Source organism: Solwaraspora sp. WMMD937 (assembly GCF_029581175.1).
GTDB lineage: Bacteria > Actinomycetota > Actinomycetes > Mycobacteriales > Micromonosporaceae > Micromonospora_E.
In genome coordinates this window covers 5,295,220-5,408,951 of record NZ_CP120738.1, presented here as the reverse complement: position 1 = coordinate 5,408,951, position 113,732 = coordinate 5,295,220, and the positions used below count along the sequence as shown (strand labels likewise).

The following is a 113,732-nucleotide window of genomic DNA, read 5'->3' as shown; positions in this document are numbered from 1 at the left end:
TGGGTGTCGGGTGGCAAGCGTTGGGGGTAGGGGTACGTGGCCGACACGCAGGCGGGTGCCGAGCGCAGGCGGGTGCTGATCGCGGAGGACGAGGCGTTGATCCGCCTCGATCTGGCGGAGATGCTCCTGGAGGAGGGCTACGACGTGGTCGGCGAGGCCGGGGACGGCGAGACGGCCGTCCGGCTCGCCGAGGAGCTCAAGCCCGACCTGGTCATCCTTGACATCAAGATGCCGATCATGGACGGGTTGGCGGCGGCCGAGCGGATCGCCGGTGGCCGGATCGCCCCGGTGGTCATCCTCACCGCGTTCAGCCAGCGGGACCTGGTGGAGCGGGCCCGGGCGGCGGGTGCGATGGCGTACCTGGTGAAGCCGTTTCAGAAGAGCGACCTGGTGCCGGCGATCGAGATCGCGCTGTCTCGCTACTCCGAGGTGGCCGCGCTGGAGTCCGAGGTCGCCGGACTGACCGACCGGCTGGAGACCCGCAAGGTCGTCGAGCGGGCCAAGGGCATGTTGATGACCTCGTACGGCATGACCGAGCCGCAGGCGTTCAAGTGGATCCAGCGGATGGCGATGGACCACCGGATGACCATGCGCGACGTCGCCGACCGGATCCTGGCCGAGACGCCCGGTGAGGCCGCCAGCCAGCAGCAGTGAACCGAGGCCGCCAGGCAGCAGCAGAGCGGCGACGCCGGCGGCAGCAGTGAGCCGCCGCCCCGGCATCGACGTCGGGGGATGACAGCCGACGCGTGTTACAGCCATACGGGCAGTCAGGCCACGCTACGTAACGTTTTTGTCAACGGCCCTTCCTGGACCTTACGGCGTGCCCGGCAGGTGGGATAGCGTCCCGCCCCAAGGCCGGGATAGCGGCCGGGTGCGTGCTTCCCGCAAGAGCCAATCGGCAGTGGGTGGTTCGGGCCAATTGGATCTAGGAGGGTTTCGAGCCTTGAAGCGTAATCTTGTCCGCGTGCTCGGCGGCGTCGCCATGATGGCGCTCGTCGCGGGCGGCGCCGCCTGCGGCAGCGGCGATGGCGACACCACGGAAGCTGGCGGCGATGCGTGTGGTTACAAGATCGCCTTTTTCGGGGCGCTGACCGGTCCCTCGGCGGCGCTCGGCATCAACGAACGTAACGGTGCCGCGCTCGCGGTCGAGCAGTACAACGAAGCGAACCCGGACTGCGAGGTCGAGCTGGAGGGTCTGGACTCGCAGGGCAGCCCGGACCAGGCGCCGGGTCTGGCCCAGCGGGCCATCGACGACGACAAGATGCTCGGCATCGTCGGTCCGGCGTACTCCGGTGAGTCGGAGGCGGCCGGTCCGCTGTTCGCCGAGGCCGGTCTGGTCACCATCACCCCGTCGGCGACCCGGCCGAGCCTGGCCGACCAGGGCTGGCCGACCTTCTTCCGTGGCGTCGGCAACGACCTGAGCCAGGGTCCGGCCGCCGGCGTCTACATCCGCGACGTGCTGAACGCGGAGAAGGTGTTCGTCATCGACGACCAGTCGGCGTACGGTGCCGGGCTGGCCGACGAGGTCAAGAACGTCCTCGGCGACCTGGTCGTCGACTCCGACAAGGTCCAGGGCGAGGGCAAGCAGGTCGACTTCTCCGCGACCGTCACCAAGGTGCGTTCCTCGGAAGCGGACGCGGTCTTTTTCGGTGGCTACTACCAGGAGGCCGGCCTGATCCGTAAGCAGCTCACCGACGCGGGCATCACCGCGACGATGGTTGCCGGTGACGGCGTCAACGACCCGGCGTTCGTCGAGTCGGCCGGTGCGGCCGCCGCCGAGGGCACCATCCTCACCTGCCCCTGCCAGCCGGCCACCGAGGCGCGCGGCAGCTTCGCCGCCGACTACGAGGCGCTGCACGGCAGCCCGCCGGGCACCTACAGCGACACCGCCTACGACGCGGCGAACATCATGCTCGAGGGCATCAAGGAGGGCAACACCACCCGCGAGGCGCTGCTCGAGTGGGTGCGTGGCTACGAAGGCGAAGGTGTCGCGGCCAGCTACAAGTTCGACGACAAGGGCGAGATGGACGTCAACCAGGTTGTCGTCTGGGCGTTCAAGGTCGTCGACGGCGAGGTCGTGGCGGACCAGGAGATCCCCAAGCCCTGATCTGCCCGATCGGCGAGATCAGCTGTCTAGCGGGTGCGGCCGGGAGCACGCTCCCGGCCGCACCCGACTCTTTTCCCAGCCCTCGATGGAGCACCCTCCTTGGACGTCAACGGACTGCTCTCGAACTTCGGAGAGCTCACCACGACCGGCTTGACACAGGGCGCCATCTATGCCCTGGTCGCGCTGGGTTACACGCTGGTCTACGGCGTACTCAGACTCATCAACTTCGCCCACTCCGAGGTCTTCATCGCCGGTGCGTTCGCCGCGCTGTGGACCTGGGGCGCGCTCGGCCTGACCCAGGACTCGGTGGTCAGCGGAGTGGGCCAGATCGTCTTCTACTTCCTGATCGCGATGGTCGCCGCGGCGCTGGCGTCGGCGGCGACCGCGACCCTGGTCGAGCGGGTCGCGTACCGGCCGTTGCGTAAGCGCAACGCGCCGCCGCTGGCCTTCCTGATCACCGCGATCGGCGCGTCCATCGTGATGGCCGAGGCGTTCGGGATCTACACCCGGCGGTTGCCGCAGGGCCTGCCGACCATCGTCAGCAATGAGCCGTGGTTCACCGTCGCCGGCGTGCCGGTCAGCATCGTGCAGGTACTGACTGTCGTCGCGGCGCTGGGCATGATGATCGGCCTTGACTTCTTCATCAACCGCAGCCGGATGGGCCGGGGCGTGCGGGCGGTCGCCCAGGACCCGAACACCGCCGCGCTGATGGGGGTGAACAAGGACCGGATCATCATGATCATCTTCGTGATGGGCGGCCTGATGGCCGGCGTCGCCGGCCTGCTCTACAACGTCCGCATCGGGGTGCTCACCTACAGTGTCGGCTTCCTGCTCGGGCTCAAGGCGTTCACCGCCGCCGTACTCGGCGGGATCGGCAACCTGCGCGGCGCGCTGCTCGGCGGCTTCCTGCTCGGCGTGGTCGAGAACTACGCTTCCGGCCTGTTCGGTACGCAGTGGAAGGACTTCGTGGCCTTCGCCGTGCTGGTCGTCCTGCTGATGTTCCGGCCGACCGGCCTACTCGGCGAGTCCCTGGGGAGGGCGCGGGTATGACCAGTCTGCGGACCAAGCTGCACGACGCACGCGGCCAGCTCTCCGACCGCTGGCACCACATGCCCAAGTGGACCCGCTGGGTGCTGATCGCCGCCGTGGTGGTGTTCTTCTACGCCCTGCCCAACGAAGGCTTCTACCAGCACCTCGGGCCGATCCCGACCACCGAGTCCAACTTCGGTCAGGTGCTGTTCACCGTCTCCATCTACGTGCTGCTGGCGGTCGGGCTGAACATCGTGGTCGGCTTCGCCGGCCTGCTCGACCTCGGCTACTTCGGCTTCTTCGCCGTCGGGGCGTACACGGTCGCGGTGCTCACCTCGCCCAGCAGCGACCTGAAGACGCTCTGGCAGTGGGAGATGGCGCTGCCGCTGGCGATCGGCATCACGATGATCTCCGGCCTGATGCTCGGCACCCCGACCCTGCGGCTGCGCGGCGACTACCTGGCGATCGTCACCCTCGGCTTCGCCGAGATGATCCGGATCGCCGCGGTCAGCTCCGAGTTCCTCAAGGGCCAGCGCGGGCTCAACCAGATTCCGCACCCGCCCGGCGAGTACGCCGACGGCAAGCCGGTCTTCGGCGTGCTGGACGCCCGCCCGTACTACTGGCTGGTGCTCACCCTGATCATCGTGGTGGTGATCCTGGTCAGCAACCTCAACCGCAGCCGGGTCGGCCGGGCCTGGGTCTCGATCCGGGAGGACGAGGACGCCGCCCAGCTGATGGGGGTGCCCACCTTCAAGTTCAAGCTGTGGGCGTTCGCCATGGGCGCGGCGATCGGTGGCCTGGCCGGCGCGTTGTTCGCCGGCAAGCAGAACTTCGTCAGCTCGCAGAACTTCGAGCTGCTCAACTCGATCATCATCCTGGCCGCGGTGATCCTCGGCGGCTCCGGCAACATCGTCGGCGCGATCGTCGGCGGCGGCCTGGTGGCGTACCTGATCGAACGCTTCCGGGGCATCGAGCTGTTCGGCGTCGAACTCTACGAGTACCGGTTCCTGGTCTTCGGCCTGACTCTCGTCGTCATGATGATCTTCCGGCCGCAGGGCCTGATCGCCAACCGGCGACGATCCGCCGAGTTCAAGGACCGCCGTAAGGAGGTGGCCGTCGGTGGCTGACACCGAAGCGACCGGGGCCGGCCCGACCGCCGCGACCCGCGAACCCCTGCTCGAGGTCGACCACGTCACGCTGCGCTTCGGCGGCGTGGTCGCCCTGGACGACGTGAACTTCACCCTCTACAAGGGCGAGATCCTCGGCCTGATCGGCCCGAACGGGGCCGGCAAGACGACCTGCTTCAACGCGATGACCGGCATCTACCGGCCCACCGAGGGCGAGATCCGGTTCCGGGGCGAGCGGATCACCGGCAAGAAACGCCACCAGATCACCAAGATGGGCATGGCCCGGACGTTCCAGAACATCCGGCTCTTCCCCGAGATGACCGCCCTGGAGAACGTCCAGGTCGGCGCGGACGCCCACCACAAGACCAGCGTCATCTCGGCGATGCTGCGGCTGCCACGGCACTGGCGCGAGGAACGTGACGGCCGGGAGAAGGCCCGCGAGCTGCTGGACTTCGTCGGCATCGGGCACCGGATCGACGAAATGGCCCGCAACCTGTCGTACGGCGAACAGCGGCGGCTGGAGATCGCCCGGGCGCTGGCCACCAGCCCGGTGCTGCTGTGCCTCGACGAGCCGGCGGCCGGATTCAACCCGGCAGAGAAGGAGGAGCTGCTCCAACTGATCCGGCAGATCCGCGACCGGGGCGTCACCGTGCTGCTGATCGAGCACGACATGCGCCTGGTCATGGGAGTCACCGACCGGATCGTGGTGCTGGAGTTCGGAAAGAAGATCGCCGAAGGGCTCCCCGCCGAGGTGCGGGACGACCACCGGGTGATCGCCGCCTATCTGGGAGTGCCCGACGATGCTGCTTGAGATCGACGACGTCAGCCTGCTGTACGGGCGGATCCAGGCGCTGCACGGTATCAGCCTGACGGTGAACGAGGGCGAGATCGTCGCCCTGATCGGCGCCAACGGTGCCGGCAAGTCAACCACCATGCGGGCGATCTCCGGCATCCGGCCGATCGCCGCCGGGCGGATCACCTTCGACGGCGAGGACATCTCCAAGCTCCGGGCCGACCTGCGGGTCCGGCGCGGACTGTGCCAGGCACCGGAGGGCCGGGGCATCTTCCCCGGCATGACGGTGCTGGAGAACCTCGACATGGGGGCGTACACCCGGCGCGACCGCGCCGGTATCGCCGCCGACCTGGACCGGGTGCTGGGCCTGTTCCCTCGGCTGGCCGAGCGTCGCAGGCAGCCCGGCGGCACGCTGTCCGGCGGCGAGCAGCAGATGCTCGCCGTGGGCCGCGCGCTGATGAGCCGGCCGAAGCTGCTGCTGCTCGACGAGCCGTCGATGGGGCTCGCCCCGATGCTGATCCAGCAGATCTTCGACATCATCGTGGAGATCAACCAGCAGGGCACCACGGTCCTGCTGGTCGAGCAGAACGCCCAACAGGCGCTCTCCCGGGCCCACCGCGCGTACGTGCTGGAGACCGGCCGGATCGTCAAGTCCGGCACCGGCGCCGACCTGCTGCACGACCCGGCCGTCAAGGAGGCGTACCTCGGTGTCGCCTGACCCGGCACCGGTACGACCCGACCACCCCTCGGAGGAAACGTGACCACATCACATCACCGGATCCGGCGGGCCGTCGCCGGCGCTGCCGGAGCGTTCGCTCTGCTGCTGGCCGTCGCCAGCTGCGGGGAGCAGGACAGCGTCGAACAGCCGGGCGGCGACGCGCCGAGCACGTCGGCCGACGACGAGCTGGCCGCGCTCGTCCCCGACGAGATCAAGGCCGACGGCAAGATCCTGGTCGGCGTCGACGCGACCTACGCTCCGGCGGAGTTCCTCGACACCGACGGCAGCACCGTCATCGGGTTCGATGTCGACCTGTTCAACACCGTCGCGGGCAAGCTCGGTCTGACCACCGAGTACGTGCCCAGCCAGTTCGACGACATCATCCCCGGGGTGATGTCCGGCAAGTACGAGATCGGGGTCTCCTCGTTCACCATCAACGACGAGCGTAAGGCCCAGGTCGACATGGTGTCCTACTTCTCGGCCGGCACCCAGTGGGCGTCACGGGCCGGGGAACCGGTCGACCCGGACGACGCCTGCGGCAAGCGGGTGGCGGTCCAGGCCGGCACCGTGCAGGTGGAGGACATCGAGGCCCGCTCGGCGGCGTGCGTCGACGCCGGCGACCCCGAGATCGTCATCGAACAGTTCCAGGGGCAGGACCAGGCGACCACCTCGGTGGTCTCCGGCAAGAACGACGCCATGCTGGCCGACTCGCCGGTCTGCGCGTACGCGGTCCAGCAGACCAACGGCGAACTGGAACTGTCCGGTGACATCTACGACTCGGCGCCGTACGGCTACGTGGTCGCCCAGGACCAGGCCGGGTTCGCTGACGCCCTGGCCGAAGCGCTCGACGCGATCATCGCCGACGGCGGCTACGAGCAGGCGCTGAGCAACTGGGGCGTCGAGGCGGGCGGGATCACCGACCCGGCCGTCAACCCCTGAGCCCCGGCTGCCGATGTCCGCGGACAACCCTCCCTCCCCGGACGGCGTGACGCCGTCCGGGGAGGCACTCCCATCCGGGCCACCTGCGCCCGAGTCCGGTTCGCCGGAGCCGGCCCGTGACCGACCCGAGCCGATCCGGGCGGTGCCGGTGCGCCGGCCGGGCCGCTGGTTGGCGGTCGGCGTGCTCGCCGTACTCGCCGCGATGTTCGTCCACCTGCTGGTCACCAACGACCGGTTCCAGTGGACGTTCATGGTCGACAACATGTTCCGGCCACCGATTGTCGAAGGCGTGCGGACCACCATCACGATGACCCTGCTCGCGATGGTGATCGGTGTCGCGCTCGGGGTGCTGGTCGCGGTGATGCGCCTGTCCGGCAACCCGGTCCTGGCCGGCGTCGCCTGGCTCTACACCTGGTTCTTCCGGGCGGTACCCCGGGTGGTGCTGCTGGTGCTCTTCGGCAACCTCGGCATCCTCTGGGAGCGGCTGGAGTTCGGGCTGCCGTTCGACCGGCAACTCGGCGCGCTGTTCGGCATCACCGACTTCGAGGCCCGGATCTGGGGCTTCGACGCCCGTACCGCGATCAGTGGTTTCGTCGCCGGCCTGCTCGGGCTGGCGCTGTCCGAGGCCGCGTACATGGCGGAGATCGTCCGCGCCGGCATCGGCTCGGTCGACCCAGGCCAGGCCGAGGCGTGCGCCGCGCTCGGCATGAGCCAGGGTCTGACCCTGCGTCGGGTGGTGCTGCCCCAGGCGATGCGGGTGATCGTGCCGCCGACCGGGAACGAGACCATCGCGATGCTCAAGGACACCTCGCTGCTGGCCTTCGTACCGGTCACCAACGAGCTGTTCTTCCAACTGTCGGCGGTCGGCTCGCGGACCTTCCAGGTCTTCCCGATGCTGGTCGCCGCCTGCCTGTGGTATCTGGCGCTGACCAGTGTGCTGATGGTCGGCCAGTCCTTCGTCGAACGGCGGTTCTCCCGCGGCTTCGGCACCGTTGCTGCGAAGGGGACCTGATGACCGCGCCGCCCGCCGGGTCGGACACCCTGATGGTGCACGCCGAGAACGTGCACAAGTCGTTCGGCTCGGTCGACGTGCTCACCGGGGTGGACCTGACGGTCCGGCCCGGTGAGGTGTGCTGCGTGATCGGGCCGTCCGGCTCCGGCAAGTCGACCTTCCTACGCTGCATCAACCACCTGGAGAAGATCGACGCCGGGCGGATCCGGGTGGACGGGGAACTGGTCGGCTACCGGCAGCGGCGCGGCAGACTGCACGAGCTGCCGGCCCGGGAGGTGGCCGCGCAGCGCCAGCAGATCGGCATGGTGTTCCAGCGGTTCAACCTGTTCCCGCACCTGACCGCGCTGGACAACGTGATGGAAGCGCCGCTGCGGGTCCGCCGCCAGCCCCGGCCGGCGGTCCGTGAGCTGGCGGCGGCGCTGCTCGACCGGGTGGGCCTGGCGGACCGGGCGGACGCCTACCCGGGGCAGCTGTCCGGTGGGCAGCAGCAGCGGGTGGCCATCGCCCGCGCGCTGGCCATGCGGCCCAAGCTGATGCTGTTCGACGAGCCGACCAGCGCGCTGGACCCGGAACTCGTCGGTGAGGTGCTGGACGTGATGCGGGACCTGGCCCGGGACGGGATGACGATGATCGTGGTGACCCACGAGATCGGTTTCGCCCGGGAGGTCGGTGACTCGCTGGTCTTCATGGACGGCGGGGTGGTGGTCGAGTCGGGCGTACCCCGGCAGGTCCTGGCCGACCCGCGGCACGACCGGACCCGAGCCTTCCTCAGCAAGGTGCTGTGACCCCGCGCCGCGCCCGGCGCGAGCCGCCCGGCACGGTGTCGTACCCCACGACTAGAGTCGCTTGACGTGACCGACGACGCGCCCCGCCTGTTGCTGCTCGACGGCCATTCGCTGGCCTACCGGGCGTTCTTCGCGCTGCCCGTGGAGAATTTCTCCACCAGCACCGGCCAGCCGACCAACGCGGTCTACGGCTTCACCTCGATGCTGATCAACGTGCTGCGTGACGAGCGGCCGACCCACATCGTGGTCGCCTTCGACGTGTCCCGCCGGTCGTTTCGCACCGAGCGGTACGCCGAGTACAAGGCCGGCCGTTCGGAGAGCCCGGCCGACTTCGCCGGTCAGGTGAGCCTGGTCCAGGAAGTGCTGACCGCGCTGCGCATCCCGTACGTCACGAAGGACAACTACGAGGCCGACGACGTCATCGCCACCCTGGCCGGGCAGGGGCGCGACGCCGGCATGCAGGTGCTGATCTGTACCGGCGACCGGGACGCCTTCCAGCTGGTCGACGACCGGACCACCGTGCTGTACCCGCGCAAGGGCGTGTCCGACCTGGCCCGGATGGACCCGGCGGCGGTCACCGCCCGCTACGGCGTCGGGCCGGGCCACTACCGCGACCTGGCGGCGCTGGTCGGCGAGTCCAGTGACAACCTGCCCGGGGTGCCCGGCGTCGGTCCGAAGACCGCCGCCAAGTGGATCAGCCAGTACGGTGGTCTGGACGGGGTGATCGCCCAGGCGGACAAGATCAAGGGCAAGGCGGGGGAGAGCCTGCGGGAGCGGCTCGCCGACGTGATCCGCAACTACGAGCTCAACTGTCTGGTGGCTGATCTGCAGCTGCCGCTGACTCCGGCCGACGCCCGGTGGACCGGCTGGGACCGGGAAGCCGTCCACCAGGTCTTCGACACGCTGCAGTTCCGGATCCTGCGCGACCGGCTCTACCAGTACCTCGACGCCGTCGAGCCGGAGGCCGAAGCCGGCTTCGACCTGGCCGGGGAGGTGCTCGGTGCCGGAGCGGTCGCCCCCTGGCTGGCCGCGCACACCACGGCCGGGGCCAGCGTCGGCGTCGCGGTCGCCGGCAGCTTCGGCCGGGGCACCGGCAACCTCAGCGCGATCGCGGTGGCCACCGCGGACGGGGCCGCCGCCTGGTTCGACCCTTCCGCCCTGGACCCGGCCGACGAGGCGGCGGTCGCCGGCTGGCTCGCCGACGACGGTCGGCGCAAGGTGCTGCACGACAGCAAACCGGCCCGGCTGGCGTTCGCCGCGCACGGTTGGTCGCTGGACGGCATCGACCGGGACACCGCGCTCGCCGCCTACCTGGCCCGCCCGGACCAGCGCTCCTACGACCTGGTCGACCTGGCCCTGCGCTACCTGCACCGGGAGCTGCGGGTCGACGCCCCCGACGACGGCCAGCTCACCCTCGACGGGCTCGGCCCGCAGAGCGAGGTCGAGCAGAACCTGATGCTGCGCGCCCGGGCCACCCTCGACCTGGCGGCGGCGATCGACGCCGAGCTGGCCCGCGACGGCGACGCCTCGACCCGGCTGCTCGCCGACGTCGAGCTGCCGCTGGTCGAGGTCCTCGCCGGCATGGAGCAGGCCGGCATCGGCGCCGACACCGAGTACCTGACCGAGCTGGAGGCTCAGTTCGCCGCCGAGGTCAAGGCCGCCGCCCAGGCCGCGTACCGGGTGATCGGGCGTGAGTTCAACCTCGGCTCGCCCAAGCAGCTGCAGGAGATCCTCTTCACCGACCTGGGGCTGCCCAAGACGAAGAAGATCAAGACCGGTTACACCACCGACGCCGACGCGCTGCAGTGGCTGTTCGCCCAGACCGAGCATCCGCTGCTGGCCCACCTGCTGCGCCACCGCGACGTGGCCCGGCTCAAGTCGACCGTCGACGGGCTGCTCAAGTCGATCTCCGACGACGGCCGGATCCACACCACCTTCAACCAGACGGTGGCCGCCACCGGCCGGCTCTCCTCCACCGACCCCAACCTGCAGAACATCCCGATCCGCACCGAGGAGGGCCGCCGGATCCGGCGGGCGTTCGTGGTCGGAGCCGGCTACGAGTCGCTACTGACCGCCGACTACAGCCAGATCGAGATGCGGATCATGGCGCACCTGTCCGGCGACGAGGCCCTGATCGACGCGTTCAACTCCGGCGAGGACTTCCACGCCGTCACCGCGGCATCGGTGTTCCAGGTGTCGTTGGAGTCGGTCGACGCCGAGCAGCGCCGCCGGATCAAGGCGATGAACTACGGTCTGGCGTACGGGCTGAGCGCCTTCGGCCTGTCCCAGCAGCTCGGCATCGCCACCGACGAGGCGAAGGCACTGATGGAGGAGTACTTCCGCCGGTTCGGCGGGGTCCGTGACTACCTGCAGGCGCTGGTCGGCCAGGCCCGCCAGGACGGCTACACCTCCACGATCCTCGGCCGCCGCCGTTACCTCCCTGACCTGGTCAGCGACAACCGGCAGCGTCGGGAGATGGCCGAGCGGATGGCGCTCAACGCCCCGATTCAGGGCTCCGCCGCCGACCTGATCAAGGTCGCGATGCTGCACGTCGACACCGCGTTGCGCACCTCGTCGCTGCGCTCGCGGATGCTGCTGCAGGTGCACGACGAGCTGGTCTTCGAGGTGGCGCCGGGGGAGCGGGCCGAGCTGGAGAGCCTGGTCCGCCGCGAGATGGGCGGCGCCCACCCGCTGTCGGTGCCGCTGGAGGTCTCCGTCGGGGTCGGCACCGACTGGCACACCGCCGGGCACTGACCGCCCGGTGACCCGGCCCGAACGGGCCGGCCCGCATCGATCGCGGCCTGCCGCCGGTCACGCCTTCAGCGGGTCGTGCCCCCAGTTCATCAGGGAGTGCCGCCACCGGGTGTCGCTGACGTCGCCGGACGGGCGTTGGGCCAGGTGCCGGTGCACGTACCCGACCACCTTGCGCATGTGGGCGTAGTCGTCGTCGGACAACGCCTCCCGCTTGGTCCGCAGCAGGTCGACGATCCGGCGGCCGGAGGCGTGCCCGACCGACTCGCCGCCGTCGTGGTGCTGCCCGGCAGCGGTCGACTCCGGGGTGCGCAGCCACTTCTCCAGCTCACCCGGGCTCATGTTGACCGCTTCGACGAACGCCCGGTACGCCGCCGCGCCATCGGAGGCGTCGGTCCGGGTCGGGCGGGAGCCTGCGGTACGGGTGCGGTCACTCGGCACGGCGCAACGCCTCCGGCTTGTGTACCGCGTCGCGGCCGGACTTGTCGCTACGGACCCGGTACTGCGGATGTTCCGAATCGGCGACCACGGTACGTCCGGCGGACTTCCGCCGGGTGGTGATCTCCTCTTCGACGGTGCCCGGCACGGTCACCCCGTGGCTGCGCCAGTTGACCCGGTCACCGGGTCGGGGGTGCTCGACCGGTAGGCCGGGCCGTTGGTCGGGTCGGTCGCCCTCGCGGGGGCGTTTGTTCCTCGCCATGGCGGCCGGGTACCCGCCGGCCGGGCCGGCAATCCCGCCGGGCCGGGGCCTACGGGGTGATCTCGGAGATCGGCAGCTTCACCGGGAACGGGGCGTCGAGTTCGAGCAGGTCGGCGGACTCGGCGACGAGGGCGTACTCCCGCTCGCCGCTGGCGCCCGGCCGGTCGCCGAGCTGGTAGGCGTAGATCCGCACCGGGTCCTGCTCGACCCGCCAGTAGTGGCCGATGCCGACGGCGGCGTACCCGGCGGGTTTGTCGAACCGGTCCCGGCGGCGGGTCGCCGGGGAAACCACCTCGACGACCAGCAGCACCTCGTCGGGGGTCAGGTAGTGCCGGTCGCGGCTGCCCTCGGCGCGGTGCAGCAGCACGTCGGGCTCGTAGGTGTTGCGTGGCCCGACGGCGACCCCGACCGCCTGGGTGGCCCGGTAGCCGTCCGGCGCGTGCCGACACAGCCAGGCGCAGAGCAGGAACGAGATGTCCTGGTGACCGAGAGTGGGGGAGGGAACCACGGTGAGGACTCCGTCGAGGAGTTCGACGCGGGGGGCGTCGGCGGGCAGGGCGAGGACGTCTTCGATGCTGTAGTCAGCCAGCTGCTGCCGGACCGGGTCCGGCTGCCACGGTGCGGTCCACGCCCTGCCGGACGCTGCGGCAGGATGGATCGGCTCGGCGCTCACCCGGTCAGCGTACCGCCGCCGGGGTGCCGGCGAGGGTCGGCGGCGCGCGGCGGGTCGGCGCGGTGCGCGTCGGCCGTCTCACCCCGCCGTGGGCGGCCGGTCGGCGACGAAGATCGCGGTGCCGGGGAAGAGCCGCCCGCGCAGCGGACTCCACTGCCCCCAGATCTGCTCGTGCCCGTCCGGCCACGGCGGTTCGACGACGTCGAGCAGCCGGAACCCGGCGGCGACGAGTTCCCGGACCCGGTCGCCGAGCGTACGGTGCTGCTCGACGTAGCTGGGGGTGCCGTCGTCGTCGGTCTCCACGTACGGCCGCCGGTCGAAGTAGGAGTGCACCGCGACCAGGCCGCGCTCGCCGGGGTCGTCGAGGAAGATCCAGCGCATCGGGTGGGTGACGGCGAAGACCCAGCGTCCGCCGGGGCGCAGCACCCGGTGCACCTCGCGCATCACGGCCGCCGAGTCGGCGACGAACGGCACCGCGCCGAACGCGGTCCAGACGGTGTCGAACGCGGCGTCGACGAACGGCAGCGTCAGCGCGTCGGCCTGCACCAGCGGCACCGCGACGCCGGTGCGGTCGGCGCCGGCGCCGGCCTGGCGCAGCATGCCCGCCGACAGGTCCAGCGCGATGCTCTCGGCACCCTGCCGGGCGAGCCACCGGCTGCCGGCGGCGGCTCCGCAGCCCAGTTCGAGCACCCGCCGCCCGGCGACGGCGCCGAGCAGCCCGGCGTCGGCCTCCCGCAGCCCTTCCGGGCACCAGCGCAGGTCGGCGTCGCCGAGGAACTCGCCGTGCTCGGTCTGGTAGGCGTCGGCGTCGGCGTCCCACCAGCGTCGGTTGGCCTGCCGGGCCTGCTGATCGGTGACCTGGTGCCTGGTCACTCTGAGTTGGTCGGGATCCGGGAGCCGGTCGGGATCCGGGCCGACGTCGGGCCTGTCGGCGGGTGTGGGCGGTGCGGTGGTCACGGCGCAGACGGTACGGGCAGCGTCGCGTGGGAGCGTTACCGGCTCGGCGTGCTAGGCTTGACGTCCCGCGAAATGGGTGTGATCTCGGTCACAGTGAGTCCCCGAAAGTGCGGGAATCCCCGCCTGCGGGTCCGATTTTTCCCAACCACCGACATGCGCGCCCGGATAGCTCCCGGGAGGGCTTGCACGCTGTGGTAATGCAACCGGTAGGCTAGTCGATGCGCTCGCGGATCGTGTGCCTCGGCAGGGAGCAGGTCCGCGGTCGGCGGTTACATCCGATGATGGCAGCGGCGGTCGATGATCCCCTCGGTCACGGTCGGTGACGAAGACGTCATCGTCGCGGTGTGCCCGCCGGCGGATCCGTGAGCCACGCCAGGTCACCGCAACGACAAGCCAGCAGTGACACCCATCCGATCCGGAGCAACCGCCCACATGACGAGCAGCATCGAGGCCACCTCGAGCGCCCCCAAGGTCACCGTCGACGACCTCGGCACCGAGGAAGCCTTCCTCGCGGCGATCGACGAGACCATCAAGTACTTCAACGACGGCGACATCGTGGAAGGTACCGTCGTCAAGGTCGACCGGGACGAGGTCCTGCTCGACATCGGCTACAAGACCGAGGGTGTCATCCCCTCGCGCGAGTTGTCGATCAAGCACGACGTGGACCCAGCCGACGTTGTCTCGGTGGGCGACCACATCGAAGCCCTTGTCCTGCAGAAGGAGGACAAGGAAGGCCGGCTGATCCTGTCGAAGAAGCGCGCCCAGTACGAGCGCGCGTGGGGCACGATCGAAAAGATCAAGGACGAGGACGGGGTCGTCCGTGGCTCGGTCATCGAGGTGGTCAAGGGCGGTCTGATCCTGGACATCGGGCTGCGTGGCTTCCTGCCCGCGTCGCTGGTGGAGATGCGCCGGGTCCGCGACCTGCAGCCGTACGTCGGCCGGGAGCTCGAGGCCAAGATCATCGAGCTGGACAAGAACCGCAACAACGTGGTCCTGTCCCGCCGGGCCTGGCTGGAGCAGACGCAGTCCGAGGTGCGCACCGAGTTCCTCAACAAACTGCAGAAGGGGCAGGTCCGCAAGGGCGTCGTCTCCTCGATCGTCAACTTCGGCGCCTTCGTCGACCTCGGCGGGGTGGATGGTCTGGTGCACGTCTCCGAGCTGTCCTGGAAGCACATCGACCACCCGTCCGAGGTGGTCGAGGTCGGCCAGGAGGTCGAGGTCGAGGTGCTCGACGTCGACCTCGATCGCGAGCGGGTCTCGCTGTCGCTCAAGGCCACCCAGGAAGACCCGTGGCGTCAGTTCGCCCGGACCCACGCGATCCAGCAGATCGTGCCCGGCAAGGTGACCAAGCTGGTGCCGTTCGGTGCGTTCGTCCGCGTCGACGACGGCATCGAGGGCCTGGTGCACATCTCCGAGCTCGCCGAGCGGCACGTCGAGATCCCCGAGCAGGTCGTCCAGGTCGGCTCGGACGTCATGGTCAAGGTCATCGACATCGACCTGGAGCGTCGCCGGATCTCGCTGTCGCTCAAGCAGGCCAACGAGGGCTTCGTCGAGGGCGAGGAGCACTTCGACCCGACGCTGTACGGCATGGCCGCCACGTACGACAACGAGGGCAACTACATCTACCCCGAAGGCTTCGACCCGGAGACCGGGGAGTGGCTGGAAGGCTTCGACAAGCAGCGGGAGACCTGGGAGCAGCAGTACGCCGAGGCCCGCAACCGCTGGGAAGCGCACACCCGGCAGGTGCAGACCGCCCGGGCCGCCGACGCGGACGCTGCCGCCAACCCGGCTCCGCCGGTCGCCGCCCCAGCGGGCGGTGGCGGTGGCGGCGGTGGTGGGGCCACCTCCAGCTCGACTCCGTCGCGGGCCAGCGAGGAGCCGGCCGGCACCCTCGCCACCGACGAGGCGCTCGCCGCGCTGCGGGAGAAGCTGGCCGGTGGCAAGAGCTGAGGCATAGCAACACCGGTTGACACAGACAGCGGTCCCGTCGGGCATTACGCCCGGCGGGACCGCTGTCTGTCGTGGCGTACCACTGTCTGCCGCGCCCACTGTTCGGCCCGCCCCTGTGGGACCACCCACTGACCCGAACTGGCGGACACGAGCCCCGGCGGACCGGCCGGGCAGTCGATCCGGTTCACTGGGCGACATGCTGAGGGTAGGTCTCACCGGCGGCATCGGCGCCGGCAAGAGCGCCGTCGCCAACCGGCTCGCCACACACGGCGCGGTGATCGTCGACGCCGACCGGCTGGCCCGGGAGGTGGTGGCACCGGGCACCGACGGGCTGGCCCGGGTCGTCGCGGCCTTCGGGCCGGAGGTCGTCGCCGACGACGGTGCCCTGGACCGGCCGGCCCTGGGTGCCCGGGTCTTCGCCGACCCGGCCGCGCGGCGCCGGCTGGAGAAGATCGTGCACCCGCTGGTCCGGGCCCGGACCGCCGAGCTGACCGCCGCCGCACCGGCCGACGCGGTCGTGGTCAACGACGTACCGCTGCTGGTGGAGACCGGGCTGGCCGCCACGTACCACCTGGTGGTCGTGGTGTCGGCGGCCGAGCAGCTGCGCGTCGAACGGCTGACCCGCGACCGGGGGATGGCACCCGACGACGCGCGGGCCCGGATCCGCGCCCAGGCCGACGACGCGCAACGCCGCGCCGCCGCCGACGTGCTGCTGGACAACGACGGTAGCCGCGACGACCTCACCGTCACCGTCGACCGGCTCTGGCGCGACCGGCTGGTGCCCTACGAGGCGAACCTGCGGGCCGGCCGGACCGCGCCGCGCCCGCCGCGGGCGGTCCTCGCCGAGCCCGACCCGACCTGGCCGGAGCAGTTCGACCGGCTGGCCGCCCGGGTGCGGCGGGCGGTCGGCGCCGACCGGCGGGTCGACCACATCGGCTCCACCTCGGTGCCCGGTCTGCCGGCCAAGGACGTCATCGACATCCAGCTCACCGTCGAGTCGCTGGACGATGCCGACGGCTGCGCCGCCGCCCTCGCCGCCGCCGGGTTCCCCCGGTTTCCCGGCGACTGGTGGGACGACCCGCGCCCGGATCCGGCAACCGGCCAGCCGGGTGAACGCTGTCCGAAGCGGCTGCACGGCAACGCCGACCCCGGTCGGCCGGTCAACCTGCACGTGCGGGTCGCCGACTCGCCGGGCTGGCGGTACGCGTTGGCGTTCCGCGACCACCTGCGCGCCGATCCGGGCGAGCGGGCCGACTACCTGGCCGTCAAGCGGCGGATCGCGGCGACCGCGCCGACCACCAGGGAGTACGCGGTGGCGAAGGAGCCGTGGTTCGACCAGGTCTGGCCACGCCTGCTGCGGTGGATCGAGGAGACCGGCTGGCAGCCGTGACGACGGACCGGCCTGCGGGGGTGAGTAGGTGGGGCGCTCGCGGCGGCCGGGTCACGCGGGGCGTGACAACTCCGGGTGCGCTCACCGGCTGGCGCCAGGGCAGCTACCCGAACATCCGGACCCGTGGCGCGCCGCGATGGGCGCTGCCGGTGGTCCGCGCGGCCGCCGCGAGCGGCCTACCCTGTCACGGTATCGCGGGTGAGGCAGCCCACACAATGACAATATCGATGCCGGTCGGCGACCGGCGGCACTCTGTCGGACCTGCGGCGTAGGTTGGGGCCATGGCGCTCGACATCCCGCGACTCGACGGCCGCTTCCAGGTCGTCAGCGACTACTCGCCGGCCGGAGACCAGCCGGCTGCCATCGACGAGCTTGAGCGTCGGGTGCGTCGCGGCGACCGGCATTCGGTGCTGCTCGGCGCGACCGGCACCGGCAAGAGCGCCACCACCGCCTGGCTCGTCGAGCGGCTGCAGCGGCCAACCCTGGTGATGGCCCCCAACAAGACGCTCTGCGCGCAGCTGGCCAAGGAGTTCCGCGAGCTGATGCCGCACAACGCGGTGGAGTACTTCGTCTCCTACTACGACTACTACCAGCCCGAGGCGTACATCCCGCAGACCGACACCTACATCGAGAAGGACTCCTCGATCAACGAGGAGGTGGAGCGGCTGCGGCACTCGGCGACCATGTCCCTGCTGACCCGCCGCGACGTCATCGTGGTCGCCACCGTCTCGGCGATCTACGGCCTCGGCACCCCGCAGGAGTATCTCGAACGCGCGGTCAAGGTCACCGCCGGCGCTGAGCAGGACCGCGACTCGCTGCTGCGCCGCCTGGTCGACATCCAGTACGCCCGTAACGACCTGTCGTTCAGCCGGGGCACCTTCCGGGTCCGGGGCGACACCCTGGAGATCATTCCGGCGTACGAGGAGCTGGCCGTCCGGATCGAGTTCTTCGGCGACGAGATCGAGCGGCTCTACTACCTGCACCCGTTGACCGGTGACGTGGTGCGCGAGGTCGACCAGCTGCTGATCTTCCCGGCCACGCACTACGCCGCCGGGCCGGCGCGGATGGAGCGGGCGATCCGCGACATCGAGGCCGAGCTGGCCGACCGGCTCGCCGAGCTGGACCGGCAGGGCAAGCTCCTCGAGGCGCAGCGGCTGCGGATGCGCACCACGTACGACATCGAGATGATGCGTCAGGTCGGCTTCTGCTCCGGCATCGAGAACTACTCGATGCACATCGACGGCCGCGACTACGGCAGTCCGCCGCACACCCTGCTGGACTACTTCCCGGACGACTTCGTCACCGTCGTCGACGAGTCGCACGTGACGATCCCGCAGATCGGCGGCATGTTCGAGGGCGACGCCTCCCGCAAGCGGATGCTGATCGACCACGGGTTCCGGCTGCCCAGCGCCGCCGACAACCGGCCGCTGCGCTTCGACGAGTTCCTGGAACGGGTAGGCCAGATGGTGTTCCTGTCCGCCACCCCCGGGCCGTGGGAGCTGGAGCAGGCGGCCGGCGAGTTCGTCGAGCAGGTGATCCGCCCGACCGGCCTGGTCGACCCGCAGGTCAAGGTCAAGCCGACCAAGGGCCAGATCGACGACCTGATGCACGAGATCCGGCTGCGCACCGACCGCGACGAGCGGGTGCTGGTCACCACGTTGACCAAGAAGATGGCTGAGGACCTCACCGACTACCTGCTGGAGCACGGCATCCGGGTGCGCTACCTGCACTCCGAGGTCGACACGCTGCGCCGGGTCGAGCTGCTGCGTGAGCTGCGCAAGGGCGACTACGACGTACTGGTCGGCATCAACCTGCTCCGCGAGGGCCTGGACCTGCCCGAGGTGTCGCTCGTGGCGATCCTCGACGCCGACAAGGAGGGCTTCCTGCGCAGTGGCCGGTCGCTGATCCAGACCATCGGCCGGGCCGCCCGTAACGTGTCCGGCGAGGTCCACATGTACGCCGACAAGATGACCCCGTCGATGACCGACGCGATCGACGAGACGAACCGGCGGCGGGCCAAGCAGGTGGCGTACAACGAGGCCAACGGCATCTCCCCGGAGCCGCTGCGCAAGAAGATCCACGACATCCTCGACGACATCTACCGGGAGGCCGACGACACCGACGGCGCGCTCGCCGGTCGGTCGGTCGGCGGCTCCGGCCGGCAGATGTCGCGCGGCAAGGGCCCGGTGCCGGAGACTCGCAGCAAGGGCCGGGGCACCACCACCCCGTCCAGCGCCGGCATGGCCCGCGCCGACCTGGCCCAGCTGATCCAGGAGCTCAACGACCAGATGCTCAATGCTGCCCGCGAGCTGCAGTTCGAGCTGGCCGCCCGGATCCGCGACGAGATCTCCGAGCTGAAGAAGGAGCTGCGGGCGATGGACGTCGCCGGCGTATAGCTGGGCCAGCTCGGCACCGGGGAAGCTGGTCATCATCGCCGCGACGCCGCCGCCACCCGTGGCTGGTGGAAGGCGCTCGGCTCGATGGGTCAGCGCCAGCGTGGCTACACCGAGCTCGAGCCAGCGCTGCCACAATCTTCCAGTACCAGCAACTGCTGGTGCCTGGGCTGCTGCAGACCCCGGAGTACGCCCGGCTACGGATCCGCTCCGGCCGCGACGTCTACGGTGACCTCGACGTCAACGCCGACACCCTCGCCCGCACCGCCCGGCAGGAGGTGTTGCGCCGCGAACACCCGCCGCAGTAGGAGGCGGGTCATCGACGGCGGTGCCCTGCTACGAGCCAGCGCACCGCCGGAGACCCGACGCGGCCAACTGCGCCACCTGAGCACTCTCGGCGCGCTGGACAACGTCAGCATCCAGGTGCTGCCGCTCGGCGCGGTCGCGCACGACTTGTTCGTGCCGCACACCAGCTTCTCGCTCTACTCGTTTGCTGATCCGGCCGATCCCCGCACCGTTGTGCTGGAGACGCTGACCAGCGACATTCACCTCACCGACGACGAGGACGTGGTCCTCTACGCCCGAATCGGCCGCTGGTTGCAGTAGGCCGCGCTGCCGGTCGATGACAGCCGGGATCTGCTGGCTAAGCTGGTGGCAGAGAGTTGAGCGAGTTGTTTGCCGGAAGGTGTTGCGCCGTGGAGTCGACTCCAACCGAGCCGCTGCGCTGGCGCAAGAGCAGCCGCAGCAACGCCAACGGTGACTGTGTCGAGGTCGCCCCGGCTGGTGGGGCGGTCGCGGTCCGTGACTCCACCGACCCGACCGGTCCACGGCTGGCCTTCCCCGCCACCGCGTGGCGTTCCTTCGTGGACGGTCTGCGCGCCTGACCGAACAGCTTCAGTGCCTTGCGATCGTCAGTGACGAAGTTTGGATCAGCATGTCGTGAGGTCTGCCCAACGGGCTGCGTGACGGTCCGTGAGCGCTGCTACGCGGAGGCTCTCAGCGGATCGAGGGCGGCTAGGACGAGGTCGAGGCCGAAGATGAACTCCTCCGCTGGGTCGTAGCCGGCCGCGACGAGCGCTGCGGCGGACTCGTTGAGGTAGGGGAACTCGTCAGCAGGAAGCTGGGGCAGGTAGACGTCCTCGGCCATGTCCGCGAACTTGTCGGCGGTGTCGAACGGCAGGCTGGCTTCCTGCAGGGCGAACCCGTAGACGTAGACGTCGAGCAACCAGTTGGCGTGCGTCGCCATCAGAACCGAGAAGCCGGCCCTGCGCAGGCAGGCGGTGACCGCCTCGCGGTGGCGCAGGTGCGCGGGCCCCGGCGACGTCCGTGACTCCATCAGGCCGATCGCCCACGGGTGGCGTGCGAGAACCTGGCGGGCGGACACCGACCGCCGTCGCATCGCAGACTGCCAGTCGGTCCCCTCGGGCGGGAGCTCGATCTCCTCGAACACGACATCGATCATGGCGTCCAGCAACTCGTCCTTGCTCGCCACGTAGTAGTAGAGCGACATCGCGCCCGCGTCGAGCGCGCTAGCCAGCCGGCGCATGCTCAGTCCGTTGACCCCCTCGCGGTCGGCGATCCGGATCGCCTCGGCCACCACCCGCTGCTTGCTCAGCCCTGCGTCCGACGCGACCTGGCGTTGCTTCCTCACAGACCCGGGTCTCCTCGCTCCCTCGAACGGCTTGACGATCGTACAGCGTACGGCGATAGTACAGTGTACGAATCCTAGTACGGTGTACGAGCCAGCGGCACCTCGAACGCCTCGACAACCCGCCGGCCATCCGACCGTGATGAAGGAGTAAGAGATGAGATCCCCGGAGGACACCGCCACCACGCCAGCCCGCAGTTTGTTCGTTCGAGGGGGCCGGCTCGTCGGTGCAGCGGCGATTGTGTTCGCGGTGTTGGTGGTGATCGAGAACGTGTTGTTTGCGGTGACGGGCGCGCTGCCCTACGGCGCTCCGATCGAGGACGTGCTGGCCTACTACGCGGCCAACCGCGACGCGGTCGCGATCGTATCCGGTCTTGTAGCCGTGTACCTGCCGCTGCTGCTCGTGTTCGTGACGGGCCTGCGTGGCCTCGTGGAGCGGCGGGGCGGAGCGGGCACCGACTGGGCACGCCTCGCCGTGGCCGCTGGCGCGACGCTGTCGGCAATCTTCGTGCTTGTCAACGTCCTGCAGATCGGGCTCGTGCTCTCCGCCAGCGGGCTCGCCGAGCCGACGCCCGCGTTCGGGCTGGTCTGGCAGATTCACGCGGCGGCGTTCGCGCTGGCGCTGCCGATGCTCGGCACCACCTGCATCGGCTCGGCCCTCGCCGCGCACGCGAGCGGGCTGACTCCGGCTTGGCAGCGCCTGCTGGGCATGGTGGGCGGGAGCCTGCTGCTCGCTGCGGGGCTGGGCAACCTCGCGATCGCCGACGGCTCGCCGCTGATCTTCGTCGGGCTCCTAGGGTTCGTCGCCTGGCTCGTCTGGCTGCTCGCGACCGGCGTGCGCCTCGTCCGGTCGTGACCGAGATGAGGGCTGTGCCGAGGTCGCACAGGCGGGCGAGGACCGCGTGGAGGGCCGCCCGGGGATGGCAGCCACCCCCTCGATCTCGACCACCCGTGCGTATGCACGCCCAAACCTGCCGCCACTGCGGTGGAGGGGCTGGTCCACGTGGTGCTGCTAGAGCGCCCGCGTGTGACCGCGCCACTCCGCCCGGTACTCGGCGGCGTCGCGGTCCGCGCCAACCGCCAGGGCCCGCGCGGCGGCGGCTTCCTGCCGCACAATCGCGAGCTCGGCCTCCATTGCCGAGATTCGCCGCTCCAGGTCCTCCAGGCTCCGACGTCGATTCTCCCAGAGCCAGCGAGCCCGCACACCCATCACCGCGGGTCAGGGCCTGTCCTACCCGGGCCTGGGGTGTCGACCGGGCAGTCGAACCGCATCCCTGGCCCTGGACAGGGCTGTGCGGCGCACAGCACTGTGTGACACATGGTTGGCGACAGGCTTGGAGCTTGAGCTGCGCCGGGGCGTTGTCGTCCTGGCGGTGCTGTCACAGCTGGGCGAGTTCCGCTACGGCTACGAGCTGCGCCAGTCGCTGTCCGACAACGGCCTCCCGATAGAGGAGGGGACGCTCTACCCGCTGCTGCGGCGGTTGGAGAGCCAGGGCGTCCTGGTCAGCAAGTGGCGTACCGAAGGGCAGCCACGCCGCTACTACCGCCGCAGCCCCGCCGGCGAAGAGCTGTACGCCCGGCTCAGGGACTCGTGGCATGGGATGAACGAGGCCATGGGCCAGCTGCTGAAAGGTGACGGGTAGATGCTGACCACCGAGGCAACTGATCGATGCGTACGCCGCCGACGTCGCGCGGTTGCTGCCCCGCCGGCAGCGTAGGGACGTGGCGCTCGAACTGACGACGCTGCTGCGCGACGAAGTGGCCGACAGCGACGATCCGGTCGTCCGCCTATCGCCATCGATTCGGCCGACACCCGCCGATTCATCCGGCTCAGCGTCGCCGGGGTGCTGGTGATCTGGCTGATCGGCGTGGCCGCCGGCTCCGTCAACCGGCCCGGCCGGATCGCCGCCTTCGCGTTCTACGTCGCCGGTACGGTCGTGCTGGTCAACGCGGCCTGCCTGCTTGATCAGCTCCGGGCTGCGCCGCAGGCCGTGCAGGCCCTCACCTTCGACCGTGAGTTCGCCCAGTTCCGCGGCCCACTGGTGCTCGCCCTGCTGATCGCCACCCTGGTGCACCACCTCGTGGTCACCATCCACGGGGCGGTGGCGGCCGGTCACCCCGTACCGTCGGGATGCTCCTCGGACTGGCCATCTGCGCCGTGCTGACCTGGGTGCTGTTCGCCGGGCCTGTCTATCTGAGCCCGAAAGCCGACCGTACCGCCAAGTTCTGGGCGCCGTCATCGTCGGGGTGAGCCTCGTCGACCTGCTGATCGAGGCCGGGTCCCGCACCCACCATGATGGTCAGCATCTCAGGCCGGTCAGCAGGTCGGCGCCGGTCTGCCCGAACGGCACCGCCAAGCGCGCCATCGGCATGGAGCGGAATCGGTCCATCACGCCGCGAGTGGCGTCGTTGGCCGTCCGCGTCATGACCCCCAACCGTGCGGAGAAGGTCACCATCGCGAACAGGCCGGGCATGAGGTACTCGCGGTAGTCACCGCCACCCGGCACCTGGATCGCGCTGCCGAGGACGTAGCCGAACAGCACCACCATCGAGGGCACCGTCCGCGAGCAGATCAGCTTGACCAAGGAGCTGCGCCGCAGTGGGCTCAGCGAGTCGGAGTGGATGGCGCGGAGCCACCCGTACGTCGACCAACTGGTGAAAAGTGGCGAGTACCCGATCTTCACCAAGATCGTAACGCAGGCGCGTCAGCCACACCTGAGCCGTGACGACCAGTTCCGAGACGGACTCCAGCGGGTTTTCGACTGCATCGCCGCGGCCCTTCCATCAGTGGCCGACCCCGGACAACCAAGTGAACTGCGGTCGCCGCAGTAGGCCGCACGGGCAGCGCGGCGTCGCACCGGGTTGCTATCGTGCCGGGTCCGCAGCCCCACGCCCTCCCCGGAGCACCGTCGATGACCATCAACGAGCACATCACCCACTTCGCCGGACTGCCGGTGGTCGACTTCGATCCGCAGACCGCGGCGCAGCACGTCGGCTCCCCGGTCGCCTGGCGACTCAGCGCATCGGAGGAGGACGAGGTCGACTTCGCCCAGCTCTTCGCCACCTGGCTGGACACCGTCGACCCGGCGAGCGTCGACGCGCTGGTGACCGGCGACTGGGGCGAACCGTGGGACGTCGCGTTCCCGCTGGAGCTGCTGGTCGACGCCGCACCCCGGCTGACCAGTCTGCGGGCCGTCTTTCTCGGTGAGATGACCTTCGACGAGTGCGAGATCTCCTGGATTCTGCAACCCGACGTCACCCCGCTGCTGGCCGCCTACCCGGCGCTGCAGGTGCTGCGGGTACGCGGCGCGATGTCGCTGCTGTTGCAGCCGGTGCGGCACACCGGGCTGCGGGAGTTGGCCATCGAGTCCGGCGGGCTGCCGGCCGCCCTCACCCGCGCCGTCGCCGCCAGCGACCTGCCGGCCTGCACCCATCTGGAACTGTGGCTGGGCACCCCCGACTACGAAGGTGACACCTCAGTGGACGACCTGGCGCCGATCCTCGACGGCACCCGGCTGCCCGCGCTGCGTACCCTCGGGTTGCGCAACGCCGAGATCGCCGACGCGGTCGCCGCCGCGCTGACCGCCGCGGCGGTGGTGCCCCGCCTGGAAACCATCGACCTGTCGTTGGGCACCCTCGGTGACGACGGGGCCACCGCCCTGCTCGCCGGGCAGCCGCTGACCCACCTGCGCCGACTCGACCTGCACCGGCACTACCTGTCCGACGCGATGATGGTCCGACTGCCGGCCGCGCTGCCCGGCGTCGACATCGACCTGAGCGACCAGCAGGAGGCCGATCCGCACCGGGGGCGGTACGTCTCGGTCGGTGAATGACCGGTTGTTAACCTCACCCGATGAGCCACACCACGCCGCTGGTCGTGGTCGGCAACCCGGGCAACCGGCGGGTCGGGGCGTTCCGTGCCGCCGCGCACACCGCTGGCCTGCGGGTTCGGGTGCTGCCCTGGCGGAAGCTCGCAGCCGGGGAGGACGTCGCCCTGCCCGGCGGGGCGACGGTGCGGATCGACTCGCCCGGCGAGGACTCCGAGGTGGACCGGCTGCTGCGCGGCGCCGGCCGACCGCTCGACCACGGCGAGATCAGCGGCGGCGCCGCCTGGTACGCCGGGCTGCGCGCCGCCCTGGGCCGGCTCACCGACGCCGCCCGGCGGGCCGGCGCGACCCTGCTCAACGACCCGGCCGACATCGCCGTGCTGTTCGACAAACGCGCCGGGCACCGGCGGCTGGCCGCCGCCGGGGTGGCCCAGCCGGCCATCCTGGACACCGCACCCGGTGACTGGGCGCAGCTGCGTACCGCTCTGTCCGACGCCGGCTGGGCCCGGGTCTTCGTCAAGCCGGTGCACGGGTCGTCGGCGTCCGGGGTGCTCGCCCTGCACGCGCACGGCCGGCGGACGCAGGCGGTCACCTCGGTCGAGCTGACCGACGACGGGCGGCTGTTCAACTCGCTGCGGGTGCGGACCTACCGTACCGAGCGGGAGGTCGCCTCTATCGTGGACCGGTTGGCCCCGGACGGGTTGCTGGTGCAGCGCTGGTTCCCGAAGGCCGGCCTGCACGGCCGGGTCGTCGACCTGCGGGTGCTGGTGATCGCCGGTGAGCCGGGCCACCTGGTGGTGCGCAGCAGCGACGGTCCGCTGACCAACCTGCACCTGGGCAACCGGCGCGGTGACCCGGCGGCGGTACGGGCGGCGTTCGGCCCACGCCGGTGGGCGGCGGCGCTGGCCGACTGTGTACGCGCGGCGCGCTGCTTCACCGGCAGCCTGCACGTCGGAGTGGACCTGATGATCGGCAGTGACTGGCGGCGGCACGCCGTGGCGGAGGTGAACGCCTTCGGCGATCTGCTCCCCACGGTGTGCGACGCTGCCGGGCGGGACAGCTACGCTGCCCAACTGCATGCCATACGTACCGGCCGGTTCGCCGCCTGGCGGACCACGGCCGCGATGGGGAGGTCGGCATGAAGGACCTGATCGGCAGCCACGACCTGCTGTTCGTCACGCTCGACACGCTGCGCTACGACGTGGCGGCCGAGCTGCTCGCCGCCGGCCGGACACCGCAGCTGGCCCGCGCCTTGCCCGGCGGGCAGTGGCAGCGCCGGCACAGCCCGGCCAGCTTCACCTACGCCGCACATCAGGCGTTCTTCACCGGCTTCCTGCCCACCCCGGCCGAACCGGGCAGCCACCCCCGGATGTTCGCCGCGGCTTTCCCCGGCAGCGCCACCACCGACGAGCACACCTGGGTCTTCGACGCACCCGACCTGGTCACCGCGCTGCGCAAGGAGGGCTACCACACGGTGTGCGTCGGCGGGGTCGGGTTCTTCAACCGGTCCTCGCCGCTGGGCGCGACCCTGCCGGGACTGTTCGCCGAGTCGCACTGGGAGTCGGCGTTCGGGGTGACCGCGCCCGGCTGCTTCGAGGCCCAGCTGGACCGGATCGCCGAGGTCATCCCGGCCGTTCCCGCTGACCAGCCGCTGTTCCTGTTCGTCAACGTGGCCGCGATGCACCAGCCGAACCGGCACTACCTGCCGGGCACCGAACGCGACAACCGGGACAGCCACGCCGCCGCCCTGGAGTATGTCGACCGGCACATCGGCCGGTTGTTCGCCATGGCCAGCTCCCGGGGCCGGCCCTGCCTGACGATCATCTGCGCCGACCACGGCACCGCGTACGGCGAGGACGGACACAGTGGGCACCGGGTCGGCCACGAGGTGGTGTGGACGGTGCCGTACGCCGATTTCGTGATCGACCCCGGCGACTGGTCGGATGCCGCGACGCCGGACCCGGCGTGACCGTCGCCGCCCTGGATGCCTCGCCGTACCAGGGCTACCTGTACGGGTATCCGCACAAGACGGCGTACCGGCCGCTGCGGCCGCGTCCCGCACTGGTCGACGTCTGGTCCGGGCAGCGCCGCACGGAGCTGTTCCTCTACCTGCACCTGCCGTTCTGCGAGATGCGCTGCGGCTTCTGCAACCTGTTCACCCGGGCCAACCCGCCGGCCGGGCAGGTGGCCGCCTACCTCGACCAGCTGCGCCGCCAGACGGTACGGGTGGCCGCCGCGCTCGGCGACGACGCCCGGTTCGCCCGGGTCGCCGTCGGCGGCGGTACGCCGACCTACCTGGACGCCGACGAGCTGTCCACGATGTTCGACCTGGTCGACCAGTTCCGGCCGGCGGGCGTGCCGACGGCGGTGGAGACCTCACCGGCCACCGCCACCCCGGACCGGCTGGCGGTGCTCGCGGCCCGCGGCACCACCCGGATCAGCATCGGGGTGCAGAGTTTCCTCGACGCCGAGGCGCGGGCCGCCGGCCGGCCGCAGCGTAGCGTCGAGGTCGAGCGCGCCCTGGCCGCCATCCGGGACCAGCCGATCCCGGAGCTGAACATCGACCTGATCTACGGCATCCCCGGCCAGACCGACGCCACCTGGGCGGAGTCGCTCGACGCGGCGCTGTGCTGGGAGCCGGAGGAGATCTACCTCTACCCGCTCTACGTCCGCCCACTGACCGGCCTGGCCCGCCGGGCCCCGGCCGACCTGCCTGATCCACAGTGGGACGCCCAACGGCAGGCGCTGTACCGGCACGGCGTCGACCGGCTGCGCACCGCCGGCTACCGGCAACTGTCGATGCGGCACTTCCGCCGTGCGTCGCTGCCGGTCGTCGACGCCCCGGCGTACTCGTGCCAGGAGGACGGGATGGTCGGTCTGGGCTGCGGTGCCCGGTCCTACACCAGCGACCTGCACTACTCGTTCGACTACGCGGTCTCCGTCGGGCAGGTGCGGGCGATCATCGACGACTACCTGCGCCGGCCGGAGTCCGACTTCGACGTCGCCGAGGTGGGTTTCCGGCTGGACCGCGACGAGCAGCGCCGCCGCTGGCTGATCACCTCGCTGTTGCGCGCCGACGGATGCGACCAGGCGGCGTACGCGGCGCGGTTCGCCACCCGGGCCGTCGACGACTTCCCGCAGCTGGCGACCCTGGTCGATCGGGGCTGGCTGACGGTCACCCCGGATCGGCTGGCGCTGACCGCGGCCGGCCTGGCCCGCAGCGACGCGATCGGCCCGTGGCTGGTCTCGACCCCGGTGCGGGCGGCGATGGCCGGCCTGCCGGCCCGGTGAGCCGGATGGACCTGAGCATCCTCTACCGGGGTCCGCTGGCCAGCTGCAACTACGACTGCCCGTACTGCCCGTTCGCCAAACGCCGCGACGACCCGGCAACGCTGCGCACCGACCGGGTGGCGCTCGACCGGTTCGTCGACTGGGCGGTGCGTAATCCGCACGACGACCGGATCTCGGTGCTGTTCACCCCGTGGGGCGAGGCGTTGACCCGATCCTGGTACCGGCGGGCGCTGCTGCGGCTGGCCGGGCTGCCGCAGGTGGGCCGGGTGGCGATCCAGACCAACCTGGCCGCCCGGCTGGACTTCCTGGCCGACGCCGACACCGACCAGCGTCGCCGGCTGGCGTTCTGGGCCACGTACCACCCGGGCCAGGTCGACCGGGAGGTCTTCCTGCGCCGCTGCGGCACACTGCGTACCGCCGGGGTGCGGTTCTCGGTGGGGGTCGTCGGTCTGCCGGAGCACCTGGCGGCCGCCCGGTCGCTGCGGGCGGCGCTGCCGGCCGAGGTCTACCTCTGGGTCAACGCCGCCGACGGGCACCGCTACGACGCCGCCCAGCAGCGGGCGTGGACCGAGCTCGACCCGCTGTTCGGCTACAGCGTGCACCCGCACCCGTCGGCCGGGCGGTCGTGCCGCACCGGGGAGTCGGTGGTCTCGGTCGACGGGTCCGGCACGGTACGCCGGTGCCACTTCGTCGCCGAACCGCTGGGTAACCTCTACGACGGCTCCTACCGGGCCGCACTGCGCCCGCGCCCCTGCCCACTGGTCTCGTGCGACTGCCACATCGGCTACGTGCATCTGCGGGAGCTGCCGCTGTACGACGTCTTCGCCGGTGGCGTCCTGGAACGCATCCCGCACGCCTTCCCCGATACGGCGTCGGAGATCGCAGCGGCGGCCAGACCGGCCGCCGCCGCGGATCCGGTCAGCGGCGGGTGACCCGGTCGACGGCGCGTAGCACTGCGGCGTGCCCGTCCTCGACGGCGATCCGGGCCGCGAGGTGCCGGGCCCGTTGCGCGTACGTGGGCCGGTCGAGGACCGTACGGATGGCGTCGGCCAGCCGGTCGGCGGTGAGCCGTCGGGCCGGCAGCGGCTCGGCGGCGACTCCGAGACGCGTCAGCCGGGCGGCCCAGAACGGCTGGTCGGCGATGAGCGGCACGGTCACCGCCGGCACCCCGGCCCGTAGCCCTGCGGCGGTGGTGCCGGCTCCCGCGTGGTGGACCACCGCCGCCACCCGGGGCAGCAGCCAGTCGTGCGGTACGTCGCCGACGGCGAGGACGCCGTCGTCGCTGACTGGGCGGACGCCGTCGCCGCCGACCCGCAGCCCGCCCCAGCCGGCCTGCACGATCGCGCGTACGCCGGCCCGGCGCAGCGCCGTACCGATCAGTGTCGGAAGTGACGCGTCGAGCACCGCCATGCTGCCGAAGGTGATCAGCACCGGCGGCGGTCCGGCGTCCAGGAACCCGGTCAGCTCCGGCGGGGGAGTCCAGTGTGGGTCGGCGGCCGGCCACCAGTAGCCGACGACCTCCAGCCCGGGGCGCCAGTCGACTGGTCGGGGGAGCACGCTCGGACTGAACCCGTGCAGCACCGGCCAGCCTGAGCGCCTGGCCTGCCGCAGCAGAGCGGCCAGCGGGACCGGCGGCAGGCCGAGCCGGTGGCGCAGCCGCCGCGAGGAGTGGTCGTACGCCCGGGTGCTGGCCGCCTCGGCGCTGCGCCCCAGCGCCCGGTTGCCGGCCGACCCGAAGGACCGGTCGCCGAGCAGCACCGGCGGGAAGTCGCCGGTCGGTGCGACCGGTTGCAGGAAGACCCCGATGCTCGGGATGCCATGTCGCTGTGCCACCGAGTAGCCCAGCGGCGCGGTCGTGGTGGCCAGCAGCAGCACGTCGGCGTCGGCACCGACGTCGACCAGACCGGTTGCGAGATCGTCGAGGTAGCGCCGGCCCTGCCGGACGAACTCGGCGGTGCCGCGCAGCCCACCGCCGAGCCGGTGCAGCCGCCGCCCGCCGGGGGTGCGTTGGGCGGCGTACGGGTCACCCGGCAGCGGCCGGAAGTCGAGGCCGCTGCCGGTCACCAGCGCGTCGAAGGTGCCGTGGGTCGTCACGGTGACCCGGTGGCCGGCGGCGAGCAGGGCCTGCCCCAGCCCGGTGTACGGTGCGACGTCGCCGCGGCTGCCGGCGGTCACGATCTCTATCCGCACCGCGGGCTCCGGCTTGCTCCGGACCGGCCGGACACCGGCAGGGTCCGGGTCACGCCGGCAGGTCGACGAAGTGTTCGACCACCGGCGGCGCGGCGAAGTACGGACCGATCAGTTCCCGCCACCGCAGGTACCGGTCGGTGGCGCGGAAGTTCTGCTCGTGCGCGTCGACGGAGTCCCATTCGACCAGCAGCACGAACCGGCTGGGACTCTCCACCCCCCGGGTCATCCGCACCGACCGGCAGCCGTCAGTGGTGGCCAGCAGGTGGCGGCCGGCGGCGTACGCTGCGGCGAAGTCGGCTTCCCGGCCGGGCTGGACATCGACCAGCGCGATCTCAAGCACCATGGCGGCAGCCTGCCACACGGCTGCGCCCGGACCGGCCTGAGGGGTTGGGTCCGGACCAGCTCCGGCCCGGCGGACGAGGGTTCGCGACGACTATCTAGCCTCCTAGGATGGCTGAGAAGTTGTGCTTGTCGTCACCGGTAACCCGCCCCGGTGTGTCGTTTGCCCGGTAGTTGCGCAACAATGACGCAGGAGGAGGGGAGTATTCCCTCGCGTTGGTGTCGTCAGCACGGTTGGCCCGCATGGTGGACCGACCCGGCACCTGCGGTCGTCGTCCCCGAAGGCAGACAGTTCGGTGGATGGTGGCGGAAGAGACCTCCGTCAGTCACTGCTGTGCGCATCTCCACGAAGACCGGGGCAGCCCGTCCCGGTTCCGTCGGCGGTGCCCTGTGTCTGCCGGAGGTCCGAGTGAACATCCCTGCCTGGGTTTGGCTGGTCAGCCTGGTCGTACTGACTGCGGTGCTGATCGCCGACCTGTTGATCATCGTCCGGCGGCCGCACGAACCGAGCATGCGCGAGTCAGCCGGCTGGACCGTCTTCTACATCGTGCTCGCGGTGATCTTCGGCCTCGGGGTGTGGGCCACGTCCGGCGGGCGGTACGCCGGCGAGTTCTTCGCCGGCTACGTCACGGAGAAGAGCCTCTCCGTCGACAACCTCTTCGTCTTCGTGATCATCATGGGCCGGTTCGTGGTGCCCCGGAAGTACCAGCAGAAGGTGCTGCTGGTCGGCGTCGTGCTGGCGCTGGTGCTGCGCGGCGGGTTCATCGCGGCGGGCGCCGTGCTGATCTCCCAGTTCTCCTGGGTGTTCTACATCTTCGGTGCTTTCCTCATCTACACCGCGATCGGCCAGCTACGCCAGCCTGAGACGACCGACGAGTTCTCCGAGAACGCGTTGATCCGGTGGAGCCGGCGGGTGCTGCCGGTCTCCGGTGCCTACGACGGTGGCCGGCTGACCACGGTGACCGAGGCCGGCCGGCGGATGTTCACGCCGATGCTGATCGTCATGATCGCGATCGGCGTCACCGACCTGATCTTCGCGCTCGACTCGATCCCGGCGATCTTCGGCATCACCCAGGAGCCGTACCTGGTGTTCACCGCCAACGTATTCGCGTTGATGGGGCTGCGGCAGCTCTACTTCCTGCTCGGCGGTCTGCTGGACCGGCTGGTCTACCTCAGCTACGGCCTGGCGGTGGTGCTGGGCTTCATCGGCGTGAAGCTGGTACTGGAGGCGTTGGCCGACAACAGCCTGTTCTTCGTCAACGGTGGCGATCCGGTCGGCTGGGCACCGCACATCCCGATCTGGCTGTCGCTGACCGTCATCTTCGTGACCCTGCTGGTCACCACGGTAGCCAGCCTGGTCAAGTCGTCCCGGGACCGTAAGCGGGAGCTCGCCGACCTCGTCAAGTGACCGACACCGCCGGTGGGACCCCGTGCCGAGAGCTCCCACCGGCGGTGCGGTTCAGCTCTGGTGCTTGCGGCGGGCCGCCGCCCGGGCCCGTGCGGTCTGGTCGAGGATTACCTTGCGCAGCCGTACCGCCTCGGGGGTGACCTCGACGCACTCGTCCTCGCGGCAGAACTCCAGCGCCTGCTCCAGGGAGAGCTTGCGGGGCGGCACCAGCCGCTCCAACTCGTCGGCGGTCGACGAACGCATGTTCGTCAGCTTTTTCTCTTTGGTGATGTTGACGTCCATGTCGTCGGCGCGAGAGTTCTCGCCGACCAGCATGCCCTCGTACACCGGGGTGCCCGGCTCGACGAAGAGCGAGCCGCGTTCCTGCAGGTTGAACATGGCGAAGCTGGTCGCCACGCCGGTCCGGTCGGCGACCAGCGACCCGGTGGGCCGGGTCCGCAGCTCGCCGAACCACGGCTCGTAGGACTCGAAGACGTGGTGCAGGATGCCGGTGCCGCGGGTCTCGGTGAGGAACTCGGTCCGGAACCCGATCAGCGCGCGGGCCGGTACCAGCCACTCCATCCGGATCCAGCCGGTGCCGTGGTTGACCAGCTGTTCCATCCGGCCCTTGCGGGTGGCCAGCAGCTGGGTGATCGCGCCCAGGTACTCGTCGGGGGCGTCGATGGTCAGCCGCTCCACCGGCTCGCAGACCCGTCCGTCGATCTCCCGGGTGACCACCTGCGGTTTGCCGACGGTCAGCTCGTACTGCTCGCGGCGCATCTGCTCGACCAGGATGGCCAGGGCGAGTTCACCACGGCCCTGCACCTCCCAGGCGTCCGGGCGTTCGGTGGGCAGCACCCGCAGCGACACGTTGCCGATCAGTTCGCGGTCCAGGCGGTCCTTGACCAGCCGGGCGGTCACCTTCGACCCCTTGACCTTGCCGGCCAACGGTGAGGTGTTGGTGCCCAGGGTCATCGAGATCGCCGGCTCGTCGACGGTGATCAACGGCAGCGGGCGGGGGTCGTCCGCGTCGGCCAGGGTCTCGCCGATCATGATGTCCGGGATGCCGGCCACCGCCATGATGTCGCCCGGGCCGGCGGCCTCGGCGGGCTTGCGTTCCAGTCCCTCAGTCATCAGCAGCTCGGAGATGCGGACCTTCTGCAGACTGCCGTCGGTGCGGCACCAGGCGACGGTCTGGCCCTTGCGGATGGTGCCCTGCCGGACCCGGCACAGCGCCAGCCGGCCCAGGAACGGCGAGGCGTCGAGGTTCGTCACGTGCGCCTGCAGCGGCGCGTCCGGGTCGAAGGCCGGTGCCGGGATCGTCGCCAGCAGCGTGCGGAACAGCGGTTCCAGGCTGTCGCTGTCGTCCGGCACCGCGCCGTCGGCCGGCTGGGTCAGCGAGGCGACGCCGTCGCGGGCGCAGGCGTACACGATCGGGAAGTCGATCTGGGCCTCGTCGGCGTCGAGGTCGAGGAAGAGCTCGTAGGTGTCGTCGACGACCTCTTTGATCCGCGCGTCCGGCCGGTCCACCTTGTTGATCACCAGGATGATCGGTAGCCGGGCCTGCAGCGCCTTGCGCAGCACGAACCGGGTCTGCGGCAGCGGCCCTTCGCTGGCGTCGACCAGCAGCACCACGCCGTCGACCATGGTGAGGCCGCGTTCCACCTCGCCGCCGAAGTCGGCGTGCCCCGGGGTGTCGATGATGTTGATGACGACCGGGTCGCCCTGGTCGGGCACGTAGCTGATCGCGGTGTTCTTGGCCAGGATGGTGATGCCCTTTTCGCGCTCCAGGTCCATGGAGTCCAGCGCCCGGTCGGGCAGTTCGGCGCGGGCGTGCAGCTGGCCGCCTTGGCGCAGCATCGCGTCAACCAGCGTGGTCTTGCCGTGGTCGACATGCGCGATGATGGCCACGTTGCGGAGATCGGAGCGGGTCTGCATGCTCCTATCCTCCGGCATCGGCGCGCCGGCCCGGCATCGGGTCGGCCCCGGCCGGCTTCGGCGTCGGATCGGCCCTGACCGGCACCGGCTCCGGGACGCGGTGGCGGGCGAGCGCGCTCGGCCACCAGAACCGTCGGCCGAGCACCATCGCGATCGCCGGCACCAGCAGGGTCCGGACCAGCAACGTGTCGAGCAGTACGCCGAACCCGACGATCACCCCGATCTCGGTCAGGGTGACCAGCGGCAGCACGCCGAGGACGGTGAAGACCGCGGCGAGCAGGACACCGGCGCTGGTGATCACTCCGCCGGTGACGGCGAGCGCGGTTCGCATGCCCTGCCGGGTGCCGTCGACGCCCGCTTCCTCCCGGGCCCGGGTGGTGAGGAAAATGTTGTAGTCGACGCCGAGGGCGACCAGGAACAGGAACGCCAGCAGCGGCACGCTGGTGTCCAGCGCCGGGTAGCCGAGCACCTGGGTGAACAGGGTGGTGGCCGCACCGACGGCGGCGAAGAAAGTGGCGACCACTGTACCGACCAGGATCAGTGGCGCGACGATCGACCGGAGCAGCACGATCAGCACCGCCAGCACCACCATGAGCACCAGTGGGACGACGACCCGCAGGTCACGCAGGGCGGCGTCGCGGGTGTCCAGGTTCGCGGCGACGGAGCCGCCGACGAGGGCGTCGCCGGCCGGTACCGAGTCGAGCGTGGCCCGCAGGTCCCGGATGGCGCGGTAGCTTTCGGCGCTGTCCGGTTCGGCGCGTAGCACCACCTCGACGACGGCGAGGTCGTCGGTGCCGCCGGCGGGTCGGGCGCTGGCGACCCCGTCGACCGTTTCGACGGCGGCGAGCACCGCCGGCGTCTGGGCGGCGTCGGCGATCACGATCACCGGGTCGGCGGCGCCAGGTGGGAAGGACCGGGACAGGGTGGCCAGCCCGTCGATGGATTCGGCGCTGACCCGGAACTGTTCGGTCTTGCTCAGCCCGATCCGGGCGTCGAACAGGCCGGTGGCCAGCACGGCCAGCAGCAGCAGGGAGCCGGCGAGCACGGTGCGGGGTCGGCGGCTGACCAGCGCGCCGGCCCGGGCCCAGAGGCCGCTGCGGGTGGGGTCGGGCTGGCCGGGGCGGGGGACGAACGGCCAGAACAGGCCGCGTCCGCAGACGGACAGCGCGGCGGGCAGCACGATCAGGCCGTACAGCATGGCGGTGGTGATGCCGACGGCGCCGGCGACGCCGATCGCGCGGTCGTTGGCGAGTACGGCGGCGAGCAGGGTTAGCAGGCTGAGCACAACGGTCAGGGCGCTGGCGGTGATCGCTGGGCCGGCGGAGCTCAGCGCCCGGCGCAGGGCTCGGCGGCGGTCGGGTTCGCGGCGCAGTTCCTCGCGGTAGCGGGCGATCAGCAGCAGGGCGTAGTTGGTGCCGGCACCGAAGACGAGCACGTCGACGATGCCGGTGGTGGAGGGGTCGATCCGCAGGTCGACGGCGCGGCTGGCGATGGCGATGAGTCCGTTGCTGACGACGTCCGCGGTGCCGACCACGGCGAGTGGCACCAGCCACAGCCAGGGGCTGCGGTAGGTGATCAGCAGCAGTGCGGCGACGACGGCGACGGTGGCGGCGAGCAGGGTGACGTTGGCGCCGTCGAAGGCGGCGGCGACGTCGGCGGTGAAGCCGGCGCCGCCGGTGAGTTCGGCTTCGGCGCCGGTGGGAAGTCCGGCGCGGGCCTCGGCGCGGAGCCGGTCGACGATCTCGCCGAGGCGTTCGATGTCGATTTCGGCGGGGAGTGGGACGGCGACCAGGGCGGCGGTGCGGTCGGGGGCGTACACCGGTGGGCCGACCTCGTCGACGGCGTCGCGGGCGAAGGCTTCGCGGTCGGCGGCGATCGCGGCGTCGTCGTCGGCGGTCAGCGGGGCGCCGTCGCGGGAGTAGACGACGAGGGCCGGGTTGAGCTGCCCGCCGGGTAGCTGCCGGCGCAGTTCGGCGACCTGGACCGACTCGGCGGAGGCGGGCAGCGCCCCGGTGGGGTCGTCGCCGGTGCGGGGATCGCCTGCGAAGCCGATCACCAGCGCGGAGAATGCGGCTGCGGTGAGCAGAACCAGCCATGCGGTCCACCGGCCGCAGACGATCGCGGTCAGCCGGGTGCCGAGCGGTGTGGGCATGTGTGCACCTCGTTCGTCGCCGGTTGGGCGGGGGCAAATATCACGGCTATCTAGTATCTCGTTCATCAAGACTATAGCCCTGGCCTGGGATAGGGTCATGTCCAGGACATGGATCGGAGGGCACACGGTGGGCGCCGGTGTATGGGGGACCCGGCCGAGTGGTCGGTCAGCGGTAGTGGCGGAGATCATCCGCCGGTTGCGCAGCTACACCGTCGACGCCGGCCATGTCGGTCACGCCTTCGCCGCACTGCACGACCTGCACGCCACCGACCTGCAGGCGCTGATCGCGGTGATGGACGCCGAACAGAGCGGCGAACCGATCACCCCGGGCGGCCTGGGCGTGCACCTCAACCTGACCTCCGGTTCGGTCACCGCCCTGGTGGACCGGCTGGAGCGGGCCGGACACCTGTACCGCGACCGGGACCCTGACGACCGGCGCAAGGTGCGGCTGCGGTACGCGGCCGAGGGCGCCGCCCTGGCCCGCGAGTTCTTCGCCCCGCTGGGCCGGCGTACCGATGCCGTGATGGCCGACTTCACCGACGACGAGTTGGAGACGGTCCGCCGGTTCCTGACGGCGATGGGCGAGTCCACCCGGGCGCACCGCGACGAGGTGCGCGCCGCCGCCCGGGACGGCGGCCGTGGGCGCTGACGGCGCACCCGGCGGCCGGCCCGATCGCCGGCACGGTGCCGCGGGCCTGCGGCGGTTCGGTCTTGCGGGCCTGCGGCGGTTCGGGGTTGGGGGTCCGTGGCGGGTCCGGATCCGACGCGATCTCGCCGTGCGGACCCGCGACGGGCTGCGGCTGCGGACCGACCACTATCGGCCGGTGGGTGCGGGCGCCGCGCCGACCGTGCTGATCCGGACCCCGTACGGTCGGGGCGGTCCGGTCCGGCTGCTCGGACTGCTGTTCGCCCGCCGTGGCTGGCACTGCGTCGTCCAGTCGTGCCGGGGCACGTTCGGGTCCGACGGCCTGTTCGAGCCGTTGCTGCATGAGCGGGCCGACGGGCTGGACACTTTGGAGTGGCTGCGCCGGCAACCCTGGTACGACGGACGGCTCGGCACCTTCGGCATCTCCTACCAGGGCTTCGGGCAGTGGGCCACGGCCGCCCATGCCGGCGACGACCTGCGGGCGATGGTCGCGGTGGTCACCGCCGCGCAGACCCGCGACTCCACGTACGCCGGCGGGGGGTTCTCCCTGGACACGGTGCTGACCTGGGCGGAGCTGATGTCGGCCCAGCAGGTGCCGTGGCTGACCCGCCAGCGTGAGCTACGTCGTGGCCTGCCCCGGCTGACCGCCGGCCTGGCGCACCTGCCCCTGGCCGAGGCGGACCGGGTCGCGACCGGTGGCACCGTGCCGTTCTTCCAGGAGTGGCTCACCCAGCACCGTCCGGCGGCACCGTACTGGTTGCCCCGCACCTTCCACCGGGAGGTCGCCCAGGTCCGGGCTCCGGTGTCGATGGTGACCGGTTGGCACGACATCTTTCTGCCGGCCCAGTTAGCCGACTACGCGGCGTTGCGGGCGGCGGGTCGGCGGCCCAAGCTCACCGTCGGGCCGTGGACGCATGGCAGCCCCGGGCTGTTCGTCACGGCGTACCGGGAAGCGGCGGCGTTCTTCGCGACCCGTTTCGGTGCAGTGCCCGGCGCGTCCGGTCACCGGCCGGTACGGGTACACGTCGCCGGGGCCGGGTGGCGCGATCTCGCCGACTGGCCACCGCCCGCGACGACCACCGGGTGGTACCTGTGGCCCGGTGGTCGGCTGGGCCGGGCGATGCCGCCCCGGTCGGCGCCGGACCGGCACCGCTACGACCCGGCGGCACCGACTCCGGCGGTGGGTGGGCCGATGCTGGTCGCCCAGCACGCCGGGGTGCGCGACAACCGGGATCTAGAGGCCCGCCCGGACGTGCTGACCTACACGAGCGGGCCGCTGGACGGGCCGGTGGAGCTGATCGGCCCGGTGACGGCCGAGGTGTACGTCCGCTGCACCGTCGCGTACTTCGACGTGTTCGTCCGGCTGTGCCGGGTCGACCGGCGCGGCAGGTCCTGGAACATCTGTGATGGACTGTCCCGGGTGGATGGGCCGGCGGGTGGCGAGGCGGTCCGGGTGCCGGTGACCCTCTGGCCGACCGCCTGCCGGCTGGCAGCAGGAGAGCGGTTACGGGTGCAGGTCAGCGGTGGCGCGCATCCGCGGTGGGCGAGGAACCCGGGAACCGGTGAGCCGCTGGGTACCGCCGCCCGGCTACTGAGCAGCCAACGGTGGATCTTTCATGACCCGCAGCGGCCGTCGGTGGTCTGGTTGCCGGTCACACAGGACTGACGATCCCTGCCGCCGGCCACCACCTGGCCTCCGGCGGCGGGCCGTGCCAACCGATGCTAACCGGCAGCGGTCACAACTCCACCCATCGCCCGCCAATACTCAGAGTTATTTGCCCTGGTCAGAAGCTTGCTGGGCACGCTATTCTCGACACATGGCACCGTCGGGAGGGCGTCGGTCACCAAGACTGACGACACCGGGAGGACCGGGATCGAGCTGTCGCCGGACGTGCCAGTCGAAGTGAGTCACCGGCCCGGCCAGCCGGTGCGCACAGTGGACCTCGGGGCGCGGCGGCGCCCGCGCCGGTGAGCGGAACCGCACCGGCGACCGGGGCCACCCGGCAGGTGGCGGCCGAGCCGGTCCATGGTCCCACGCTCCTCCGACGTCGACCGGACTCGATCCACCCACCCATCCGCCGGCGGGGAAAGGAGGCACCACCACATGGGAATCTGGACCGATCTCGCTACCTGGCGGGGTCCCACCGTGAACAGCGGCAACGGCACCGGTGCGTTGAACGAGCCGGAGGACCGCCTCGACGCGCACCACGGCATCGTGGTGCACATCGCCGCCGGATACTTCGAGGGCACCATCGCCTGGCAGCGTAATCCCGCGTCGCGGGTGTCGTCGCACTTCGTCGTGGCCAAGGACGGGCGCATCGCGCAGATGGTCGACACCGAGATCCGGGCGTGGACACAGCGGGCCGGCAACCGCACCTGGCTCAGTATCGAGAACGAAGGGTTCCTGCCGGACCGGCTCACCGCCCCGCAGCTGGAGGCGAACGCCCAACTGCTGGCCCGATCACACCTCGAACACGGCGTGCCGGTGCGCAACGCGAACAGCCCGCGCGAACGCGGACTCGGCCATCACAGCATGGGTGCCGAGAACGGATTCGACTGGGGACACAGCCAGTGTCCCGGTCCGGCGATCGTCGCTCAGAAACCGACGATCGTCGCCCGCGCGGCGCAGATCGTGACCGCGATCCGACCGCCGGTACCACCCCGACCGAGATGGATTATCGACGACCTCGACGACCCGGGAGACACCGTCATGTATCTCGTGCAGTGCACCAACCAGACCCCGAACCCGATCTACGTCGTGCACGACAGCGGCAAGGTCCGGCACATCGGGCCCGCCGAACTCGCGTACCTGCGCGGCCTCGGTGGCGAGGACGAGGTGCCCACCATCACCGAGTCCGACCCGGCCGCCTGCTCGCGGTTGCTGGCCGAGGCCCGGGTCGCCCAGGGCTTCCTGCAGAACTGAACGGTCCGGTGCGGCCCGGGCCTCACCCGGCCGGTGTCAAGGACTCCCAGCTGACGCCCGGGTACCCGCCGGACTGCCGCCAGAAGTCGTCGAACTGGACGAGGGTCAGCTGACCCGGCATCGGATACCGGGCCGGAATCGCCTGCAACGCCTCGTCGTAACGCGCGTACAGCGACATTTCACAGGGGAAGTCCGCCAGGTTCCGGCCGAGGTAGCGCCCGCTGCGGGCGGCCCGGTCGAGCACCGCCTGCCACCGCTCGGGCGGCGGCCAGCCGACCGCGTCCGGCACACCGTTCTGGAACAGCGCCAGATGGATGTCGGTGAACGGTTCCCGCTCGTCCAGGTAGCGTTCGACGTCGTGCAGGCTCGGCTCCATGGTGAACGTCATCCAGTAGGGCACTGAGCCGGTCCGCAAAGTCCACCACGGGTCGAGCACGATGAACGATTCGATCAGCAGCCGGCTCGCCGGGATGCGCCGCTGCCGGTACCACCACTGGTAGAGGTCGGCGACCATCGGCGACGGTGCCGACGGCCGGTCGAACACGATCCGGCGGACCTGGTAGCCGTTCTCGGCGGCGAACCGGTCGATGTCCTCGGCCAGTTGCGGGGCGAAGCCCCACTCCGCCTCCGGGCTGACGCTGTCCGGTTCCGGGCCGACCCACCGGCGTACCGGGGAGCCGTAGCGGTGCAGGTAGGCCGCCACTCGGGGGCCACCCCGGTGGAACTCGTTCTGGGTGGCACCGCCGACCGCTCCGTGCTGGAACACATGCCGCTCACCGACCACGGTGGTCCGCCACTGCTTGCGGCAGTCGGCGATGATGATCGTCCCGCCGGGCGCCAGCCGTTCCCGGAGGAACGCCTCGTACTCCGCTCCCAGGGTGCGGCGCTTGACCCGGAAGTAGGTCAGCGCCCGCACCATCAGCCGGTCCTGGTTGGCGTCGTGCATGTGGTGCAGCTGGACGTCCGGGTTGGCGTCGAGCAGCGCCCGACCCGGCTTCAGACCTTTGCGCAGCGCGGTCGTCGGATCGTCCGGGTGTACCCGCTGGGCGACCGGGATGAAGAAGGTCTGCGGCAGCCACGGCACCCCCAGCGCCGCCCACAGGTGCACCAGCGCTCCGCTGGACGAGCCGACCGCCACCGCCGGATAGCGGCGCCGCGGGTACTCCCGGGTCACCCACCGGGAAACCTCCGCCACGTCGATGCGGCCCATTTTCGCGGCCCGTACCGCCTCGGTCAGCCCGCCGACGATGAACGCCTTCTCTCTGGCGCGGCCCGGCAGCAGGTCGGTCGCCTTCACCAGCGGCTTCAACAGTCTTGACTGGCCGAGGGCGGGAAACGACTCACCCCGCAGGTACGCGGCGGTGGCCAGCAGCATCGCCGAGGCCGAGTCGAAGCTAGCCAGGAACGCGGGTGCGGGCACCGTCGACACCTCCGCCGGTCGTCGCGAGCTCGTCGAGGAAGCCGTGGATCACCCGGGCGAACTCGGCCGGGTTGTCGTGGCTCATCGCGTGCACCACGCCGGGCAGTCGGCGCAGCCGGGCATCGGGGGCCTGCCGGCGCAGGTCGGCAACCCACTGGTCGGACACCAACGGGTCGCGGGTGCCCCGGCACACCAGCACCGGCGCGCCGACCCGGCGGATCCTGTCCTCGGGCCGGTCCGCCAGCGCAGCCGAGAATGTCCGCAGCACCCGCCGCACCCCCGCCCGGCGGTAGTCGGTCAGCTGGATCCGTTTGAGCCGGACGGACTGGGTGGTCTGCTCGGCCTGCCAGCGCCACAGTTGGCTGCGCCACGTGCGGCGCCCCGGATCCACCGTGGGGCCCGCCAGCACCACCGCCGACACCCAGTCGGGGGCCTGGGCGGCCGCCTCCAGCACCACCTGACAACCGAGCGACACGCCGACCAGTACGGCCGGGGCGGTGACCACGGCGGGCAGCCAGCTGGCCACGGCGGTGCCGAGTTCGGCGACGTCGGGCACCGGCTCCGGTTTGCTGCTGTGGCCGCAGCCGGGCAGGTCCGGGGCCAGTACGGTGCCGGTGGCGGCGAGGCGGCCCGCCACCGGCACACCGAGTCCGGCGGCGACTGCGAGCCCGTGCACCAGCACGATCGGCGGCCGTCGGTCGGTCGCCGCCGGACGGTCCCAGCACAGGCCGGTGATCGTCCACATGGTGTCCGAGGGCGCGCCGGCCCGGACCCGCCAGCTCGGCGGGGCCGGCACCTCGACCTGCCGGGTGACCGGCTGCGGCGCTGGCGAGCCCGGCGTCGACGGCGTCAGCAGCGGACTCACCGGGCACCACCCGAGGCGGGGTACGCCGTACTCTGGCCGCTGTCGACCCGGGCACCGAGCGGCATGGGGCGCAGCAGGTTGCCGGCGGTGTAGCCGACCGGGACGTCGGCGACCTGGGACCGCCGCGCCGCCCGGGCGCGGGCCCGCTCGGTCAGCGCCGGCAGCAGCCGGGCGCCGAGCACCCCGCGCCGGGCACCGGGCCCGACGTGAACCTCCCGGCGAGGGCTGTGGACCAGCTTGACGACGGACCTGGCCACCTCGTCGGGGTGGCAGGGGTGGGCCGGCGGCGCCACTCGCCGACCGGTCCAGTTGGCGGCGCTGCGCGACATCGGGGTGTCCACCGGCCCCGCCAGCACCGTGCACACCGCGATCCCAGGCACGTCACGGACCTCCTGCCGGGTGCAGTCGCTCAGCGCCCGGACGGCGTGCGCGCTCGCCGCGTACGCGCTCTGCTGCGGCGCCGGTGCCCAGCCGTGCACCGGCGAGACGGTGATCAGGGTCCCGTGTCCCTGGTCCCGCAACCACGGCAGCGCGGCGCGGATGCCGTGGTAGGTGCCGAACAGGTTGGTCCGCACCACCTGATGCCACAGGTGCGCGGGAGTCTCCTCGACCGCGCCGTACAGGTTGACGCCCGCGTTGTTGACCCAGACGTCGATCCGGCCGAACCGGGCGACGGCCTGTCGGGCGGCGTCGGCGACGGCGTCGGCGTCGGTCACGTCGAGCGTGACCACCAGCACCTGTCCGCCCCGCCCACGGCATTCGGTGGCCGCCGTCTCCAGCGCGTCCCGGCGGCGGGCCAGCAGTACCAGGGTGGCGCCGGCGGCGGCGAAACGGTGGGTACAGGCACGGCCGATTCCGCTGGACGCGCCGGTGACGACGACGATCCGGTCGTCGAGGTTCCTGGCCATGGGTTTCCTCCCGGTCTCGGTGGGCAGCGGTCAGTCCATCGGGGGTACGCCGAACGGCAGCGCCATCGGCCGGCCCCAGTCCCGCCACGGTGGGCAGGGCAGCGGCGGTTCGCCGTCGAGGAACCGGTTGACCTCGTGGTAGAACGCCGGGGTGTCCGGCAGGAAGGGGTGTGCTTCGCGGACCGGGCAGACGTTGCGGGCGACCGGTAGCCGCCAGCCGTGTGGCATGAGCGGCAGATCGGTCGCCGAGGTGACCGCGACCGTCCGTACCGGCGGTGGCAGCGGATCGGTCAGCACGGCGGCGCCGCCGTTGGTTGGGGCGAGTAGTTCCCGGGCGGCCGGGGCGTCCGGCTCGAAGTGGAAGTCCACCCAGTCGGAGACCGGCGCCAGCAGCCGGAACAGGTCGCTGCCGACCCGACCGGGCCCGTCGCGACCCGGTGGGAGGTAGCCCGCCGGGCTGTCCGGGAACGGTCCGATCAGGATCAGCTCGTCTATCTGGGCGGTGGCTCCGCCGGCCATCGCCGCCCAGGCCACCCACACTGCGTGCGAGTGGGCGGCGACGACCAGCGGGCGGGGCAGGTCCCGGACCTGGGCGGCGAAGATGCTGACCTGCTCGGCGAACGGCCGCTGGGTGTCCGCCCGGTGGTACGGGGCTCCGGTGCGGATCGGGCAGCGGGCCCGGCCCTGCGGCTGGCCGTCGCCGGGGCCGGCATAGGAGAAGTAGAACGTCTGCGCGCAGGTGTAGCCGAGGACATCGGTGCGGGTGCCGAAGATGGTGCCCCGGCCGGAGGCGGAGTTGATCCCGCTCATCAGCAGGATGGAGCCGGTGCGCGGTGCGGCCGGGTCGGTGACTGGTGTCGACCTGGTGGCGATGAACCCGGCGGTCGCGACCAGGAACAGCGCGGCGGCGCCGGCAAGCCGCAGCCGGGGCAACGCCGGTGCCGGGCGGGCGAGCAGCCGGACCGCGACCGCGGTCAACGCACCGGAGACCGGCACGGCGGCCAGCCGCAGCGCCGGGATCTGTTCGGCGAGCACGCCGAGGCCGATCAGGGCGGTCGCGTACGGCACGGTCACCTCGACCCGCAGCCCGTTGCGCCAGGTGCGCGACCATGCCTGGCGCAGTCGCGTGGTGCCCTGCCACGGCAGCGCGACGACGACGACCACGACCAACGCCAGCAGCCCGACGCCGGCCCAGAACAGCCGGGAGTAGAGGACAGCGGCGGCGATGTAGACGGCCTCGGCGGCGAACAGCAGGACCGGCAGTACGGCGAGGTAGACGGTGGCGGCCAGACGTAACCGTTGCCGGTCCAGCCCGCCGAGCATCAGCGCAAGTACGCTCACCCGTACCGCCAGCGCCCCGATCAGCCCGGCGGCGAACCACGGCCGGGACGGCGCTCTGGTCAGCAGTAGCCGCAGGTCGGTGTACAGGTCGACCGGGGGCAGGGCGACCAGGTGCGCGAGGCCGGGCCAGTGGGGCAGCGCGCCGGTGGCCGCCAGCAGGGTCACCCCGACGGTCAGCCCAGCCAGTGGCCAGAGCCGGGGCGGTCCGAGGGCCGGGGCCGCCCGGATCGCGCCGGCGGTGTCCGTTGCGTCCCGTGTGCCCATCCGGTCGCGCCGCCCGTCCTGTCCCGGCCGGCCGTGGAGAGCCGGGTCTGGTGCTGTCGAACGACGGCTGCCCGTCGGCGGGTGGCTCAAACCTGCCGGGGGTGGCTGGCCGGTGCCGGGGATCAGCCGACGGTTTCGGTCCGGGGTGGTGTGGGTACGGCTGCGGTGTTCACACCTGTTGCGCCCGTACCGTGAGGAGCGAACGATCATGGCCGACCAGCACATCCGGCAGGATCCGACGGAGCAGTACGGTCAGCGGCGGGGACAGCCGGTGCAGAAGCAGCCACCGCCGGGCACCGGTGCCAGGATGGATCCGCCGCCGGACCACGGCGAGGAGAGTTACCGCGGCTCCGGCAGGTTGACCGACCGGCGGGCGGTGATCACCGGCGGGGACTCGGGGATCGGCCGTGCGGTGGCGCTCGCGTTCGCCCGGGAGGGTGCCGACGTCGTCCTGTCGTACCTGCCGCAGGAGGAGCGTGACGCCCGGGAGACGGTCCGGCTGGTCGAGTCGGCCGGCCGGCGGGCGGTGCCGGTGCCCGGCGACATCACCACCGAGCATCAGTGCGTGGAGCTGGTGCGACGCGCCGTCGAGGAGCTCGGCGGCATCGACATTCTGGTCAACAACGCCGGGTACCAGATGGCGCAGGAGAAGGGGATCGCGGAGATCTCCACCGAGCAGTTCGACCGGGTGCTGAAGACCAACCTGTACGCGTTGTTCTGGATCTGCAAGGCGGCCGTGCCGCACATGCCGCCGGGGTCCAGCATCATCAACACGTCGTCGATCCAGGCGTTCGATCCGTCGCCGTCGTTGTTGGACTACGCGACCACCAAGGCGGGCATCGTGAACTTCACCAAAGGGCTGGCGGCGAACCTGGTCGACCAGGGGATCCGGGTGAACTCGGTGGCACCCGGGCCAGTCTGGACGCCGTTGATCCCGGCGACCATGCCGCCGGAGGCGGTGGGCAAGTTCGGCACCACGTCACCGATCGGTCGACCGGCGCAGCCTGCGGAGCTGGCCCCGTCGTACGTCTTCTTCGCCTCGCAGGAGTCCAGCTACACCACCGGTGAGGTGCTCGCCGTCACCGGTGGCCGCCGCACGATCTGACTGTCGCCGCGTCGCCGGTGACGGGTCACCAGCCCCGGGCCCGCCACTGCGGCAGCGCCGGGCGTTCGGCACCGAGCGTGGAGTCCTTCCCGTGGCCGGGGTAGAACCAGGTGTCGTCGGGCAGCCGGTCGAACAGCTTGCGCTCGACGTCGTCGATCAGCGACAAAAAGTTGCGCCGGTTGCCGCGGGTGGCACCGACCCCGCCGGGGAACAACGCGTCGCCGGTGAACAGGTGCGCCACTCCGTGTGGATCCCGGTAGAGCAGGGCGACCGAGCCGGGCGTGTGCCCGACCAGGTGGACGACCTCCAGTTCACAGTCGCCGACCGCGACCCGGTCGCCGTCGGTGATGGTGGCGGTGACCAGGGGCAGCCCGTCGGCGTCGGCCGGGTGGGCGAGCGAGGCGGCCCCGGTCGCGGCGGCCACCTCCTCCAGCGCGACCCAGTGGTCCATGTGCTGGTGGGTGGTGACCATGGCGGCGAGCCCGGCCGGCCCGATCAGCTCCAGCAGCCGGGGTGCCTCGTTCGCCGCGTCGATCAGCACCTGCTCGCCGGTGCTGGTGCAGCGCAGCAGGTAGGCGTTGTTGTCCATCGGTCCGACCGCGATCTTGGTGATGGTGAGCCCGGTCAACTCCCGGACGTCCGGCGCGCCGCCGACGGTGACATCTCCCTGGTAGGGCACCGGAACCTCCTGCTGGTCGTGGCTGGGCGGAATTGGCTTTCCCCGGCTGCCGTCAGAAGGCTACCGTTGCCGTGACGCGTCAGGCAGAGCTCTCCGGAGGGAGGTGGTGGTGACCGTGACTGTCCCCTGCGGTCCGTCCGCCTCTCCTTCCCACCGGGGTCGTCCGGCCGGTCCGGCCGGCGGGCACCCCACGACCTGACAAGGGTTCTCATGACGTTCGATCTCGCGTCCCTCGGCTGGGACGCCTTCCACGACCGTGCCCTGCCGGCTCCCGACACCGACCACCAGCCCGGCCGGGTGGCCCGGGTGGACCGCGGGGTGTGCACCGTACTGGTGGCCGACGGACCGATGCGGGCCAGTGTCGCCGGCGCGGTCCTCACCGCCGCCGCGTCCGACCCGGTGGCCCTGCCCTGCGCCGGCGACTGGGTGCTGGTGCGGACCTGGCCGGACGAGCGGACCACCGTCGAGCAGGTGCTGCCCCGGCGGACCGCGCTGGTGCGTCGTACCGCCGACAAGGACTCCACCGGGCAGGTGCTCGCCGCCAACGTCGACACGGCCGCCGTCGTCGAACCGATGCACCCGGCACCCGATCTGGGCCGCATCGAACGCTTCCTGGCGTTGGCCTGGGAGTCCGGCGCCGAGCCGGTGGTCCTGCTGACCAAGTGCGACGCGGTGGCCGACCCGGCGGCGGTGGGCGACCAGGTGTCCGCCGTGGCACCGGGCGTACCGGTGATCACGGTCAGCGCGCAACGCGGTGACGGCATCGACGAGGTGTCCCGGCTCGTGGCGCCCGGTCGCACTCTGGGACTGTTGGGGCCGTCCGGGGCGGGCAAGTCGACACTGGTCAACGCCCTGGCCGGCACCGAGGTGATGGGGGTGCAGGCCATCCGTCGGGTTGACGGCAAGGGCCGGCACACCACCACCTACCGGGCGCTGATCCCGATCCCGGGCGGCGGGGCGGTGCTGGACACCCCAGGGGTACGGGCGGTGGGTCTGCTGGACTCCGCTGACGGCCTGGACGAGGCGTTCTCCGACGTGGCCGAGCTCGCCGCCGCCTGCCGGTTCGCCGACTGCGCGCACAGCGGTGAGCCGGGCTGCGCGGTGCGTGCCGCGATCGAGTCGGGCGACCTGCCGGTGCGCCGCTGGGAGAGTTGGCAGCGCCTGCAGCGGGAGGTCGCGCACGAGATGCGTCGCCGGGACGCGCGGCTGGCCGCCGCCGAGCGGGCCAGGTGGAAGCAGATCTCGAAGGACAACCGGGCACGTTACCGGCAGCGGTGACGCCGGATCAGCGGCCGGTCGGGTGTTCGCGCAGCCAGTCGTCGACGGTGTCGCCACGGACCGCCGCGTACAGGTCTGCTGCGGCCGCCTCGTCGGGGAAGACGACACTCTGCCCGGCCTGCTGGCCGGTGCCCGCCGACGGCGAGGTGAGCATGGTCAGGTCGGTGCTGCGTAGCTGCCGCAGCGCCCACACCGTGTCGAACACCGAGGTGCCCTCGTCCACGGTGACCGCGTCGGCGGTGGCGCGCAGGAAGTCGTCCAGCTGGCCCGGGCTGGTGAGCAGCCCGCTGCTGCTGGCCTGGTCCAGTACCGCCGCGATGATTTCCTGCTGGTGCCGTACCCGGGTGAAGTCGCCGTCGGCGAACTGTTTGCGCTGCCGGGCGTAGTCCAGCGCGGTGTCGCCGTCCATCTGCTGCAGTCCGGCGGTGAACTGCCGGTACGGCGGGTGGACCGAGGTGAACGACTCGTCGACGGCGAGTTCGATTCCGCCGACGGCGTCGATGATCTCGGCGAAGCCGGCGAAGTCGATGAGCACCACGTGGTCGATCCGGACTCCGGTGAACGCCTCCACGGTCTGCACCAGTAGCGGCGTCCCGCCGGTCGCGTACGCGGAATTGATCTTGTCCTGGCGGCCGTCGCCGCCGTCCGGGTCCGGCACCCGGACCCAGGTGTCCCGGGGGATGGAGATCATCTGTACGCCGCTGCGGTCGGCCGGCAGGTGCGCCAGGATGATCGTGTCGGTGCGGGAACCGGAGGTGTCCGGATCCCGCGAGTCGCTGCCGACGATCAGGAAGTTCCTCGCCTGCTCGACGGCCTTGACCGGGCGTTGCGCCTCGGGCAGTGCGGTGAATATCTCCACCTTGTCGACGTGCGACTCGACGGAGCGGGCGTACAGCCATCCGGCGGTGGCGGTACCGCCGACCACCAGGAGCAGCGACAGCCCCGCGACGAGCAGGGCGAGACGCAGCCAGCGGCCGCCACGGCGGCGGGAGGGCGGCTGCCCCGTCGTGCCGGGCGGCGACCCGTCGGTTTCGGGTACGGCCGTGTCGGATTTGAGTTCCGTATCGAGCATGACTCTCGCATCGGGCGTAGCGTTCGCTTCGACCGTGGGGTCGGAGACCGCGTCGGACATGGGATCAGAGGCTACGTCGCCGCTGACCAACCCGACATTGCCGGCTTGGTCGGTCCTGCCGGCCGGATGGCAGCGGGGGCCGACCCGTCCCACCCCCCGATCGGACGGGCCGGCCCGCTGACACGTGGAGGAACCCTCTGCTCCACGCCAGGTCAATGGGTGACTTGACCAGTATGTGCAGTATGCCGGCCGATCCGGCCCGCCCGGGCGGTATTGGCGGGACCGGTGCCGGGATACCCCGATCGGGTGACGACGTGTGTCGGGCAGAGTTGTCGGGGCCTGGGGCTACAGTTGCCGGGGCGTCGGCCAGGTCGGCTACAGACCACTGGCCGGAAGCGACAAACGTGACGATTCAGACACCCGACAACACCCACCCTTGTGAGCCTCTACGGGAGCAGGCGGACCGTGGCCGACCGATTGATCATCCGTGGCGCGCGTGAGCACAACCTCCGCGACGTCAGCCTTGACCTGCCACGTGACGCGCTCATCGTGTTCACCGGGCTGTCCGGCTCGGGCAAGTCGAGCCTCGCGTTCGACACCATCTTCGCCGAGGGGCAGCGGCGGTACGTCGAGTCGCTGTCGTCGTACGCCCGGCAGTTCCTCGGCCAGATGGACAAGCCGGACGTGGACTTCATCGAAGGGCTCTCACCGGCGGTCTCCATCGACCAGAAGTCCACCTCGCGCAACCCGCGGTCGACTGTCGGCACCATCACTGAGGTCTACGACTACCTGCGGCTGCTCTTCGCCCGGGTCGGCGAGCCGCACTGCCCGGTCTGCGGCGAGCGGATCTCCCGGCAGACCCCGCAGCAGATCGTCGACCGGGTGCTGGCCATGCCCGAGGGCACCCGGTTCATGGTGCTCGCCCCGGTGGTGCGCGGCCGTAAGGGCGAGTACCTCGATCTCTTCGCCGATCTGCAGGCCAAGGGGTACGCCCGGGCCCGGGTCGACGGGGTGGTCCACCCGTTGACCGAGCCGCCGAAGCTCAAGAAGCAGGAGAAGCACACCATCGAGGTGGTCGTCGACCGGCTCACCGTCAAGCAGAGCGCCCGGCGGCGGCTGACCGACTCGGTGGAGTCGGCGCTCGGCCTCACCGGTGGCATCGTGCTGCTCGACTTCGTCGACCTCGCCGAGGACGACCCGGCCCGCGAGCGGCGGTTCTCCGAGCACCTGGCCTGCCCGAACGACCATCCGCTGGCGATCGAGGACCTGGAGCCGCGGGTCTTCTCGTTCAACGCGCCGTACGGCGCCTGCCCGGAATGTGTCGGTCTGGGCACCAAGAAGGAGGTCGACGCGGAGCTGGTCGTCCCGGACGTGGAGCGCTCCCTGCGCGACGGCGCCATCCAGCCGTGGTCCGGCGGGCAGACCCAGGAGTACTTCGCCCGGCTGCTCGCCGCGCTCGGCGAGGCGGAGCACTTCGACCTGGACACCCCGTGGCGCAAGCTGCCCAGCCGGGCGCAGAAAACCATTCTGTACGGCTCCGACGACCAGGTGCACGTCCGTTACCGCAACAAGTACGGCCGGGAACGGTCCTACTACACCGGCTTCGAGGGCGTGGTGCAGTGGATCGAGCGGCGGCACACCGACACCGAGTCGGAGTGGTCCCGCGAGAAGTACGAGGGCTACATGCGGGACGTGCCGTGCGGGTCGTGCGGCGGCGCCCGGCTCAAGCCCGAGGTGCTCGCGGTGACCGTGGCCGGACGCAACATCGCCGAGGTGACCGGGCTGTCCGTCGGCGAGTGCGCCGACCTGCTGGGCGGGCTGGTGCTCACCGACCGGCAGAAGATGATCGCCGAGCGGGTGCTCAAGGAGATCAACGCCCGGCTGCGGTTCCTGGTCGACGTCGGACTGGACTACCTGTCGCTGGACCGCCCGGCCGGCACCCTCTCCGGCGGCGAGGCGCAGCGGATCCGGCTCGCCACCCAGATCGGCTCCGGCCTGGTCGGGGTGCTGTACGTGCTGGACGAGCCGTCGATCGGGCTGCACCAACGGGACAACCACCGGCTGATCGAGACCCTGGTGCGGCTGCGCGGCCTGGGCAACACGCTGATCGTCGTCGAGCACGACGAGGACACCATCCGGACCGCCGACTGGATCGTCGACATCGGGCCGGGCGCCGGTGAGCACGGCGGCCGGATCGTGCACAGCGGGCCGGTCGACGAGCTGCTGATTAGCGACGAGTCGCTGACCGGGGCGTACCTGTCCGGCCGCAGGGCCATCCCGGTGCCGGTCACCCGGCGGCCGGCGACAGCCGGCCGCGAGTTGGTGGTGCACGGCGCCCGCGAGCACAACCTGCGCAACCTGACCGTCACGTTTCCGCTCGGCCAGCTGATCGCGGTCACCGGGGTCAGCGGCTCCGGCAAGTCGACGCTGGTCAACGACATCCTCTACACCGTACTGGCCAACCAGATCAACAACGCCCGGCTGGTGCCCGGCCGGCACACCCGGATCACCGGGCTGGACCACGTGGACAAGGTCGTCGGTGTCGACCAGTCGCCGATCGGCCGTACCCCACGGTCGAATCCGGCGACCTACACCGGGGTGTTCGACCACGTCCGCCGGTTGTTCGCCGAGACGACCGAGGCGAAGGTGCGCGGTTACGGTCCGGGGCGGTTCTCGTTCAACGTCAAGGGCGGCCGGTGCGAGGCGTGCTCGGGCGACGGCACCATCAAGATCGAGATGAACTTCCTGCCGGACGTCTACGTGCCGTGCGAGGTCTGCAAGGGCGACCGGTACAACCGGGAGACCCTCGAGGTCCACTACAAGGGCCGGACCATCGCCGAGATCCTGCAGATGCCGATCGAGGAGGCTGCCGACTTCTTCGAGGCCATCCCGGCGATCCACCGGCACCTGAAGACCCTGGTCGACGTCGGGCTGGGCTACGTGCGGCTCGGCCAGCCGGCGCCGACCCTGTCCGGCGGCGAGGCACAGCGCGTCAAGCTCGCCTCCGAGTTGCAGAAACGCTCAACGGGCCGGACCGTCTACGTGCTCGACGAGCCGACCACCGGGCTGCACTTCGAGGACATCCGCAAGCTGCTGACCGTGCTGGCCGGTCTGGTCGACAAGGGCAACACGGTGGTGGTCATCGAGCACAACCTCGACGTGATCAAGACCGCCGACTGGCTGATCGACATGGGGCCGGAGGGTGGGCACCGGGGCGGCACCGTGGTGGCCGCCGGCACGCCGGAGGAGGTCGCCGAGGTCGCCGAGAGCCACACCGGGGCGTTCCTGCGCCCGGTCCTGGGCCGTACCGGCGCCGCCGGTGGAGCCGCCGCCGCGTCCGCGCGGGCCGCGAAGGCCAACGGCGTATCCGGCCGGACGAACACCGCGTCGACCCGGGCGAAGCGTGGCTCCGGCGCGCGACGGGCGGCCGAAGCGGTCGCACAGCATTGACACAGCGACCGTACAGCGGCGTCTACGGCTGCGCATGGATCATGGTCCTACCGTCATACCGGGATGAACCGTTCGTGACGCCTCGCCGTTTCTACTGGCGTGGCCATGGACGACCAGCCGTGGCAACTGACAGGAGGCAAGCTGAATGACTGAGCACCAGACGACGACCGACACCGGTCCGACCAGCCGCCGGGCGCTGCTGATCGGCGCAAGCGGAGTCGGAGCGACCGTGGCGCTCGCCGCCTGCGGCACCGGTACCGACGACAGCCTGGGCGACGGTGCCAACGCACCGGTCGACGCGGGCCAGTCCGCCGGCACGGACAGCGGTACGGACGACAGCGGCGACACCGGAACCGGCGGTGACGGGCTCACCACCAGCCAGGTGCCGGTCGGCAGCGGTATCATCCTCGCCGCCCAGGGCGTCGTGGTCACCCAGCCCGCTGAGGGCGAGTTCAAGGCGTTCAGCAATGTCTGCACCCACCAGGGCTGCCCGGTGGCCAACCTCGACGGTGGCACCATCAACTGCACCTGCCACTTCAGCAGCTTCTCCATCTCCGACGGCTCGGTGCTCTCCGGCCCGGCGTCGGCGCCGCTGGAGGAGAAGACCGTCACCGTCGACGGCGAGACCATCTCGGTGGCCTGACGGGTCCGGTCGTCCGCGTCCGCCGGGTGCGTGCCGCCCACGCGGACGCGGACGACCGGACGCGGACGACCGGAGCTGTCACAGCCCTGGACTACGCTGACGGCGATGCCAGATCCGTCCAGCTACCGCCCAGCCCCCGGCACCATCCCGGACTCGCCGGGGGTCTACCGGTTCCGTGATCCCACCGGGCGGGTCATCTACGTCGGCAAGGCCAAGAGCCTGCGCAGCCGGCTCAACTCCTACTTCGGCGACCTGTGGCAGCTGCACCAGCGCACCCAGCAGATGGTCACCACCGCCGCGTCGGTCGACTGGGTGACCGTCGGCAGCGAGGTCGAGGCGCTGCAGCTGGAGTACCTCTGGATCAAGGAGTACGACCCCCGGTTCAACGTCCGCTACCGGGACGACAAGTCCTACCCGTACCTGGCGGTGACGCTGGACGAGGAGTTTCCCCGGCTGCAGGTGATGCGCGGGGCGAAACGCAAAGGGGTGCGTTACTTCGGGCCGTACTCGCACGCCTGGGCGATCCGCGAGACCCTTGACCTGCTGCTGCGGGTCTTCCCGGCGCGGACCTGCTCGGCCGGGGTGTTCCGGCAGGCCGGCCAGGTCGGGCGGCCGTGTCTGCTCGGCGACATCGGCAAGTGCTCGGCGCCGTGCGTCGGCCGGGTCGACCCCGCCGGGCACCGGGCGATCGTCGACGAGTTCTGCGACTTCATGGCCGGGCGCACCGACACCATGGTGCGCCGGTTGGAGCGGGACATGCACGACGCCGCCGAGGCGTTGGAGTTCGAACGGGCCGCCCGGCTGCGTGACGACGTTGCGGCGCTGCGCAAGGCGATGGAGAAGCAGACCGTCGTGCTCGGTGACGGCACCGACGCCGACGTGGTCGCCTTCGCCGAGGACCCGCTCGAAGCGGCGGTGCAGGTATTCCACGTCCGCGGCGGCCGGGTACGCGGTCAGCGCGGCTGGGTGGTGGAGAAGGTCGAGCAGCTGACCACCGCCGATCTGGTGCACCACTTCTGCACCCAGGTGTACGGCCCCGAGCAGGGTGAAACCGACGTGCCCCGGGAGCTGCTGGTGCCCGAGCTGCCGGCTGACGCACCGGCGCTCGCCGACTGGCTGACCGCCCGCCGGGGCAGCCGGGTGACGCTGCGGGTGCCGCAACGCGGCGACAAACGCGCCCTGATGGAGACCGTGGCCCGCAACGCCGGCGAGGCGTTGACCCGGCACAAGCTGCGCCGGGCCAGTGACCTGACCACCCGCAGCCAGGCGTTGGAGGAGATCGCCGAGGCGCTCGGGCTGGCAACCGCGCCGCTGCGCATCGAGTGTTTCGACGTGTCGCAGATCCAGGGCACCGACGTGGTCGCCAGCCTGGTGGTGTTCGAGGACGGGCTGCCCCGCAAGGCCGAGTACCGTCGGTTCGCGGTCCGCGGCGCGACCGACGACCTGTCCGCGATGAGCGAGGTGCTGCGCAGACGCTTTGCCCGCCACCGCCAGCCCTCCGACGAACCGCCGCCGCAGGCGTCGGTGCCTGCTGACGACGTGCCGGCGCCGCCGGCCGTGGGGCAGCCGCCGCCGGGTGTCGACCCGCAGACCGGGCGGCCGCGCCGGTTCGCGTACCCGCCGCAGTTGGTCGTGGTCGACGGCGGCGCGCCGCAGGTGCAGGCCGCCGCGACGGTGCTGGCCGAGCTCGGCGTCGACGACGTTGCGCTGTGCGGGCTGGCCAAGCGGCTGGAGGAGGTGTGGCTGCCCGGCGACGACTACCCGGTGATTCTGCCGCGCACCTCCGAAGGGCTCTACCTGCTGCAACGCATCCGCGACGAGGCGCACCGGTTCGCGATCACCTACCACCGGCAGCGCCGGTCGAAGCGGATGACCGCCTCCGGGCTGGACCAGGTGCCCGGGCTCGGCGAGACCCGGCGCAAGGCGCTGCTGCGGCACTTCGGCTCGGTCCGGCGGATCGCCTCGGCGACCGTCGACGAGATCACCGAGGTGCCCGGCATCGGCCGGCGGACCGCGGAGACGATCGTCGCTGCGCTCGCCGGGTCGCCGGATGGCGGCGCTGATCGCACCTAGAATCCCATCTGTGGTGCCGACCTGCGCGCACCTGGCGCGCCGAGTACCCGAGGCAGGAGGACCGTGAGGCAGAACAGCCTGAACCCGGCCGACGACACACCGGCCAGCGTCGCGGCGGTCGACGACCTGGCCAGCAGCGCCGTGCACGACGGCGAACCGGCCGGCAGCGCCGCCGACCAGAACGAGGCCCGGCTGGTCGTGGTGACCGGGGTGTCCGGGGGCGGACGCAGCACGGTGGCCCGGGCTCTGGAGAACGTCGGCTACTACGTGGTGGACAATTTGCCGCAGGCGCTGCTGCTCGACATGGCCGAGCTGGCGATGCGGGCCGGTGGGGCGGCCCGGCGTACCGCGATGGTGCTGGACGTGCGCAGCCGTGCCTTCTCCACCGACCTGGTCGGCGCGATCCGCGCGCTCAAGGAGCGCGGCTACCAGCCCCGGGTGGTCTTCGTCGACGCCGCCGCCGACGTGCTGATCCGCCGGTTCGAAAGTGTCCGGCGCTCGCATCCGCTGCAGGGTGACGGTCGGCTGGCGGACGGCATCGCCGCCGAGCGGGAGCTGCTCGCCGAGGCCCGCGACCAGGCCGATGTGATCATCGACACCAGCCATCTGAACGAGAACCAGCTCCGGCGCCGGGTCGAGGAGCTGTTCGGCGGCGAGGACGCCCGCCGGCTGCGGATCACCGTGCTGTCGTTCGGCTTCAAGTACGGGCTGCCGCCGGACGCCGATTTCGTGATCGACGCGCGGTTCCTGCCCAACCCGTACTGGGTGCCGGACCTGCGCGAGTACACCGGCCGGGAGGCGTCGGTCAGCGGGTACGTGCTCAGCCAGGAAGGCGCCGATGACTTCGTCCGCAACTACGCCGAGCTGGTCAACGCCACCACCGCCGGGTTCGAGCGGGAGGGCAAGCGCTATCTGACCGTGGCGGTCGGCTGCACCGGCGGCAAGCACCGCAGCGTGGCGATCGCCGAGGAGCTCGCCGTACGGCTGCGTCAGGCCCGGCTGTCGGTCAACGCCCAGCACCGTGACCTGGGGCGCGAGTGAGCGTACTGCGGGTGGTGGCCTTCGGCGGCGGGCACGGGCTGGCCGCCTCGCTGCGTGGCCTGCGTCACGCCGGTGCCGAGCTGGCGCTGGACCTCACCGCAGTGGTCACGGTCGGTGACGACGGTGGTTCGAGTGGCCGGCTGCGGGCCGACCGGGGCGCGCTGCCCCCCGGCGATCTGCGTCAGGCGCTCGCCGCGCTGGCCGGGCCGGCGCCGGCCGACCAGTTGACCGCCGAGTTGTTCCAGCACCGGTTCGTGCCGGTGCCGGGGGAGGCGCCGGCGACCGACCGACCCGATCCGCTCACCGGGCACGCGGTCGGCAACCTGGTGCTCTGCGGGCTGATGGAGCTGCTCGGTGACCCGGTCGCCGCTCTCGACCACGTCGGCCGGCTGCTCGGCGCGACCGGCCGGGTGCTGCCGATGTCCTGCGAGCCGGTGTCGATTGAAGCCGACGTTCGCGGCGGCGACCCGCAGCGACCGACCGATGTGGTCACCGTCCGGGGCCAGCACGCGGTGGCGGTCACCCGGGGCCGGGTCGAGTCGGTACGGCTGCAGCCGAAAGCACCTGCCGCCTGCCGGCCGGTGCTGGCGGCGGTGCGCGACGCCGACTGGTTGATTTTCGGTCCCGGCAGCTGGTACACCAGCGTCATCCCGCATCTGCTGGTGCCGGACCTGGCCGCCGCAATCGTGGCCAGCCCGGCCCGGCGGCTGGTCACGCTGAACCTGGCGGCGGAGAAGGAGACCCTCGGGCTGTCGGTCGCCGACCACCTCGCCGCCCTCAGCTGGTACCTGCCGCAGCTGCAGGTCGACACGGTGCTCGCCGACGGTACGGCGGTCGGCGATCCCGAGCCGGCGGCCCGTGCGGCAGAATCGCTGGGTGCGCGTTTGACGCTCGCCCCGTTGGCGGTCGCCGACGGCAGCCCCCGGCACGATCCGGTCGCGTTGGGTGCCGCCCTGGTGCCTGTCCTGGGGTCCGCTCGTTAAGCACGTACGTATCGGTACCCGCCGTCTAACCGGCCCCCGTGAGGTGAATGACTATGGCGATGACCGCTGCCGTCAAGGACGAGCTGAGCCGGGTCGACGTGCCCAAGCCGTGCTGCCGTCGGGCCGAGATGGCCGCGTTGCTGCGCTTCTCCGGCGGGCTGCACATCGTCGCCGGCCGGGTCGTCGTCGAAGCCGAACTGGACACCAACGCGGTCGCCCGGCGGCTGCGCCGGGAGGTGGCCGACGTCTACGGCTACTCGAGTGAGATTCACGTGCTGAGCCCGAGCGGGCTGCGCAAGGGCAACCACTTCATTATCCGGGTGGTCAAGGACGGCGAGGCGTTGGCCCGGCAGACCGGGCTGCTGGACGTTCGAGGGCGGCCGGTGCGTGGCCTGCCGCCGCACCTGGTGTCGGCGAATGTCTGCTGCGCCGTGTCGGCCTGGCGGGGCGCGTTCATGTCGCACGGGTCGTTGACCGAGCCGGGCCGGTCCAGTGCGTTGGAGATCACCTGCCCGGGGCCGGAGTCGGCGCTGGCGCTGGTCGGTGCCGCCCGGCGGCTGGGGATCGCCGCCAAGGCACGCGAGGTGCGCGGCGTCGACCGGGTGGTGGTCAAGGACGGTGACGCGATCGCCGCGCTGCTCACCCGGATCGGCGCGCACTCCAGCGTGCTGACCTGGGAGGAGCGGCGGGTACGCCGGGAGGTGCGGGCCACCGCGAACCGGCTGGCCAACTTCGACGACGCCAACCTGCGCCGCTCGGCCCGCGCGGCGGTGGCCGCCGCAGCCCGGGTGACCCGGGCGTTGGAGATCCTCGCCGACGACGCCCCACGGCACCTGACGTCGGCGGGCCGGCTGCGGCTGGAGCACCGCCAGGCGTCGCTGGAGGAGCTGGGTGCGCTGGCCGACCCGCCACTGACCAAGGACGCGATCGCCGGGCGGATCCGCCGGCTGTTGGCGCTGGCCGACAAGCGGGCCCGTGATCTCGGCATTCCGGACACCGAGGACGCGGTGACGGCGGAGATGCTCGTCGGGTGAACACCAGTTGTGAACCAGGGTGACCGGACGCCCCGGCGCAACACGGCACGGGCTTCTCGGATAGGGTCGCAGTGTACGGCGACGGGGCCGGCACCCGGCTCTCCCGCCGCGACCACCGCCTCGGGTGTCCCGCCCGAGCCACGTACGGCTGCGGCGTGACCAGCCGGATCATCTGATCGGCGCCCGGCCCGCCACGCGGTCGGCGCACACCAATCCGTCCGGCTCCGGCCCGGACGGGCGAGAAGCAAGGAGATGGGACCTGTGACCATCCGGGTTGGCATCAACGGCTTCGGCCGTATCGGCCGTAACTTCACGCGGGCGGTGCTCGCCTCCGGCGCGGACATCCAGATCGTCGCCTTCAACGACCTGGGCGACACCGCGACCACCGCGCACCTGCTCAAGTACGACAGCATCCTGGGCCGGCTGCCGCACGAGGTGAAGGCCAGCGGCGACGAGATCACCGTCGGCGGGCAGACCATCAAGGCGCTCGCCGAGCGCGACCCGGCCAAGCTGCCGTGGGGCGAGCTCGGCGCCGACGTGGTGATCGAGTCGACCGGCTTCTTCACCGACGCCACCAAGGCCAAGGCGCACGTCGACGGCGGCGCCAAGAAGGTGATCATCTCGGCCCCGGCCAAGAACGAGGACGTCACCGTCGTGCTCGGCGTCAACGACGGCCAGTACGACCCGGCCAAGCACACGATCATCTCGAACGCCTCCTGCACCACCAACTGCCTCGCCCCGATGGCCAAGGTGCTGCAGGACACGTTCGGGATCGAGCGCGGCCTGATGACCACCATCCACGCGTACACCCAGGACCAGAACCTGCAGGACGGCCCGCACTCCGACCTGCGCCGGGCCCGCGCCGCCGCGCTGAACATCGTGCCGACCTCGACCGGCGCCGCCAAGGCGATCGGCCTGGTGCTGCCGGAGCTCAAGGGCAAGCTGGACGGCTACGCGCTGCGGGTGCCGATCCCGACCGGCTCGGCCACCGACCTGACCGTCACCGTCGGCCGCGAGACCACCGTCGAAGAGGTCAACGCCGCGGTCAAGGCCGCCGCGCAGGGCCCGCTGGCCGGCATCCTCACCTACACCGAGGACCCGATCGTGTCGGCCGACATCGTCACCGACCCGGCGTCGTGCATCTTCGATGCCGGCCTGACCAAGGTGATCGGCGACCAGGTCAAGGTCGTCGGCTGGTACGACAACGAGTGGGGCTACTCCAACCGCCTGGTGGACCTGGTCAAGCTGGTGGGCGCGTCCCTGTGAGCCAGGTAACCACTCTCGACGACCTTCTCGCCGAGGGTGTGTCGGGTCGGCGCGTGCTGCTGCGCGCCGACCTGAACGTCCCGTTCGAGAAGGACAACCCGGGGGTCATCGCCGACGACGGCCGGATCCGGGCGGTGCTGCCCACCCTGACCGCGCTGCGTGACGCCGGCGCGGCCGTGGTGGTCTGCTCCCACCTGGGCCGGCCCAAGGGCGCTCCGGACCCGAAGTACACCCTGGCCCCGGTCGCCGCCCGGCTCGGCGAACTGCTCGGCACGCCGGTCGCGTTCGCCACCGACACCGTCGGTACCTCGGCGCAGGCCACCGTCGCCGGCCTGACCGGCGGCCAGGTCGCACTGCTGGAGAACCTGCGGTTCAACCCGGGGGAGACCAGCAAGGACGCCGACGAGCGGGGTGCCTTCGCCGACCAGCTGGCGGCGTTCGCCGACGCGTACGTCGACGACGCGTTCGGCGCCGTGCACCGCAAGCACGCCAGCGTGTACGACGTACCGGCGCGGCTGCCGCACGTCGCCGGCAAGCTGGTGCACCGTGAGGTCGAGGTGCTCGGCAAGCTGACCGGCGCACCGGAGCGGCCGTACGTGGTGGTGCTCGGCGGGTCGAAGGTCTCCGACAAGCTCGCCGTCATCGAGGCGCTGCTGCCGACCGTCGACAAGCTGCTGGTCGGCGGCGGCATGTGTTTCACCTTCCTCAAGGCCCAGGGCCACGAGGTCGGCAAGTCGCTGCTGGAGGCCGAGATGGTCGACACCTGCCGCGACCTGCTGGAGCGGGGTGCCGGCAAGATCGTGCTGCCGGTGGACGTGGTGGCCGCCACCGCGTTCGCCGCCGACGCCGACCACGACGTGGTCGACGCCGCCGCGATCCCGGCCGACCGGCTCGGCCTGGACATCGGCCCGCGCAGCGTCGCCGCGTTCGCCGAGGCCCTCGCCGGGGCCCGGACGGTGTTCTGGAACGGCCCGATGGGCGTGTTCGAGCTGGCGCCGTTCGCCGCCGGCACCCGGGGCGTCGCCGAGGCGATCACCAAGGTCGACGGCTTCACCGTCGTCGGCGGCGGCGACTCGGCGGCCGCGGTGCGCACCCTCGGCCTCGACGAGTCCGCCTTCGGGCACATCTCGACCGGCGGGGGCGCCTCGCTGGAGTACCTGGAGGGCAAGACCCTGCCCGGCATCGCCGCCCTGGAGAAGTGAGAGCAGTGCCTGAGACCGTTGCCCGCCGGCCGCTGATGGCCGGCAACTGGAAGATGAACCTCAACCACCTGGAAGCCATCGCGCTGGTCCAGAAGCTGGCGTTCAGCCTGAACGAGCAGCAGCTGACCGACGTCGAGGTGGCGGTGCTGCCGCCGTTCACCGCGCTGCGCAGCGTGCAGACGCTGATCGACGGCGACAAGCTGGCCATCGGCTACGGTGCGCAGGACCTGTCGCCGCACGCCTCCGGTGCCTACACCGGTGACATCTCCGGGGCGATGCTGGCGAAGCTGGGCTGCCAGTACGTCACCGTCGGCCACTCCGAGCGGCGGGCGTACCACAACGAGGACGACGCGGTGGTCAAGGCCAAGGTGGCCGCCGCGCTGGCCAACGGGATCACCCCGATCCTGTGCGTCGGTGAGGGCCTGGACGTGCGGGAGGCCGGCGGCCACGTCGCGCACTGCCGTGACCAGGTCGACGCCGCCATGGCCGGGCTGACCGCCGAGCAGGTGGTCAAGGTCGTCATCGCGTACGAGCCGGTCTGGGCGATCGGCACCGGCAAGACCGCCACCCCGGCCGACGCGCAGGAGGTGTGCGGCGCGGTCCGGGCCCGGCTGGCCGAGTCGTACGACCAGGCGACCGCCGACCAGACCCGGATCCTCTACGGCGGCTCGGTCAAGGCGGCGAACATCGCCGCGATCATGGCCGAGGTCGACGTCGACGGCGCGTTGATCGGCGGCGCCAGCCTGGACGCCGACGAGTTCGCCCAGATCGCCCGCTTCCCGGAGCACGTCAAGCGCTGACCGGTCGACACCGTCAAGGTCGACCGCACCCACACATACCGTCGCGGGCCCCGATGCCGCAGAGACATGATCATGTCTCTGCGGCATCGGGCTGTCACTGGTAGCCGGCTACGGCCGACGGCATCGGGTGCTTGCCGGGCCACGGTCGGTGATGGTGGACTGGTCGCCCTGGGGTTCCACCGCGCCGCCGAGGAGCTGGATGACCGCCAAACAGGATCGCGACGAAATCTTCATCGAGTTCACCAAGTCGATCTGCCCGGTGTGCAAGGTCGTCGTCGACGCCCAGGTCAACATCCGCGGCGACAAGGTCTACCTGCGGAAACGCTGCCGGGAGCACGGGCAGTTCGAGGCGCTGGTCTACGGCGACGCGCAGATGTACCTCGACTCGGCCCGGTTCAACAAGCCCGGCACGATCCCGCTGGCGTTCCAGACCGACGTGGTCGACGGCTGCCCCAGCGACTGCGGGCTCTGCCCCGAGCACAAACAGCATGCCTGCCTCGGCATCATCGAGGTCAACACCGGCTGCAACCTGGACTGCCCGATCTGCTTCGCCGACTCCGGCCACCAACCCGACGGCTACGCGATCACCCTCGACCAGTGCGAACGGATGCTCGACACGTTCGTCGCCGCCGAAGGCGAACCCGAGGTGGTGATGTTCTCCGGCGGGGAACCCACCATCCACAAGCAGATCCTGGAGTTCGTCGACGCCGCCCAGGCCCGCCCGATCAAGGCGGTGAACCTCAACACCAACGGCATCCGGCTCGCCTCCGACAAGCGGTTCGTCGCCGAACTCGGCCGGCGGCACAGCCCGGACCGGGCGATCAACATCTACCTGCAGTTCGACGGCTTCGACGAGCGTACCCACCAGGCGATCCGCGGCCGCGACCTGCGCGAGGTCAAGCGGCGGGCGCTGGACAACTGCGCCGAGGCCGGGCTGACCGTCACCCTGGTCGCCGCCGTCGAACGCGGGCTCAACGACCACGAACTCGGCGCGATCATCGAGTACGGGCTGGCGCACCCCGCCGTACGGTCGGTGTCGTTCCAGCCGGTCACCCACGCCGGACGGCACGTCGAGTTCGACCCGTTGCACCGGCTGACCAACTCCGACATCATCCACGGCATCGTGGCGCAGCGTCCCGACTGGTTCACCGCGTCGGACTTTTTTCCGGTGCCGTGCTGCTTCCCGACCTGCCGGTCCATCACCTACCTGCTGAGCGAGGGCACCCCTGGCGAGCCCGGCTTCGGGGTGGTGCCGATCCCACGGCTGCTCAACGTCGCCGACTACCTCGACTACGTCGCCAACCGGGTGCTGCCGGACCTGGCGATCCGCGAGGCGTTGGAGAAGCTGTGGTCGGCGTCGGCGTTCATGGGCACCGGGACCACCAGCGAGCAGTTGGCGGCCGCCGCGACGGCGCTGGACTGCGCCGACGCCTGCGGGATCAACCTGCCGGCGGCGATCGCCGACATCACCAACCGGGCCTTCATGATCGTCATCCAGGACTTCCAGGACCCGTACACGCTCAACGTCAAACAGCTGATGAAATGCTGCGTCGAGGAGATCACCCCGGACGGACGGATGATTCCGTTCTGCGCGTACAACTCGGTCGGTTACCGGGAACAGGTCCGCGAGCAGCTGTCCGGTGTGGCGGTGGCCGACGTGGTGCCCAACGCGTTGCCGCTGCAGCCGGTGCTCACCGATTCACCGTACGGATCGAAGGTGGCCCGGCCCGGTGGACGCACCGGCACCGGCCGAATCGCCCCGGACACCACCAACGTCGGCCGGCGGGTCCGGTGACCGGCCGGGCCTCGCCGGTGGACGGTCCCACTGTCTCCGCCGACGCGGAGACTGACACGGAGACCGGCGCGATGACCGACGCGAAGGCGTGCTGCGCCGCCGCGTACGGCTCCGACGTCGTCGCGTTGCTGCTCGGCGAGTCGTACCACCCGGGCGGTCTGGCGTTGACCCGGCGGCTCGCCGACCGGCTCGCGTTGCGTCCCGGCACGGCCGTGCTCGACGTGGCCAGCGGGCGCGGCGCCACCGCGTTGCTGCTGGCCCAGTCGTACAAGGCTGACGTCACCGGCGTCGACCTGTCGGCGGCCAACGTCTCCGCCGCGACGCAGGCGGCTGCCGCGACCGGGACGGCCGGTGCCCGGGGATCGGTGCGGTTCCAGCTCGGCGACGCCGAGCGGCTGCCGGTGCCGGACGCGGCGTTCGACGCGGTGGTCTGCGAATGCGCCTTCTGCACGTTCCCCGACAAGGCCACCGCCGCCGCGGAGTTCGCCCGGGTGCTGCGGCCGGGCGGGCGGCTCGGCCTCACCGACGTCACCGTCGACCAGGCCCGGCTGCCGGCCGAACTCGCCGGGCTCGGCGGCTGGATCGCCTGCGTCGCCGACGCCCGCCCGCTGGCCGAGTACGCCGACCTGCTGGCCGCCGCCGGGCTGCGGGTGACGTACACGCAACGCCACGACGCCGCGGTCGCCGCCATGCTGGAGCAGATCGAGGCCCGGCTGACGCTGGTCCGGATGACCGCCCGCGACCGGGCCGAGGCGGCCGGGCTGGACTTCACCCGGGCCCCGGCGGTGCTGGCCGCCGCCCGCGCGGCGATCGCCGAGCAGATCATCGGGTACGGCCTGCTGGTGGCGGACAGACCGTGACCGGCGGACACGACCTGGTGGTGATCGGCGGTGGGGCCGCCGGTCTCGGTGCGGCCCGCGCCGCCGCCGGAGCCGGCGCCCGGGTGCTGCTGGTCACCGACGGACCGCCCGGCGGCGACTGCACGTTCACCGGCTGTGTCCCGTCGAAGACGCTGATCGAGGCGGCCGCCCGAGGGCTGGCGTTCGACGACACCGTACGACGGATGCGGGCGGTCGTCGAGGAGATCGCCGCCACCGAGGACGACGCCGCACTGCACGCCGAGGGCATCGAGGTCCGCCGGGGTCGGGCCCGGTTCGTCGCGCCGGGCCGGATCGACGTCGACGGCACTGTGCTGACCGCCCGCCGCTACGTCGTCGCCACCGGGGCCGCCCCGGCGGTCCCGTCGGTGCCCGGGCTGGCCGACGTCCCGTACCTGACCACCGAGACGGTCTTCGACCTCGCCGCGGCACCCGGGTCGCTGATCGTGTTCGGCGGCGGCCCGGTCGGCTGCGAACTCGCCCAGGCGTACGCCCGGTTCGGCACCCGGGTAACCATCGTCGAGGTCGCTGACCGGCTGCTGCCCGGCCACGAGCCGGCGGTCTCGGCGGTGATCGCCGACGTGTTCGCCCGCGAAGGGATCACGCTGTGCCTCGGTGCGCAGGTCGTCGAAGCGGGCACCACCGTCGGCGGCGTGGCGCTGCGGCTGGCCGGCGGCAACCAGGTCCATGGCGACCGGCTGCTGGTCGCGGCCGGCCGACGACCGACCACCGACGGGCTCGACCCGCCGGCCGCCGGGATCGCCGTCGACGACCGGGGGTACGTGGTCACCGACGCCCACCTCGCTACGACCGCACCCGGCGGGTACGCCGCCGGCGACGTCACCGGCCGGATGCCGTTCAGCCACGCCGCGTTCGCCATGGGGCGGATCGCCGCCGGCAACGCGCTGTCGCGTCGGCGGCAGCGCTACGACCCGTCCGCCACGCCGTGGGTGGTCTTCACCGACCCGGAGGTGGCCCGGGTCGGGCTGACCGAGGCGCAGGCGGTCGACCGGGGCGGCCGGGTGGCGTACCTGCCGATGACGGAGATGGACCGGGCGGTGACCGCCGACGCCACCGACGGGTTCGTCACCCTGGTCGCCGGGCCGCGCCGGCTGCTGGGCAATCTCGGCGGTGGCCGGATCCTCGGGGCGACCGTCGTTGCCGGCCGGGCCGGCGAGATGATCCACGAACCGGCGCTGGCGATGGCCACCGGCATGTTCGCCGGTCGCCTCGCCCAGGCCACCCACGCCTACCCCACCTGGTCGTACGGGATCCAGTTGGCCGCCGCCCAGTTCGTCACGGCCATCGGCGGCCGGCGGGCCCGTCCCGCGCGGGCGGCCGGGTGATCAGCGCGTATGCCGCGTCGCGGCCGGGCAGGCCGGCGATGCCGCCGACCGGTGCGGTGCCCGCCCCGGACACCACCAGCCCGGGCAGCGGGGTGCGGTGGCCGGCCAGGTCAGGGGTCGGGCGCAGCATCGCCAGCTGGTCCAGGCTGATGTCCAGATGCATCGGGTGCGCGCCGGGCCAGCGCAGTTGCCGGGCCATGTCGGCCGGGGTGTGCGTCACCCGGTCGACGACACTGGCGGCGAACCCGGGTGCCCGGGCCTCGACGGCGGCGACCATCCGGTCGGCGAACTCCTCCCGGGCGGCGTCCCAACCGCCCCGCACCTGGTACGGGGCGCAGGGGCAGGCCAGGTAGACGGTGTGCCGGCCGGGCGGGGCGAGGCTGTCGTCCAGCGCGGTCGGCGTGAACGCGTACGTCGGCACCGGGTCGTCCGGCAGGTGACCGGCTTCGGCCTGGGCGAACCCGGCGGACAGCGAGTCGAGGCTGTCCACGTACGACTGCAATCCGTTCCAGTCGCCGGGCCGGGCCTGCGGGTAGCCGGGCAACCCGGTGGTGGCCAGCAGCACCAGGCTCTGTACGGCGTTGCCGCGCCCGGCGGCCCGCAGCCGGTCGGCAACCGGGCCGGTCAGCGGCGGATCCAGCAGATCGAGCAGTGCGCTGCGTGGGTCGATGGCGGTGAGGACGGCGTCGGCGGTGATCCGCGTACCGTCGGCCAACTCGACCCCGGTGACCCGGTCGGTGCCGGGCCCGGTGCGCCGGATCCGGGCCACCGGCGCGTTCACCCGCCAACTGCCGCCGTAGCTGGCCAGCCGGGTGGCGAGCGCGTCGGTCAACGCCTGCGACCCGCCGACCGGATGCCACTGCCCGACCTGGTGGTAGAACGCCTGCCACAACGCGAAGGTGGCCCCGCCGACCTGCTGCGGTGACGCGGAGGCGTGCGCTGCGAACGCCGCCACTGGTGCCCGGACCAGCTCGGTGTCGAACCGTTCCCGCAGCACCCGCCCGTACGGTGCCAGCAGGGTCCGGGCCAGCCCGATCAGCCCGCCGTTGCGGGCCACCGCCCGGCCACCTGCCGCGACCAGGCCCGGCATCCGCCGCAGCCGCTGCGTCACGCCGGTGCCCGGGTCCAGCATGGTCCGCATCGCGGTGACGACCGGCCATGCCTGGCGCATCCAGGCCGCGTACCGCCGCGCGGCCCGCCGGTCGACCTCGGCGATCGACGCGACGGTGGCCTCGACGCTGCGGTGGAACCGGACGATCGTGCCGTCGCGGAACGCCGCGATGGAGAACGGGTCCATCTCGCGGTAGACCAGCCCGGCGTCCCGCAGCCGTAGGTCCTCGACGATGCCGGTGGCGTTGATGATGTTGTGCGCGGCGGAGTGGGTGTTGAAGCGGTGGCCCGGCAGCAGTTCCTCGGTTCGGGCGCCGCCGCCCAGCTTGTCGGACTGCTCCAGCACCTGCGTCTGCCAGCCGCTACGGGCCAGGTAGCAGGCGGCGACCAGGCCGTTGTGCCCGCCGCCGACCACCACGACCCGGCAGGTACGCCGCTGCCGGGCCGTCATGCCGGGCGACCGCGAAGGTTGCGCCACGCCCGGGTGGCTTCCGGCACGGTGAGCGCCGCCGCTGCGGTCGTGGTGGCGGCGGCCAGGGTGCACCAGCCGCAGATCCGGCGGTGCCGGCTGAGCTGCTCGGCGAACAGCCAGGCCCCGGCGGCCGCGTCACCGGCCGCCTTGCCAGCAGCGAGTAGCGGCCGCCACGGTTGGCGGGTCGCCCGGTCGGCGTCGCCCGTCCCGATCAGGGCGAGGGTGACGCCGGCGTTGGCCAGCGCGAGCGCGGTGTCCGGGGTGTGTCCGGCGGCGTACGCTTCGCCGCTGGCGTCCACCCGGTCGGCGTCCAGCCAGGGCAGCGCCGGCTCCGGCAGGTGCCGTACCAGGCCGTACTGGTAGGTGGCGACCGCCGCGTAGGCGCCGACCGCCAGCAGGGTCAGCCCGGCCGACCACCGCCGTCGCCGCAGCGTCGGCGTGTCGGTCAGGCGCAGGTCGTCGCTGATTCTTTCGGCTGCCCGGTCTGACGTCCGGCCGATGCCAGTGGGTCGGCCCCGGATCCGCTCGGCGGGCTGTCCCTGTCGTCTCATCCGGTCGGCTACCCTTCTCGCGGCGGACCACACGGGTGGGTGGCTGCGGAGACGGTCGGAGCCGGTCGGCATGGATCGAGCCGGCCCGCTATCCTGGGGTGGCCCGGGTGTCGGCCCACTCGGGCTTGTCCGGTTCGCCCCGCTTCGCGAGCCGGCGACCGTGATGAGAGGACTGACCACTGCCATGCCGATCGAGTTCGCCTACGTATTGATCGTCTTGCTGGTGATCACGAGCGTCATGCTCACCATGCTGATCCTGCTGCACAAGGGCAAGGGCGGCGGCATGTCCAGCATGTTCGGCGGTGGCGTGAGCACCAGCCTGGCCGGATCCTCGGTGGCCGAGAAGAACCTCGACCGCTACACCGTGCTGACCGGCATCGTGTGGTTCGCCTGCATCGTCGGCCTCGGCCTGTGGCTGAAGGTCGCGATGAGTGCGGGTGTGTGATCCGTCGCATTTCGTCGTAAGATTTCGCGCGGCCCGTTGATGCGGGCCGCGCATTCTTTTAGGTACGCCCGCTTCACCGGCGTCGCACCACCGCCTTGTGCCGGTGGTGACACCCCCTCCCCGACGACAGGAGCGACAACATGGCGAGTGCCAACACGATTCGGGGCAGCCGGGTCGGTGCCAGCCCGGCCCGGCCCACCGAGCGGGCCGAACCCGCACCCCGCCAGCAGACGACCTACTGGTGCGCCAACGCCCACGCGGTGGAGATCAGCCTTGCCGTGGACGCAGCGGCCCCGGAGACCTGGGAGTGCCCGCGCTGTGGGCTGCCCGCCGGGCAGGACCGGCACAATCCGCCGGCCCGGCCACGGACCGAGCCGTTCAAGTCGCACTTGGCGTACGTCAAGGAGCGTCGCAGCGACGCCGACGCCGAGGCGATCCTCGCCGAGGCGCTCGCGGCGGTCCGCGCCCGACGCGGCGAGGCCTGACCGGCGCCTAACCCCACTCCCGACGCACCGGAGGCTGACCCGGCTCATCATGCCCGGGATCGGCATCGACCGCGCCGAACATGTCCTCCGGTGCCACCCGGGCCGGTAGCTCGCCGAACCTGGCGCGCCGCAGCCGATCGAATTCGTCGTCCGCCGACGGCGCTGTCCGCTCCCGATCCTCGTCCATGGCGAATCCCTTCGTCGGACTCCAGTATCCCGCTGAGTCCGTCAGGCAGAGGGTCGCGTCGCCACTGCAGCGTGGGGGTCAGCCGGCGGCGGGCACCAGCACGGTGGTGCCGGACCAGCTGATGTTCTCGTTGCGGATGTGGTGCCACGGTTCGCCGTCCTCGTCGAGGCCGGTCAGTTCGGCGAGGTAGTGGCCGAAGCCGTACCCGCCGGCCCGCAGGGTGGCGACGGCCCACGGGTGAAGCTGGTCGGCGACGCGCTCCGGGTGGCGCTGGTCGAACGGGACCTCGATGACGCCGAGCAGGTCGTAGCGTTCGTCCGCGCCGCCGGGGTCGACCACCCGGCACAGCGAGAATCCGTACCGTTCACGCTGCTCACCGTCCACCCACGCCAGTTGTCCGGCCACTGTGTCCTCCATGATCATTGTTTGGATGCTGCGGTGAACGAAGCATCGCGCTGAAACGCGCTTATATCAACCCCTTGTGTTGTTCATGATCACCTGGTGTGATGTCGTGGTCACCATTCAATCGCGAGGGAGGCCACCGATGGCACGCGCACCGAGGACCCGCAAGGCACCCGCCAACCCCGCCATGTCGCCCACCGTGCAGGCCATGGAGCTCGGCATCCGACTGCGCGAACGCCGCGAGGAGCTGGGCATGACCGCCGTCGGCGTCGGCCGCAGCAGCGGCATCACCCAGGCGTACGTCTCCGGAGTGGAGATCGGCAAGGTCAAACTCCCCGCCGACCGGCTCGCCCAGCTCGTCAAGATCTACGAGATCGACGACCAGGAAGCCGCCGAGCTGGAGGCGCTGCGGATCGGCGCGATGGCCCGCGCCTGGTGGCACACATACAAGCAGCTCTTCCAGGCCGAGTTCCTGCGCTTCCTCGGCTACGAGGCCGGTGCCGACCACGTCCGCACCTACCAGAGCGAGCTGATCGACGGCCTGTTGCAGACCGAGGCGTACGCCCGCGCGATCCTGCGCGGCGGCAACACCTACGTCCGGCTCACCGAGACCGAACAGCGCATCGAGGTACGGATGGCCCGGCAGCGCCGACTCGCCGAGGACCCACCGCTGCGGATCACCGCGATCGTCGGCGAAGGCGCGATCCGCCAGCAGGTCGGCGGCCCGACGGTGATGCGCGCCCAGCTCGACCACCTGGCCGACCTGATGACCCGCCACCCTGAGCAGATCCAGATTCGGATCATGCCGTTCTCGGCCGGCGCGTACCCGGCGCTCGGTGCGCCCTTCGTGATCCTGTCGTTTCCGTCGACCCGGGTGCCGGACCTGGTCTGGCAGGAGGTGCTCACCTCCAGCGACATCATCGACCAGTCCACCCGGGTCGCCGACTACACGATCACCTTCGGTGAGACGCTGGAGCGGGCGTTAAGCTTCGACGAGTCCCTCGCCCTGATCCGCCAGGTGGCCCAGGAGATGACATGACCGAGCACACCCCCATCCGTGACTGGTTCAAATCCTCGCGCAGCGCGAGCAACGCCGCCTGTGTCGAGGTCCGCCTCAGCGCCGACACCATCGGCGTACGCGACTCCAAGGACCGTAGCGGCCCGGCGCTCGCGTTCGACCCGGCTGCCTGGACCGGCTTCCTCACCACCCTCAAGGCCGCCGACCCCAGCTGACCGGGCACGCGCAGGTGACCGCCAGTGGATCGGGCATCGAGGTCCCGGCGGAGCTGGCCGCATCCCACGCCACCTACTTCGGTGAGGCCGGGCGGGCCTGGATCGCGGCGCTGCCGCAGCTGACCACGGCCATCATGGACCGCTGGGGACTGCGCCACGACGGGCCGCCGAGCTGCGGGGCGATCGCCCTGGTGCTGCCCGTCGTGCAGGCCGACGGGTCACCAGCGATGCTGAAGGCGCAGCCGATCGACGAGGAGACCGTCGGCGAGCCGGCGGCGCTGCGGGCCTGGGGCGGCGACGGCGCGGTACGCCTCCTGCGGCACGACGCGAGCTCCGGCACGATGCTGCTGGAACGACTCGACGCCGACCGTACGCTGGCAGTCGTCCCCGATGATCTGGCCGCGCTGCGGATCCTCAGCCAGCTGCTCGCCCGGCTGACCTCGGTGGCCGCGCCGCCCGACGTACGCCGCCTGGCCGACATGGCCGCTGGGATGATCGACCGGGTGCCGCAGGCGCTGGTACGGCTACCCGCCGCCGACCATCCGCTGCTCCGGCGGTGCGCGGCGGCTGTCGAGGAGTTGCTGCCGGAGGCCGGTGACCGGCTTCTGCACTGGGATCTGCACTACGACAACGTCCTCGCGTCCCGGCCCGACTCGTTCGGGGTCGACCCGATCGCGTCCGACGATCGGGAGCCATGGCTGGCGATCGACCCGAAACCACTCGCCGGTGACCCCTGCTTCGAGCTGCTTCCCGCGCTGCACAACCGCTGGGACGACGTGGTCGCCACCGGCGACGTGCCGCGTGCGGTCCGGATGCGCTTCGACCTGATGACCGAGGTGCTGGGCCTCGACCGGCAACGGGCGGTCGGTTGGACGCTTGGTCGCGTACTGCAGAACCTGCTCTGGGAGTCCGGAGCCGGTGCCACGGCATGGCACAGCGCGCCGGACCGCGCCATCGCGCACGCCCTGCTGCGCGAGGGTTGACCGGAGTGTTTCGCCGGCGGCGACTCGCCGATCAGTCGATCGTGGCGATGAGACGTCGCAGCGCGGCGTGGGCCGGTGGACCCCAGGTCGGCTTGCCGCCGGGGCGACCGTGGACCCCGGCGTCGCCGATCAGGATGCCGCCGAGGGCTCGGGCCATCGCCCAGCCACGGGCCCTGCGCATGGTGGCGGCGTCCAGGCTCGGCTGGTACGCCGCGTAGAAGTGGTCGATCGTGTCGTCCGGGAGCAGGATCCAGCCGGCGGCGAGATCGTACGCCGGGTCGCCCACGCAGAGGTCGCCGAAGTCGATGACGCCGCAGATGGTGCCGTCGGCGGTGAGGACGTTGGCCGGATGCAGGTCGGCGTGCAGCCACAGCGCCGGACCTGACCATCCGGGTGCGGTGACCGCATCCTGCCAGACAGCCTGGACGGCCTCCGGATCGTCGACCAGCCCGCGTGCGGTGACCTCGGCGAGCCCGCGAGTGAACTGGTCGGTGTGGTCGGTCAGCGGCCCGCCCCGGCCGCTGCCGCTGCCGGTGGGTGCGCTGCCGGGATCGGGCCGGTGCAGCGCGGTCAGGAACGCCGCAAGGGATTCAGCTGCCGCGTGGGCTCGCATGACCGGGGCGCGGTCGGCGGGGGCACCCGGGACCCAGGTGGTGACGAGCCATGGCCGAGGGAACCGTGCGGACGGCTCGCCGAGCCACTGCGGTACGGGGACCGGCAACGGCAGGTGCGGCGCCAGCGTAGGCAGCCAGGCGTACTCCTTGACCAGCAGCGCGTCCGCCGACCCGGTCGCCCAGGGCAGCCGGACGGCGAGATCGTCACCGAGGCGCCACATCTGGTTGTCCCAACCGCGCGCGGCCAGCCGGACCGGCCGGTCGGCGAGGTCGGGATACTGGTCGCGGAGCAGACCCCGGACCAGCTCCGCAGTGATCTCGACCTCGACATGGGCCACGCGGAGTCACAGTAGTCCGCGAAGGCCTGCAAACTCGTCGGCAGCGGAAGGCTCACGTTAGCGGCGGCCGGTCGATGACCTCGACGAACCTGATCGGATCACTGACGACATCGAGGACGAGCATTCCTGACCGGTATGGGCTCAGACCGACGTTTCAGTGACCTGGGCCGTAGTTGCCGACCGGCGGTGGCTGCCTGTAGAAGCTATGGCAGAACTGGTCACCACAGTCGCATGGCTGGAGGATCTGCAGGTCCACGACTTGAGCCGCCAGGCCGTCCTCGCCGATCTCGCGCAGCGCTACCGCAAGCTCGGCGGCGAGGTCCGGCCACCTGCTGGTGAGGAGCGGAAGTCCAGATGTCATTGCCGACGGCTGTAGCCAGGGCGTGATCATCAGGCCGGGTAACGGTGTCAGCCCGGCACGACCTGGAGTCGGTTGACTGATTGGATGGGGGTTCCCGCCTCGGCTCCGGCCAGTGCGTTGCCTCGTGGCTGTAGGCGACGGGTGCTGGATGACGCAACAGCGCGTAACCGGTCGTCCGGAGCAATGGCCGTCGGCGATACAGTTTTGGACATGGATGAATGCGGTGAGTCGGGACTAGTACGGCAGCCGCCATTAGGGCTGTGACCAGGTAGGACGCGTTGGCAGGGTGGTGCGACGTAGACGCAGCCGCCTGTTGATCATGTGTTTGTGAGGACAACAAGATCGAAGGCGGCTGCTGCTGCCAGGGTAGCGGCCGCCCGCGCTGAGCGCGCACGGGCCGAACTGTTGGAGCGAACGCGGTCCTGTTTCGTCCAGGTGCGGACGTGGCTGCACGCGGGCCGGTACGTGTCGGCGCTGGTCAGCAGGATGCCGAAACGCAACGGGTGGACCATCGCCGAGCATGTCGGGGATGCCACGCCGGACCGGACTCAGCGGTTGTTGAACCGGGCGGTGTGGGACGCCGAGGGTGTGGCGAGCCAGGTGCGGCGGTACGCGGCGGCCGGGTTGGACACGGCGGCCGGCCGGCGGCGTGGGTTGGTGGTGGGGGCGCTGGACGAGACCGGGCAGCCGAAGCAGGGCACCGGGACGGCCGGGGTGAAACGGCAGTACATGGGATGCGCCGGTCGGGTCGCCAACGGCATCAACACGGTCCACCTGGCCTATGTGCGGGAACGGACCGGGCACGCCCTGGTCGCCGCCCGGCAGTGGATCCCCGCCGAGCAGATCACCGACCCGGACACCGCCGCGCGGACGGGGCTGCCGACGGACACGCAGTTCCGCACGAAGGGCCAACTCGCGATCGACCTGTGCACCCACGCGTACGCCGACGGCTTGACCTTCGACGTGATCTGCGGTGACGAGGTGTACGGCGGCTGTACCGAACTGAGGGAGTTCCTCGAACAACGTGGGCAGGCGTACGTGCTGCGGGTCGCCTCCACGTTCATGATCCAGATGCCGTCCGGTGACAGGCTGGCCTGCACGCAAGCCGTCACGGGACTCGCCGGCAGGCGCGGTCGTGGCTGGCAGGTCCGCTCGGCCGGTGCCGGGTCGAAGGGACACCGCTGGTACGCGTGGGCGTGGATCGCCACCGCCTCACCCCGCCACCATCTCCTCGTGCGTCGTCACCTGGCCACCGGTGAACTGGCGTTTCACTACTGCTTCGTGCCCGAGGGGCAGCCGGTGGTCGTGTCGCGGCTGGTCCGCGCCGCCGGCCTGCGGTGGCCGGTCGAGGAATGCTTCGAGTTCGGCAAGGACCACTTCGGCCTGGACCAGTGCCAGGCCCGCCTGCACGGGGCGATCGCCCGGCACACCGTGCTGGTCATGGCCGCCCTCGCCGTCTGCGCGGTCACCGCCGCGCGGCTACGCCACCGCACCGACAGCCAGGCACCCCCACCGACCACACCCGACCAGCCGCCACCGACCGAGCCCGGACTGATCCCACTGACCGTGCCCGAGATAGGACGGCTTCTCGCTGACGCCCTCCACCACCCACAACCACCCGACCACGCCCTCAACTGGCTGACCTGGCGACGACGCCACCAGGCCCGAGCCCGCTGGTTCCACCAACGCACCCGACTCAACCGCGAATACGCCCTGGTCAACTAGCAAATGGCGGCTGCCGTACTAGTACGGCAGCCGCCATTAGGGCTGTGACCAGGTAGGACGCGTTGGCAGGGTGGTGCGACGTAGACGCAGCCGCCTGTTGATCATGTGTTTGTGAGGACAACAAGATCGAAGGCGGCTGCTGCTGCCAGGGTAGCGGCCGCCCGCGCTGAGCGCGCACGGGCCGAACTGTTGGAGCGAACGCGGTCCTGTTTCGTCCAGGTGCGGACGTGGCTGCACGCGGGCCGGTACGTGTCGGCGCTGGTCAGCAGGATGCCGAAACGCAACGGGTGGACCATCGCCGAGCATGTCGGGGATGCCACGCCGGACCGGACTCAGCGGTTGTTGAACCGGGCGGTGTGGGACGCCGAGGGTGTGGCGAGCCAGGTGCGGCGGTACGCGGCGGCCGGGTTGGACACGGCGGCCGGCCGGCGGCGTGGGTTGGTGGTGGGGGCGCTGGACGAGACCGGGCAGCCGAAGCAGGGCACCGGGACGGCCGGGGTGAAACGGCAGTACATGGGATGCGCCGGTCGGGTCGCCAACGGCATCAACACGGTCCACCTGGCCTATGTGCGGGAACGGACCGGGCACGCCCTGGTCGCCGCCCGGCAGTGGATCCCCGCCGAGCAGATCACCGACCCGGACACCGCCGCGCGGACGGGGCTGCCGACGGACACGCAGTTCCGCACGAAGGGCCAACTCGCGATCGACCTGTGCACCCACGCGTACGCCGACGGCTTGACCTTCGACGTGATCTGCGGTGACGAGGTGTACGGCGGCTGTACCGAACTGAGGGAGTTCCTCGAACAACGTGGGCAGGCGTACGTGCTGCGGGTCGCCTCCACGTTCATGATCCAGATGCCGTCCGGTGACAGGCTGGCCTGCACGCAAGCCGTCACGGGACTCGCCGGCAGGCGCGGTCGTGGCTGGCAGGTCCGCTCGGCCGGTGCCGGGTCGAAGGGACACCGCTGGTACGCGTGGGCGTGGATCGCCACCGCCTCACCCCGCCACCATCTCCTCGTGCGTCGTCACCTGGCCACCGGTGAACTGGCGTTTCACTACTGCTTCGTGCCCGAGGGGCAGCCGGTGGTCGTGTCGCGGCTGGTCCGCGCCGCCGGCCTGCGGTGGCCGGTCGAGGAATGCTTCGAGTTCGGCAAGGACCACTTCGGCCTGGACCAGTGCCAGGCCCGCCTGCACGGGGCGATCGCCCGGCACACCGTGCTGGTCATGGCCGCCCTCGCCGTCTGCGCGGTCACCGCCGCGCGGCTACGCCACCGCACCGACAGCCAGGCACCCCCACCGACCACACCCGACCAGCCGCCACCGACCGAGCCCGGACTGATCCCACTGACCGTGCCCGAGATAGGACGGCTTCTCGCTGACGCCCTCCACCACCCACAACCACCCGACCACGCCCTCAACTGGCTGACCTGGCGACGACGCCACCAGGCCCGAGCCCGCTGGTTCCACCAACGCACCCGACTCAACCGCGAATACGCCCTGGTCAACTAGCAAATGGCGGCTGCCGTACTAGGTCGACGCTGAGGGGGTCCGTCATCAAGAAAGGACTCCCGTGGAACACATCCCGTTTGCACATTCGATCGATCTCCCGCCATACCGGGCGATTCTGGCGGTGGACGCCAAGGGCTTCACCGCCGAGCCGGGTAGCACCCACCAAGTGATCAGCAACCAGCTGCTCGAACTCGTGGGCGACGCTCTGACCGGTGCTGGGCTGCAGGCCGATTGGGACCGTCCGTCATTCCTTGGCCCGACCGGTGACGGATTCGCCGTCGGGCTGCCGACGGGAGTCGTGCCCTACCTGGTGGACCCCTTCCCTCGCCTGCTTCAGGAACGCCTCGCCGAGCACAATCGTCACGCCCGGGGAAACCTGCAGCTGCGGGTCAGTCTTCACGTCGGGCCGCTACCTGCCGATCCCGAGAACCCACACTGGACTGGCAACGGAGATTCGCGCAATGATGCCCACCGGCTGCTCGACTCTGCGCCGGTGCGGGCCATGCTTGCTGCGGCGAGCCCGCGCGTGACCTATGTGGCCTGCATCTTCTCCGACCGCGTCTTCAAGGACGTCATCGCCGCTGGTTACGCCGGCATACATCCAGACCGTTGTATCCCGGTCACTGCGGCGGTCGATGGCAAGGCGTTCGAACAGCGGGCGTGGCTCCACCTCCCAGAGATCTCCGGGAATCTAGTCGGCGTGCTGCCTGCCGCGCCTCCTTCTCGCCCCGCGCCGGCGGCAGGCAAACGGGTAAGGCCCCGGATCTCCGGGCCGCGGGTAAAGCAGAACGACGGCCAAGTCGCCACCACGGTCGAGAACATGACGCAGCATCGGGACGGTGGCCGATGACGACCGAACCGATCGAACTCACGGACCAGGACATCGACGAGTCTTATGATGATGACATCAACGACGGCCTCTACGTCGAGGAGAACAATGGCCTTGTCGCCTCTCATGTTGGCCGTGACCAGGTGCAGAACGTTCACAACTGGCTTGGACGCTATCAGGCAGCCCGGGAACTCTCGGATGCCTTCGTCCGGGAAACGATCGCGAACTTCGTGGAGCGCGTCTATGGCCCAAACGATCTGTCCAGGGAATCTGCGGCCCGGATTCTGCAGGAGCGGCGTCACGTCCTGCTGGTAGCCGACCCCGGCACTGGCCGACGGACCGCCGCAGTCGGTTTGCTCGGCGCTGTTCCCTCGCCCCGGCGGGAGATCCCGACCGACGATGACCAGCAGCGGCTCCTGCCCGTCGGGGAGGTGCCATGGACATCGTACGGCCGTTGCTCGTACCTGCTCACGGTGCCGCCCGGAAGCCGTAACGGGCGGTTGCGCGAGGTGCTTATCGCTTACCGGGAGGAGGTGGAAAAGCAGGATTCCTATCTCGTCGTCCTGGTCGACCAGAACACGCTCGAAAATCCGGAGGAGGTTCCAGGATTCACGGTCCTGACGGTCACCGCACCTGGGCGCGAGGAACTGCTGCGCAGGCTGCTGGCCGACCAGCATGCCCGATTGGACGTGGACACGCTCCTGCGGACGCCGCCGCTGCCTGCGATGCTGGTGGATGCCACCCCGGCCCAGATCGCAAGGCTGTCCAGTCGTATCCGGGCTGCCGCGAACGAATCGCAGGAACCGCTGGCCGAGATCGCCCGCAAGGCGGTTCAGGCATACCAGAACTGGGACAAAGAGCTGGGTGACTGGTTCGAGAACAACGCCGATCCGCGGACCAGGCTCTTCCTTGTTGCCTTGGCCTTCCTGCAAGGAGGGCAGGCCACCAATGTCTTGCACGCTATGGAGAGGCTGGCCGAGAAGCTCGCGGAACCGGCGAACGTACGCGGTGGCATCGGCGCCCCAGGAATCCGCCAGCTCGCCAAGAACGTCGGTGCCCGGATCGACGACCAGCATCGGATCTTCTTTTCGCTGCCGTCATACGACGTCGCGATCCTGCGCTACGTCCACGGCGACCAGTCCAAGGCATTCCGTACGCGCCTATGGTCCTGGGCCTCCGACCTGCCGATGCGTCGCGGCGGTTCCCCGAGCGCCCGCATCGCCGGACGGGTCGCTTCGGCCATGCTTGACGTGACCCGGGCACTTCCTGGCGCCGACGCCCCCGAGGTTCGCACCTTGGCCGAGCGGTGGTGGAGCTACCAGTCTCTGCGGCCATTGGTTGTCGACCTGATGACGGCGGTGGCGCTGAGCCCCGAGGCTGGGCCGGCGATGCGCGGGCGGCTCAACCAGTGGGCCATTCATTCGGGGAGTCATCCGCTACTCTGCGCGGTCGCCGAGGTCTGCGGCGGGGCGCTCGCCGACGCGTATCCGCAGGCGGCGTTGACCCGGCTGAACAACCTGGCCGGACGTGGCATCGGTGCCGTCACCGACGCAGTCGTGGCTGCCGTACGCGAGCTCTGGGAGCGGTCGATGCACCGGCAAGCGACGCTGTGCCGGGTCGTCGACTGGGCCGCCGAGCAGGACCAGCGGCATGACGTGGGCCTACGCGCCCTGGCGACGATATCCGCAACTCCGGAACAGGCCGGACTCCTCCTCACCGAGCTGGCCGGCGACGCGGACCTACATGGCGGACTGGCAGATGCCTTCGCCTTCCTCTTCACCGGCGCGGGGCCACAGGGTGACTTCCGCAAGGCGCTCTTCAACTGGCTCGACGCGGCTGCCGGCGACTCCACCTACGAGCATCTGTTCACCGACCTGCTGATCCGTGCCGGCGGGACCGGGCAGGGCGCCAGCAAGCGCCTTGGCCGTATGTTCGACTTGCTGTACGACTGGCAACCGGTAGCTCGTGACGCCGATGCGCCGGCTGCCCGCGACCTGCGTGACAGAGTCCAGGAGCAGCTGCACCGCGCGAACCCGCTGGCCGTCGCATGATCGAGAACTGGCGTGGTCGTCTGTCCGGCCTGCGGACGAGAGCCGAGGATTCCGCACCGCCGATCACCTTTCCCGCCGAGCTACGCAGCTGCCACCCGTACATCGCGTTCGACGCAACCTTCCAGTTCTGGTGGAAGGGTGACGACCGGGCCGCCTTCTGGACGGCCCGGCGGAAGATTACGGAGTGGGCCGATCAGGTGACCGCCCGATACTGCGTAACCCAGGCCGGCAACGCCGAGAACGAAATCAACGCTCGCATCTCCAGCGGCGTCCGCGTGCAGCTGACGGTCGGCCGGCGAGCGCTCGCGGCCGCACAAGACGTCCTGGAGATCAATCGACAGGCAGCCCTGGAATGCCAGCGGCAGCGGGCCGAGCTGGATCGGATCAGGTTCCTGCGGGAAAAGGTTTACTCGCGCCCCGACGTCGCTCGCAGCTACTGGCTCTTCCATCATCCGGACCAGCTAAAAGCGATGCTGGAGATCGACTTCGAGGGGATTGCCGAGAAGTTTGGTAACACCGAGGATTCACAGTTCCTGGTGATCGCCAAGCTGATCGGTGAATTTCTCGGGCGACTCGAGGACGCCGACCGTCGATATCTGGTTGGTCAGCTGGGTCAGTTGTTTTCCTCGTACGATCGGTCGGATCTGGCAGAACTTCTGGAAGACTCATGAGGGAAGCCGGACGAGCCTCTCTGGAGCAGGCGAATGAGATGATTCGTTTCGCCGACGTGAAGGCGGCTGTAGTCCTGGCCGCTGCCGGAGTTCTGGCCGGGCAACTACCTTCCGCTCGTGGTCCCTGGGCCGAGAGCATCCTGCTCGTCGCTGGCGTCTGCGTGGCGTTCAGCGCTTTGTTGGCGCTCTATACGTTGGCGCCCCGCCGGCAGGTGACGGCTGCATGGTCGCTGCACTACTACGACAGCGTCGCCCAGCGCTACGGTGACGACCGAGAAGCCTTCATCAAAGCTTGGCTGGAGGCGGCCGATGACGAAGATGCGTTCGAGCGGGCTATCGCTGGGCAGATCTGGGCGGCGAATATGGTGGCGTACCGTAAGTTCACCCGGGTTACCTGGTCCATCCGCGCCTTGGTGGTCGGCGTCGTAGCCTTCGTGGTCGTGGCGCTCACTTGACACATTGATCGATGGCTGTCGCTGTATTGCTTTTGTGGGTGCGCCGGTGGTGTGCCGGCGCACCCGTCCGGAGGCGGGGGAGAGGCGCGGTCAGAACGGGCTGAGGACCACTCCGGCGGCGCGGGGCTCGCCGTCGTGGACGAGGGACTCGAACGCGCCGACGTCGTCGAAGGCGAACGCGTACGCCTTGCCGTCGCGCATGTTGGCGTGGATGATCCGGGCGTACTGGTTGGTCGGGTTGTTGCGGTAGAACTCGGCGGCGTTGGTGCTGGGCTGGGTGTGGATGGTGCCGAGGGTGCCCCGGTTCAGTGCGGCGCACAGCGTACGGGAGATCGGCCCGACCACCTGGTCGTTGGGGGCGGGCAGGTCACCGTCGCAGCCCCACACGCTTGCCGACGAGGGCCGGTTGAACGAGGCGACGACCTGGCCGGCACCGTTGGTGAAGGTCATCACCCGGCCCGAGGTCCGGCCGTAGTAGCGGATGTCGGGGCGGTCGCCGAACGGTACGACGGTCAGCGTCCGGCTGGTGTAGGTGTTCCACGCCGAGGTGATGTACGAGTCCAGGTAGGTGGGGCTGAACAGGCCGGCGCCGGTGGCCTTGCCGGGTGCGAGCACCCGCAGCACGGTGCCGTCGCCCCGGGTCTGGACCGTGTTGGCCCAGCCGGACTCGGCGCGGACTCCGTTGATGATCGCGTTGCGGCCACCCGCGACGACGTCACCGGTGCGTTTGGTGACACCGTTGGCGCCGGTCACGGTGACCGCGTGCGGCACCGCGAACATGTCCACCTGCGAGCTGTTGAGCCACAGGCCGGCGTCGTTGTAGGTGAACTCGCTCCAGTCGAACAGGATGTCGCGGTTGGGGTCACCGCCGGCCCAGGGGGCGGGCTGGACCAGGCCGGTCGGGGTGAGGAAGAACTTCAGCTTCTCACCGAGGGAGAAGTAGACCCGGCCGGAGAAGCCGCGCGGGAAGCGGACCGTCGTGCTGGCACCGTTGGTCGGTCCGGCGATCGAGGCGTCCGGGGCCGGTGACGGCGGGACCTGCCCGCCGGTCCACGGGATGAACGTGCCGGCCTGGTTGACGTAGCCGAGTCGGCCGGAGCAGAGCTGTACGCCGATCACGTACAGGTGGACGGATCCGGCCCGGCCGGTGTTGTTGGTGACGGTGACCGGCAGCAGCGCCGGGCCGACGGCCTGGGCGGGTGCGGCGGCGACGAGGCTGGTCGGGACGGCGGTGATCAGGGCGGCTGCGACGGCCAGCAGCCTTCTTCGGACAACCATGAGGGACTCCTCCGGTCGGGATCGAGGCGGTCGGACGGGGAGAGAGCGCTCTCCGAGAAGAGTCTTACTGTTAACACTGTTTGTCAATAGATGTACGGCGATGTGGTGACCCGGGGGTCGGCGTCCGTTATCCGGTTGCCGGTGGGGCCGGGTGTCCCCGACGATGACCATCATGGCGACGGGTGATCGGCCGATGGACGCCGCTCGTCGCCGTGAGCTTGCCCGCCGGGTGCTCGACGGCTATGCCAGCGGTCCCGACGCACCGGTCCAGGCGACCGCCGACGCGCTGGTGAAGATCGACCGCGCCGTCGCCCTGGTGCTCGTCGAAGGCGTGAGCGACCAGATCGCGGTGGAGACGGCGGCGGCCGGCCGTGGCTGGGACTTCGACGCCGAACGGGTGGCGGTCGTGCCGATCGGTGGAGCACATGCCACCGGCCGGTTCCTGACCGGCCTCGGCCCGCTGCGGTCGCGGGTGCGGCTCGCCGGGCTGTGCGACCTGGCTGAGGCGGACATCGTCCGGCGCGGACTGGCCGCCGCCGGTGTCGGTACGCCCCGCACCCGGACCGATCTGGCGGATCTCGGATTCTTCGTCTGCGTCGACGACCTGGAGGACGAACTGATCCGTGCCCTGGGCGTCCAGACGGTGGAGACCGTCCTGGACTCGCAGGGCGACCTCGGATCGTTCCGTACGCTGCAGGGCCAGCCCGCCTGGCGCGACCGGCGACCCGCAGCGCAGCTGCGCCGGTTCATGGGCAGCGGCTCGCGCCGCAAGTCACGCTACGCCCGGCTGCTCGTCGAAGCGGCCATTGCCCGCGACACCCTGCCACGACCTCTCGACCGGCTGCTCGCCTTCGTCGACCCGCGCTGAGGCGACCGGTGGCCGCCGGACGGCGACGTCCGGCGGCCACTGAAAACGCGTAGGCCCGGTCAGTCGGCCGCTGCTGCCGTCATTGCCACCTCGGCGGCGGCTGCCTGGTCGAGCAGCCACCAGGTACGGCGCACCCCGCGTACGCCGCAGGCCGGCACCGCGACCGGGTCGCTGCCGCCGTACGCCCCGCCGACCGCCGCCGCCTTGTCCGCCCCGGCGGCGACCAGCCACACCTCGTCGGCGGTGTTGATGGTGGACAGGGTCAGCGTGATCCGGGTCGGCGGCGGCTTCGGGCTGTCCCGGACCGCCGCCACCGGGCGGGTCTCGCCGGTGACCGGATGCCCCGGGAACACCGACGCCACGTGCCCGTCCTCGCCGACGCCGAGCATCAGCACGTCGAACCGGGGCAGCGGGGCCGTACCCGGGCCGGCGACCCGGTCGAGGGCGGCGGCGTACCGGGCGGCGGCCGCCTCCGGGTCGTCGCCGTCCGGCCCGTCCGACGTGGGCATCGCGTGCACCCGCTGCGGATCCAGCGGCAGTACGTCGAGCAGCGCCTCGCGGGCCTGGGTCTCGTTGCGGTCCGGGTCGCCGGTGGGCAGGAACCGCTCGTCACCCCACCAGACGTCCACCCGGGACCAGTCGACCGCGTGCCGGGCCGGCAGTTCGCCGACCGCGCGCAGCACGGCCGCCGCGACCCGCCCGCCGGTCAGCACCACCGACGCTTCGCCCCGCTCGGCCTGGGCGTCGATCAGCCGGACGACGAGCCGGGACGCCACCGCGCTGGCCAGCACGGTGGCGTCCCGGTGCACGACGAGCATGCCGGGGCCGCTCACGAGCCGCTCCGTGCCGGCTCGGCCGCGACGACCGCCGGGTCGGTGCCGGCTGCCGGTTCGGTGGCCTTCGCCGGGTCCTTCCAGATGTGCACCCGCTTGGCGGGCCGGGCCGACAGATCCGGCAGTCCGGCGAGGGTGCCCAACGCCTCGGAGTAGACCTGGTCGGCGTCGAGCCGCCGCAGCTCCTCGGCGAGCTCCTCGCCGAGCGGCCGGCGGACCAGCGGCATCTGCCGCTCGGGCTGGCCGGTCCGGGTGAACATCGCCGAACTGTCCTCGCGGACCAGGCTCAGCCCGTCGCCGTTGGCGCAGCGCAGCTCCACCGACCGCATCCGGGGGAACTCGCTGGTCTCCTCCCAGCGCGGCGTGATGCCGAGCCGGGCCGCCAGCCAGCTGATCATCAAGGCGGCGGTCGGGTCGGCCCGGGGCGCGGTCACCGTGGCGCCGGTGATCTGCGCGTCGGTGGTGTCGAACGCCCCGGCGACCAGGGTGCGCCACGGGGTGATCCGGGTCCACGCCAGATCGGTGTCGCCCGACGCGTAGTCGACCGCCCGTTGCAGCAGCGCCTGCACCGGGTTGGGGGCCTGCGCCGAGTCGGTGATCCGCCGGTCGGCGACCACCCCCAGGTAGTCGTTGGCGATCTGCTCCGGCGGCTCGCCGTGCCACCAGGTCACCACCGGTACGTCCGGCACCAGCAGCGGCATCACCACCGACTCGGCGTGCAGCGCCAGCCGGCCGGAGGTACGCATGACGACCGCCTCGCACGGCCCGAGCCGGCCGCCGACGACCACTTCGGCGTCGAGCCGGCTGACCTTGCGGTCGATGTCGGAGCGGACCACCACGAGCAGCCGGCACGGGTGGGCGGCGGCGGCGATGGTGGCCGCCGCCTCCGCCTCGCGTACCCGCTTCTCGTCGACCACCACGATCAGGGTCAGCGCCATTCCGCTGGCCACGCCGCCGGCGCTGCGCCGCTCGGCGGCCAGGGCCTTGACCACCTCGTTGCCGGTGGTGTCCCACAGGCTGATCATGCTCTCCTCCAGGACCGGCCCTCGCGGGCCAGCATCTCGTCGGCGGCCCGCGGACCCCACTCGCCGGACCGGTACGGCTCCGGCCGGGTGCCCTCCCAGGCCTCTTCGAGAGGGTCGATCACCCGCCAGCTCTGCTCCACCTCGGCGGCGTCGGGGAACAGGGTGCGGTCGCCGATCAGCACGTCGAGCACCAACCGCTCGTACGCCTCCGGACTGGCCTCGGTGAACGCCTCGCCGTACTGGAAGTCCATCGCGATGTCACGGACCTCCATGGTGGTGCCCGGCACCTTGGCGCCGAACTTGAGCACCACGCCCTCGTCGGGCTGCACCCGGATGACCAGCTGGTTGTTGCTGAGCATCTCCACGTCGGTGCCGTTGAACGGCAGGTGCGGTGCGGCCTTGAACATCACCGCCACCTCGGTCACCCGCCGCGGCAACCGCTTTCCGGCGCGCAGATAGAACGGCACACCGGCCCACCGGCGGTTCTGGATGCCCAGCCGCATCGCCACGTACGTCTCGGTGGTCGAGTCGGCCGGCACATTCGGCTCCTCCAGGTAGCCGACGGCCCGCTGCCCGGCCACCCAGCCCTTCAGGTACTGACCGCGGACGGTGCCGGCGGCCACGTCGTCGGGCAGGCTGATCGCCCGCAGCACCTTCAGCTTCTCCGCCCGGATCTCGGCGGCGTCGAAGCTGGTCGGCTCCTCCATGGTGACCAGGGCCAGCAGCTGCAGCAGATGGTTCTGCACCACGTCACGGGCGGCGCCGGTGGCGTCGTAGAAGCCGGCCCGGCTGCCGATGCCGACGTCCTCGGCCATGGTGATCTGCACCGAGTCGACGTACTTGGAGTTCCACAGCGGCTCGAACAGGTTGTTGGCGAACCGCAGCGCCATGATGTTCTGGACGGTCTCCTTGCCCAGGTAGTGGTCGATGCGGAACACGTCGTCGCGGGTGAACACGTCGTCGACCAGGTCGTTGAGCGACTTCGCCGACGGCAGGTCGTAGCCGAACGGCTTCTCCACCACCACCCGGCGCCAGCCGCCGCACCGCTCGTTGTCGGCCATGCCGGTGCGCGCCAGCTGCTTGAGCACCTGCGGGAACGCCGACGGCGGGATGGAGAAGTAGAACGCGGCGTTGCCGTGGATGCCGTGCGATTCGCGCAGCCCGTCCAGGCAGGCCGACAGCTTGTCGAACGCGGCGTCGTCGTCGAACGAGCCGCCGACGAACTTGATGTTGCCGGCCAGGCGGGACCAGACCTCCTCACGCCACGGGGTACGCGCGTACTCCTTGGCCGAGTCGTGGGCCAGCGACTCGAAGTCGCCGTCGGTCCAGTCCCGCCGGGCGAAGCCGAGCACCACGAAGCCGGGTGGCAGCAGCCCTCGGTTGGCCAGGTCGTAGATGCCGGGGAGTAGTTTCTTGCGAGCCAGATCACCGGTGACGCCGAAGATCACCAGAGCGCAGGGCTCCGGGATGCGCGGCAGCCGCCGGTCCTGCGGGTCGCGCAGGGGGTTCACGTCGCCTCCTCAGTCCGTTTTCCTCCGGACCAATTGTCAGCTGGGCAGGTTTCGAATCGTGTCCAGGAGTTGGGCGACGCCGGCGGCCCGATCGGTCAGGTGCAGCCGCAGCAGCGGCCGGCCCCGTCCGGCCAGCGCCTCACGGTCACCAGCGGCCTGCGCCGCCTGCAGCTCACCAAAGCTGTACGGGCGACCGGGCACCGGCAGGTCGTCGGTGACCGCACCGGTGATCTGCAGGAACGCGCCGACCTGCGGCCCGCCCTTGTGGTACTGCCCGGTGGAGTGCAGGAACCGCGGCCCCCAGCCGAAGGTGACCGGCCGGCCGGCGGCGGCCGCCAGCAGTGGGCGAATCCCGGCCGCATCGGCGTCGCCGAACCGGTCCAGGTAGGCCATCACCGCGAGGTATCCGTCGGTGCCGACGCCGTCGATCAGCCAGCGCAGCGCGCCGACCAGCTCACCCGGTACGCCGTCCGGCCCGTACACCTCGATGGATCCGTCGACGAACGACGGTGCCTCGGTCGGCGGCCCGGACGCCAGGATCCGGTTGGTGTTCTCCTTCGACTCGGTGACGTTGGGCTGGTTGAACGGGTCGATGCCGAGCACCCGGCCGGCGACCGCCGTCGCGTACTCCCAGACCAGGAACTGCGCGCCGAGCGGTCCGTTGACCGCCAGGTCGGGGCGGACCCCGCCGCCGGGCACCCCGCCCGGTTGGCCGGCACCGCCGTAGGTGACGGTGAGCACGTCCGGGCCGGCGGCGCCGGGGGCGTCCGGTGCCTCGACGACCACCGGCAGGATGCCGATGCCGTCCTTGCCGGTTGACTCGGCGATCAGCTGCTCGATCCAGTCGCCGAGCCCTTCGATGCCGGTGCCGTCGGAGACCAGCGCGACCTTGTCCCGGCCGGTGGTGGCCGCCGCGCCGAGCGCCGCGCCGAGCGCCAGCCCCGGGTTGTCCCGGTCGCCGCCGAGCGCGGCGGACAGCTGCTCGGCCTGGTCGAGCAGCTCGACCACGTCCACGCCGGCCAGCGCCGACGGGACCAGACCGAACGCGGTCAGCGCCGAGTACCGTCCGCCGACCTCCGGGTCGGCGAGCACCACGGTGGCGCCCATCTCCTCGGCGGTGGTGGCCAGCGGCGAGCCGGGGTCGGTGACGATGACGAACCGCCGCCCGGCCTCGGCCTCGCTCAGCCCTGAGTCGAGGAACGCCTGCCAGTACGCGCGACGGTGGCTGTCGGTCTCCACGGTGCCGCCGGACTTGCTGGCCACCACCACGACGGTCCGGTCCAGTCGGTCGCCGAGCGCCGCCCGCACCTGGTGCGGGTCGGTGGTGTCCAGCACGGTTACCGGCTTGCCGACGGTGAGCGAGATGACCTCGGGCGCCAGCGACGAGCCACCCATTCCGGCCAGCACCACGTGGTCCAGGTCGCCCAGCTCGGCCTGCAGTTCGGCGAGCTGCGGCAGCAGGTCCCGGCTGCGGGTGAAGGTGTCCAGCCAGCCGAGCCGGATCTTCGCCTCGGCCTCGGCGTCCGGGCCCCACAGCGTCGGGTCCTTGCGGGCGAGTGAGCCGGGCACCCCGTCGCCGACCAGCGCGCCCCGGGTCGACGAGGCGGCTGAGGCGTCGACCGCGTCGGCCCCGTACACGCTCAGCCCGGCCGCGGCCTCGACCCCGCCGTCGAAGAAGTCGCTCATGCGTTACCTCCGGCCTGCTTGGCCGCGGCGGCGTGCCCACTGGCGGCCGCGTTCGGCTCACCGGCGCCGGCCGCCGCCGCGTCCAGCGACGAGCGGACCCCGTCGAGCAGCTCCTGCCAGCTGGCCTCGAACTTGCTCACCCCCTCAGACTCCAGGGTCTTGACCACGTCGTCGAGGTCGACGCCGACGGCGATCAGGTCGTCGAGCACCTGCCGGGCGGCCGGGTAGGAGCCGGTGACCGTGTCGCCCCGGGTCTCGCCGTGGTCGGCGTAGGCGTGCACCACCGACTCCGGCATGGTGTTGACCGTGCCGGGGGCGATCAGCTCCTCGACGTAGATGACGTCCCGGTAGGCCGGGTTCTTCGTCGAGGTGGAGGCCCACAGCGGGCGCTGCGGGTGGGCGCCGGCGTCGGCCAGGGCCTGCCAGCGGTCCGACGAGAAGACCTTCGCGTACCGCTCGTACGCCAGCTGCGCGTTCGCCACGGCGGCCTTGCCCTTGAGCGCCTTGGCCTGGTCGCTGCCGATCTTGTCGAGGCGCTTGTCGATTTCGGTGTCCACCCGGGAGACGAAGAACGACGCGACCGAGCCGATGGTGGTCAGGTCGTGGCCGTTGGCCTTCGCCTGCTCCAGACCGGCGAGGAAGGCGTCCATCACCGCGCTGTAGCGGTCCAGCGAGAAGATCAGGGTCACGTTGACGCTGATCCCCTCGGCCAGGGTGGCGGTGATCGCCGGCAGCCCGGCCTCGGTCGCCGGGATCTTGATGAACAGGTTCGGTCGGTCGACCAGCCACCACAGCGCCTTCGCCTCGGCGACGGTTTCCGCGGTGCGGTACGCCAGCCGCGGGTCGACCTCGATCGACACCCGGCCGTCGACGCCACCGCTGGTCTCGTACGCCGGGCGCATCACGTCGCAGCCCCACCGCACGTCGTAGGTGGTGAGCATCCGGACCGCCTCGTCCACGCTGACGCCCCGGGCGGCCAGGTCACGCAGCTGCCAGTTGTACTCGTCGGCGTCGGCGAGCGCGGCGGCGAAGATGGTCGGGTTGGTGGTCACGCCGGCGACGTGCTTCTCCCGGCGCAGTTGGTCCAGGTTGCCGGTGCTGAGCCGTTGCCGGGACAGGTCGTCGAGCCAGACCGCCACGCCTGCGGCGGTCAGCTCTCCCAATCGGTCCGTCATCTGAAGCCTCCTCAGTTTCCGGTGGTGGTGCCGGTGATGGCGCCGACCCGGGTCAGCGACGCGTGCGCCGCCGCGACCACGGCGTCGGCGGTGAAGCCGAACTGCTCGAACAGCACCTGGTACGGGGCGCTGGCCCCGTAGTGTTCAATGCTGACCGACTCGCCGCAGTCGCCGACCAGGCCGCGCCAGGACATGCCGATGCCGGCCTCGACGCTGACCCGGGCCTTGACCCCGCGCGGCAGCACCGATTCGCGGTACGCCTCGTCCTGCTCGGTGAACCATTCCTGGCAGGGCATCGAGACCACCCGGGTGGCGACGCCTTCGGCTTCGAGGCGTTCCCGGGCGGTGAGCAGCAGCTGCACCTCGGACCCCGAGCCCATCAGGATCACCTGCGGTTGGGCGTTGCCGGCGTCGGCCAGCACGTACCCGCCCTTGCGGACCCCTTCGGCCGAGGCGTAGGTGCCCCGGTCGATGACCGGCACCGCCTGGCGGGTCAGCGCCAGCGCGGTGGGCCGGTCGGTGTGCTCCAGGGCGGCCCGCCACGCCCAAGCGGTCTCGTTGGCGTCGGCCGGGCGGACCACGTCCAGTCCGGGGATGGCCCGCAGCGCCGACAGGTGCTCGATCGGCTGGTGGGTGGGGCCGTCCTCGCCGAGCCCGATCGAGTCGTGCGTCCAGACGTAGATCACCGGGAGTTTCATCAGCGCGGCCAGCCGCACCGCCGGGCGCATGTAGTCGCTGAACACCAGGAACGTGCCGCCGTACGGGCGGGTGCCGCCGTGCAGCGCGATGCCGTTGAGGATCGCCCCCATGGCGTGTTCGCGGATGCCGAAGTGCAGGGTGCGGCCGTACTCGTGGCCGGGGAACTCCTTGGTGGCGTACTCGGCCGGGACGAACGACGGCTCGCCCTTCATCGTGGTGTTGTTGCTCTCCGCCAGGTCGGCCGAGCCGCCCCACAGCTCCGGCAGCTCGGAAGCGAGCGCGGTCAGCACCTTGCCGGAGGCGGCCCGGGTGGCGACCCCCTTGGGGTCAGCCGGCCAGTCCGGCAGCGCGTCGGTCCAGCCGGTCGGCAGGGTACGGGTGGCGAGCCGGTCGTGCAGCGCCTTGCGCTCCGGGTTGGCCTGCGCCCAGGCGTCGTACCTCTCGGTCCACTTGGCGTGTGCCTGCCGGCCCCGGTCGAGCACCTCTCGGATGTGGGCGAGGACCTTGTCGTCGACCGCGAAGTGCTGGTTGGGGTCGAAGCCGAGGATCTCCTTGGTGGCGGCGACCTCGTCGGCGCCGAGCGCCGAGCCGTGGATCTTGCCGGTGTTCTGCTTCTTCGGTGCCGGCCAGCCGATGATGGTGCGCAGCGCGATGAACGACGGGCGGTCGGTCTCGGCACGGGCGGCGGTCAGCGCCGCGTACAGCGCCTCGACGTCCTCGTGGTACTCGCCGTCGCCGGCCGCGCCGGCCCGCCAGTCGACGGTCTGCACGTGCCAGCCGTACGCGGCGTAGCGGGCGGCGACGTCCTCGCTGAGCGCGATCCGAGTGTCGTCCTCGATGGAGATCTGGTTGTCGTCGTAGACGACGGTCAGGTTGCCGAGCTTCTGGTGCCCGGCCAGAGCGCTGGCCTCGTGGGTGATGCCCTCTTCGATGTCACCGTCGGAGGCGATCACCCAGATGTTGTGGTCGAAGACGGACTCGCCGGGCGCGGCGTCCGGGTCGAGCAGTCCGCGCTCCCGGCGGGCGGCCATCGCCATGCCGACCCCGTTGGCCAGCCCTTGGCCGAGCGGACCGGTGGTGGTCTCCACTCCCCGGGTGTGGCCGTGCTCCGGGTGTCCGGGGGTCAGCGATCCCCATTGCCGCAACGCCTTGAGGTCGTCCAGGCTCAGCCCGTAACCGGAGAAGAAGAGTTGGATGTACAGGGTGAGACTGGAGTGCCCGGCGGAGAGGACGAACCGGTCCCGGCCGGCCCAGCCCGGGTCGCTCGGGTCGTGCCGCATGACCCGGTTGAACAGCAGGTACGCCGCGGGAGCGAGGCTCATCGCGGTGCCCGGATGGCCGTTGCCGGATTTCTCTACGGCGTCGGCGGCCAGCACGCGTGCGGTGTCGACCGCACGGCGGTCGAGGTCGGACCAGTTCAGGGGGGCATCGGTTGGTGTTGCAGCCACGGTGGGTGTGCTCCTCGTCCAGCAAGTAGGCGGAACCCTCGTCACGACCCTATCGAGCAGGGTTTAACGCGCGCCCGCCGATCTCGACAACCGGATGGTCGGCCAGGGGTCGTGGTCGGCCGTCGGACCCTCCGACCGACCACCGGGGGATACGCATCATCGCCGGTGGAAAGCCTGTCGGGTGTGACGACGAGCACCGGTGACGGGTCGGCCGGGCAGGCAAAATACCTGCGCGTACGCTGTCGGAGGCGCGTCGGCCCGCAGGTCGCCGCCAGTTGAAGGTCACCCGCCGCCGACGCCGGAAGGTGCAGCCCGTGAGCATGGTCACCGAGCGCCCCGCCCATGACCGGGCGCGGGTCAGGTCCGTCGCCGAAGCGGACCAGGTGCCCGGCACAGCGGCGGTGGATCCGGGACCGGTGGCCGCCCCCGACTGGCTGGCCGTGGTCCGGGCGTACGTGTCGCTCACCAAGCCGCGGATCATCGAGCTGCTGCTGGTCACGACCGTACCGACGATGATGGTCGCGGCCGGTGGGCTGCCGTCGCTGGGGCTCGTGGCGGTGGTGCTGGTCGGCGGTACCTTGGCCGCCGGCGCGGCGAACGCGTTGAACTGCTTCATCGATCGGGACATCGACCAGTTGATGCGCCGGACGAAGCGCCGGCCGCTGCCGAACCACGTGGTAAGCCCCAGGCAGGCGCTGGTCTTCGGGTTGGTGCTCGCGGTGGGCTCGGTGGTCCTGATGGCGGTCTTCACCAACTGGATCGCCACCGGGCTGACCCTCGCGGCGATCGCCTACTACGACCTCGTCTACACGCTGTGGTTGAAGCGCACGACGCCGCAGAACACGTTCTGGGGTGGCATCTGCGGCGCCGCCCCGGTGCTGATCGGCTGGGCGGCGGTGACCGGTGGCCTGGCCCCGGTGGCCTGGGCGCTGTTCGCCGTGGTGTTCTTCTGGCAGCTGCCGCACTTCTACGCCTTGGCGATCAAGTACAAGGTGGACTACGCGCGGGCCGGGATCCCGATGCTGCCGGTGGTGGCCTCCGAACGTCGGGTGGGCGTGGAAATCGTGCTGTTCAGCTGGTTGACGGTCGGGTCGTCGGTGCTGGTTTGGCCGTTGGGCATGTCGTTGATCTACGCGGTGCCGGCGGTCGTGGTCGGGGCCGTCTTCCTGCTGGAGGCCCACCGGCTGCAGCGCCGGTCCGGGCGTGGCCTGCCGGTCCAGCCGATGCGGCTGTTCCACTGGTCGACGACCTACCTCACGGTGCTCTTCGTCGCCGTGGCGTTGGACGCGCTGATCTGACGCCGGGTCCCGCCCCGTCCAGATCTCGAACTCCTGTCGTGTTTGCCGTTTTCGTGCTGAAATTTGTCCCTTTTTGTAGGTGGAAATCACCATCAATCATCTGTGGGACTTCTTAAGCCTACGGATGATTGGAGTCACAAAAAGCCGACATCCGATCGGCGAAACGTCGTCGCTCTGCTTACGCTTCGCGTATGGCAGATGGTTCCGATACGACGCTGGCGACCGAATCCGTCCCAGGGGACGCCCCCTCTGGTCTGGTCGCCGGCATCCGGTCCTTCGCCGCTGGCCACGGCGGTGCGAAGGCGGTCATCGAGTATGTCGGCAAGCGTGGCGCACGGATCGTCCTAGTGGGGGAGGACGGCGCCTGGGGCGACCAGTTCGCTGACGGCACCGACGTGGCCCGCGCCGCCTGCCTCAAGGCGGGGGTCGAGATCGAGAACGAGTGGGAGCGGGAGCTGATGGATCAGATGCGACCCAGCAACGACCTGTGGCGGTCGATGTCACGTCGCAGTCTGGCGCGCTGACCAGCCCGTTCCCGTCCTGCACAACGAACGACGACCAGTTGCGTGACTGGACGAGGGGTCTGTCAGCTGGAGGAACAGAGCCGAGCGAGACCCGGGCGGTTACGCCCGGGTCTCGCTCGTTGTCCACCGCGGCAACCTGCGGCCGGTCGGCGGCTGAACGTGGTTAGACGTGGGCCGGCGGCCGGACAGGTGCCGGTGGCACCGGTAGCGCGGTGCCGCTGTCGGCGCCCCAACCGATCGTCCGGTACGTCTGCGGACGCCTGGCGCGTAGCCAGAGCGCCCAGCCGACGCCAGCCAGCGCGGCCAGGGCGTACCCGGCCGGGAACCACCAGCGCAGCGGGGACGCGCCGATGCCGAGCAGGTCACCGAAGCTGGTGACGGTGCCGACGAGGATCAGCCCGAGCGCGCCGGTGGCCGCGCCCGGCGCGACCAGTCGTCGCCAGGCCGACTCGCCACGCGGGTCGCGGCGGAAGTAGCCGATCACCGCGAGTGAGGTCACGGTCATCAGGATCAGCACGCCGAGCCCACCGGTGACGGTCACCCAGAAGAACAGGTGGGTGATGGGATCCAGCCCGGTCGCCGCGTACCCCACGATCACCGCGACGGCGAACCCGCTCTGCACCAGCGAGCCGAGCTTCGGCGCGCCGGTCCGCCGGTTCGTCCGGCCGAGCGCCGCCGGCAGCACCCGTTCCCGCCCGAGGGCGAACAGGTACCGGGCAACGGTGTTGTGGAACGCGAGCAGCGCGGCGAACAGGCTGGTCAGGAACAACAACCGGCCGGCGTCCACGAGCGTCGTGCCGATGTGCGGGTCGACCAGCACGAACATCAGTTCGGTGCCGTACTCGCGGGCTTGGGCGACGACGTCGTTCGGGCCGGCCGCCACCGCCATCGCCCAGGCGGAACCCGCGTAGCACACTCCGGCGATCGTCACCGCGAAGTAGGTGGCCCGGGCGACCGTACGACGCGGATCACGGGTCTCCTCGGCGAACACCGTGCCGGCCTCGACACCGACGAAACCGGCTATGCCGCCGACCAGCATCGCCGCCACCCCTGGGGTGAGCAGCTGGCGGGGGTCGAGACCCGCCACGGCGGCACCGTCGGCGGGGTGGCCGACCATGACGATGCTGTAGCCGATGATGACCGCGAGCTCGGCCAGCAGCAGGCCAGCCAGGATCCGGCCGTTGAGGTCGACGCGGGCCAGGCCGAGTACGGTCACCAGGGCCCAGCCGGCCAGCGCGCAGAGCCACCACGGCACGGTGGCACCGGCGACGGCGAGTACCTCGGCGGCAACCACGCCGAAAGCGCCGTACAGCCCGATCTGCATCGCGTTGTACGCGACGACGGCGACGAACGCCGCCGCGATGCCGGGGATCCGGCCGAGACCGTGCGCCACGTAGCTGTACATCGCGCCAGCGTTGACGACGTGCCGGCTCATCGCCACGTAGCCGACGGCGAAGACCGCCATCACCACCGCGATGAGCAGGTAGGCGACCGGCACCGCGGTGGTGCCGGTGACGGCATAGCCGGTGCTGGCGCCGCCGGCCACCACGGTCAGCGGCGCGGCGGCGGCGAGAACGAAGAACAACACCTGGGGTACGCCCAGGCGGGACCGGGCCAACGTCGCGGCGACGGTGCCGGACCGGCTCGTACGGAAGGTAGACACGGGGGAGCTCCGAAAGTGGGTCAGTCAGGAAAACGCAGGAGTGCGCATGCGGTGACGGAGGATCGTCCGGGGTGCCGCTACGCGGGTCTGGTCCAGGCAGGGAACCGACCAGGGGCGCGGCAGCTACGGCACGGGGGGACCGTCACTGCCGCGCCCGGTTCGTCGTGCCGGTGGTTGTGCCCCGGCACAGGCGTAGCCTCACCGGTACTCTCCGCTATGGGGATAGGTCTGCCGTTTTCAACCGTCTTCAACGGTTGGTGACCTTACGGTTGCGCTCCGACCAGGGGGCGTTCGTTGCCGTCGTCGGAAACCACCCTGGTAGCAGCTGATCGCGGCCCGGTCGGCTCCCGGGTCCGGGTCGACCAGAGCGCGCCGAGGGTGGCCAGCCACACCAGACACGCGCCGAGCATGTGCGCGCTGACCAGCGCGACCGGCAGGTCGGTGAGGTACTGGACCACGCCGATCACTCCCTGGGTGAGCTCCACGACGACGAGCACGGCCGCCGCGCGTACCGCCGGTCGGGGTGCGCCGACCGCGCGCAACGCGAACCACCAGGCGACCGACAACCCAATCAGCAGGGCGACTGAGTCAGCGTGCAGCTGGGACATGGCCTGCGGGTCAAGCCCGGTGCGCCCGGCGTCCGGGTCGCCGGCGTGCGGGCCGCTGCCGGTCACCACGGTGCCGAGCACCAGCACTTTGAAGCTCACGGCGGTGATCACGAAGGCCAACTGGCGCAGCGGCCGGGCCACCACGTCTCGGTTGGTGCGGCCGCCGACGCGTACCCGTCGCCACAACCCGTACGCCACCGCGATGGTGACCATCGACAGCATGAAGTGCAGCGCCACTACCCAGGGGTTGAGCTGCACCCGGACGCTGACCCCACCGATCAGGCCCTGCAGGATCACCAGTCCCAGTACGCCGAGGGCCGGTCCGCGCAGGTCCAACCGGCGTGGCCGGGACCGCAGCACCGCCAGCAGGGTGGCGAGCGCGATCATGCCGACCAGGATGCCGAGGACCCGGTTGCCGAACTCGATGATGCCGAGCACGCCCATCTCCGGCGTGGTGACGTAGGAGTCGTCGGTGCAGCGCGGCCAGGTCGGGCAGCCGAGCCCGGACCCGGTGAGCCGCACGCCGCCCCCGGTCAGCACGATCGCGACGTTGGCCACCAAGGAGGCGAGCGCGAGCCGCCGGAGCAGGGCGGGGCCGGCGGTCAGCCGACCGGACGGGGAGACGGGCACGGCGGCAATCGTACCGATATGGCGGATACCACAGCCGTGCGGTGCCGCCGGTACCGCAGCCCTGCGGTGCCGCCAGCCGACTGCGGCAAGGCCTCGCCGCGCTGGTCCCGGTGGCGGTCACGCTCGGTGCGGTGGATCACCCGGAGGCGCGTTTGCGGCCGACCGCTGAAATACGTAACGTTGGCGTAGTGAAAAACAGGGTGGGCCTCCCAGAGGGTGGGTCGGCGACCGGTGCGGTCGCCACCGGCCCGGACGGGCGTACCCGGGACCGCCTGGTCGGGCTGCTGCTGGAGCGGGGGGCGGCGACCGCCGCCCAGCTCGGTGATGAGCTCGGGCTGAGCCCGGCGGCGATTCGCCGCCACCTGGACGCGATGCTCGCCGACGGCGACGTGGTGACCCGGGACGCGGTCACCCGGGCCCGCCGGCGACGCGGTCGGCCGGCCAAGGTCTTCCGGCTCAGCGACGACGCCCGGTCCCGGCACGGGCGCTACCGCTACGACAGCATGGCCGCCGCCGCGCTGCGCTGGATCGCCGGTCACGGCGGCGAGGCGGAGCTGGAGGCGTTCGCGGCGGCTCAGGTCGCCGGGCTGGAGGCGCGGTGCCGGGCGGCGATCGACGATGCCGGTGCGGACCCGATCGCCCGCGCGGAGGCCCTCGCCGCCGCACTCAGCGCCGAGGGCTACGCTGCCAACGCGTCCACCATCGCCTCCGGGGGGCAGTTGTGCCAGCATCACTGTCCCGTGGCCCATGTGGCTGCCGAGTTTCCACAGCTGTGCGAGGCTGAGACTGCGGTGATCTCCCGCCTGATCGGCACCCACGTGCAGCGGCTGGCCACCATCGCCCACGGCGACGGGGTGTGCACCACGCACATTCCGGACCCGAGACGGGCCGGCGGCGCCCCGACCGTTGCCATCGATGTTTCCACCGACCACGTCACCAGCACTGTGAGGACAGATAGATGACCGAGCAGACCGTCGCGCCCATCTCCCAGGAGGAGCACCTCGCGGCCCTCGGCCGGTACGAGTACGGCTGGGCCGACCGCGACGTGGCCGGCGCCGCCGCCCAGCGCGGGCTCAACGAGGCGGTGGTGCGTGACATCTCCGCCAAGAAGAACGAGCCGCAGTGGATGCTCGACCTGCGGCTCAAAGGGCTGCGGCTGTTCGGCCGCAAGCCCATGCCGGCCTGGGGTGCCGACCTCACCGGGATCGACTTCGACAACATCAAGTACTTCGTCCGCTCCACCGAGAAGCAGGCCGCCAGCTGGGAGGACCTGCCCGAGGAGATCAAGAACACCTACGACAAGCTGGGCATCCCGGAGGCAGAGAAGCAGCGGCTGATCGCCGGCGTCGCGGCCCAGTACGAGTCCGAGGTGGTCTACCACAAGATCCGTGAGGACCTGGAGGAACAGGGCGTGGTGTTCCTCGACACCGACACCGCGCTGCGCGAGCACGAGGACATCTTCAAGGAGTACTTCGGCACCGTGATCCCGGTCGGCGACAACAAGTTCGCCGCGCTGAACACGGCGGTCTGGTCCGGTGGATCGTTCATCTACGTGCCGAAGGGCGTGCACGTGGAGATCCCGCTGCAGGCCTACTTCCGGATCAACACGGAGAACATGGGCCAGTTCGAGCGGACCCTGATCATCGTCGACGAGGGTGCCTACGTGCACTACGTCGAGGGCTGCACCGCGCCGATCTACTCCTCCGACTCGCTGCACAGCGCGGTCGTCGAGATCGTGGTGAAGAAGAACGCCCGGTGCCGCTACACGACCATCCAGAACTGGTCGAACAACGTCTACAACCTGGTCACCAAGCGGGCCGTCTGCCACGCCGGCGCCACCATGGAGTGGATCGACGGCAACATCGGTTCCAAGGTCACCATGAAGTACCCGGCCGTGTTCATGACCGGTGAGCACGCCAAGGGCGAGGTGCTCTCGGTGGCGATGGCCGGCGAGGGGCAGCACCAGGACGCTGGCGCGAAGATGGTGCACGCGGCACCGCACACCTCCTCCACGATCGTCTCCAAGTCGATCGCCCGCGGTGGCGGCCGGACCTCCTACCGTGGGCTGGTCCAGGTGCTGGAGGGTTCGCAGCACAGCCGGTCGACGGTGAAGTGCGACGCGCTGCTGGTCGACGCGATCTCCCGGTCGGACACCTACCCCTACGTCGACATCCGCGAGGACGACGTCGCCATGGGGCACGAGGCGACCGTCTCCAAGGTCAGCGACGACCAGCTGTTCTACCTGATGAGCCGGGGTCTGAGCGAGGACGAGGCGATGGCCATGATCGTCCGGGGCTTCATCGAGCCGATCGCCAAGGAACTCCCGATGGAGTACGCCCTCGAGCTGAACCGGCTGATCGAGCTGCAGATGGAGGGCGCGGTCGGCTGACCCGCCCGAGACACCGCCCACCGACACCGCCGAGAACAGGAAGAGATGACTATTCAGGCCTCCGCGCCGCCGAAGACCAAGTCGCAGGCGTTGCGCTCGTACGATGTCGCCGACTTTCCGGCCCTGACCGGCCTGGAGGAGGAGTGGCGCTTCACCCCGCTCAAGCGGATGCGGGGGCTGGCCACCGGGACCCCGGCAGCCAGCGGCTCGGTCCGGTACGAGTACGCCGACCTGCCCGCCGGTGTGGCAGCGGGTCAGGTCGACCGCACCGACCGACGGATCGGCGGCGTGCTGACCCCGTTCGACCGGATCAGTGCCCTGGCCTACACCGGGTGCGCAGAGGTCCTGCTGGTGGAGGTCGCACCGGAGGCCACCCCGGCCGAGCCGGCGGTCGTCCGGGTGCTCGGCACCGGGGCGGACCAGATCGCGTACGGGCACACCCTGGTCGACGTCGGCCGGTTCGCCGAGGTGACCCTGGTGTTCGACCAGGTCGGTTCGACCACCCTGGCCGACAACGTCGAGGTGCTCGTCGGTGACGGTGCGACGCTGACCCTGGTCACCGTCGCCGACTGGGCATCCGACGCGGTGCAGGCGCAGCATCTGAAGTTCCGGCTCGGCCGCGACGCCCGGGTCACGCACATCCAGGTCACCCTCGGCGGTGACCTGGTGCGCCAGTTCACCAGCGTCGAGTACACCGGCCGGGGCGGCGACGCCGAGCTGTTCGGGCTCTACTTCGCCGACGCCGGCCAGCACCTGGAGCACCGGCAACTGGTGGACCACACCGTGCCGGACTGCCGCAGCCACGTCGGCTACCGGGGGGCGCTGCAGGGCGACGGCGCGCACACCGTCTGGGTCGGCGACGTACTGATCCGCGCCGAGGCCACCGGCACCGACACGTACGAGATCAACCGGAACCTGGTGCTGACCGACGGCGCCCGGGCCGACTCGGTGCCCAACCTGGAGATCGAGACCGGAGAGGTGGCCGGGGCCGGGCACGCCAGCGCCACCGGCCGGTTCGACGACGAGCAGCTGTTCTACCTGATGGCCCGGGGCATTCCAGAGGCCGAGGCGCGCAAGCTGGTGGTCCGCGGGTTCTTCGCCGAGCTGGTCGACAAGATCCCGGTGGCCGAGCTGCGCGACCGGCTCGGCGACGCGATCGAGCAGCGGCTGCGGCGTGTCGAGGCCGGCGCGGCCGCGCCGCGCACCGCCGACGTGGCGGCACCACCGACCGTGCCCGGCCAGCCCGGTGCGGTCACCGAGGGGACCCGCTGAGCATGTCCGACCTGATCCGGGTCTGTGCCACCGCCGAGATCCCGAAGGGGACGGCGGTCAGCGCCGACATCGACGGTACGCAGATCGCCCTGGTGCACACCGACGAGGACTCCTTCCACGCGGTGTACGACGAGTGCTCGCACGCCGCGGTCGCCCTCTCCGAAGGCGAGGTGGACGGCTGCACGTTGGAGTGCTGGCTGCACGGTTCGCGCTTCGATCTGCGCACCGGTGAGCCGACCGGGCTGCCCGCCACCGAACCCGTACCCGTCTTCCCCGTCGAGATCCGCGACGGCGACATCTACGTCAGTCTGACGCCGAGTAATGGAGTGACCGCACCATGAGCGTTCTGGATATCCGTGACCTGCAGGTTTCGGTCAAGCTGCCGGAAGGCGAGCTCAAGCCGATCCTGGCCGGGGTGACGCTGACCATCCGGTCGGGGGAGACACACGCCATCATGGGCCCGAACGGCTCCGGCAAGTCGACGCTGGCGTACTCGATCGCCGGGCACCCCAAGTACGAGATCACCGGCGGGGAGGTGCTGCTCGACGGCGAGGACGTACTGGCCATGTCGGTCGACGAGCGGGCCCGCGCCGGGCTGTTCCTCGCCATGCAGTACCCGGTGGAGGTGCCCGGCGTCTCGGTGGCGAACTTCCTGCGTACTGCCAAGACCGCCGTCGACGGCGCCGCGCCGAAGCTGCGTACCTGGGCCGGTGAGCTGCGCGGGGCCATGGAGCGGCTGCAGATGGACCCGGCGTTCGCGCAGCGCAACGTCAACGAGGGCTTCTCCGGTGGGGAGAAGAAGCGGCACGAGATCGTGCAGCTGGAGCTGCTCAAGCCGAAGATGGCCATCCTCGACGAGACCGACTCCGGGCTCGACATCGACGCCCTGCGGGTGGTCAGCGAAGGGGTCAACCGGGTCCGCTCCACCGGGGAGACCGGCCTGCTGCTGATCACCCACTACACCCGGATTCTGCGCTACATCAAGCCCGACTTCGTGCATGTCTTCGTCGGTGGACGCATCGTCGAGGAGGGCGGCCCGGAGCTGGCGGAGAAGCTGGAAGCCGAAGGCTACGAGCGGTACGTCGCGGGTGCCGGCGCGGCCTCGGCCTGAGACCCACCATCACCCTGCGTGCAGAAGGGCGGCGTCGAGCCGATGAGCACCATAGCCATCCCCCGGGACACGCCGGCGCCGGGCGGTCCGTCCGCTCTGGACGTCGACGCCGTCCGGGCCGACTTCCCGATCCTCGGTCGGGAGGTCAACGGGCATCAGCTGGTCTACCTGGACAGCGCCAACACCTCGCACAAGCCGCGCCAGGTGCTCGACGCGCTGACCGACTACTACCAGTCGCACAATGCCAACGTCGCCCGCTCGGTGCACACTCTCGGCACCGAGTCCACCGAGGCGTACGAGGGCGCCCGGGCCAAGCTGGCTGCGTTCGTCAACGCGGGCAGCCCGGACGAGGTGGTCTTCACCAAGAACTCCACCGAGGCGATCAACCTGGTCGCGTACGCGTTCTCCAACGCCTCGACGAGCGCCGCGATCGGGGCCGACCCCCGGTTCCGGCTCGGCCCCGGCGACGAGGTGGTGATCTCTGAGATGGAGCACCACTCGAACATCGTGCCGTGGCAGCTGCTCTGCGAACGCACCGGCGCCACGCTGCGCTGGTTCGGGCTGACCGAGGACGGTCGGCTGGACGAGTCGCAGCTGGACGAACTGGTCACCGAGCGGACCAAACTGGTCTCGCTGGTGCACATGTCGAACATCCTCGGCACGGTCAACGACCTCACCGCGATAACCCGGCGGGTCCGCGAAGTCGGTGCGCTGCTGCTGCTGGACTGCTCGCAGTCGGTGCCGCACCGCCCGGTCGACGTCGCCGCACTGGACGCCGACTTCATCGTCTTCACCGGGCACAAGATGTGCGGACCGACCGGTATCGGGGTGCTGTGGGGCCGCGCCGCGCTGCTCGCCGCGATGCCACCGGTGCTCGGCGGCGGCTCGATGATCGAGACGGTGGCGATGAGCGGGTCCACGTTCGCCCCGCCGCCGGCCCGGTTCGAGGCCGGCACCCCGCCGATCGCCCAGGCGGTCGGCCTCGGTGCCGCCGTCGACTACCTCGCCGGGCTGGGCATGCCGGCGGTCGCCGCGCACGAGCAGCGGATCACCGGGTACGCCCTGGAGGCGCTCGCCACCGTGCCAGGGTTGCGGATCGTCGGCCCGCCCGGACCACACGGGCGAGGTGGCACCGTCTCGTTCGCGGTGGACGGGATCCACCCGCACGACGTGGGTCAGATCCTCGATGCCCAGGGGGTACAGGTACGGGTCGGCCACCACTGCGCCCGGCCGGTATGCGTGCGCTACGGCGTCCCGGCGACCACTCGGGCCTCGTTCTACCTCTACACCACGACCGGTGAGGTCGACGCGCTGGTGCACGGTCTGGAGAAGGCGCGGAAGGTCTTCGGCTGATGGAGCTCGACCAGCTGTACCAGGAGATCATCCTGGACCACTACAAGCGTCCGCAGGGGCGTGGTCTGCGCGAGCCGTACGCGGCGGAGGCGCACCACGTCAACCCGACCTGCGGCGATGAGATCACCGTACGGGTGAATCTGGGTGCGGACACCCGGCTCGGGGTGTCGCACGACGGTCAGGGCTGTTCGATCAGCCAGGCCTCGGCGAGTGTGCTGTACGAGCTGGTCGACGGTCGGCCGGTGGACGAGGCGTTCGCGGTGCACGGCGCCTTCGTCGCGCTGGTGTCCGGACGCGGCGAGGGCGAGCCGGACGAGGATGTGCTGGGTGACGGGGTGGCGTTCGCCGGCGTGGCGCGCTATCCGGCCCGGGTGAAGTGTGCGTTGCTGCCGTGGATGGCCTTCAAGGACGCCGCGGTGCGCGCCGGTGTGGGTGCGAGCCCGGAGGTGAAGCAGTGAGTGCCGAAGAGACCATGGCCGGGGCGACGCAGGCGACCGAGCCCACCGACGGCGGTACGGCCGCGGCGGCGACCGTCGGCCAGCCGGCGATCGCCGACATCGAGGAGGCCATGAAGGACGTCGTCGACCCGGAGCTGGGCATCAACGTGGTCGATCTTGGCCTGGTGTACGGCGTACACGTCGACGACGACAACATCGCCACCCTGGACATGACGTTGACCAGCGCGGCCTGCCCGCTGACCGACGTGATCGAGGAGCAGGCCCGTACCGCGTTGACGACTGGACCCGGTGGCGGACTGGTGTCCGACATCCGGATCAACTGGGTGTGGATGCCGCCGTGGGGGCCCGACAAGATCACTGACGAGGGCCGGGACCAGTTGCGGGCGCTCGGCTTCAACGTCTGACGGCACCCGCGCCGCCGACCGTTCAGTCCGGCCGGCGGCGCGGCCCGTCAGTCCGGCCGGCGGCGCGGCGGTCAGTGCACCAGGCTGACCAGGGCCCGTTTGAGGAAACCGTCGTGCCGGTCGTCGACCCAGCTGACCGCGCTGATCGGGCGCCCCTGCCGGCGGGCCTCGTCGCAGTAGTCCAGCACGTCGCCGGCCGGCTGGTAGTCGGTCACCGCGAGCGCCGCGTTGGCGCGCATCCGGTACGCCGCGTCTTCGGCGTCGCGTACCGCCACTCGTCCGTCGTCGTCGCGGCGGGCGGCCACGGTGATCTGCCAGCCGAAGATTTGGACCAGCACGATTCCGGGCGGGGCGTTCGCCGGGATGCTCACCTCGGCATTGGCCCGGACGAGCGCCTCGGCCACCTCCCGTTGATAGGTACCGGCCCAGGCCGCCTGCGCCTGTTGCGGACGCATCACCGTCAGCAGGTCGGCCTGCCGGTCCGCAGGCATCGCGGTGAGCAGGGCAGCGACGGTGGGTTGCGGCAGCCGGTCGGCCACCGCGTGCACCTGCTCGGCCGGAAGCCGATTGAGCATGGCCACCGCCTCGGCGGTCGGCATGGCTCGGGCCAGGTCGGCCAGCTGATCGGTGCTGAGCAGACCCATCAACCGGGACCGCAGATCGTCGCCGGCGGCCGGGAGCAGCCGGACCAGGTCGGAGGTCGTCAGCTCGGCGACTGCCACCGGGATACGGTCGGCCGGCATGGCTGCCAGCAGCCCGACAGCCTGTCGCGGCGGAGTGCTGCGGACCATCGCGATCAGCTGGGTTATGGGCATCATCCCACCGGGCAGCATGAGTGTCGTCTCCAGGGAGTCAAGTGATCGTTACGCGCGCCTGATGTGCCTAACATCCCTGGTCGGCGCGGTGCATCACCCCGTCGGCGGACAAGTTCCCCGATTCGGTCAGGCTGGTCCACCGAGCCGGCGGTGCGCACGTACCGCTTGGTCAGCCGGCGTCCCGTGACACCGTCGGGGATGGATTACCGGATGCCGTCGGCTCACCCATCACAGTCGATGATCTTGGCCCTGGTAACCGGCTGGGTGCCGGTGCCGGCCGCCGGTACTATGGGTCCGTGCTGCTCTGCGAAGGCTGAACCGCCCCACGCCGACGGACAGGACGTCCGGTCGGCGTTTTGTCGTGTCCGCGAGTCAGCTTCCGATCTCAGGAGTGAGCTACCAATGATCACCGCTACCGGCCTGGAACTGCGTGCGGGCTCGCGGATCCTGCTGTCCGACGCCACCCTGCGGGTGCAGCCCGGCGACCGGATCGGCCTGGTCGGCCGCAACGGTGCCGGCAAGACCACCACCCTGAAGGTGCTGGCAGGCGAAGGCCTGCCGTACACCGGACAGATCGACCGGCGCAGCGCGGTCGGTTATCTTCCGCAGGATCCGCGTACCGGCGATTTGGACGTGACCGCCCGCGACCGGGTGCTGTCGGCCCGCGGCCTGGACCGGCTGATGTCCCAGATGAACGAACTCGAGCAGCAGTTGGCGCAGGGCGGCACCGACGAGCGCCTGGTCCGCCGCTACGGCACGCTGGAGGACCAGTTCGCCTCCCTCGGCGGGTACGCCGCGGAGGCGGAGGCAGCCCGGATCTGCGCCAACCTGGGTCTGCCGGACCGGGTGCTGGGCCAGCCGATCGGAACGCTTTCCGGCGGTCAGCGCCGCCGTATCGAGCTGGCCAGGATCCTGTTCCGGGACGCGGCCGAGAACGGCGGCGGCATCCTGCTGCTCGACGAGCCGACCAACCACCTGGACGCTGACTCGATCACCTGGCTGCGTGGCTTCCTCGCCGGGCACAAAGGCGGGCTGGTGGTGATCAGCCACGATGTGGACCTGCTGGACGCGGTGGTCAACAAGGTCTGGTTCCTCGACGCCACCCGCTCGGTGGTGGACGTCTACAACGTCGGCTGGGCGGCGTACCAGCAGCAGCGGGAAACTGACGAGCGGCGCCGCCGCCGGGAACGGGCGAACGCCGAGAAGAAGGCCGGTGCGCTGCTCGCCCAGGCCGACAAGATGCGGGCCAAGGCCACCAAGACGGTAGCCGCGCAGAACATGGCCCGGCGGGCGGAGAAACTGCTCGCCGGTCTGGAGGACGAGCGGGTTGCCGACAAGGTGGCCAAGGTCCGGTTCCCCAGCCCGGCCCCGTGCGGCAAGACGCCGTTGACGGCCGCGGGGCTGTCGAAGTCGTACGGATCGTTGGAGATCTTCTCCGGGGTCGACGTGGCGGTCGACCGTGGCTCCCGGGTGGCGATCCTCGGGCTGAACGGTGCCGGCAAGACGACGTTGCTGCGGATTCTCGGTGGCCTGGTCGAGCCGGATTCCGGGGCGGTGCGGCCCGGGCACGGGCTGCGGATCGGCTACTACGCGCAGGAGCACGAGACCCTCGACGTGGAGCGTTCGGTGCTCGACCACATGCGCAGTGCGGCGATCGACCAGGCGGACACCGACCTGCGAAAGATTCTCGGTGCGTTCCTGTTCAGCGGTGAGGACGTGAACAAACCGGCCGGGGTGCTCTCGGGCGGGGAGAAGACCCGGCTCGCGTTGGCCACGCTGGTCTGTTCGGGGGCGAACGTATTGCTGCTCGACGAGCCGACCAACAACCTGGATCCGGTCAGCCGTGAACAGGTTCTCGATGCCATCGCCCGGTATCCCGGCGCCATCGTCCTGGTGACCCATGATCCGGGTGCGGTGCTGGCTCTCAAACCGGACCGGGCGATTCTCCTGCCCGACGGTGATGAGGACGCATGGAGCGACGACCTGCTCGAACTCGTGGAACTTGCATGAGGACGTCGTCCGCTCGACACTCCAGCCCGGGTCGATGCCGCATCGGTGAACGTCATTATCGGATAGCGTGAATTGCATGAACAAGGCGTACCGGGTTGAGGTCGACGAAGGGCTGCCGGCATGTCGCTGGGATTCCTCGGCGGCGCCGTATCGGGTAACTGACAGGGCTGTGCGTGTCGGTTGGCGAACAGTTGATATCTGGCGCATGATCGTTGGAGGCGGTCTAATAGGTGGGACCGCATCGAACCGCACAGTCTGGGACGTGAGGAATCAACATGGCAGCCACCGGCACAGCCGCCACCACCGAGAAGGGTCGCCGGATCGTCGGAGCCGAGCGTCAGACCCTGGCCAAGGACCTGGTCAAGCGGTACACATCCGGCGAGAGCATCCGCGCCCTTGCGGCCTCCACCGGCCGCTCGTACGGGTTCGTCCACCGGGTGCTCACCGAGTCCGGCGTGCAACTACGCCAGCGTGGCGGCGCTCGGCGTCGCAAGAAGGGGTGACGACTCAGTTGCGCCCCGTACCCCGCTGTCTCGGTCAAGGCCCTCGTTGACCGTGTCCGGTGGCGTACGACTCGACTACGACGGGCCGGTCGCGACGGTGACGTTGGACCGGCCCGACGTGCTCAACGCCCAAACCCCGCAGATGTGGCGGGCGCTGCGCGGCATCGGCCGGGAGCTGCGCGGCGACGTTCGCGTCGTGGTGGTCCGCGGCGCCGGTCGGGCCTTCTCCGCAGGCCTCGACCGGGGCGCGATCCAGGCACTGCTCGATCCCAGCGCTGCGGGTAGTACCGATGCGGAGCTCGCCGCGACCGCCCATCCGCGAGCCGACTCGCCTGGTGACGGTCCGCCCGGTGACGATCCGACCCCGCCGCCGTTGGCCGCCCTGTCGCCGGACGAGTGCGCCGCCCGGATCGCCGAGTACCAGGAGGCCTTCACCTGGCTGGCCCGCCCCGACGTGATCAGCGTCGCCGCCGTGCACGGGCCGGCCGTCGGTGCCGGATTCCAGCTTGCCCTCGGCTGCGACCTGCGCGTCCTGACCGACGACGCCCGGCTGCGGATGGCCGAGGTGACCCTCGGCCTGGTGCCGGACCTGGGTGGCACCCGGCGACTCGTCGACCTGGTCGGCTATGCCAGGGCCCTGGAGATCTGTGTCACCGGTCGCTGGCTCGATGCGGCCGAGGCCGATCGGCTCGGGCTGGCCAACCTGGTGGTGCCCGCGACGGAGCTGGCCCCAGCCGTCGCCGACCTGGTCGCGGCCGTGCTGGCCGGGCCCCGCGACGCGGTCGTCGAGATCAAGGCCCTGCTCACCGGAGCCACCGACCGCACCCCCGCCGCCCAGCTGCGCGCCGAGCGGGAGGCGCAGACCCGACGGATCCGGGACCTGACCGGTTCCGGAGAGTAGCCGCCAGGTCGGGCGGTAAGGCATCAATGGGAAGACGCCAGTTACCTGAACTGTTGTCGTAGGTGTCCGGGACACTGGTACCCGCGACGGTGGCGAGACGAAGGTGGCGGGTGCCGATGGCTGGATCCGGTGGGATGGGTGGCATGGGGGCCGGCTGGGGCATGCTCCGCTCGATGCGCGACGGCGACCAGCTGCGTTCTCATCGGGTCAGTCGGGGCACCACCCGGCGGATCGTCGCCTTCGCCCGCCCGTACCGCCGGGACATCACCGTCTTCCTGATCACCGTCGTGCTGGCGGCCGGCATCGGTGTCGCCACCCCGGTCCTCGCCGGCGACGTGGTGAACGCGATCACCGCCGGTCGCGCCGACGCCGGCGCGACCGTGGTCCGGCTGGCCCTGCTGATCGCCGCGCTCGCCGTGGTGGACGCGCTGCTCTCCCTGGCCCAACGCTGGTACGCGGCCAGGATCGGTGAGGGCATCATCCTCGACCTGCGGACCCGGGTCTTCGACCACGTGCAACGGATGCCGTTGCAGTTCTTCACCCGGACCCAGACCGGCGCGCTGGTCAGCCGGCTCAACAACGACGTGATCGGGGCCCAGCGGGCCTTCACCTCGACGCTGTCCGGTGTGGTCAGCAACGTCATCCAGCTGGTGCTCACCGCCGCGGTGATGTTCACCCTGTCCTGGCAGATCACCGCGCTGTCCCTGGTGCTGCTGCCGATCTTCATCGTGCCGGCCCGCCGGGTCGGCAAGCGGCTCGCGGAGATCACCCGCGAGTCGTACGACCTCGACGCCAAGATGAACGCCACGATGACCGAGCGGTTCGGGGTCGCCGGGGCGCTGCTGGTCAAGCTCTTCGGCCAGCCCGAGGTCGAAGCGCGCCGGTTCGCCGAGCGGGCCGACCGGGTCCGGGAGATCGGCATCCAGTCGGCGATGTACTCGCGTACGTTCTTCGTGGCGATGCTGCTGGTCGCCTCGCTCGCCCAGGCGCTCACCTATGGACTCGGCGGCTGGCTGGCGGTCACCGGTGCGGTCAGCGCCGGCACCGTGGTGACCCTGGCCCTGCTGCTCACTCGCCTCTACGGGCCGCTGACCGCGTTGAGTAACGTGCGGGTCGACGTGATGAGCGCGTTGGTCTCCTTCGACCGGGTGTTCGAGGTGCTCGACCTCGCCCCGTCGATCGCCGAGCGCCCGGACGCCGTCGTCGTGCCGTCCGGCTCGAGTCGGCTGGAGTTCCGCGACGTCCGGTTCCGGTACCCCAGCGCCGCCGAGATCTCGCTGGCCTCGCTGGAGGACGTCGCGACGCTCGACCGCACCGTCTCCGAGCCGGTGCTGCGCGGGGTGTCGTTCACCGTGGAGCCGGGGCAGCTGGTCGCCCTGGTCGGCCCGTCCGGCGCCGGCAAGAGCACCACCGCGATGCTGGTCTCCCGGGTGTACGACGTGACCGACGGCGAGATCCGGGTGGGCGGGGTGGACGTGCGCGACGCGACACTCGACTCGCTACGCGACACCATCGGGGTGGTCACCCAGGATTCCCACCTGTTCCACGAGACGATCGCAGAGAACCTGCGGTACGCCCGCCCGGACGCCACCGACGACGAGCTGTGGGCGGCGCTGCGCGGCGCACAGGTCGAGGAACTGGTCCGGGCCCTGCCGGACGGGCTGGACACGGTGGTCGGGGAGCGCGGCTACCGCTTCTCCGGCGGCGAGAAACAGCGGATCGCCATCGCCCGGCTGCTGCTCAAGGCACCGTCGATCGTCATCCTCGACGAGGCCACCGCCCACCTCGACTCCGAGTCCGAGGCGGCGGTGCAGCGCGCTCTGTCGGTCGCGCTGAGCGGCCGTACCGCACTGGTCATCGCGCACCGGCTGTCGACGGTGCGCGACGCGGACCAGATCCTCGTCCTCGACGAGGGCCGGATCGTGGAGCGCGGTCGACACGCCGAGCTGATCGCCGCCGGTGGGCTGTACGCCGAGCTGTACCGCACCCAGTTCACGGTGGCTGACTCGCCGACCCCGTACCTCGACGACACCGGGCTGGATCCAGTGACGGCGGGGTCGGGTCGCGCCTTCCCGACCGACCAGGACCTGCATCCGCCGTCGGGCACCGCCGCCGGATAGCGGTCCGCCGTCGACTACGCTGGGCCGATGGAACCGGCGGCTGAGGTAGCGGCGGCGCTACGCGAGTTCGCGCAGCGGCTGGCCGCGCTCGATCCGGCACCGGCCCGGTCGGTCGGCTGATCCGCGAGCGGTTGGCCCGCCACCAGTAACCGCCTATTGCGGCGGTCCGGCCGTCACCGCCTGCCGTAGCCGGTCGAACTCGGCGACGAGCCGGTCGAGCTGGTAGTGGGCATTGAGCCCGCTCGGGTTGGGCAGCACCCAGAGCCTCGCGCCGCCGAGGTCCTCGGGCCGGGGTCCGACGACCGCCCGTGGCTGGTCGAACGCCAGCCGGTAGGCGGTCACCCCGACCACGGCGATCCACCGGGGTCGGCACGCGGCGGCCAGCCGGACGAGCCGCGCGCCTCCGGCGACCAGCTCCGGCGGCGTGAGTTCGTCGGCCCGCGCCGTCGCCCTGGCGACCAGGTTCGTCACGCCCAGCCCGAACCCGGGCAGCAGATGATCTTCGCTGGGGTCGAGCCGCCGGGGCGTGAAACCGGACCGGTGCAGCGTCGGCCAGAACCGGTTGCCCGGGCGGGCGAAGTGGTGGCCGACGGCAGCGGAGTACAGGCTCGGATTGATCCCGCAGAACAGCACGTCGAGATCGGGTCCGACGACGTCGGGCAGGGTACGGCCGACAGCGTCGGCCAGCAGCTGCGCCATCGTGGCCCGGTCGGTGGACACGCCGAAAAGCCGTTCAGGGGCAGGGCAGCGCGCCGCCGTCGACGGGCAGCGTGATGCCGGTCAGGTAGCTCGCCGCCGGGGACAGGACGAACGCCGCCACTCGGCCGAACTCCGCCGGCTCGCCCAGCCGGCCGAGCGGGATGTCGGCCTCGGCCTCGGCCCGGGCCTGCTGCGGATCGTCGGTCGCGGCGAAGAGTTCCACGTTGCGGTCGGTCATGATCCGGCCGGGCAGCAGACTGACCACCCGGATGCCCCGGCCGGCGTAGCCGTCGGCGAGCTCCTTGGCGACCGCCGCGAGCCCGGGCCGCAGGCCGTTGGAGATACCGAGTCCGGGCAGCGGCATCCGGGCCGAGGTCGACAGCACCACGGCGACCGCCCCGCCGGCGGGCAGCGCGTCGGCGACGGTCCGCACCGCCCGTACCGTGCCGACGAAGACGGTGTCGAACGCCGCCCGCCACTGTTCGTCGCTGACCGCGTGGCTGGGACCGGGTTTCGGCCCGCCGACCGAGATCAACGCCCCGTCGAGCCGGCCGAAGTGCTCCTTGGCCGTCGCGACCAGGCGTGCCGCGCAGTCCGGCTCGCCCAGGTCGGCGCTGACCGCGATCGCGTGCTGCGGGCCGCCGAGACGTTGCGCCGCCGCCGTCGCTCTGGCGGTGTCCCGGGCGGCGAGCACCACCCGCGCCCCGTCGGCGACCAGGCAGGCTGCGGTGGCGTAGCCGAGTCCACGGGACGCGCCGGTGAGCACGTACACCCGGTTTTCCAAGCCTAGATCCATGGCCCGATCCTGCCGCATGCCGCGACCCCGCTGGCCGTGACCCCGCCGGCCGACGGCTTGGCGGGTGATCCGGAGTGGCTACCGGCGGCGGTCGCCGAACGTCCGGACCCGACCGGCGACCTGGACCGCCCACCCGCCGGGCAGCCGTCGTACCGCCGGAAGACGGCGGCGGCGGGGAACCGACGAGCCGTCGTAGCACCAGCCGACCTCCCGGCCGGCCAGCTCCGCCATGGCCAGGCCCGGCAGACGGTTGTCGGCGGCCACCGCCCGGGCGAAGTCCCAACCGTCACGCAGCCCGCCCGCCGGTCGCCGGCCGGTTGCCCAGCGGACGAACACAGCCGGCCAGGCGTCACCCAGCGAGGCGGCCAGCAACGGCCAGTGCCGGGCCACCTCGCCGGCCCGCTTGTGGGCCAACGCGGTGCGGGCGACCGCCAGCCGGCGCGGGTCGAATCCGGGTGGCGGATCGGCGCCGTCGACGAGGGACGCGACCAGCGCACGCTGGGCAGCGGCGAGTCCGGCACGGGGGTCGGAACCATCGCCGGGTGCCACCCGGTCGGTCACGTGATCCGGCCCAGCCCGGCGGTCGCCGCGATCGCGTCCAGCTCGGCGCGCAGCACCTCGCCCGGCGGATAGCGCCCGTCCCGCTCCAGCAGCACCGCTGGTGGCCGCCGCCGGGCGCACAGCTCGGCGAGCAGCTGCAGCACCTCGGCCGGGACCGGGTCGGTGTGCGTGTCGTGGTAGATCCCGTCCCGGTCGGCGGCACCGCCAGCGACGTGCACGTACGCGATGCGTTCCAGCGGCAGCCGGTCGAGCAGGGCGACCGGGTCGTCGCCCCGGTTGCGGGCGTTGGCGTAGACGTTCGCGACGTCCAACAGCAGCAGCGCGCCGGAGCGTTCGATGATCTCGCTGACGAAGTCGGCTTCGTCGAGTTCGTCGTCGGGCCAGTCGAACACCGCGGCGATCGGTTCGAGCGCGACCGGCACCGGCAGCTCGGCGGCCACCCGCCGGACGTTGCCGACGACCGTGTCGACCGCCGCCCAGGTGCGGGGCAGCGGCAGCAGATGCCCGGCCTCGACCCCGCCGGCCCGGACGAAGGCGATGTGTTCGCTGACCAGTGGCGCGCCGAGCAGTTCGGCGACGTCCGCGAGCCGGTCGACTCGGTGCTGTTCGACCGGCTCGGCGCCGCCGAGGGACAGTCGTACGCCGTGCGCCACGACGGTCACCCCCCGCTCACGGAGCCGGCGCAGCCCGTCGTCCAGTGGCCGGCCGGGGTCGACGGACTCGGCGATCACCTCGCAGAAGCGCAATCCGGGCAGTTCATCGACGAAGCCTGAGATTTCCGGCCGCCAGCCGATGCCGACCCCGAGCCCGCTGTCGGGGTTGACCGGCCAGGCGGCGGCGGACACCGGGCTCATCCGCCGCATCCGCCACCGCAGCCGCCACCACCGCAGCCGCCGCCTCCGTCACCGCCGCTGTCACCGCCCCAACCGGCGGACCCGGTGCCGGCGCTCACCCGCTGGATCTCTGCGGTCCCCGCGAACGCCGGGTCCATGGCCCACAACGACGCCGCCCCGAAAACGCCGACCCCCATCGCCGCGCCGGCGACACCGTACGTCGCGGGGGCCGGCCGCAGGGTCGGCGAGAGGTGACGGTACTGGCTGCGCAGTTTGGTGAGGAGACGATTCGCGGCCCGGGTGCGGCGCGGCACCGAGAAGAACAGCACCAGCGCCGCCGGTACGGTGACCGCGAGCATCAGCACCAGGTATCCGACCGGCCGGTTGTTCGCGGCGCCGGCGAACACCCGCAGCACACCGACGGCGGCGAGGATCCCGACCGTGCCGGCGAGCAGCCGGGCGGTACGGCGTTGGCCGTCGCCGATGGCCAACCCGGCGGAGACCAGGCCGTCGCGCATCCGGTGCAGCGCGTCGGTGACCCACTGATCGGTCTGCAGGTCGCGGACGCGTACCTGACGCTGCGCGGCGTGGTGCACTGCCTGGTCGAGTTGCCCGGCCCCGGTCGGCAGCGGCCCGGCGGCCCGCAACGTGCCGCGGGTACCGACGTCGACGCTGCCCGCCGAGCGCAACGCCGCCAGGCTGGCGTACACAGCCAACCGGCCCCCGCCGTTGAGGTACGCGACCTCGGTGCCGCCGAGCGATCCGGTGTGGCCGTTGTGCCCGGCGAGCGCGATCCGCCGGTAGCCGAGGTTGGCGAGGATGAGCGCCAGTGCGGTCAGTCCGAAGACGACGAGGAAGGTGGGGCCGGGGATGCCCCAGGTGTCACCGGGCGTCATAGGGGTCTCCTGGTCGCTGGGCGGGCGTCGGGTCACCGACGCTCCCGCGCTGACGGTGGTCCCTATTGTGGGACGGCCGTGCCACCGGTCAGCGTGGCGGAGGTCGACGTACCGCCTCCTCGACGATGTCGAGGACGGCGCCGAGGTCGCTGCCCGGCCGCCCCATCGCCAGCTGCAGCACCAGCCCGTCGTAGGCCAGTTCCAGGAACCGCGCCAGGACGTCGATCGGTACGTCGTCGCGCAGCACGCCGGCATCGCGTTGGCGGCCGAGCCGCTCCCGGGTCGCCTCGGCGATCGCCGCGGACCGGGCGGCCCACCGCCGGGCGAAGTCCGGGTCGGTACGCAGCCGCCGGGACACTTCGAGCTGGCTGCCCAGCCAGCCGGCGGTGTCCGGGGAGTCGGCCCGGGTGAGCAGGTCGCGCATCACCTGGACCAGGCCGTTGCGGGCCACCGTCTCGACCATCGCGGCCGCGTCGTCCTCGGCGACCGCCAGGAACAGTGAGTCCTTGTCCCGGAAGTGGTGGAAGATCGCTCCCCGGGACAGCCCGGTGGCCTCCTCCAGCCGGCGGACGGTGGCACCTTCGTACCCGTGCCGGGCGAAGCAGACCCGGGCGGCGGCGAGGATCTCCTGGCGGCGTGCGTCGAGCTGGATCTGGCTCACCCGGGGCATGATGTGATCGTGTCAGGTGGGCAGAGCGGTAGCAAGCCGTACGTACGGCTTGCTACCGGTACTCGTTTACATTCTGGGACTGTTCCCCGCCATACGGTGTCGCGTAAGGTGCGCCCGTGCCACTCCTGCTCCTGGATCTGGACAACACCCTGCTCGACCGGGCCGGGGCGTTTCGCGTGTGGGGTCAGGAATTCCTGGACTCGGTCGGTGCCCCACGAGACGACATCGACTGGCTGGTCTCCGTCGATGCCGACGGGCTGACCGACCGGTGGGATCTGGCCGACGCGCTCCGGGAGCGGTATCGACTCCGGTCGTCGTCGGTCGACCTGGTCGAGGAGCTGCACGACGGCGTCGTGCGGCACACCCGGCTGGATCCGCTGGTGGCCTGTTCGTTGGCGATCGCACGGGACGCCGGCTGGGTGCCGGTGATAGTCACCAACGGGACGGCCCGCCAGCAGGAGGCGAAGATCCGCCGGACCGGCCTGGACCGGTACGTGGCCGACTGGGTGATCTCGGAGGCCGCCGGGGTCAGCAAACCCAACCCGAGGATCTTCGCACTGGCCGCGCAGAGCGTGCGGATGCGGCTACGCGGCGCCTGGATGGTGGGTGACAGCCCGGAGGCCGACATCGGCGGGGCCGCCGCGACCGGACTGCCCAGCGTCTGGTTGCACCGGGGCCGCAACTGGCTGGACGAGCGGTACGCGCCGACCCGGGAAGCGTCCGGCGTGATCCCGGCCGTGGCCGCGGTGCTGGCCGGCTGACCTGCGGTTCTTCTCGCCGCAGCCACTACTGCAGGTAACTCTCCACCTCGCCGGTGGGCCGTGGCTGGACGGCGTCCGGGTCGCCGCCGACGTCCCGGACGGCCCGGCGGCGACGCAGCAGGTCCCAGCACTGGTCGAGCGCCTCTTCCAGCGCGCCCAGTCGGGCGTGCTCCTCGTCTGCGGAGAGCTGCCCGGCGGCGAACCTGCCACGCAGCTCGTGCTCCTCGTCGACCAGTTCCTGGATGCGGGCCAGCAAGGTCCTGTCGTCCATGGTCCGAGCTTGGCACAACACGGCGGTGGGTGGTGACCGGACCGGTCACCACCCACCGCCGCCGTTCGTCGTACCCGGGTCAGCTGGCCAGCATCTTGCGCAGCACGAACTGCAGGATGCCGCCGTGCCGGTAG

At 71.1% G+C, this 113,732-nt stretch carries 111 protein-coding genes (1 of these 111 running past the window's edge); 72 read left to right on the top strand and 39 right to left on the bottom strand.

What is annotated here, in order from left to right:
- The first annotated feature begins 36 nt into the window (after positions 1 to 36).
- The 10 genes from O7621_RS23885 (at position 37) to polA (ending at position 11,264) form a co-directional block, all read left to right on the top strand.
- Positions 37 to 654, top strand: coding sequence for a response regulator (locus O7621_RS23885; protein ID WP_123602467.1), 618 nt, complete (start codon positions 37 to 39; stop codon positions 652 to 654).
- Between the two features lie 289 nt (positions 655 to 943).
- Positions 944 to 2,107: a branched-chain amino acid ABC transporter substrate-binding protein gene (locus O7621_RS23880; RefSeq protein ID WP_282231318.1), complete on the top strand. Its 1,164-nt coding sequence runs from the start codon at positions 944 to 946 to the stop codon at positions 2,105 to 2,107.
- 99 nt (positions 2,108 to 2,206) lie between these two features.
- Entirely contained in the window at positions 2,207 to 3,157 is a 951-nt protein-coding gene (locus O7621_RS23875) for a branched-chain amino acid ABC transporter permease (protein WP_278170022.1), read from the top strand.
- Positions 3,154 to 4,263, top strand: a complete 1,110-nt coding sequence (locus O7621_RS23870) for a branched-chain amino acid ABC transporter permease (RefSeq protein ID WP_281550462.1) — start codon at positions 3,154 to 3,156, stop codon at positions 4,261 to 4,263. Before O7621_RS23875 ends, O7621_RS23870 begins: the two co-directional genes overlap by 4 nt.
- Positions 4,256 to 5,074 (top strand): ABC transporter ATP-binding protein, encoded by an 819-nt coding sequence (locus tag O7621_RS23865; RefSeq protein WP_282231317.1) that lies wholly within the window; start codon positions 4,256 to 4,258, stop codon positions 5,072 to 5,074. The genes O7621_RS23870 and O7621_RS23865 overlap by 8 nt, the downstream gene beginning before the upstream one ends.
- Positions 5,064 to 5,774, top strand: coding sequence for an ABC transporter ATP-binding protein (locus O7621_RS23860; RefSeq protein ID WP_278170019.1), 711 nt, complete (start codon positions 5,064 to 5,066; stop codon positions 5,772 to 5,774). Before O7621_RS23865 ends, O7621_RS23860 begins: the two co-directional genes overlap by 11 nt.
- A 39-nt stretch (positions 5,775 to 5,813) precedes the next feature.
- A complete protein-coding gene (locus O7621_RS23855; RefSeq protein ID WP_282231316.1) occupies positions 5,814 to 6,713 on the top strand; it encodes an ABC transporter substrate-binding protein in 900 nt (299 codons plus the stop codon).
- Between the two features lie 142 nt (positions 6,714 to 6,855).
- On the top strand, positions 6,856 to 7,725 hold the full coding sequence (locus O7621_RS23850; protein ID WP_282231315.1) for an amino acid ABC transporter permease: 870 nt from the start codon (positions 6,856 to 6,858) through the stop codon (positions 7,723 to 7,725).
- Positions 7,725 to 8,510, top strand: a complete 786-nt coding sequence (locus O7621_RS23845) for an amino acid ABC transporter ATP-binding protein (RefSeq protein WP_282231314.1) — start codon at positions 7,725 to 7,727, stop codon at positions 8,508 to 8,510. The genes O7621_RS23850 and O7621_RS23845 overlap by 1 nt, the downstream gene beginning before the upstream one ends.
- A gap of 66 nt (positions 8,511 to 8,576) precedes the next feature.
- The gene (polA, locus tag O7621_RS23840; protein ID WP_282231313.1) at positions 8,577 to 11,264 is read left to right on the top strand and encodes a DNA polymerase I; all 2,688 of its coding nucleotides are present in this window, start codon (positions 8,577 to 8,579) and stop codon (positions 11,262 to 11,264) included.
- 57 nt (positions 11,265 to 11,321) lie between these two features.
- Here the strand turns inward: polA and O7621_RS23835 are convergent, their stop codons facing one another.
- The 4 genes from O7621_RS23835 to O7621_RS23820 form a co-directional block, all read right to left on the bottom strand.
- Positions 11,322 to 11,702 (bottom strand): DUF3140 domain-containing protein, encoded by a 381-nt coding sequence (locus O7621_RS23835; RefSeq protein WP_282231312.1) that lies wholly within the window; start codon positions 11,700 to 11,702, stop codon positions 11,322 to 11,324.
- Positions 11,692 to 11,961 (bottom strand): DUF2945 domain-containing protein, encoded by a 270-nt coding sequence (locus O7621_RS23830; protein ID WP_282231311.1) that lies wholly within the window; start codon positions 11,959 to 11,961, stop codon positions 11,692 to 11,694. Before O7621_RS23830 ends, O7621_RS23835 begins: the two co-directional genes overlap by 11 nt.
- A 49-nt stretch (positions 11,962 to 12,010) precedes the next feature.
- On the bottom strand, positions 12,011 to 12,634 hold the full coding sequence (locus tag O7621_RS23825) for a Uma2 family endonuclease (protein ID WP_282231310.1): 624 nt from the start codon (positions 12,632 to 12,634) through the stop codon (positions 12,011 to 12,013).
- Between the two features lie 78 nt (positions 12,635 to 12,712).
- On the bottom strand, positions 12,713 to 13,507 hold the full coding sequence (locus O7621_RS23820; protein ID WP_282234709.1) for a class I SAM-dependent methyltransferase: 795 nt from the start codon (positions 13,505 to 13,507) through the stop codon (positions 12,713 to 12,715).
- Positions 13,508 to 14,023: 516 nt separating this feature from the next.
- On the opposite strand from O7621_RS23820, the gene rpsA reads away from it, so the two are divergent.
- From rpsA to O7621_RS23790, 6 genes are all read left to right on the top strand, one after another.
- Positions 14,024 to 15,541: a 30S ribosomal protein S1 gene (gene rpsA, locus O7621_RS23815; protein WP_278170007.1), complete on the top strand. Its 1,518-nt coding sequence runs from the start codon at positions 14,024 to 14,026 to the stop codon at positions 15,539 to 15,541.
- Positions 15,542 to 15,737: 196 nt separating this feature from the next.
- Positions 15,738 to 16,931, top strand: a complete 1,194-nt coding sequence (coaE, locus tag O7621_RS23810; protein ID WP_282231309.1) for a dephospho-CoA kinase — start codon at positions 15,738 to 15,740, stop codon at positions 16,929 to 16,931.
- 281 nt (positions 16,932 to 17,212) lie between these two features.
- Complete coding sequence (uvrB, locus tag O7621_RS23805) at positions 17,213 to 19,327, top strand: excinuclease ABC subunit UvrB (protein WP_282231308.1); 2,115 nt, start codon at positions 17,213 to 17,215, stop codon at positions 19,325 to 19,327.
- A gap of 65 nt (positions 19,328 to 19,392) precedes the next feature.
- Positions 19,393 to 19,632: a Scr1 family TA system antitoxin-like transcriptional regulator gene (locus tag O7621_RS29250; RefSeq protein ID WP_348775260.1), complete on the top strand. Its 240-nt coding sequence runs from the start codon at positions 19,393 to 19,395 to the stop codon at positions 19,630 to 19,632.
- Complete coding sequence (locus O7621_RS23795) at positions 19,553 to 19,930, top strand: Scr1 family TA system antitoxin-like transcriptional regulator (protein WP_348775259.1); 378 nt, start codon at positions 19,553 to 19,555, stop codon at positions 19,928 to 19,930. The genes O7621_RS29250 and O7621_RS23795 overlap by 80 nt, the downstream gene beginning before the upstream one ends.
- An 89-nt stretch (positions 19,931 to 20,019) precedes the next feature.
- A complete protein-coding gene (locus O7621_RS23790) occupies positions 20,020 to 20,208 on the top strand; it encodes a DUF397 domain-containing protein (RefSeq protein ID WP_282231306.1) in 189 nt (62 codons plus the stop codon).
- 98 nt (positions 20,209 to 20,306) lie between these two features.
- On the opposite strand, the gene O7621_RS23785 is transcribed toward O7621_RS23790, so the two are convergent.
- Complete coding sequence (locus O7621_RS23785; protein ID WP_281550448.1) at positions 20,307 to 20,975, bottom strand: TetR/AcrR family transcriptional regulator C-terminal domain-containing protein; 669 nt, start codon at positions 20,973 to 20,975, stop codon at positions 20,307 to 20,309.
- 154 nt (positions 20,976 to 21,129) lie between these two features.
- Here O7621_RS23785 and O7621_RS23780 point away from each other — a divergent pair, with 154 nt between their 5' ends.
- From O7621_RS23780 to O7621_RS23765, 4 genes are all read left to right on the top strand, one after another.
- Entirely contained in the window at positions 21,130 to 21,828 is a 699-nt protein-coding gene (locus tag O7621_RS23780; protein ID WP_282231305.1) for a hypothetical protein, read from the top strand.
- Between the two features lie 478 nt (positions 21,829 to 22,306).
- Complete coding sequence (locus tag O7621_RS23775) at positions 22,307 to 22,615, top strand: PadR family transcriptional regulator (protein ID WP_282231304.1); 309 nt, start codon at positions 22,307 to 22,309, stop codon at positions 22,613 to 22,615.
- A gap of 79 nt (positions 22,616 to 22,694) precedes the next feature.
- Positions 22,695 to 22,826: a hypothetical protein gene (locus O7621_RS23770; RefSeq protein WP_282231303.1), complete on the top strand. Its 132-nt coding sequence runs from the start codon at positions 22,695 to 22,697 to the stop codon at positions 22,824 to 22,826.
- Complete coding sequence (locus O7621_RS23765; RefSeq protein WP_282231302.1) at positions 22,817 to 23,137, top strand: hypothetical protein; 321 nt, start codon at positions 22,817 to 22,819, stop codon at positions 23,135 to 23,137. The genes O7621_RS23770 and O7621_RS23765 overlap by 10 nt, the downstream gene beginning before the upstream one ends.
- 135 nt (positions 23,138 to 23,272) lie before the next feature.
- Here O7621_RS23765 and O7621_RS23760 read toward each other — a convergent pair whose 3' ends face one another.
- On the bottom strand, positions 23,273 to 23,521 hold the full coding sequence (locus O7621_RS23760) for a hypothetical protein (protein ID WP_282231301.1): 249 nt from the start codon (positions 23,519 to 23,521) through the stop codon (positions 23,273 to 23,275).
- A 28-nt stretch (positions 23,522 to 23,549) separates the two neighbouring features.
- On the opposite strand from O7621_RS23760, the gene O7621_RS23755 reads away from it, so the two are divergent.
- The 6 genes from O7621_RS23755 to O7621_RS23730 all read left to right on the top strand — a co-directional run bounded on the left by O7621_RS23755 (position 23,550) and on the right by O7621_RS23730 (position 29,022).
- Positions 23,550 to 23,804 carry a TetR/AcrR family transcriptional regulator C-terminal domain-containing protein gene (locus tag O7621_RS23755; RefSeq protein WP_282231300.1) on the top strand — a complete coding sequence of 85 codons (255 nt, stop codon included), beginning with the start codon at positions 23,550 to 23,552 and terminating at the stop codon, positions 23,802 to 23,804.
- An 80-nt stretch (positions 23,805 to 23,884) separates the two neighbouring features.
- Entirely contained in the window at positions 23,885 to 24,805 is a 921-nt protein-coding gene (locus tag O7621_RS23750) for an STM4015 family protein (protein WP_282231299.1), read from the top strand.
- Positions 24,806 to 24,825: 20 nt separating this feature from the next.
- Positions 24,826 to 25,941 carry an STM4014 family protein gene (locus O7621_RS23745; RefSeq protein ID WP_282231298.1) on the top strand — a complete coding sequence of 372 codons (1,116 nt, stop codon included), beginning with the start codon at positions 24,826 to 24,828 and terminating at the stop codon, positions 25,939 to 25,941.
- Positions 25,938 to 26,768, top strand: a complete 831-nt coding sequence (locus O7621_RS23740; protein ID WP_282231297.1) for an STM4013/SEN3800 family hydrolase — start codon at positions 25,938 to 25,940, stop codon at positions 26,766 to 26,768. Before O7621_RS23745 ends, O7621_RS23740 begins: the two co-directional genes overlap by 4 nt.
- Positions 26,765 to 28,090: an STM4012 family radical SAM protein gene (locus O7621_RS23735; protein WP_282231296.1), complete on the top strand. Its 1,326-nt coding sequence runs from the start codon at positions 26,765 to 26,767 to the stop codon at positions 28,088 to 28,090. The genes O7621_RS23740 and O7621_RS23735 overlap by 4 nt, the downstream gene beginning before the upstream one ends.
- 5 nt (positions 28,091 to 28,095) lie before the next feature.
- Positions 28,096 to 29,022 (top strand): STM4011 family radical SAM protein, encoded by a 927-nt coding sequence (locus O7621_RS23730; protein ID WP_282231295.1) that lies wholly within the window; start codon positions 28,096 to 28,098, stop codon positions 29,020 to 29,022.
- Here the strand turns inward: O7621_RS23730 and O7621_RS23725 are convergent.
- Positions 29,009 to 30,280: a glycosyltransferase gene (locus O7621_RS23725; protein ID WP_282231294.1), complete on the bottom strand. Its 1,272-nt coding sequence runs from the start codon at positions 30,278 to 30,280 to the stop codon at positions 29,009 to 29,011. The genes O7621_RS23730 and O7621_RS23725 overlap by 14 nt on opposite strands.
- A gap of 49 nt (positions 30,281 to 30,329) precedes the next feature.
- Positions 30,330 to 30,623, bottom strand: coding sequence for an antibiotic biosynthesis monooxygenase (locus O7621_RS23720; protein WP_278169981.1), 294 nt, complete (start codon positions 30,621 to 30,623; stop codon positions 30,330 to 30,332).
- A 405-nt stretch (positions 30,624 to 31,028) separates the two neighbouring features.
- Here O7621_RS23720 and O7621_RS23715 point away from each other — a divergent pair, with 405 nt between their 5' ends.
- Positions 31,029 to 32,027, top strand: a complete 999-nt coding sequence (locus O7621_RS23715; protein WP_282231293.1) for a TerC family protein — start codon at positions 31,029 to 31,031, stop codon at positions 32,025 to 32,027.
- Between the two features lie 51 nt (positions 32,028 to 32,078).
- Here the strand turns inward: O7621_RS23715 and typA are convergent, their stop codons facing one another.
- On the bottom strand, positions 32,079 to 33,944 hold the full coding sequence (typA, locus tag O7621_RS23710) for a translational GTPase TypA (RefSeq protein ID WP_282231292.1): 1,866 nt from the start codon (positions 33,942 to 33,944) through the stop codon (positions 32,079 to 32,081).
- 4 nt (positions 33,945 to 33,948) lie between these two features.
- Positions 33,949 to 36,096 carry an MMPL family transporter gene (locus O7621_RS23705; protein ID WP_282231291.1) on the bottom strand — a complete coding sequence of 716 codons (2,148 nt, stop codon included), beginning with the start codon at positions 36,094 to 36,096 and terminating at the stop codon, positions 33,949 to 33,951.
- Positions 36,097 to 36,193: 97 nt separating this feature from the next.
- Between O7621_RS23705 and O7621_RS23700 the strand changes: the two genes are divergently transcribed.
- The 3 genes from O7621_RS23700 (at position 36,194) to O7621_RS23690 (ending at position 39,665) form a co-directional block, all read left to right on the top strand.
- The gene (locus tag O7621_RS23700) at positions 36,194 to 36,745 is read left to right on the top strand and encodes a MarR family transcriptional regulator (RefSeq protein ID WP_282231290.1); all 552 of its coding nucleotides are present in this window, start codon (positions 36,194 to 36,196) and stop codon (positions 36,743 to 36,745) included.
- Between the two features lie 46 nt (positions 36,746 to 36,791).
- Positions 36,792 to 38,408: a CocE/NonD family hydrolase gene (locus O7621_RS23695; RefSeq protein WP_282234707.1), complete on the top strand. Its 1,617-nt coding sequence runs from the start codon at positions 36,792 to 36,794 to the stop codon at positions 38,406 to 38,408.
- A 438-nt stretch (positions 38,409 to 38,846) separates the two neighbouring features.
- A complete protein-coding gene (locus O7621_RS23690) occupies positions 38,847 to 39,665 on the top strand; it encodes a peptidoglycan recognition family protein (RefSeq protein ID WP_282231289.1) in 819 nt (272 codons plus the stop codon).
- A gap of 22 nt (positions 39,666 to 39,687) precedes the next feature.
- Here O7621_RS23690 and O7621_RS23685 read toward each other — a convergent pair whose 3' ends face one another.
- Genes O7621_RS23685 through O7621_RS23670 form a run of 4 tightly spaced genes read right to left on the bottom strand, consistent with a single transcriptional unit; the run spans position 39,688 to position 44,463 of the window.
- Positions 39,688 to 41,085 carry a hypothetical protein gene (locus tag O7621_RS23685; protein ID WP_282231288.1) on the bottom strand — a complete coding sequence of 466 codons (1,398 nt, stop codon included), beginning with the start codon at positions 41,083 to 41,085 and terminating at the stop codon, positions 39,688 to 39,690.
- Positions 41,060 to 41,950: an alpha/beta hydrolase gene (locus O7621_RS23680; RefSeq protein WP_282231287.1), complete on the bottom strand. Its 891-nt coding sequence runs from the start codon at positions 41,948 to 41,950 to the stop codon at positions 41,060 to 41,062. The genes O7621_RS23685 and O7621_RS23680 overlap by 26 nt, the downstream gene beginning before the upstream one ends.
- On the bottom strand, positions 41,947 to 42,858 hold the full coding sequence (locus tag O7621_RS23675; protein ID WP_282231286.1) for an SDR family NAD(P)-dependent oxidoreductase: 912 nt from the start codon (positions 42,856 to 42,858) through the stop codon (positions 41,947 to 41,949). The genes O7621_RS23680 and O7621_RS23675 overlap by 4 nt, the downstream gene beginning before the upstream one ends.
- 30 nt (positions 42,859 to 42,888) lie before the next feature.
- Entirely contained in the window at positions 42,889 to 44,463 is a 1,575-nt protein-coding gene (locus O7621_RS23670; protein WP_282231285.1) for a hypothetical protein, read from the bottom strand.
- A gap of 205 nt (positions 44,464 to 44,668) precedes the next feature.
- Here O7621_RS23670 and O7621_RS23665 point away from each other — a divergent pair, with 205 nt between their 5' ends.
- Positions 44,669 to 45,568 (top strand): SDR family oxidoreductase, encoded by a 900-nt coding sequence (locus O7621_RS23665; RefSeq protein ID WP_282234706.1) that lies wholly within the window; start codon positions 44,669 to 44,671, stop codon positions 45,566 to 45,568.
- A 25-nt stretch (positions 45,569 to 45,593) separates the two neighbouring features.
- Here O7621_RS23665 and O7621_RS23660 read toward each other — a convergent pair whose 3' ends face one another.
- Entirely contained in the window at positions 45,594 to 46,247 is a 654-nt protein-coding gene (locus O7621_RS23660; protein WP_282231284.1) for an MBL fold metallo-hydrolase, read from the bottom strand.
- 210 nt (positions 46,248 to 46,457) lie between these two features.
- On the opposite strand from O7621_RS23660, the gene rsgA reads away from it, so the two are divergent.
- Complete coding sequence (gene rsgA, locus O7621_RS23655) at positions 46,458 to 47,525, top strand: ribosome small subunit-dependent GTPase A (RefSeq protein WP_282231283.1); 1,068 nt, start codon at positions 46,458 to 46,460, stop codon at positions 47,523 to 47,525.
- 7 nt (positions 47,526 to 47,532) lie between these two features.
- On the opposite strand, the gene O7621_RS23650 is transcribed toward rsgA, so the two are convergent.
- Complete coding sequence (locus O7621_RS23650) at positions 47,533 to 48,597, bottom strand: LCP family protein (RefSeq protein ID WP_282231282.1); 1,065 nt, start codon at positions 48,595 to 48,597, stop codon at positions 47,533 to 47,535.
- Between the two features lie 465 nt (positions 48,598 to 49,062).
- Here O7621_RS23650 and uvrA point away from each other — a divergent pair, with 465 nt between their 5' ends.
- The 12 genes from uvrA (at position 49,063) to O7621_RS23590 (ending at position 65,108) form a co-directional block, all read left to right on the top strand.
- Positions 49,063 to 52,047 carry an excinuclease ABC subunit UvrA gene (gene uvrA, locus O7621_RS23645; protein WP_282231281.1) on the top strand — a complete coding sequence of 995 codons (2,985 nt, stop codon included), beginning with the start codon at positions 49,063 to 49,065 and terminating at the stop codon, positions 52,045 to 52,047.
- Between the two features lie 145 nt (positions 52,048 to 52,192).
- Positions 52,193 to 52,690, top strand: a complete 498-nt coding sequence (locus O7621_RS23640; RefSeq protein WP_282231280.1) for a Rieske (2Fe-2S) protein — start codon at positions 52,193 to 52,195, stop codon at positions 52,688 to 52,690.
- A 105-nt stretch (positions 52,691 to 52,795) separates the two neighbouring features.
- Positions 52,796 to 54,763: an excinuclease ABC subunit UvrC gene (uvrC, locus tag O7621_RS23635; protein ID WP_282231279.1), complete on the top strand. Its 1,968-nt coding sequence runs from the start codon at positions 52,796 to 52,798 to the stop codon at positions 54,761 to 54,763.
- Between the two features lie 141 nt (positions 54,764 to 54,904).
- Positions 54,905 to 55,804 (top strand): RNase adapter RapZ, encoded by a 900-nt coding sequence (gene rapZ, locus O7621_RS23630; protein ID WP_282234705.1) that lies wholly within the window; start codon positions 54,905 to 54,907, stop codon positions 55,802 to 55,804.
- Complete coding sequence (gene yvcK, locus O7621_RS23625; RefSeq protein WP_282231278.1) at positions 55,801 to 56,787, top strand: uridine diphosphate-N-acetylglucosamine-binding protein YvcK; 987 nt, start codon at positions 55,801 to 55,803, stop codon at positions 56,785 to 56,787. The genes rapZ and yvcK overlap by 4 nt, the downstream gene beginning before the upstream one ends.
- 53 nt (positions 56,788 to 56,840) lie before the next feature.
- Positions 56,841 to 57,821: a DNA-binding protein WhiA gene (whiA, locus tag O7621_RS23620; RefSeq protein WP_123602428.1), complete on the top strand. Its 981-nt coding sequence runs from the start codon at positions 56,841 to 56,843 to the stop codon at positions 57,819 to 57,821.
- Positions 57,822 to 58,082: 261 nt separating this feature from the next.
- A complete protein-coding gene (gene gap, locus O7621_RS23615) occupies positions 58,083 to 59,087 on the top strand; it encodes a type I glyceraldehyde-3-phosphate dehydrogenase (RefSeq protein ID WP_282231277.1) in 1,005 nt (334 codons plus the stop codon).
- Complete coding sequence (locus O7621_RS23610; RefSeq protein ID WP_282231276.1) at positions 59,084 to 60,289, top strand: phosphoglycerate kinase; 1,206 nt, start codon at positions 59,084 to 59,086, stop codon at positions 60,287 to 60,289. Before gap ends, O7621_RS23610 begins: the two co-directional genes overlap by 4 nt.
- A 35-nt stretch (positions 60,290 to 60,324) precedes the next feature.
- Positions 60,325 to 61,089: a triose-phosphate isomerase gene (gene tpiA / locus O7621_RS23605; protein WP_282234704.1), complete on the top strand. Its 765-nt coding sequence runs from the start codon at positions 60,325 to 60,327 to the stop codon at positions 61,087 to 61,089.
- Positions 61,090 to 61,288: 199 nt separating this feature from the next.
- Complete coding sequence (locus O7621_RS23600; RefSeq protein ID WP_282231275.1) at positions 61,289 to 62,884, top strand: radical SAM protein; 1,596 nt, start codon at positions 61,289 to 61,291, stop codon at positions 62,882 to 62,884.
- Between the two features lie 71 nt (positions 62,885 to 62,955).
- On the top strand, positions 62,956 to 63,744 hold the full coding sequence (locus O7621_RS23595) for a methyltransferase domain-containing protein (protein ID WP_282231274.1): 789 nt from the start codon (positions 62,956 to 62,958) through the stop codon (positions 63,742 to 63,744).
- Positions 63,741 to 65,108, top strand: coding sequence for an FAD-dependent oxidoreductase (locus O7621_RS23590; RefSeq protein ID WP_282231273.1), 1,368 nt, complete (start codon positions 63,741 to 63,743; stop codon positions 65,106 to 65,108). The genes O7621_RS23595 and O7621_RS23590 overlap by 4 nt, the downstream gene beginning before the upstream one ends.
- On the opposite strand, the gene O7621_RS23585 is transcribed toward O7621_RS23590, so the two are convergent.
- Together O7621_RS23585 and O7621_RS23580 are read right to left on the bottom strand one after the other, a co-directional pair.
- Positions 65,059 to 66,669, bottom strand: coding sequence for an NAD(P)/FAD-dependent oxidoreductase (locus O7621_RS23585; protein ID WP_282231272.1), 1,611 nt, complete (start codon positions 66,667 to 66,669; stop codon positions 65,059 to 65,061). The genes O7621_RS23590 and O7621_RS23585 overlap by 50 nt on opposite strands.
- The gene (locus tag O7621_RS23580) at positions 66,666 to 67,241 is read right to left on the bottom strand and encodes a vitamin K epoxide reductase family protein (RefSeq protein WP_282231271.1); all 576 of its coding nucleotides are present in this window, start codon (positions 67,239 to 67,241) and stop codon (positions 66,666 to 66,668) included. Before O7621_RS23580 ends, O7621_RS23585 begins: the two co-directional genes overlap by 4 nt.
- A 184-nt stretch (positions 67,242 to 67,425) precedes the next feature.
- Here O7621_RS23580 and secG point away from each other — a divergent pair, with 184 nt between their 5' ends.
- Both secG and O7621_RS23570 read left to right on the top strand, forming a co-directional pair.
- Positions 67,426 to 67,686 (top strand): preprotein translocase subunit SecG, encoded by a 261-nt coding sequence (secG, locus tag O7621_RS23575; protein ID WP_278169949.1) that lies wholly within the window; start codon positions 67,426 to 67,428, stop codon positions 67,684 to 67,686.
- A gap of 140 nt (positions 67,687 to 67,826) precedes the next feature.
- A complete protein-coding gene (locus tag O7621_RS23570) occupies positions 67,827 to 68,171 on the top strand; it encodes an RNA polymerase-binding protein RbpA (protein WP_282231270.1) in 345 nt (114 codons plus the stop codon).
- A gap of 7 nt (positions 68,172 to 68,178) precedes the next feature.
- Here O7621_RS23570 and O7621_RS23565 read toward each other — a convergent pair whose 3' ends face one another.
- Positions 68,179 to 68,358, bottom strand: coding sequence for a hypothetical protein (locus O7621_RS23565; protein WP_282231269.1), 180 nt, complete (start codon positions 68,356 to 68,358; stop codon positions 68,179 to 68,181).
- A gap of 78 nt (positions 68,359 to 68,436) precedes the next feature.
- Positions 68,437 to 68,781, bottom strand: a complete 345-nt coding sequence (locus O7621_RS23560; RefSeq protein ID WP_282231268.1) for a hypothetical protein — start codon at positions 68,779 to 68,781, stop codon at positions 68,437 to 68,439.
- A gap of 121 nt (positions 68,782 to 68,902) precedes the next feature.
- Between O7621_RS23560 and O7621_RS23555 the strand changes: the two genes are divergently transcribed.
- From O7621_RS23555 to O7621_RS23545, 3 genes are read left to right on the top strand one after another with little or no spacing between them, the layout of a single operon-like run.
- Positions 68,903 to 69,799, top strand: a complete 897-nt coding sequence (locus O7621_RS23555; protein ID WP_282231267.1) for a helix-turn-helix transcriptional regulator — start codon at positions 68,903 to 68,905, stop codon at positions 69,797 to 69,799.
- Complete coding sequence (locus O7621_RS23550; protein ID WP_282231266.1) at positions 69,796 to 69,993, top strand: DUF397 domain-containing protein; 198 nt, start codon at positions 69,796 to 69,798, stop codon at positions 69,991 to 69,993. The genes O7621_RS23555 and O7621_RS23550 overlap by 4 nt, the downstream gene beginning before the upstream one ends.
- Positions 69,994 to 70,007: 14 nt before the next feature.
- The gene (locus O7621_RS23545) at positions 70,008 to 70,976 is read left to right on the top strand and encodes an aminoglycoside phosphotransferase family protein (RefSeq protein WP_282231265.1); all 969 of its coding nucleotides are present in this window, start codon (positions 70,008 to 70,010) and stop codon (positions 70,974 to 70,976) included.
- Between the two features lie 31 nt (positions 70,977 to 71,007).
- Here the strand turns inward: O7621_RS23545 and O7621_RS23540 are convergent, their stop codons facing one another.
- Positions 71,008 to 71,928: an aminoglycoside phosphotransferase family protein gene (locus tag O7621_RS23540; protein WP_282231264.1), complete on the bottom strand. Its 921-nt coding sequence runs from the start codon at positions 71,926 to 71,928 to the stop codon at positions 71,008 to 71,010.
- Between the two features lie 205 nt (positions 71,929 to 72,133).
- Here O7621_RS23540 and O7621_RS23535 point away from each other — a divergent pair, with 205 nt between their 5' ends.
- The 7 genes from O7621_RS23535 to O7621_RS23505 all read left to right on the top strand — a co-directional run bounded on the left by O7621_RS23535 (position 72,134) and on the right by O7621_RS23505 (position 79,529).
- On the top strand, positions 72,134 to 72,304 hold the full coding sequence (locus O7621_RS23535; RefSeq protein WP_282231263.1) for a hypothetical protein: 171 nt from the start codon (positions 72,134 to 72,136) through the stop codon (positions 72,302 to 72,304).
- A gap of 420 nt (positions 72,305 to 72,724) precedes the next feature.
- A complete protein-coding gene (locus tag O7621_RS23530; RefSeq protein WP_282230471.1) occupies positions 72,725 to 74,014 on the top strand; it encodes an IS701 family transposase in 1,290 nt (429 codons plus the stop codon).
- 219 nt (positions 74,015 to 74,233) lie between these two features.
- On the top strand, positions 74,234 to 75,523 hold the full coding sequence (locus tag O7621_RS23525) for an IS701 family transposase (protein ID WP_282230471.1): 1,290 nt from the start codon (positions 74,234 to 74,236) through the stop codon (positions 75,521 to 75,523).
- Between the two features lie 61 nt (positions 75,524 to 75,584).
- Positions 75,585 to 76,373 carry a hypothetical protein gene (locus O7621_RS23520; protein WP_282231262.1) on the top strand — a complete coding sequence of 263 codons (789 nt, stop codon included), beginning with the start codon at positions 75,585 to 75,587 and terminating at the stop codon, positions 76,371 to 76,373.
- Complete coding sequence (locus O7621_RS23515; RefSeq protein ID WP_282231261.1) at positions 76,370 to 78,403, top strand: hypothetical protein; 2,034 nt, start codon at positions 76,370 to 76,372, stop codon at positions 78,401 to 78,403. Before O7621_RS23520 ends, O7621_RS23515 begins: the two co-directional genes overlap by 4 nt.
- Complete coding sequence (locus tag O7621_RS23510; RefSeq protein ID WP_282231260.1) at positions 78,400 to 79,074, top strand: hypothetical protein; 675 nt, start codon at positions 78,400 to 78,402, stop codon at positions 79,072 to 79,074. Before O7621_RS23515 ends, O7621_RS23510 begins: the two co-directional genes overlap by 4 nt.
- 38 nt (positions 79,075 to 79,112) lie before the next feature.
- Positions 79,113 to 79,529 (top strand): Pycsar system effector family protein, encoded by a 417-nt coding sequence (locus O7621_RS23505; protein ID WP_282231259.1) that lies wholly within the window; start codon positions 79,113 to 79,115, stop codon positions 79,527 to 79,529.
- 90 nt (positions 79,530 to 79,619) lie between these two features.
- On the opposite strand, the gene O7621_RS23500 is transcribed toward O7621_RS23505, so the two are convergent.
- Positions 79,620 to 80,807: a beta-1,3-glucanase family protein gene (locus O7621_RS23500; protein ID WP_282231258.1), complete on the bottom strand. Its 1,188-nt coding sequence runs from the start codon at positions 80,805 to 80,807 to the stop codon at positions 79,620 to 79,622.
- Between the two features lie 172 nt (positions 80,808 to 80,979).
- On the opposite strand from O7621_RS23500, the gene O7621_RS23495 reads away from it, so the two are divergent.
- Positions 80,980 to 81,675: a TOPRIM nucleotidyl transferase/hydrolase domain-containing protein gene (locus O7621_RS23495; protein ID WP_282231257.1), complete on the top strand. Its 696-nt coding sequence runs from the start codon at positions 80,980 to 80,982 to the stop codon at positions 81,673 to 81,675.
- Positions 81,676 to 81,734: 59 nt separating this feature from the next.
- Here O7621_RS23495 and pgl read toward each other — a convergent pair whose 3' ends face one another.
- From pgl to tkt, 6 genes are read right to left on the bottom strand one after another with little or no spacing between them, the layout of a single operon-like run.
- A complete protein-coding gene (pgl, locus tag O7621_RS23490) occupies positions 81,735 to 82,493 on the bottom strand; it encodes a 6-phosphogluconolactonase (protein ID WP_282234703.1) in 759 nt (252 codons plus the stop codon).
- An 11-nt stretch (positions 82,494 to 82,504) separates the two neighbouring features.
- Positions 82,505 to 83,533, bottom strand: a complete 1,029-nt coding sequence (locus O7621_RS23485) for a glucose-6-phosphate dehydrogenase assembly protein OpcA (RefSeq protein ID WP_282231256.1) — start codon at positions 83,531 to 83,533, stop codon at positions 82,505 to 82,507.
- Positions 83,530 to 85,044, bottom strand: coding sequence for a glucose-6-phosphate dehydrogenase (gene zwf / locus O7621_RS23480; protein WP_281550404.1), 1,515 nt, complete (start codon positions 85,042 to 85,044; stop codon positions 83,530 to 83,532). The genes O7621_RS23485 and zwf overlap by 4 nt, the downstream gene beginning before the upstream one ends.
- A 36-nt stretch (positions 85,045 to 85,080) precedes the next feature.
- Positions 85,081 to 86,730, bottom strand: coding sequence for a glucose-6-phosphate isomerase (locus tag O7621_RS23475; RefSeq protein ID WP_282231255.1), 1,650 nt, complete (start codon positions 86,728 to 86,730; stop codon positions 85,081 to 85,083).
- Positions 86,727 to 87,905: a transaldolase gene (gene tal, locus O7621_RS23470; protein ID WP_282231254.1), complete on the bottom strand. Its 1,179-nt coding sequence runs from the start codon at positions 87,903 to 87,905 to the stop codon at positions 86,727 to 86,729. Before tal ends, O7621_RS23475 begins: the two co-directional genes overlap by 4 nt.
- Positions 87,906 to 87,916: 11 nt before the next feature.
- Positions 87,917 to 90,052: a transketolase gene (gene tkt, locus O7621_RS23465; protein ID WP_282231253.1), complete on the bottom strand. Its 2,136-nt coding sequence runs from the start codon at positions 90,050 to 90,052 to the stop codon at positions 87,917 to 87,919.
- Positions 90,053 to 90,366: 314 nt separating this feature from the next.
- Between tkt and O7621_RS23460 the strand changes: the two genes are divergently transcribed.
- Positions 90,367 to 91,350 carry a heme o synthase gene (locus tag O7621_RS23460; protein WP_282231252.1) on the top strand — a complete coding sequence of 328 codons (984 nt, stop codon included), beginning with the start codon at positions 90,367 to 90,369 and terminating at the stop codon, positions 91,348 to 91,350.
- Between the two features lie 191 nt (positions 91,351 to 91,541).
- A complete protein-coding gene (locus tag O7621_RS23455; RefSeq protein ID WP_123602407.1) occupies positions 91,542 to 91,874 on the top strand; it encodes a hypothetical protein in 333 nt (110 codons plus the stop codon).
- 163 nt (positions 91,875 to 92,037) lie between these two features.
- Here the strand turns inward: O7621_RS23455 and O7621_RS23450 are convergent, their stop codons facing one another.
- The gene (locus O7621_RS23450) at positions 92,038 to 93,537 is read right to left on the bottom strand and encodes an APC family permease (RefSeq protein WP_282231251.1); all 1,500 of its coding nucleotides are present in this window, start codon (positions 93,535 to 93,537) and stop codon (positions 92,038 to 92,040) included.
- A 263-nt stretch (positions 93,538 to 93,800) separates the two neighbouring features.
- Positions 93,801 to 94,775 (bottom strand): COX15/CtaA family protein, encoded by a 975-nt coding sequence (locus O7621_RS23445; protein WP_282231250.1) that lies wholly within the window; start codon positions 94,773 to 94,775, stop codon positions 93,801 to 93,803.
- 200 nt (positions 94,776 to 94,975) lie between these two features.
- Here O7621_RS23445 and O7621_RS23440 point away from each other — a divergent pair, with 200 nt between their 5' ends.
- The 8 genes from O7621_RS23440 to O7621_RS23405 are packed head-to-tail and all read left to right on the top strand — an operon-like array spanning position 94,976 to position 101,762.
- Positions 94,976 to 95,737: an HTH domain-containing protein gene (locus O7621_RS23440; protein ID WP_282231249.1), complete on the top strand. Its 762-nt coding sequence runs from the start codon at positions 94,976 to 94,978 to the stop codon at positions 95,735 to 95,737.
- A complete protein-coding gene (gene sufB / locus O7621_RS23435) occupies positions 95,734 to 97,164 on the top strand; it encodes a Fe-S cluster assembly protein SufB (RefSeq protein ID WP_282231248.1) in 1,431 nt (476 codons plus the stop codon). Before O7621_RS23440 ends, sufB begins: the two co-directional genes overlap by 4 nt.
- A 45-nt stretch (positions 97,165 to 97,209) precedes the next feature.
- Positions 97,210 to 98,436, top strand: a complete 1,227-nt coding sequence (gene sufD / locus O7621_RS23430) for a Fe-S cluster assembly protein SufD (RefSeq protein ID WP_282231247.1) — start codon at positions 97,210 to 97,212, stop codon at positions 98,434 to 98,436.
- A gap of 11 nt (positions 98,437 to 98,447) precedes the next feature.
- Positions 98,448 to 98,777 carry a non-heme iron oxygenase ferredoxin subunit gene (locus O7621_RS23425; RefSeq protein WP_123604783.1) on the top strand — a complete coding sequence of 110 codons (330 nt, stop codon included), beginning with the start codon at positions 98,448 to 98,450 and terminating at the stop codon, positions 98,775 to 98,777.
- The gene (gene sufC / locus O7621_RS23420) at positions 98,774 to 99,547 is read left to right on the top strand and encodes a Fe-S cluster assembly ATPase SufC (RefSeq protein ID WP_282231246.1); all 774 of its coding nucleotides are present in this window, start codon (positions 98,774 to 98,776) and stop codon (positions 99,545 to 99,547) included. Before O7621_RS23425 ends, sufC begins: the two co-directional genes overlap by 4 nt.
- A 42-nt stretch (positions 99,548 to 99,589) precedes the next feature.
- A complete protein-coding gene (locus tag O7621_RS23415) occupies positions 99,590 to 100,900 on the top strand; it encodes a cysteine desulfurase (RefSeq protein WP_282234702.1) in 1,311 nt (436 codons plus the stop codon).
- Positions 100,900 to 101,358, top strand: a complete 459-nt coding sequence (gene sufU / locus O7621_RS23410; protein ID WP_282231245.1) for a Fe-S cluster assembly sulfur transfer protein SufU — start codon at positions 100,900 to 100,902, stop codon at positions 101,356 to 101,358. The genes O7621_RS23415 and sufU overlap by 1 nt, the downstream gene beginning before the upstream one ends.
- Before the next feature lie 14 nt (positions 101,359 to 101,372).
- A complete protein-coding gene (locus O7621_RS23405; protein WP_282234701.1) occupies positions 101,373 to 101,762 on the top strand; it encodes a metal-sulfur cluster assembly factor in 390 nt (129 codons plus the stop codon).
- Between the two features lie 71 nt (positions 101,763 to 101,833).
- On the opposite strand, the gene O7621_RS23400 is transcribed toward O7621_RS23405, so the two are convergent.
- Positions 101,834 to 102,577, bottom strand: a complete 744-nt coding sequence (locus O7621_RS23400) for a hypothetical protein (protein ID WP_282231244.1) — start codon at positions 102,575 to 102,577, stop codon at positions 101,834 to 101,836.
- A gap of 402 nt (positions 102,578 to 102,979) precedes the next feature.
- On the opposite strand from O7621_RS23400, the gene O7621_RS23395 reads away from it, so the two are divergent.
- The 4 genes from O7621_RS23395 to O7621_RS23380 all read left to right on the top strand — a co-directional run bounded on the left by O7621_RS23395 (position 102,980) and on the right by O7621_RS23380 (position 108,111).
- Positions 102,980 to 104,587 (top strand): ABC-F family ATP-binding cassette domain-containing protein, encoded by a 1,608-nt coding sequence (locus O7621_RS23395; RefSeq protein WP_282231243.1) that lies wholly within the window; start codon positions 102,980 to 102,982, stop codon positions 104,585 to 104,587.
- A gap of 275 nt (positions 104,588 to 104,862) precedes the next feature.
- The gene (locus O7621_RS23390) at positions 104,863 to 105,090 is read left to right on the top strand and encodes a helix-turn-helix domain-containing protein (protein WP_123602399.1); all 228 of its coding nucleotides are present in this window, start codon (positions 104,863 to 104,865) and stop codon (positions 105,088 to 105,090) included.
- Positions 105,091 to 105,136: 46 nt separating this feature from the next.
- Positions 105,137 to 105,991, top strand: a complete 855-nt coding sequence (locus O7621_RS23385; protein WP_282231242.1) for an enoyl-CoA hydratase/isomerase family protein — start codon at positions 105,137 to 105,139, stop codon at positions 105,989 to 105,991.
- Positions 105,992 to 106,107: 116 nt separating this feature from the next.
- A complete protein-coding gene (locus O7621_RS23380; protein ID WP_282231241.1) occupies positions 106,108 to 108,111 on the top strand; it encodes an ABC transporter ATP-binding protein in 2,004 nt (667 codons plus the stop codon).
- Positions 108,112 to 108,264: 153 nt separating this feature from the next.
- Here the strand turns inward: O7621_RS23380 and mug are convergent, their stop codons facing one another.
- The 6 genes from mug to O7621_RS23350 all read right to left on the bottom strand — a co-directional run bounded on the left by mug (position 108,265) and on the right by O7621_RS23350 (position 112,566).
- Positions 108,265 to 108,810 carry a G/U mismatch-specific DNA glycosylase gene (gene mug / locus O7621_RS23375; protein WP_282234700.1) on the bottom strand — a complete coding sequence of 182 codons (546 nt, stop codon included), beginning with the start codon at positions 108,808 to 108,810 and terminating at the stop codon, positions 108,265 to 108,267.
- Positions 108,811 to 108,844: 34 nt separating this feature from the next.
- Positions 108,845 to 109,606: an SDR family oxidoreductase gene (locus O7621_RS23370; protein WP_282231240.1), complete on the bottom strand. Its 762-nt coding sequence runs from the start codon at positions 109,604 to 109,606 to the stop codon at positions 108,845 to 108,847.
- A gap of 78 nt (positions 109,607 to 109,684) precedes the next feature.
- Complete coding sequence (locus tag O7621_RS23365) at positions 109,685 to 110,167, bottom strand: hypothetical protein (RefSeq protein ID WP_282231239.1); 483 nt, start codon at positions 110,165 to 110,167, stop codon at positions 109,685 to 109,687.
- Positions 110,164 to 111,021, bottom strand: coding sequence for a DUF692 domain-containing protein (locus tag O7621_RS23360; RefSeq protein ID WP_282231238.1), 858 nt, complete (start codon positions 111,019 to 111,021; stop codon positions 110,164 to 110,166). Before O7621_RS23360 ends, O7621_RS23365 begins: the two co-directional genes overlap by 4 nt.
- A complete protein-coding gene (locus O7621_RS23355) occupies positions 111,018 to 111,896 on the bottom strand; it encodes a TIGR04222 domain-containing membrane protein (protein ID WP_282231237.1) in 879 nt (292 codons plus the stop codon). The genes O7621_RS23360 and O7621_RS23355 overlap by 4 nt, the downstream gene beginning before the upstream one ends.
- An 88-nt stretch (positions 111,897 to 111,984) precedes the next feature.
- A complete protein-coding gene (locus O7621_RS23350) occupies positions 111,985 to 112,566 on the bottom strand; it encodes a TetR/AcrR family transcriptional regulator (protein ID WP_281550382.1) in 582 nt (193 codons plus the stop codon).
- A gap of 116 nt (positions 112,567 to 112,682) precedes the next feature.
- On the opposite strand from O7621_RS23350, the gene O7621_RS23345 reads away from it, so the two are divergent.
- Positions 112,683 to 113,327, top strand: coding sequence for an HAD family hydrolase (locus O7621_RS23345; RefSeq protein WP_123602392.1), 645 nt, complete (start codon positions 112,683 to 112,685; stop codon positions 113,325 to 113,327).
- Between the two features lie 25 nt (positions 113,328 to 113,352).
- Here O7621_RS23345 and O7621_RS23340 read toward each other — a convergent pair whose 3' ends face one another.
- Positions 113,353 to 113,598, bottom strand: a complete 246-nt coding sequence (locus O7621_RS23340; RefSeq protein ID WP_282231236.1) for a DUF2630 family protein — start codon at positions 113,596 to 113,598, stop codon at positions 113,353 to 113,355.
- 79 nt (positions 113,599 to 113,677) lie between these two features.
- Positions 113,678 to 113,732, bottom strand: partial view of an aconitate hydratase gene (locus tag O7621_RS23335; protein WP_282231235.1) — the 3' end only. It continues 2,741 nt past the right edge of the window; the window shows 55 of its 2,796 coding nt (coding positions 2,742–2,796); the start codon falls outside the window, past its right edge — the gene reads right to left on this strand; it ends in the stop codon at positions 113,678 to 113,680.

What these genes read in the sequence shown, in the direction of transcription:
- O7621_RS23860 (WP_278170019.1), top strand. Translation starts at nt 5,064, where the DNA reads ATGCTGCTTGAGATCGACGACGTCAGCCTGCTGTACGGGCGGATCCAG.
- O7621_RS23750 (WP_282231299.1), top strand. Translation starts at nt 23,885, where the DNA reads ATGACCATCAACGAGCACATCACCCACTTCGCCGGACTGCCGGTGGTC.
- O7621_RS23720 (WP_278169981.1), bottom strand. Translation starts at nt 30,623, where the DNA reads ATGGTGCTTGAGATCGCGCTGGTCGATGTCCAGCCCGGCCGGGAAGCC.
- O7621_RS23870 (WP_281550462.1), top strand. Translation starts at nt 3,154, where the DNA reads ATGACCAGTCTGCGGACCAAGCTGCACGACGCACGCGGCCAGCTCTCC.
- uvrC (WP_282231279.1), top strand. Translation starts at nt 52,796, where the DNA reads ATGCCAGATCCGTCCAGCTACCGCCCAGCCCCCGGCACCATCCCGGAC.
- whiA (WP_123602428.1), top strand. Translation starts at nt 56,841, where the DNA reads ATGGCGATGACCGCTGCCGTCAAGGACGAGCTGAGCCGGGTCGACGTG.
- O7621_RS23370 (WP_282231240.1), bottom strand. Translation starts at nt 109,606, where the DNA reads ATGGATCTAGGCTTGGAAAACCGGGTGTACGTGCTCACCGGCGCGTCC.
- O7621_RS23415 (WP_282234702.1), top strand. Translation starts at nt 99,590, where the DNA reads ATGAGCACCATAGCCATCCCCCGGGACACGCCGGCGCCGGGCGGTCCG.
- O7621_RS23505 (WP_282231259.1), top strand. Translation starts at nt 79,113, where the DNA reads ATGATTCGTTTCGCCGACGTGAAGGCGGCTGTAGTCCTGGCCGCTGCC.
- O7621_RS23600 (WP_282231275.1), top strand. Translation starts at nt 61,289, where the DNA reads ATGACCGCCAAACAGGATCGCGACGAAATCTTCATCGAGTTCACCAAG.
- rpsA (WP_278170007.1), top strand. Translation starts at nt 14,024, where the DNA reads ATGACGAGCAGCATCGAGGCCACCTCGAGCGCCCCCAAGGTCACCGTC.
- uvrB (WP_282231308.1), top strand. Translation starts at nt 17,213, where the DNA reads ATGGCGCTCGACATCCCGCGACTCGACGGCCGCTTCCAGGTCGTCAGC.
- secG (WP_278169949.1), top strand. Translation starts at nt 67,426, where the DNA reads ATGCCGATCGAGTTCGCCTACGTATTGATCGTCTTGCTGGTGATCACG.
- O7621_RS23745 (WP_282231298.1), top strand. Translation starts at nt 24,826, where the DNA reads ATGAGCCACACCACGCCGCTGGTCGTGGTCGGCAACCCGGGCAACCGG.
- O7621_RS23705 (WP_282231291.1), bottom strand. Translation starts at nt 36,096, where the DNA reads ATGCCCACACCGCTCGGCACCCGGCTGACCGCGATCGTCTGCGGCCGG.
- O7621_RS23535 (WP_282231263.1), top strand. Translation starts at nt 72,134, where the DNA reads ATGGCAGAACTGGTCACCACAGTCGCATGGCTGGAGGATCTGCAGGTC.
- O7621_RS23675 (WP_282231286.1), bottom strand. Translation starts at nt 42,858, where the DNA reads ATGGCCAGGAACCTCGACGACCGGATCGTCGTCGTCACCGGCGCGTCC.
- O7621_RS23760 (WP_282231301.1), bottom strand. Translation starts at nt 23,521, where the DNA reads ATGGTGGTGCTGTTCGGCTACGTCCTCGGCAGCGCGATCCAGGTGCCG.
- O7621_RS23475 (WP_282231255.1), bottom strand. Translation starts at nt 86,730, where the DNA reads ATGAGCGACTTCTTCGACGGCGGGGTCGAGGCCGCGGCCGGGCTGAGC.
- sufU (WP_282231245.1), top strand. Translation starts at nt 100,900, where the DNA reads ATGGAGCTCGACCAGCTGTACCAGGAGATCATCCTGGACCACTACAAG.
- O7621_RS23495 (WP_282231257.1), top strand. Translation starts at nt 80,980, where the DNA reads ATGGCGACGGGTGATCGGCCGATGGACGCCGCTCGTCGCCGTGAGCTT.
- tpiA (WP_282234704.1), top strand. Translation starts at nt 60,325, where the DNA reads ATGGCCGGCAACTGGAAGATGAACCTCAACCACCTGGAAGCCATCGCG.
- O7621_RS23740 (WP_282231297.1), top strand. Translation starts at nt 25,938, where the DNA reads ATGAAGGACCTGATCGGCAGCCACGACCTGCTGTTCGTCACGCTCGAC.
- O7621_RS23650 (WP_282231282.1), bottom strand. Translation starts at nt 48,597, where the DNA reads ATGCTCGATACGGAACTCAAATCCGACACGGCCGTACCCGAAACCGAC.
- O7621_RS23560 (WP_282231268.1), bottom strand. Translation starts at nt 68,781, where the DNA reads ATGATCATGGAGGACACAGTGGCCGGACAACTGGCGTGGGTGGACGGT.
- O7621_RS23510 (WP_282231260.1), top strand. Translation starts at nt 78,400, where the DNA reads ATGATCGAGAACTGGCGTGGTCGTCTGTCCGGCCTGCGGACGAGAGCC.
- O7621_RS23350 (WP_281550382.1), bottom strand. Translation starts at nt 112,566, where the DNA reads ATGCCCCGGGTGAGCCAGATCCAGCTCGACGCACGCCGCCAGGAGATC.
- O7621_RS23555 (WP_282231267.1), top strand. Translation starts at nt 68,903, where the DNA reads ATGGCACGCGCACCGAGGACCCGCAAGGCACCCGCCAACCCCGCCATG.
- O7621_RS23455 (WP_123602407.1), top strand. Translation starts at nt 91,542, where the DNA reads ATGGCAGATGGTTCCGATACGACGCTGGCGACCGAATCCGTCCCAGGG.
- O7621_RS23690 (WP_282231289.1), top strand. Translation starts at nt 38,847, where the DNA reads ATGGGAATCTGGACCGATCTCGCTACCTGGCGGGGTCCCACCGTGAAC.
- O7621_RS23570 (WP_282231270.1), top strand. Translation starts at nt 67,827, where the DNA reads ATGGCGAGTGCCAACACGATTCGGGGCAGCCGGGTCGGTGCCAGCCCG.
- sufB (WP_282231248.1), top strand. Translation starts at nt 95,734, where the DNA reads ATGACCGAGCAGACCGTCGCGCCCATCTCCCAGGAGGAGCACCTCGCG.
- O7621_RS23730 (WP_282231295.1), top strand. Translation starts at nt 28,096, where the DNA reads ATGGACCTGAGCATCCTCTACCGGGGTCCGCTGGCCAGCTGCAACTAC.
- mug (WP_282234700.1), bottom strand. Translation starts at nt 108,810, where the DNA reads ATGGCGCAGCTGCTGGCCGACGCTGTCGGCCGTACCCTGCCCGACGTC.
- O7621_RS23565 (WP_282231269.1), bottom strand. Translation starts at nt 68,358, where the DNA reads ATGGACGAGGATCGGGAGCGGACAGCGCCGTCGGCGGACGACGAATTC.
- rsgA (WP_282231283.1), top strand. Translation starts at nt 46,458, where the DNA reads ATGACGTTCGATCTCGCGTCCCTCGGCTGGGACGCCTTCCACGACCGT.
- pgl (WP_282234703.1), bottom strand. Translation starts at nt 82,493, where the DNA reads ATGCTCGTCGTGCACCGGGACGCCACCGTGCTGGCCAGCGCGGTGGCG.
- O7621_RS23515 (WP_282231261.1), top strand. Translation starts at nt 76,370, where the DNA reads ATGACGACCGAACCGATCGAACTCACGGACCAGGACATCGACGAGTCT.
- O7621_RS23830 (WP_282231311.1), bottom strand. Translation starts at nt 11,961, where the DNA reads ATGGCGAGGAACAAACGCCCCCGCGAGGGCGACCGACCCGACCAACGG.
- O7621_RS23390 (WP_123602399.1), top strand. Translation starts at nt 104,863, where the DNA reads ATGGCAGCCACCGGCACAGCCGCCACCACCGAGAAGGGTCGCCGGATC.
- sufD (WP_282231247.1), top strand. Translation starts at nt 97,210, where the DNA reads ATGACTATTCAGGCCTCCGCGCCGCCGAAGACCAAGTCGCAGGCGTTG.
- O7621_RS23640 (WP_282231280.1), top strand. Translation starts at nt 52,193, where the DNA reads ATGACTGAGCACCAGACGACGACCGACACCGGTCCGACCAGCCGCCGG.
- O7621_RS23585 (WP_282231272.1), bottom strand. Translation starts at nt 66,669, where the DNA reads ATGACGGCCCGGCAGCGGCGTACCTGCCGGGTCGTGGTGGTCGGCGGC.
- tal (WP_282231254.1), bottom strand. Translation starts at nt 87,905, where the DNA reads ATGACGGACCGATTGGGAGAGCTGACCGCCGCAGGCGTGGCGGTCTGG.
- O7621_RS23580 (WP_282231271.1), bottom strand. Translation starts at nt 67,241, where the DNA reads ATGAGACGACAGGGACAGCCCGCCGAGCGGATCCGGGGCCGACCCACT.
- O7621_RS23550 (WP_282231266.1), top strand. Translation starts at nt 69,796, where the DNA reads ATGACCGAGCACACCCCCATCCGTGACTGGTTCAAATCCTCGCGCAGC.
- O7621_RS23355 (WP_282231237.1), bottom strand. Translation starts at nt 111,896, where the DNA reads ATGACGCCCGGTGACACCTGGGGCATCCCCGGCCCCACCTTCCTCGTC.
- O7621_RS23360 (WP_282231238.1), bottom strand. Translation starts at nt 111,021, where the DNA reads ATGAGCCCGGTGTCCGCCGCCGCCTGGCCGGTCAACCCCGACAGCGGG.
- O7621_RS23340 (WP_282231236.1), bottom strand. Translation starts at nt 113,598, where the DNA reads ATGGACGACAGGACCTTGCTGGCCCGCATCCAGGAACTGGTCGACGAG.
- O7621_RS23485 (WP_282231256.1), bottom strand. Translation starts at nt 83,533, where the DNA reads ATGATCAGCCTGTGGGACACCACCGGCAACGAGGTGGTCAAGGCCCTG.
- coaE (WP_282231309.1), top strand. Translation starts at nt 15,738, where the DNA reads ATGCTGAGGGTAGGTCTCACCGGCGGCATCGGCGCCGGCAAGAGCGCC.
- typA (WP_282231292.1), bottom strand. Translation starts at nt 33,944, where the DNA reads ATGCAGACCCGCTCCGATCTCCGCAACGTGGCCATCATCGCGCATGTC.
- O7621_RS23700 (WP_282231290.1), top strand. Translation starts at nt 36,194, where the DNA reads ATGTCCAGGACATGGATCGGAGGGCACACGGTGGGCGCCGGTGTATGG.
- O7621_RS23670 (WP_282231285.1), bottom strand. Translation starts at nt 44,463, where the DNA reads ATGGGCACACGGGACGCAACGGACACCGCCGGCGCGATCCGGGCGGCC.
- O7621_RS23400 (WP_282231244.1), bottom strand. Translation starts at nt 102,577, where the DNA reads ATGCCCATAACCCAGCTGATCGCGATGGTCCGCAGCACTCCGCCGCGA.
- O7621_RS23780 (WP_282231305.1), top strand. Translation starts at nt 21,130, where the DNA reads ATGAGATCCCCGGAGGACACCGCCACCACGCCAGCCCGCAGTTTGTTC.
- O7621_RS23595 (WP_282231274.1), top strand. Translation starts at nt 62,956, where the DNA reads ATGACCGACGCGAAGGCGTGCTGCGCCGCCGCGTACGGCTCCGACGTC.
- O7621_RS23380 (WP_282231241.1), top strand. Translation starts at nt 106,108, where the DNA reads ATGGCTGGATCCGGTGGGATGGGTGGCATGGGGGCCGGCTGGGGCATG.
- O7621_RS23845 (WP_282231314.1), top strand. Translation starts at nt 7,725, where the DNA reads ATGACCGCGCCGCCCGCCGGGTCGGACACCCTGATGGTGCACGCCGAG.
- O7621_RS23500 (WP_282231258.1), bottom strand. Translation starts at nt 80,807, where the DNA reads ATGGTTGTCCGAAGAAGGCTGCTGGCCGTCGCAGCCGCCCTGATCACC.
- O7621_RS23405 (WP_282234701.1), top strand. Translation starts at nt 101,373, where the DNA reads ATGGCCGGGGCGACGCAGGCGACCGAGCCCACCGACGGCGGTACGGCC.
- O7621_RS23395 (WP_282231243.1), top strand. Translation starts at nt 102,980, where the DNA reads ATGATCACCGCTACCGGCCTGGAACTGCGTGCGGGCTCGCGGATCCTG.
- sufC (WP_282231246.1), top strand. Translation starts at nt 98,774, where the DNA reads ATGAGCGTTCTGGATATCCGTGACCTGCAGGTTTCGGTCAAGCTGCCG.